Annotated in this window: 118 protein-coding genes and 1 pseudogene; 74 read left to right on the top strand and 45 right to left on the bottom strand. The window is 42.0% G+C overall.

The window, feature by feature from the left end:
- Nucleotides 1-253 precede the first annotated feature (253 nt).
- From MHZ95_RS04375 to MHZ95_RS04310, 14 genes are all read left to right on the top strand, one after another.
- Entirely contained in the window at nucleotides 254-1,195 is a 942-nt protein-coding gene (locus tag MHZ95_RS04375) for a thymidylate synthase (RefSeq protein ID WP_239389310.1), read from the top strand.
- A gap of 128 nt (nucleotides 1,196-1,323) precedes the next feature.
- Nucleotides 1,324-1,812, top strand: a complete 489-nt coding sequence (locus MHZ95_RS04370; RefSeq protein ID WP_239389309.1) for a dihydrofolate reductase — start codon at nucleotides 1,324-1,326, stop codon at nucleotides 1,810-1,812.
- 119 nt (nucleotides 1,813-1,931) lie between these two features.
- Nucleotides 1,932-2,747 (top strand): GDSL-type esterase/lipase family protein, encoded by an 816-nt coding sequence (locus tag MHZ95_RS04365; protein WP_239389308.1) that lies wholly within the window; start codon nucleotides 1,932-1,934, stop codon nucleotides 2,745-2,747.
- Between the two features lie 11 nt (nucleotides 2,748-2,758).
- Nucleotides 2,759-3,334, top strand: a complete 576-nt coding sequence (locus MHZ95_RS04360) for a YpmS family protein (RefSeq protein WP_239389307.1) — start codon at nucleotides 2,759-2,761, stop codon at nucleotides 3,332-3,334.
- Between the two features lie 11 nt (nucleotides 3,335-3,345).
- Nucleotides 3,346-3,876: a peptide-methionine (S)-S-oxide reductase MsrA gene (gene msrA, locus MHZ95_RS04355; protein ID WP_239389306.1), complete on the top strand. Its 531-nt coding sequence runs from the start codon at nucleotides 3,346-3,348 to the stop codon at nucleotides 3,874-3,876.
- On the top strand, nucleotides 3,873-4,298 hold the full coding sequence (gene msrB / locus MHZ95_RS04350; protein ID WP_239389305.1) for a peptide-methionine (R)-S-oxide reductase MsrB: 426 nt from the start codon (nucleotides 3,873-3,875) through the stop codon (nucleotides 4,296-4,298). Before msrA (MHZ95_RS04355) ends, msrB begins: the two co-directional genes overlap by 4 nt.
- Nucleotides 4,299-4,313: 15 nt before the next feature.
- Complete coding sequence (locus MHZ95_RS04345) at nucleotides 4,314-4,535, top strand: YozE family protein (protein ID WP_239389304.1); 222 nt, start codon at nucleotides 4,314-4,316, stop codon at nucleotides 4,533-4,535.
- Between the two features lie 82 nt (nucleotides 4,536-4,617).
- Entirely contained in the window at nucleotides 4,618-5,322 is a 705-nt protein-coding gene (gene deoD, locus MHZ95_RS04340; RefSeq protein WP_239389303.1) for a purine-nucleoside phosphorylase, read from the top strand.
- Between the two features lie 180 nt (nucleotides 5,323-5,502).
- Entirely contained in the window at nucleotides 5,503-7,002 is a 1,500-nt protein-coding gene (locus tag MHZ95_RS04335) for a lmo1851 family serine protease (RefSeq protein WP_239389302.1), read from the top strand.
- A 68-nt stretch (nucleotides 7,003-7,070) separates the two neighbouring features.
- Entirely contained in the window at nucleotides 7,071-7,988 is a 918-nt protein-coding gene (locus MHZ95_RS04330; protein ID WP_239389301.1) for a CobW family GTP-binding protein, read from the top strand.
- 175 nt (nucleotides 7,989-8,163) lie between these two features.
- Entirely contained in the window at nucleotides 8,164-9,090 is a 927-nt protein-coding gene (locus MHZ95_RS04325) for a CAP domain-containing protein (protein WP_239389300.1), read from the top strand.
- Nucleotides 9,091-9,222: 132 nt separating this feature from the next.
- Nucleotides 9,223-10,659, top strand: coding sequence for a spore germination protein (locus tag MHZ95_RS04320; protein ID WP_239389299.1), 1,437 nt, complete (start codon nucleotides 9,223-9,225; stop codon nucleotides 10,657-10,659).
- A complete protein-coding gene (locus MHZ95_RS04315; protein ID WP_239389298.1) occupies nucleotides 10,656-11,675 on the top strand; it encodes a GerAB/ArcD/ProY family transporter in 1,020 nt (339 codons plus the stop codon). Before MHZ95_RS04320 ends, MHZ95_RS04315 begins: the two co-directional genes overlap by 4 nt.
- Nucleotides 11,672-12,754 (top strand): Ger(x)C family spore germination protein, encoded by a 1,083-nt coding sequence (locus tag MHZ95_RS04310; RefSeq protein WP_239389297.1) that lies wholly within the window; start codon nucleotides 11,672-11,674, stop codon nucleotides 12,752-12,754. Before MHZ95_RS04315 ends, MHZ95_RS04310 begins: the two co-directional genes overlap by 4 nt.
- 93 nt (nucleotides 12,755-12,847) lie before the next feature.
- Here MHZ95_RS04310 and MHZ95_RS04305 read toward each other — a convergent pair whose 3' ends face one another.
- Nucleotides 12,848-14,194, bottom strand: a complete 1,347-nt coding sequence (locus MHZ95_RS04305) for an MATE family efflux transporter (RefSeq protein WP_370642897.1) — start codon at nucleotides 14,192-14,194, stop codon at nucleotides 12,848-12,850.
- A gap of 145 nt (nucleotides 14,195-14,339) precedes the next feature.
- Here MHZ95_RS04305 and MHZ95_RS04300 point away from each other — a divergent pair, with 145 nt between their 5' ends.
- From MHZ95_RS04300 to MHZ95_RS04275, 6 genes are all read left to right on the top strand, one after another.
- Nucleotides 14,340-15,416 carry an undecaprenyldiphospho-muramoylpentapeptide beta-N-acetylglucosaminyltransferase gene (locus tag MHZ95_RS04300; RefSeq protein WP_239389296.1) on the top strand — a complete coding sequence of 359 codons (1,077 nt, stop codon included), beginning with the start codon at nucleotides 14,340-14,342 and terminating at the stop codon, nucleotides 15,414-15,416.
- 288 nt (nucleotides 15,417-15,704) lie between these two features.
- Nucleotides 15,705-18,515 carry a 2-oxoglutarate dehydrogenase E1 component gene (locus MHZ95_RS04295; RefSeq protein WP_239389295.1) on the top strand — a complete coding sequence of 937 codons (2,811 nt, stop codon included), beginning with the start codon at nucleotides 15,705-15,707 and terminating at the stop codon, nucleotides 18,513-18,515.
- Between the two features lie 140 nt (nucleotides 18,516-18,655).
- A complete protein-coding gene (odhB, locus tag MHZ95_RS04290; protein ID WP_239389294.1) occupies nucleotides 18,656-19,879 on the top strand; it encodes a 2-oxoglutarate dehydrogenase complex dihydrolipoyllysine-residue succinyltransferase in 1,224 nt (407 codons plus the stop codon).
- 426 nt (nucleotides 19,880-20,305) lie between these two features.
- Entirely contained in the window at nucleotides 20,306-20,503 is a 198-nt protein-coding gene (locus MHZ95_RS04285; RefSeq protein ID WP_239389293.1) for a DUF6501 family protein, read from the top strand.
- A gap of 63 nt (nucleotides 20,504-20,566) precedes the next feature.
- Nucleotides 20,567-21,430 carry an ATP-binding protein gene (locus MHZ95_RS04280; protein ID WP_239389292.1) on the top strand — a complete coding sequence of 288 codons (864 nt, stop codon included), beginning with the start codon at nucleotides 20,567-20,569 and terminating at the stop codon, nucleotides 21,428-21,430.
- A 10-nt stretch (nucleotides 21,431-21,440) separates the two neighbouring features.
- Nucleotides 21,441-23,342 (top strand): vWA domain-containing protein, encoded by a 1,902-nt coding sequence (locus MHZ95_RS04275; protein ID WP_239389291.1) that lies wholly within the window; start codon nucleotides 21,441-21,443, stop codon nucleotides 23,340-23,342.
- A gap of 36 nt (nucleotides 23,343-23,378) precedes the next feature.
- On the opposite strand, the gene MHZ95_RS04270 is transcribed toward MHZ95_RS04275, so the two are convergent.
- Both MHZ95_RS04270 and MHZ95_RS04265 read right to left on the bottom strand, forming a co-directional pair.
- Nucleotides 23,379-24,563 carry a toxic anion resistance protein gene (locus tag MHZ95_RS04270; protein WP_239389290.1) on the bottom strand — a complete coding sequence of 395 codons (1,185 nt, stop codon included), beginning with the start codon at nucleotides 24,561-24,563 and terminating at the stop codon, nucleotides 23,379-23,381.
- Complete coding sequence (locus MHZ95_RS04265) at nucleotides 24,550-25,212, bottom strand: 5-bromo-4-chloroindolyl phosphate hydrolysis family protein (RefSeq protein ID WP_239389289.1); 663 nt, start codon at nucleotides 25,210-25,212, stop codon at nucleotides 24,550-24,552. The genes MHZ95_RS04270 and MHZ95_RS04265 overlap by 14 nt, the downstream gene beginning before the upstream one ends.
- 203 nt (nucleotides 25,213-25,415) lie before the next feature.
- Here MHZ95_RS04265 and MHZ95_RS04260 point away from each other — a divergent pair, with 203 nt between their 5' ends.
- On the top strand, nucleotides 25,416-25,709 hold the full coding sequence (locus MHZ95_RS04260; RefSeq protein WP_239389288.1) for a DUF1033 family protein: 294 nt from the start codon (nucleotides 25,416-25,418) through the stop codon (nucleotides 25,707-25,709).
- Nucleotides 25,710-25,986: 277 nt separating this feature from the next.
- The gene (locus MHZ95_RS04255) at nucleotides 25,987-26,187 is read left to right on the top strand and encodes a cold-shock protein (RefSeq protein WP_239389287.1); all 201 of its coding nucleotides are present in this window, start codon (nucleotides 25,987-25,989) and stop codon (nucleotides 26,185-26,187) included.
- Between the two features lie 58 nt (nucleotides 26,188-26,245).
- Here MHZ95_RS04255 and MHZ95_RS04250 read toward each other — a convergent pair whose 3' ends face one another.
- Together MHZ95_RS04250 and MHZ95_RS04245 are read right to left on the bottom strand one after the other, a co-directional pair.
- Nucleotides 26,246-26,920 (bottom strand): hypothetical protein, encoded by a 675-nt coding sequence (locus MHZ95_RS04250; protein ID WP_239389286.1) that lies wholly within the window; start codon nucleotides 26,918-26,920, stop codon nucleotides 26,246-26,248.
- A 111-nt stretch (nucleotides 26,921-27,031) separates the two neighbouring features.
- Complete coding sequence (locus MHZ95_RS04245; protein ID WP_239389285.1) at nucleotides 27,032-28,633, bottom strand: ABC-F family ATP-binding cassette domain-containing protein; 1,602 nt, start codon at nucleotides 28,631-28,633, stop codon at nucleotides 27,032-27,034.
- A 172-nt stretch (nucleotides 28,634-28,805) separates the two neighbouring features.
- On the opposite strand from MHZ95_RS04245, the gene MHZ95_RS04240 reads away from it, so the two are divergent.
- The 3 genes from MHZ95_RS04240 to MHZ95_RS04230 all read left to right on the top strand — a co-directional run bounded on the left by MHZ95_RS04240 (nucleotide 28,806) and on the right by MHZ95_RS04230 (nucleotide 31,204).
- Nucleotides 28,806-29,051 (top strand): hypothetical protein, encoded by a 246-nt coding sequence (locus tag MHZ95_RS04240; RefSeq protein WP_239389284.1) that lies wholly within the window; start codon nucleotides 28,806-28,808, stop codon nucleotides 29,049-29,051.
- A gap of 34 nt (nucleotides 29,052-29,085) precedes the next feature.
- On the top strand, nucleotides 29,086-29,787 hold the full coding sequence (locus MHZ95_RS04235) for a peptidoglycan recognition protein family protein (RefSeq protein WP_370642895.1): 702 nt from the start codon (nucleotides 29,086-29,088) through the stop codon (nucleotides 29,785-29,787).
- Between the two features lie 220 nt (nucleotides 29,788-30,007).
- Nucleotides 30,008-31,204, top strand: coding sequence for an MFS transporter (locus MHZ95_RS04230; protein ID WP_239389283.1), 1,197 nt, complete (start codon nucleotides 30,008-30,010; stop codon nucleotides 31,202-31,204).
- Between the two features lie 75 nt (nucleotides 31,205-31,279).
- On the opposite strand, the gene msrA (MHZ95_RS04225) is transcribed toward MHZ95_RS04230, so the two are convergent.
- Nucleotides 31,280-31,810 (bottom strand): peptide-methionine (S)-S-oxide reductase MsrA, encoded by a 531-nt coding sequence (gene msrA / locus MHZ95_RS04225; protein WP_255726593.1) that lies wholly within the window; start codon nucleotides 31,808-31,810, stop codon nucleotides 31,280-31,282.
- A gap of 138 nt (nucleotides 31,811-31,948) precedes the next feature.
- On the bottom strand, nucleotides 31,949-32,053 hold the full coding sequence (locus MHZ95_RS04220) for a YjcZ family sporulation protein (RefSeq protein ID WP_239389282.1): 105 nt from the start codon (nucleotides 32,051-32,053) through the stop codon (nucleotides 31,949-31,951).
- 282 nt (nucleotides 32,054-32,335) lie between these two features.
- Here MHZ95_RS04220 and MHZ95_RS04215 point away from each other — a divergent pair, with 282 nt between their 5' ends.
- From MHZ95_RS04215 to MHZ95_RS04205, 3 genes are all read left to right on the top strand, one after another.
- On the top strand, nucleotides 32,336-33,295 hold the full coding sequence (locus MHZ95_RS04215; RefSeq protein ID WP_239389281.1) for an LCP family protein: 960 nt from the start codon (nucleotides 32,336-32,338) through the stop codon (nucleotides 33,293-33,295).
- A gap of 61 nt (nucleotides 33,296-33,356) precedes the next feature.
- Nucleotides 33,357-34,565, top strand: a complete 1,209-nt coding sequence (locus tag MHZ95_RS04210; RefSeq protein WP_239389558.1) for an AI-2E family transporter — start codon at nucleotides 33,357-33,359, stop codon at nucleotides 34,563-34,565.
- Nucleotides 34,559-34,936, top strand: a complete 378-nt coding sequence (locus tag MHZ95_RS04205) for a sporulation protein (protein WP_239389280.1) — start codon at nucleotides 34,559-34,561, stop codon at nucleotides 34,934-34,936. The genes MHZ95_RS04210 and MHZ95_RS04205 overlap by 7 nt, the downstream gene beginning before the upstream one ends.
- A gap of 289 nt (nucleotides 34,937-35,225) precedes the next feature.
- Here the strand turns inward: MHZ95_RS04205 and MHZ95_RS04200 are convergent, their stop codons facing one another.
- Nucleotides 35,226-35,396, bottom strand: coding sequence for a hypothetical protein (locus MHZ95_RS04200; RefSeq protein WP_239389279.1), 171 nt, complete (start codon nucleotides 35,394-35,396; stop codon nucleotides 35,226-35,228).
- Nucleotides 35,397-36,242: 846 nt separating this feature from the next.
- Between MHZ95_RS04200 and MHZ95_RS04195 the strand changes: the two genes are divergently transcribed.
- The 12 genes from MHZ95_RS04195 (at nucleotide 36,243) to MHZ95_RS04140 (ending at nucleotide 48,564) form a co-directional block, all read left to right on the top strand.
- On the top strand, nucleotides 36,243-36,671 hold the full coding sequence (locus tag MHZ95_RS04195) for a MarR family winged helix-turn-helix transcriptional regulator (RefSeq protein WP_239389278.1): 429 nt from the start codon (nucleotides 36,243-36,245) through the stop codon (nucleotides 36,669-36,671).
- A gap of 319 nt (nucleotides 36,672-36,990) precedes the next feature.
- Nucleotides 36,991-37,665: a response regulator transcription factor gene (locus tag MHZ95_RS04190; protein WP_239389277.1), complete on the top strand. Its 675-nt coding sequence runs from the start codon at nucleotides 36,991-36,993 to the stop codon at nucleotides 37,663-37,665.
- Nucleotides 37,662-38,702 carry a sensor histidine kinase gene (locus tag MHZ95_RS04185; RefSeq protein WP_239389276.1) on the top strand — a complete coding sequence of 347 codons (1,041 nt, stop codon included), beginning with the start codon at nucleotides 37,662-37,664 and terminating at the stop codon, nucleotides 38,700-38,702. Before MHZ95_RS04190 ends, MHZ95_RS04185 begins: the two co-directional genes overlap by 4 nt.
- A gap of 37 nt (nucleotides 38,703-38,739) precedes the next feature.
- Entirely contained in the window at nucleotides 38,740-40,464 is a 1,725-nt protein-coding gene (locus MHZ95_RS04180; protein ID WP_239389275.1) for an ABC transporter ATP-binding protein, read from the top strand.
- Nucleotides 40,461-42,320, top strand: coding sequence for an ABC transporter ATP-binding protein (locus tag MHZ95_RS04175; RefSeq protein WP_239389274.1), 1,860 nt, complete (start codon nucleotides 40,461-40,463; stop codon nucleotides 42,318-42,320). Before MHZ95_RS04180 ends, MHZ95_RS04175 begins: the two co-directional genes overlap by 4 nt.
- A 119-nt stretch (nucleotides 42,321-42,439) precedes the next feature.
- Nucleotides 42,440-42,937, top strand: a complete 498-nt coding sequence (locus tag MHZ95_RS04170) for a sigma-70 family RNA polymerase sigma factor (RefSeq protein ID WP_239389273.1) — start codon at nucleotides 42,440-42,442, stop codon at nucleotides 42,935-42,937.
- Entirely contained in the window at nucleotides 42,938-44,242 is a 1,305-nt protein-coding gene (locus MHZ95_RS04165; RefSeq protein ID WP_239389272.1) for a DUF4179 domain-containing protein, read from the top strand. It begins immediately after the preceding gene.
- Between the two features lie 169 nt (nucleotides 44,243-44,411).
- On the top strand, nucleotides 44,412-45,542 hold the full coding sequence (gene yfkAB, locus MHZ95_RS04160; RefSeq protein ID WP_239389271.1) for a radical SAM/CxCxxxxC motif protein YfkAB: 1,131 nt from the start codon (nucleotides 44,412-44,414) through the stop codon (nucleotides 45,540-45,542).
- Nucleotides 45,543-45,691: 149 nt separating this feature from the next.
- Nucleotides 45,692-46,117, top strand: coding sequence for an SGNH/GDSL hydrolase family protein (locus MHZ95_RS04155; protein WP_239389270.1), 426 nt, complete (start codon nucleotides 45,692-45,694; stop codon nucleotides 46,115-46,117).
- 78 nt (nucleotides 46,118-46,195) lie between these two features.
- Nucleotides 46,196-46,897 carry a YwaF family protein gene (locus MHZ95_RS04150; RefSeq protein WP_239389269.1) on the top strand — a complete coding sequence of 234 codons (702 nt, stop codon included), beginning with the start codon at nucleotides 46,196-46,198 and terminating at the stop codon, nucleotides 46,895-46,897.
- Between the two features lie 127 nt (nucleotides 46,898-47,024).
- Nucleotides 47,025-47,741 carry an EcsC family protein gene (locus tag MHZ95_RS04145; RefSeq protein WP_239389268.1) on the top strand — a complete coding sequence of 239 codons (717 nt, stop codon included), beginning with the start codon at nucleotides 47,025-47,027 and terminating at the stop codon, nucleotides 47,739-47,741.
- 31 nt (nucleotides 47,742-47,772) lie between these two features.
- Nucleotides 47,773-48,564: a DUF4097 family beta strand repeat-containing protein gene (locus tag MHZ95_RS04140; protein WP_239389267.1), complete on the top strand. Its 792-nt coding sequence runs from the start codon at nucleotides 47,773-47,775 to the stop codon at nucleotides 48,562-48,564.
- Between the two features lie 14 nt (nucleotides 48,565-48,578).
- Here MHZ95_RS04140 and MHZ95_RS04135 read toward each other — a convergent pair whose 3' ends face one another.
- Complete coding sequence (locus MHZ95_RS04135) at nucleotides 48,579-49,196, bottom strand: nucleotidyltransferase family protein (RefSeq protein ID WP_239389266.1); 618 nt, start codon at nucleotides 49,194-49,196, stop codon at nucleotides 48,579-48,581.
- Nucleotides 49,197-49,365: 169 nt separating this feature from the next.
- Between MHZ95_RS04135 and MHZ95_RS04130 the strand changes: the two genes are divergently transcribed.
- The 5 genes from MHZ95_RS04130 to MHZ95_RS04110 are packed head-to-tail and all read left to right on the top strand — an operon-like array spanning nucleotide 49,366 to nucleotide 54,172.
- On the top strand, nucleotides 49,366-50,244 hold the full coding sequence (locus MHZ95_RS04130) for a YIEGIA family protein (RefSeq protein ID WP_239389265.1): 879 nt from the start codon (nucleotides 49,366-49,368) through the stop codon (nucleotides 50,242-50,244).
- A 44-nt stretch (nucleotides 50,245-50,288) separates the two neighbouring features.
- On the top strand, nucleotides 50,289-50,480 hold the full coding sequence (locus MHZ95_RS04125; RefSeq protein WP_239389264.1) for a capping complex subunit for YIEGIA: 192 nt from the start codon (nucleotides 50,289-50,291) through the stop codon (nucleotides 50,478-50,480).
- A gap of 19 nt (nucleotides 50,481-50,499) precedes the next feature.
- On the top strand, nucleotides 50,500-52,845 hold the full coding sequence (locus MHZ95_RS04120; RefSeq protein ID WP_239389263.1) for a xanthine dehydrogenase family protein molybdopterin-binding subunit: 2,346 nt from the start codon (nucleotides 50,500-50,502) through the stop codon (nucleotides 52,843-52,845).
- Complete coding sequence (locus tag MHZ95_RS04115; protein ID WP_239389262.1) at nucleotides 52,842-53,672, top strand: FAD binding domain-containing protein; 831 nt, start codon at nucleotides 52,842-52,844, stop codon at nucleotides 53,670-53,672. The genes MHZ95_RS04120 and MHZ95_RS04115 overlap by 4 nt, the downstream gene beginning before the upstream one ends.
- Nucleotides 53,669-54,172 carry a (2Fe-2S)-binding protein gene (locus MHZ95_RS04110; RefSeq protein WP_239389261.1) on the top strand — a complete coding sequence of 168 codons (504 nt, stop codon included), beginning with the start codon at nucleotides 53,669-53,671 and terminating at the stop codon, nucleotides 54,170-54,172. The genes MHZ95_RS04115 and MHZ95_RS04110 overlap by 4 nt, the downstream gene beginning before the upstream one ends.
- Before the next feature lie 12 nt (nucleotides 54,173-54,184).
- Here the strand turns inward: MHZ95_RS04110 and MHZ95_RS04105 are convergent, their stop codons facing one another.
- Nucleotides 54,185-54,511 carry a hypothetical protein gene (locus MHZ95_RS04105; RefSeq protein ID WP_239389260.1) on the bottom strand — a complete coding sequence of 109 codons (327 nt, stop codon included), beginning with the start codon at nucleotides 54,509-54,511 and terminating at the stop codon, nucleotides 54,185-54,187.
- A 78-nt stretch (nucleotides 54,512-54,589) separates the two neighbouring features.
- Nucleotides 54,590-55,735: a glycoside hydrolase family 18 protein gene (locus MHZ95_RS04100; protein WP_239389259.1), complete on the bottom strand. Its 1,146-nt coding sequence runs from the start codon at nucleotides 55,733-55,735 to the stop codon at nucleotides 54,590-54,592.
- A 278-nt stretch (nucleotides 55,736-56,013) separates the two neighbouring features.
- On the opposite strand from MHZ95_RS04100, the gene MHZ95_RS04095 reads away from it, so the two are divergent.
- Entirely contained in the window at nucleotides 56,014-56,286 is a 273-nt protein-coding gene (locus MHZ95_RS04095; RefSeq protein ID WP_239389258.1) for a DUF2277 domain-containing protein, read from the top strand.
- A gap of 60 nt (nucleotides 56,287-56,346) precedes the next feature.
- On the opposite strand, the gene MHZ95_RS04090 is transcribed toward MHZ95_RS04095, so the two are convergent.
- Entirely contained in the window at nucleotides 56,347-56,775 is a 429-nt protein-coding gene (locus MHZ95_RS04090; RefSeq protein ID WP_239389257.1) for a YuzC family spore coat inner layer protein, read from the bottom strand.
- Between the two features lie 53 nt (nucleotides 56,776-56,828).
- Entirely contained in the window at nucleotides 56,829-57,026 is a 198-nt protein-coding gene (locus tag MHZ95_RS20965; RefSeq protein ID WP_239389256.1) for a cysteine-rich CWC family protein, read from the bottom strand.
- A 595-nt stretch (nucleotides 57,027-57,621) separates the two neighbouring features.
- Between MHZ95_RS20965 and MHZ95_RS04080 the strand changes: the two genes are divergently transcribed.
- The 9 genes from MHZ95_RS04080 (at nucleotide 57,622) to MHZ95_RS20835 (ending at nucleotide 66,537) form a co-directional block, all read left to right on the top strand.
- Nucleotides 57,622-58,176, top strand: a complete 555-nt coding sequence (locus tag MHZ95_RS04080; RefSeq protein ID WP_239389255.1) for an RNA polymerase sigma factor — start codon at nucleotides 57,622-57,624, stop codon at nucleotides 58,174-58,176.
- Nucleotides 58,169-58,927 (top strand): hypothetical protein, encoded by a 759-nt coding sequence (locus MHZ95_RS04075; protein WP_239389254.1) that lies wholly within the window; start codon nucleotides 58,169-58,171, stop codon nucleotides 58,925-58,927. The genes MHZ95_RS04080 and MHZ95_RS04075 overlap by 8 nt, the downstream gene beginning before the upstream one ends.
- A gap of 1 nt (nucleotide 58,928) precedes the next feature.
- Nucleotides 58,929-59,804, top strand: coding sequence for an ABC transporter ATP-binding protein (locus MHZ95_RS04070; protein ID WP_239389253.1), 876 nt, complete (start codon nucleotides 58,929-58,931; stop codon nucleotides 59,802-59,804).
- The gene (locus MHZ95_RS04065; protein WP_239389252.1) at nucleotides 59,804-61,060 is read left to right on the top strand and encodes a hypothetical protein; all 1,257 of its coding nucleotides are present in this window, start codon (nucleotides 59,804-59,806) and stop codon (nucleotides 61,058-61,060) included. Before MHZ95_RS04070 ends, MHZ95_RS04065 begins: the two co-directional genes overlap by 1 nt.
- Before the next feature lie 12 nt (nucleotides 61,061-61,072).
- On the top strand, nucleotides 61,073-62,203 hold the full coding sequence (locus tag MHZ95_RS04060; RefSeq protein ID WP_239389251.1) for an ABC transporter permease: 1,131 nt from the start codon (nucleotides 61,073-61,075) through the stop codon (nucleotides 62,201-62,203).
- 351 nt (nucleotides 62,204-62,554) lie between these two features.
- Complete coding sequence (locus MHZ95_RS04055; protein WP_239389250.1) at nucleotides 62,555-63,295, top strand: helix-turn-helix transcriptional regulator; 741 nt, start codon at nucleotides 62,555-62,557, stop codon at nucleotides 63,293-63,295.
- Nucleotides 63,296-63,701: 406 nt separating this feature from the next.
- Nucleotides 63,702-65,063 carry an amino acid permease gene (locus MHZ95_RS04050; protein ID WP_239389249.1) on the top strand — a complete coding sequence of 454 codons (1,362 nt, stop codon included), beginning with the start codon at nucleotides 63,702-63,704 and terminating at the stop codon, nucleotides 65,061-65,063.
- Nucleotides 65,064-65,507: 444 nt separating this feature from the next.
- Nucleotides 65,508-65,630 (top strand): hypothetical protein, encoded by a 123-nt coding sequence (locus MHZ95_RS20840; RefSeq protein ID WP_255726591.1) that lies wholly within the window; start codon nucleotides 65,508-65,510, stop codon nucleotides 65,628-65,630.
- Between the two features lie 781 nt (nucleotides 65,631-66,411).
- The gene (locus MHZ95_RS20835; protein ID WP_255726590.1) at nucleotides 66,412-66,537 is read left to right on the top strand and encodes a hypothetical protein; all 126 of its coding nucleotides are present in this window, start codon (nucleotides 66,412-66,414) and stop codon (nucleotides 66,535-66,537) included.
- Between the two features lie 313 nt (nucleotides 66,538-66,850).
- On the opposite strand, the gene MHZ95_RS04045 is transcribed toward MHZ95_RS20835, so the two are convergent.
- A complete protein-coding gene (locus MHZ95_RS04045; RefSeq protein WP_239389248.1) occupies nucleotides 66,851-67,999 on the bottom strand; it encodes a tyrosine-type recombinase/integrase in 1,149 nt (382 codons plus the stop codon).
- Between the two features lie 425 nt (nucleotides 68,000-68,424).
- On the opposite strand from MHZ95_RS04045, the gene MHZ95_RS04040 reads away from it, so the two are divergent.
- The 3 genes from MHZ95_RS04040 to yhfH all read left to right on the top strand — a co-directional run bounded on the left by MHZ95_RS04040 (nucleotide 68,425) and on the right by yhfH (nucleotide 70,928).
- Nucleotides 68,425-69,408 carry a helix-turn-helix domain-containing protein gene (locus MHZ95_RS04040; protein ID WP_239389247.1) on the top strand — a complete coding sequence of 328 codons (984 nt, stop codon included), beginning with the start codon at nucleotides 68,425-68,427 and terminating at the stop codon, nucleotides 69,406-69,408.
- 202 nt (nucleotides 69,409-69,610) lie between these two features.
- Entirely contained in the window at nucleotides 69,611-70,585 is a 975-nt protein-coding gene (locus tag MHZ95_RS04035) for an NAD(P)H-dependent flavin oxidoreductase (RefSeq protein ID WP_239389246.1), read from the top strand.
- A 223-nt stretch (nucleotides 70,586-70,808) separates the two neighbouring features.
- Nucleotides 70,809-70,928, top strand: a complete 120-nt coding sequence (yhfH, locus tag MHZ95_RS04030) for a protein YhfH (RefSeq protein ID WP_239389245.1) — start codon at nucleotides 70,809-70,811, stop codon at nucleotides 70,926-70,928.
- A 425-nt stretch (nucleotides 70,929-71,353) separates the two neighbouring features.
- On the opposite strand, the gene MHZ95_RS04025 is transcribed toward yhfH, so the two are convergent.
- Complete coding sequence (locus tag MHZ95_RS04025; protein ID WP_239389244.1) at nucleotides 71,354-71,539, bottom strand: hypothetical protein; 186 nt, start codon at nucleotides 71,537-71,539, stop codon at nucleotides 71,354-71,356.
- 57 nt (nucleotides 71,540-71,596) lie between these two features.
- On the bottom strand, nucleotides 71,597-72,184 hold the full coding sequence (locus MHZ95_RS04020) for a hypothetical protein (RefSeq protein ID WP_239389243.1): 588 nt from the start codon (nucleotides 72,182-72,184) through the stop codon (nucleotides 71,597-71,599).
- A 304-nt stretch (nucleotides 72,185-72,488) separates the two neighbouring features.
- On the opposite strand from MHZ95_RS04020, the gene MHZ95_RS04015 reads away from it, so the two are divergent.
- The 3 genes from MHZ95_RS04015 (at nucleotide 72,489) to MHZ95_RS04005 (ending at nucleotide 74,457) form a co-directional block, all read left to right on the top strand.
- Complete coding sequence (locus MHZ95_RS04015; RefSeq protein ID WP_239389242.1) at nucleotides 72,489-72,926, top strand: GNAT family N-acetyltransferase; 438 nt, start codon at nucleotides 72,489-72,491, stop codon at nucleotides 72,924-72,926.
- 118 nt (nucleotides 72,927-73,044) lie between these two features.
- Nucleotides 73,045-73,473, top strand: a complete 429-nt coding sequence (locus MHZ95_RS04010; RefSeq protein ID WP_239389241.1) for a hypothetical protein — start codon at nucleotides 73,045-73,047, stop codon at nucleotides 73,471-73,473.
- A gap of 357 nt (nucleotides 73,474-73,830) precedes the next feature.
- Nucleotides 73,831-74,457: a hypothetical protein gene (locus tag MHZ95_RS04005; protein ID WP_239389240.1), complete on the top strand. Its 627-nt coding sequence runs from the start codon at nucleotides 73,831-73,833 to the stop codon at nucleotides 74,455-74,457.
- Between the two features lie 109 nt (nucleotides 74,458-74,566).
- On the opposite strand, the gene MHZ95_RS04000 is transcribed toward MHZ95_RS04005, so the two are convergent.
- The 3 genes from MHZ95_RS04000 to MHZ95_RS03990 form a co-directional block, all read right to left on the bottom strand.
- On the bottom strand, nucleotides 74,567-75,439 hold the full coding sequence (locus MHZ95_RS04000) for a DUF3307 domain-containing protein (RefSeq protein WP_239389239.1): 873 nt from the start codon (nucleotides 75,437-75,439) through the stop codon (nucleotides 74,567-74,569).
- Nucleotides 75,439-76,233, bottom strand: coding sequence for a hypothetical protein (locus MHZ95_RS03995; protein WP_239389238.1), 795 nt, complete (start codon nucleotides 76,231-76,233; stop codon nucleotides 75,439-75,441). The genes MHZ95_RS04000 and MHZ95_RS03995 overlap by 1 nt, the downstream gene beginning before the upstream one ends.
- Nucleotides 76,234-76,559: 326 nt before the next feature.
- Entirely contained in the window at nucleotides 76,560-77,009 is a 450-nt protein-coding gene (locus MHZ95_RS03990) for a GNAT family N-acetyltransferase (RefSeq protein WP_239389237.1), read from the bottom strand.
- A gap of 101 nt (nucleotides 77,010-77,110) precedes the next feature.
- Here MHZ95_RS03990 and MHZ95_RS03985 point away from each other — a divergent pair, with 101 nt between their 5' ends.
- Nucleotides 77,111-77,938: a MerR family transcriptional regulator gene (locus MHZ95_RS03985; RefSeq protein WP_239389236.1), complete on the top strand. Its 828-nt coding sequence runs from the start codon at nucleotides 77,111-77,113 to the stop codon at nucleotides 77,936-77,938.
- An 855-nt stretch (nucleotides 77,939-78,793) separates the two neighbouring features.
- Here the strand turns inward: MHZ95_RS03985 and MHZ95_RS03980 are convergent.
- From MHZ95_RS03980 to MHZ95_RS03960, 5 genes are all read right to left on the bottom strand, one after another.
- Complete coding sequence (locus MHZ95_RS03980; protein WP_239389235.1) at nucleotides 78,794-79,444, bottom strand: TnsA endonuclease N-terminal domain-containing protein; 651 nt, start codon at nucleotides 79,442-79,444, stop codon at nucleotides 78,794-78,796.
- 153 nt (nucleotides 79,445-79,597) lie between these two features.
- Nucleotides 79,598-79,813 carry a DUF6366 family protein gene (locus tag MHZ95_RS03975; protein ID WP_239389234.1) on the bottom strand — a complete coding sequence of 72 codons (216 nt, stop codon included), beginning with the start codon at nucleotides 79,811-79,813 and terminating at the stop codon, nucleotides 79,598-79,600.
- A 100-nt stretch (nucleotides 79,814-79,913) separates the two neighbouring features.
- Entirely contained in the window at nucleotides 79,914-80,384 is a 471-nt protein-coding gene (locus tag MHZ95_RS03970; protein WP_239389233.1) for a GNAT family N-acetyltransferase, read from the bottom strand.
- Nucleotides 80,385-80,560: 176 nt separating this feature from the next.
- Complete coding sequence (locus MHZ95_RS03965) at nucleotides 80,561-81,271, bottom strand: MOSC domain-containing protein (protein ID WP_239389232.1); 711 nt, start codon at nucleotides 81,269-81,271, stop codon at nucleotides 80,561-80,563.
- A 38-nt stretch (nucleotides 81,272-81,309) separates the two neighbouring features.
- Nucleotides 81,310-81,930: an FMN-binding negative transcriptional regulator gene (locus MHZ95_RS03960; RefSeq protein ID WP_239389557.1), complete on the bottom strand. Its 621-nt coding sequence runs from the start codon at nucleotides 81,928-81,930 to the stop codon at nucleotides 81,310-81,312.
- A gap of 148 nt (nucleotides 81,931-82,078) precedes the next feature.
- Between MHZ95_RS03960 and pdxR the strand changes: the two genes are divergently transcribed.
- The 4 genes from pdxR to MHZ95_RS03940 all read left to right on the top strand — a co-directional run bounded on the left by pdxR (nucleotide 82,079) and on the right by MHZ95_RS03940 (nucleotide 84,910).
- The gene (pdxR, locus tag MHZ95_RS03955; protein ID WP_239389231.1) at nucleotides 82,079-83,455 is read left to right on the top strand and encodes a MocR-like pyridoxine biosynthesis transcription factor PdxR; all 1,377 of its coding nucleotides are present in this window, start codon (nucleotides 82,079-82,081) and stop codon (nucleotides 83,453-83,455) included.
- Between the two features lie 182 nt (nucleotides 83,456-83,637).
- The gene (locus MHZ95_RS03950) at nucleotides 83,638-83,964 is read left to right on the top strand and encodes a magnetosome magnetite crystal formation protein family (protein ID WP_239389230.1); all 327 of its coding nucleotides are present in this window, start codon (nucleotides 83,638-83,640) and stop codon (nucleotides 83,962-83,964) included.
- A 15-nt stretch (nucleotides 83,965-83,979) separates the two neighbouring features.
- On the top strand, nucleotides 83,980-84,708 hold the full coding sequence (locus MHZ95_RS03945; protein ID WP_239389229.1) for a MerR family transcriptional regulator: 729 nt from the start codon (nucleotides 83,980-83,982) through the stop codon (nucleotides 84,706-84,708).
- Nucleotides 84,709-84,733: 25 nt separating this feature from the next.
- Complete coding sequence (locus MHZ95_RS03940; RefSeq protein ID WP_239389228.1) at nucleotides 84,734-84,910, top strand: Zn-dependent hydrolase; 177 nt, start codon at nucleotides 84,734-84,736, stop codon at nucleotides 84,908-84,910.
- A gap of 140 nt (nucleotides 84,911-85,050) precedes the next feature.
- Here the strand turns inward: MHZ95_RS03940 and parC are convergent, their stop codons facing one another.
- Both parC and parE read right to left on the bottom strand, forming a co-directional pair.
- Complete coding sequence (parC, locus tag MHZ95_RS03935) at nucleotides 85,051-87,480, bottom strand: DNA topoisomerase IV subunit A (RefSeq protein ID WP_239389227.1); 2,430 nt, start codon at nucleotides 87,478-87,480, stop codon at nucleotides 85,051-85,053.
- On the bottom strand, nucleotides 87,477-89,450 hold the full coding sequence (gene parE, locus MHZ95_RS03930; RefSeq protein ID WP_239389226.1) for a DNA topoisomerase IV subunit B: 1,974 nt from the start codon (nucleotides 89,448-89,450) through the stop codon (nucleotides 87,477-87,479). Before parE ends, parC begins: the two co-directional genes overlap by 4 nt.
- A gap of 304 nt (nucleotides 89,451-89,754) precedes the next feature.
- Here parE and plsY point away from each other — a divergent pair, with 304 nt between their 5' ends.
- Both plsY and MHZ95_RS03920 read left to right on the top strand, forming a co-directional pair.
- Complete coding sequence (gene plsY / locus MHZ95_RS03925) at nucleotides 89,755-90,357, top strand: glycerol-3-phosphate 1-O-acyltransferase PlsY (protein ID WP_239389225.1); 603 nt, start codon at nucleotides 89,755-89,757, stop codon at nucleotides 90,355-90,357.
- 38 nt (nucleotides 90,358-90,395) lie between these two features.
- Nucleotides 90,396-90,689, top strand: a complete 294-nt coding sequence (locus MHZ95_RS03920; RefSeq protein ID WP_239389224.1) for a HesB/YadR/YfhF family protein — start codon at nucleotides 90,396-90,398, stop codon at nucleotides 90,687-90,689.
- A gap of 57 nt (nucleotides 90,690-90,746) precedes the next feature.
- On the opposite strand, the gene fabG is transcribed toward MHZ95_RS03920, so the two are convergent.
- Complete coding sequence (fabG, locus tag MHZ95_RS03915; protein ID WP_239389223.1) at nucleotides 90,747-91,487, bottom strand: 3-oxoacyl-ACP reductase FabG; 741 nt, start codon at nucleotides 91,485-91,487, stop codon at nucleotides 90,747-90,749.
- A gap of 405 nt (nucleotides 91,488-91,892) precedes the next feature.
- Here fabG and MHZ95_RS03910 point away from each other — a divergent pair, with 405 nt between their 5' ends.
- Entirely contained in the window at nucleotides 91,893-93,239 is a 1,347-nt protein-coding gene (locus MHZ95_RS03910; protein WP_239389222.1) for a C40 family peptidase, read from the top strand.
- 51 nt (nucleotides 93,240-93,290) lie between these two features.
- On the opposite strand, the gene MHZ95_RS03905 is transcribed toward MHZ95_RS03910, so the two are convergent.
- The 4 genes from MHZ95_RS03905 to MHZ95_RS03890 form a co-directional block, all read right to left on the bottom strand.
- On the bottom strand, nucleotides 93,291-94,679 hold the full coding sequence (locus MHZ95_RS03905) for a Mur ligase family protein (RefSeq protein ID WP_239389221.1): 1,389 nt from the start codon (nucleotides 94,677-94,679) through the stop codon (nucleotides 93,291-93,293).
- A 95-nt stretch (nucleotides 94,680-94,774) separates the two neighbouring features.
- Nucleotides 94,775-96,091, bottom strand: a complete 1,317-nt coding sequence (locus tag MHZ95_RS03900) for a YheC/YheD family protein (protein WP_239389220.1) — start codon at nucleotides 96,089-96,091, stop codon at nucleotides 94,775-94,777.
- 61 nt (nucleotides 96,092-96,152) lie between these two features.
- Entirely contained in the window at nucleotides 96,153-96,590 is a 438-nt protein-coding gene (locus MHZ95_RS03895; protein WP_239389219.1) for a hypothetical protein, read from the bottom strand.
- 298 nt (nucleotides 96,591-96,888) lie between these two features.
- Nucleotides 96,889-98,199 (bottom strand): Mur ligase family protein, encoded by a 1,311-nt coding sequence (locus MHZ95_RS03890; protein WP_239389218.1) that lies wholly within the window; start codon nucleotides 98,197-98,199, stop codon nucleotides 96,889-96,891.
- A gap of 316 nt (nucleotides 98,200-98,515) precedes the next feature.
- On the opposite strand from MHZ95_RS03890, the gene MHZ95_RS03885 reads away from it, so the two are divergent.
- The gene (locus MHZ95_RS03885; protein WP_239389217.1) at nucleotides 98,516-99,745 is read left to right on the top strand and encodes an ATP-grasp domain-containing protein; all 1,230 of its coding nucleotides are present in this window, start codon (nucleotides 98,516-98,518) and stop codon (nucleotides 99,743-99,745) included.
- A gap of 123 nt (nucleotides 99,746-99,868) precedes the next feature.
- Here the strand turns inward: MHZ95_RS03885 and MHZ95_RS03880 are convergent, their stop codons facing one another.
- The 6 genes from MHZ95_RS03880 to acnA form a co-directional block, all read right to left on the bottom strand.
- A complete protein-coding gene (locus MHZ95_RS03880; protein WP_239389216.1) occupies nucleotides 99,869-102,034 on the bottom strand; it encodes a YheC/YheD family protein in 2,166 nt (721 codons plus the stop codon).
- Between the two features lie 129 nt (nucleotides 102,035-102,163).
- Nucleotides 102,164-102,571, bottom strand: a complete 408-nt coding sequence (locus MHZ95_RS03875; RefSeq protein ID WP_239389215.1) for a CotY/CotZ family spore coat protein — start codon at nucleotides 102,569-102,571, stop codon at nucleotides 102,164-102,166.
- 100 nt (nucleotides 102,572-102,671) lie between these two features.
- A complete protein-coding gene (locus MHZ95_RS03870) occupies nucleotides 102,672-103,889 on the bottom strand; it encodes an ATP-grasp domain-containing protein (RefSeq protein ID WP_239389214.1) in 1,218 nt (405 codons plus the stop codon).
- Between the two features lie 117 nt (nucleotides 103,890-104,006).
- On the bottom strand, nucleotides 104,007-104,318 hold the full coding sequence (locus MHZ95_RS03865) for a hypothetical protein (RefSeq protein WP_239389213.1): 312 nt from the start codon (nucleotides 104,316-104,318) through the stop codon (nucleotides 104,007-104,009).
- A gap of 1 nt (nucleotide 104,319) precedes the next feature.
- Nucleotides 104,320-104,745: an acyl-CoA thioesterase gene (locus MHZ95_RS03860; RefSeq protein ID WP_239389212.1), complete on the bottom strand. Its 426-nt coding sequence runs from the start codon at nucleotides 104,743-104,745 to the stop codon at nucleotides 104,320-104,322.
- A 336-nt stretch (nucleotides 104,746-105,081) separates the two neighbouring features.
- A complete protein-coding gene (gene acnA, locus MHZ95_RS03855; RefSeq protein ID WP_239389211.1) occupies nucleotides 105,082-107,796 on the bottom strand; it encodes an aconitate hydratase AcnA in 2,715 nt (904 codons plus the stop codon).
- Between the two features lie 285 nt (nucleotides 107,797-108,081).
- Here acnA and MHZ95_RS03850 point away from each other — a divergent pair, with 285 nt between their 5' ends.
- Nucleotides 108,082-108,627: a cysteine hydrolase family protein gene (locus MHZ95_RS03850; RefSeq protein ID WP_239389210.1), complete on the top strand. Its 546-nt coding sequence runs from the start codon at nucleotides 108,082-108,084 to the stop codon at nucleotides 108,625-108,627.
- Nucleotides 108,628-108,742: 115 nt separating this feature from the next.
- Entirely contained in the window at nucleotides 108,743-108,997 is a 255-nt protein-coding gene (locus tag MHZ95_RS03845; RefSeq protein WP_239389209.1) for a GlsB/YeaQ/YmgE family stress response membrane protein, read from the top strand.
- A 90-nt stretch (nucleotides 108,998-109,087) separates the two neighbouring features.
- Here the strand turns inward: MHZ95_RS03845 and MHZ95_RS03840 are convergent, their stop codons facing one another.
- Both MHZ95_RS03840 and MHZ95_RS03835 read right to left on the bottom strand, forming a co-directional pair.
- A complete protein-coding gene (locus MHZ95_RS03840; protein WP_239389208.1) occupies nucleotides 109,088-109,753 on the bottom strand; it encodes a lytic transglycosylase domain-containing protein in 666 nt (221 codons plus the stop codon).
- Nucleotides 109,754-109,786: 33 nt separating this feature from the next.
- Nucleotides 109,787-110,380 (bottom strand): SCO family protein, encoded by a 594-nt coding sequence (locus MHZ95_RS03835; RefSeq protein WP_239389207.1) that lies wholly within the window; start codon nucleotides 110,378-110,380, stop codon nucleotides 109,787-109,789.
- Nucleotides 110,381-110,643: 263 nt separating this feature from the next.
- On the opposite strand from MHZ95_RS03835, the gene MHZ95_RS03830 reads away from it, so the two are divergent.
- The gene (locus MHZ95_RS03830; RefSeq protein ID WP_304648900.1) at nucleotides 110,644-111,051 is read left to right on the top strand and encodes a DUF2621 family protein; all 408 of its coding nucleotides are present in this window, start codon (nucleotides 110,644-110,646) and stop codon (nucleotides 111,049-111,051) included.
- A 28-nt stretch (nucleotides 111,052-111,079) separates the two neighbouring features.
- Here MHZ95_RS03830 and MHZ95_RS03825 read toward each other — a convergent pair whose 3' ends face one another.
- From MHZ95_RS03825 to MHZ95_RS03815, 3 genes are read right to left on the bottom strand one after another with little or no spacing between them, the layout of a single operon-like run.
- Entirely contained in the window at nucleotides 111,080-111,574 is a 495-nt protein-coding gene (locus MHZ95_RS03825; RefSeq protein WP_239389556.1) for a CcdC family protein, read from the bottom strand.
- A gap of 4 nt (nucleotides 111,575-111,578) precedes the next feature.
- Nucleotides 111,579-111,917 carry a thioredoxin family protein gene (locus MHZ95_RS03820; protein ID WP_239389205.1) on the bottom strand — a complete coding sequence of 113 codons (339 nt, stop codon included), beginning with the start codon at nucleotides 111,915-111,917 and terminating at the stop codon, nucleotides 111,579-111,581.
- A 21-nt stretch (nucleotides 111,918-111,938) separates the two neighbouring features.
- Nucleotides 111,939-112,649 carry a cytochrome c biogenesis CcdA family protein gene (locus tag MHZ95_RS03815; protein ID WP_239389204.1) on the bottom strand — a complete coding sequence of 237 codons (711 nt, stop codon included), beginning with the start codon at nucleotides 112,647-112,649 and terminating at the stop codon, nucleotides 111,939-111,941.
- Between the two features lie 222 nt (nucleotides 112,650-112,871).
- On the opposite strand from MHZ95_RS03815, the gene MHZ95_RS03810 reads away from it, so the two are divergent.
- A complete protein-coding gene (locus MHZ95_RS03810) occupies nucleotides 112,872-113,327 on the top strand; it encodes a DUF4362 domain-containing protein (RefSeq protein WP_239389203.1) in 456 nt (151 codons plus the stop codon).
- Between the two features lie 8 nt (nucleotides 113,328-113,335).
- Here MHZ95_RS03810 and MHZ95_RS03805 read toward each other — a convergent pair whose 3' ends face one another.
- The 3 genes and pseudogenes from MHZ95_RS03805 to MHZ95_RS03795 all read right to left on the bottom strand — a co-directional run.
- The gene (locus MHZ95_RS03805; protein ID WP_239389202.1) at nucleotides 113,336-113,671 is read right to left on the bottom strand and encodes a YolD-like family protein; all 336 of its coding nucleotides are present in this window, start codon (nucleotides 113,669-113,671) and stop codon (nucleotides 113,336-113,338) included.
- A gap of 164 nt (nucleotides 113,672-113,835) precedes the next feature.
- A pseudogene (locus MHZ95_RS03800) lies at nucleotides 113,836-114,945 on the bottom strand (MFS transporter).
- Nucleotides 114,946-115,128: 183 nt separating this feature from the next.
- A partial coding sequence (locus MHZ95_RS03795; protein WP_239389201.1) for a transposase occupies nucleotides 115,129-115,343 on the bottom strand: 215 nt, incomplete at its 5' end.

Here is a 115,343-nt window from a genome sequence, read left to right as displayed (position 1 = left end):
TTTTTTTACTTGCTTCAGCCAGGTGCTGAAGCAAGTAAAGCCTCCGGCGGATGTCATGGATTTTGAAAGGAGTCAATCGCGATTATCTAAGTGCCTTAAATTCTGCAAAAAAACGCAGAAATTAAGGCAAATCGAACCCTTCGCTGTTCGATTCGCAATTCAAAATCTGGACACAATTACGCCGAGGCGTAATTGATTTCAATCGTACAACTGTTTTTGTTATACTGGAATCAAGTAAGAGGAGGCTTTTCAGATGAAGCAATATTTGGATTTATGTAAACATGTTTTAGAAACGGGTACAAAAAAAGAAGATCGGACCGGGACGGGAACAATGAGTGTGTTCGGTTATCAAATGCGATTCGATTTAAATGAAGGTTTTCCATTGATGACAACGAAAAAAACGGCCTTTCGTCTTATCTCGTCAGAGTTACTCTGGTTTTTGAAAGGCGATACAAATGTTAAGACACTCATTGAAGATGGGAACCCGATATGGGATGAATGGGCATTTGAAAAATGGGTGAAGAGTGCGGAGTATGCCGGGCCTGATATGACGGATTTCGGACGTCGGGCTACCAAAGACCCCGAATTTGCGGCTATTTACCAAATAGAGATGGACGCTTTTAAGAAACGGGTTGTCGAGGACGAAGAGTTTGCTGCAAAATACGCAGACCTCGGGCCGGTTTACGGTAAACAATGGCGCTCTTGGGCGACGGGGACAGATACCATTGACCAAATCGCTAATGTAATCGAGAGCATTAAACGGAATCCTGATTCTAGGCGACATATTGTCACAGCTTGGAATCCATCTGAAGTGGAAGATATGGCGTTACCACCATGCCATGCCTTATTTCAGTTTTACGTAGCAGATGGCAAATTGTCTTGTCAACTTTATCAACGGAGTGCAGATATTTTCCTTGGCGTTCCGTTCAACATTGCATCGTATGCATTGCTCGTTCACTTGATTGCAAAAGAATGTAATCTTGGTGTCGGGGAATTCGTCCATACACTTGGCGATGCGCATATTTATTCGAATCATTTGAGTCAAGTGAATGAGCAATTGACACGTGAACCGAAAAAGCTGCCAACGTTAGTACTAAAAGGCGAAGGGAAATCGATTTTTGAAATGACAACTGCTGATATCGTACTGGAAGGTTATGATCCCCATCCGAAGATTAAAGCGCCTATTGCGGTGTAATGAAGAAGACGCTGAGTATTCTGGCGTAAAATAATAGCTTTGAAATGGTTCGATCGGATTCTGTAGTTCGAGTTGATTGGTTTATGTAAAATAACTGAGCTGTTTGTTTAGAAGAAAGGAAGAAGAGGATGATATCACTGTTAGTGGCACATGATCCCGACCGGGTGATTGGCGTGAATAACGAACTGCCATGGCATATACCGGAAGAATTGGCCTATTTCAAGAAGGTATCGATGGGTAAAGCAATGATTATGGGACGAAAAACATTCGAGTCAATCGGCAGACCATTACCGGGGAGATTAAATATCGTCATTACCCGAAACAAGGGATACACGGCCGATGGAACTGTTGTCGTCCATGATCTCCGGAAGGCAATTGAAAAAGCGAAAGAGTTTTCAGATGAAATTATCATTATCGGCGGTGCAGAAATCTTTCGTTTGGCAATTGGGATTGCAGATCGACTTTATATTACGCTCATTCAAAAGCATTTTGCAGGCGATACTTTTTTTCCGCCGTACGGATCGGAATGGAATTTAGTGTCTGCTTCAGAAGAACAATTTTCAAAAGAAGGAATTCCATATTCGTATCTTGTCTATGATCGAAAAAAGGAAAGTTGACTAGATCCAACAATTCAAAATCCATATTTATTACCTCTCCATGTAATAAATATGGCTTCATGTAGGATACACATTAAAAGAGAACAGAAATTTTACTGAGGAAAAGGGGAACGTCATCTATGAGAAGAGTTTTCATGCTTTTGATCGTCTTCTCATTGTTGTTGTCAAGCTGCCAACCTGAGGATAACCGTGTATCTCAACCATTCTCTACTCGGCATGAAAGCGGCTTTTCCGAGTGGTCGATTCCAGGCTACTTCATACCGAAAAAAATCCATGTTATCGGTCTTGGGGATTCGCTTACGCAAGGTGTTGGAGATGAGTTGAAAAAAAGCGGTTATTTCGGTCGTGTGACTGATAAAATGAAAGAATGGAAAGGTGTTCTGGATGTCGATTCGGCGAATTTGGCAAAGCGGGGACGCAGAAGTGATCAGCTGATCAAGCAATTGGAAGAAAGCGAAATCCAATCTGCAGTCGAAGAAGCAGACCTGATTTACTTGACAATTGGTGGAAACGATATAATGAAAGTGGTAAAAGCCAACCTGTTTAATTTAAAAGTGGAACCATTTTATAGAGAACTCGGTGACTTTGAGAATAGGCTGGATGAGCTGTTTACCATCATTCGGACATTGAACGGAGATGCGATCATTGTTGTAGGGGGCTTATATAACCCGATTTCAATTGTGACGGATGAAGCAAATGAATTCGATGAGATTCTGGAAGATTGGAATGAAGCGATTGAAATCCGTGCAATTATGGACGGAAAAGCATGTTTTGTACCCGTCACGGACTTATTCGATTCAAATGTGAACATGGTATATCATACCGATTTTTTCCATCCGAACGCAAAAGGGTATGACGGGATGGCAAACCGTTTTCTCGAATCCATTCAAAAATGTGGTTTGCTGGAACTGTCAGAAGGGCAATTGGATATGTAGGAGATGATCGCATGAATCGATGGAAAATCGGATTTTTTTTACTGGCAGGCCTCATCGTGGCTGTTGTCGCATATATAATATTCCTCATTGGATCTCCAGGTGATTCAGAACCGTTACCAGAGGTGAAAATAGAGGATACATCGGATCACGTATTGACAGTTAAAGTGGCAAAGGAAGATTTTGAAGGTATTGCGAATACCTATATAGGAAAAGCAGTCAAAGGGGAACCACTTCCGGTGACAATGGTCGTTCGAGATGATGTTGTCCTGTTATCGGAAATGATGGTATTTTCGTTAAAATTGCCTGTAATCATGCATTTTGATCCACTTGTCAGAGAGGATGGCAACCTCATATTGAAGCTGTCGTCGATGGAAATCGGGCAATTGAAAATCCAACCTTCTACTGTCTTGACGATTTTAAGGGATTCGGTGAAATTGCCACCATGGATGATTGTCCGTCCTAAGGAAGAAGAGGTATTCATCGACTTAACAAAATTGCCTCTATCGGGTAATTTGAAGGTACGGGCAAAAACATTCAACTTGGCAGAAGATGAAATTATTTTAGAAATTATTATCCCAAAAGAATAGGAGCTGTTGAAATGGCAAAATCGCTAGCTACATTTGCAGGTGGTTGTTTTTGGTGCATGGTGAAACCTTTCGATCGCTATGATGGCGTGCTTTCGGTCGTTTCAGGTTACACGGGCGGTGATGTTGAAAATCCAACCTATGAACTTGTTTGCACAAATACGACAGGGCATCGGGAAGCTGTCCAAATCACATTCGACGATGCTATCATCTCTTATGAGGAGTTGCTACGCATCTTTTGGCGACAGATCGACCCGACCGATGCCGGGGGACAATTTTTCGATCGTGGAGAGTCGTATCGGACAGCGATTTATACACATACGCCTGAACAACAACGACTTGCCGAACAATCAAAAGAAGAATTGGCTGCTTCCGGTAAATTCGATAAACCGATCGCAACCGATATCCTTCCAGCCAAAACGTTTTACCAAGCTGAAGAAGGACATCAAAATTATTACATGAAAAACCCTGTGCATTATAACCGGTATGCAGTCGGTTCGGGACGAGAGCAATTTAAATTGAACAATTGGGGGGACCTAGCATGAAAGAAGAATTGAAAAACAAACTGACGGAAATGCAGTATCATGTCACACAGGAAAACGGAACAGAACCTCCTTACCGCAATGAATATGATCGGCATTTTGAAGAAGGGATCTACGTCGATATCGTCTCGGGTAAACCGTTATTCAGCTCAAAGGACAAATACGATGCCGGTTGTGGTTGGCCGAGCTTTACGCGACCGATAGAAGAAGCGGAAGTGACGGAACACTTTGATACTAGTTATGGGATGAGGCGGACGGAAGTACGCAGTAAAACAGCAGACTCCCATTTAGGACATGTATTCCCGGATGGACCGGGTGAAAATGGACTGCGTTATTGTATCAATTCAGCCGCTCTACGCTTTATTCCGGTTGAGCGGATGGAAGAGGAAGGCTACGATGCCTATCTCAAACTTTTCAATAAGTGAAAAAGGAGGGCTGGGATGAAACGCTCATTTTACCAGTTTGTTCTATCGTACCGCGGAGGTGCGAAAGAGGATTCTTTCGCCGTTTTCGCGGAATATATGTTTAATGATTTAAGTTTTCCGAAGGATGAAACGTCTTTTGATACGTTGTCTCGTTATATTGAAGATAAAGCAGATTCGAATATGCCATCCGTCGTCTTCGATGAATTATATCAATTGTATGAAGAGCGTTTCAATTGAAGGAAAGCGGCTTCTTCATTGCAACTTGACCTATTTAACTGTATGATTGAAAAAGAAAAATTTGAAAGTGAGGCAATAGGTGATGAGTATACATATCAACGCGAAAAAAGGTGACATTGCCGATACGATTTTGCTTCCAGGGGATCCGCTCCGTGCAAAATATATTGCAGAAAACTTTTTGGAAGATGCGACATTATATAATGAGGTTCGCAATATGTTCGGATATACGGGCACTTATAAAGGAAAGCGGATTTCAGTCCAAGGAACCGGGATGGGTGTGCCATCCATTTCCATTTACGTCACGGAATTAATGCAAGAATATGACGTGCAAAAACTGATCCGTGTCGGTACTTGCGGAGCTATTCAAAAGGATGTTCACGTACGGGATGTCATCCTTGCGCAAAGTGCTTCAACAGATTCTAAAATGACTGAAATCATTTTCAATGGGGTCACTTATGCACCGACCGCAAACTTTGACCTGTTACTAAAAGCGCACCAAGCAGGAATCGAAAAAGGTCTGGATTTGAAAGTGGGCAACGTCTTTACTGAAGACGTCTTTTATAATGAGTTTGCACAACATGAGAAGTGGGCCCAGTATGGGGTGTTGGCGGTTGAAATGGAAGCTGCAGCATTATACACGCTTGCAGCGAAGTTTGGTCGTCAGGCGTTGGCCATCTTAACAGTCAGCGATCATATTTTGACTGGCGAAGCGACTTCGGCAGAAGAACGTCAAACAACGTTCAATGAAATGATCGAAGTGGCGCTTGAAGCGGCTATTCAACAATAATGGTGAAAAAGGACCGTTCGCAAAGCAGCGGTCCTTTTGAAAGTAGAGCACGAAATCATATCAATTAAACAAATTTGATTTCGATGAACGTATGATTTTCCACGGTGAAATTGAGACAACAGTCGTCGATTACATCGGGGAAATTGATTTTCTGTAAAAGGGAAGAGAGTGGGGAGTAGGATGGATGAAAAAGTAAATCCCGGCATTGAAGAAGAACAGAAGCCACAACCGCCGGCAAAACGTTATATCAAACTGAAACCATTCTCCTTTGTCATGCTTGTGTTTGGCTTAGTGTTAGCCACTGCTGCAGTCACTTTTTTTGCGTTGACAACGGGGGAAGACAAAGTGGTCGATGTCGTCAGTCCTCCTAAAGCGTCTTCTGTAGAACGGAAAGAATTCCAAAAACTTTATGACGCCTATGATGAGATGAAAGCGAATTATTACGATGAGATTGACGAAACCGCCATTATCGATGGAGCGATCAATGGCATGATCGATGCGTTAGGTGATCCTTATTCTGATTATTTAAATGAGAAGGAAGCCCGTCAGCTGAATGAAAGCATCTCCTCGAGCTTTGAAGGAATCGGTGCGGAAATCCAAGAGAAAAATGGCTATATTAATGTCGTATCGCCGATTAAAAACTCACCGGCTGAACGGGCAGGTATCTTGCCAAACGACATGATCATCGCTGTTGACGGCGTTAGCATTCAAGGGATGTCTTCGTCAGAAGCGGTTCTTTTAATCCGTGGTGAGAAAGGGACAACCGTTACATTGTCGATTAAACGCGGAGAAGCGGCAGAACCTGTCGATGTGAAAATCGTACGCGATGTCATACCACTTGAAACCGTTTATGCGGAAATGCTAGACGATGGAATTGCCCATATCCATATTACAAGTTTTTCGGAAGGGACGACGAAAGAATTATTGTCCGCTTTAGATGATATGGAAGCAAAAGGCATGAAAGCCCTCGTCATTGACGTCCGACAAAATCCGGGTGGTATGTTGAATACCGCGATTGAAATATCCGATCTCTTTGTGGAAAATGGAAAGAATATTTTCCAGTTCGAAGAGAAAGGGAAAAAAACAGAAGTATTTGTAGCGAATGGTAATCGGAAAATCACGGTTCCTGTAGCTGCTCTTATCGATGACGGCAGTGCATCTGCATCTGAAATCCTCGCAGGAGCTTTAACCGAATCTTCCAATATTCCGTTAATCGGCATAAAGACATTCGGGAAAGGTACCGTCCAAACACCAAAAGATCTAGCAGATGGCTCCAATCTGAAGTTGACAACTGCGAAATGGCTCACGCCAAACGGCAATTGGATTCATAAGAAGGGGATCGCGCCTGATATCGAGGTTTCTTACCCACCTTATGCGATGCTTCCTTTCCTTGATCCGTCAACGGAAATGAAGGAAGGTATGCTATCCCCTACAGTCAAAGCCGCGGAAGAAATGCTGGATGCTGTCGGGTATGCGCCTGGCGAAGTGGATGGACTATTTGATGAGCATACTGAACATGCGGTGAAAAAGCTTCAAGAAGATCTTGCCTTGGAAACAACGGGAATTCTATTAGGAGATACGACATACGGTCTAATGGAAAAGTTGCGCGAGAAAATACAGGAAGATGATCCGCAACTATTGAAAGCGAAAGAAGTATTGCTTGAAAAAATAGGAGAATAACAGAGTAAGCGTTCGTTTCCATTTATGGACGGACGCTTTTCTTATGACAGAAGAAGAGGGGTTTTAGAATGATTGATGTGTACTTGTTAAGCGGTTTTCTGGGCAGTGGTAAAACTTCACTCTTGCTCCATACAATTGGACAATTAAAAGAACAAGGCAAAAAACCCGCAGTCTTGATGAACGAGTTCGGGGCTTTGCCTTTTGATTCAAACGCAGTGGAGGGAGAGGGGGATATCCCGCTAAAGGAGTTGTTGGAAGGGTGTATCTGCTGTACCGGATCTGAGAAGACAGAAGCACAACTTCAAGGGCTATTGGAGGAGAATGAGGACATTGATGTGATCTTAATCGAAACGACTGGCGCTGCACACCCTGTGGAGGCGCTTGATGCCGTATATTCTCCGTTATTCGCCGATCGCCTTAACGTGAAAGGTATTATCACTGTCGCTGATGCAAAACGCTGGTTGGAGCGTGAAGGGCTTACACCGCAGATCCGTGCGTTATTTATGGAACAAATTCGACACGCTCATTTATTGATCGCCAATAAAGTGGATCTACTGACAGAAGAAGAGATTGCTACAGTTACGATGGGATTATCCAATTTCAATGAAACGGCCCCAATCATCCAAACAGTAGGTGCAAAAGTCGATTTTTCTTTTATCGAAAAATTATTAAATACACCGAAAAGAAGGACAAACGCATCCATTGTTTCTGGAAAAGGCCTGCCGCTATCCTCGAAACTCCTTACCTTTACGGAAAGCGTCGACAAAGAAGAGTTTGAGAATTGGGTTCAGTCATTGCCTTCAACGGTTTATCGCATGAAAGGCTATGTCCCGGTGAAAGGGTCTAGCAAACCATTACTGTTTCAATATGCATATGGGATGGTGAATTGGCTACCGGAATATGTAAAAATGGATCCACGTCTCGTCATCATCGGAGAGGGGATCGACGGCATAGAATTTGTAGCTTCAGATGAGGATTTGTCTTAATCGTCAACCCCTTTTTGGATGAAATATAATGATAGTTGACCAATATCATCCAAATTTAAAGGGCATGAGTACTTTTATCAAAGAGTTTTTGGATGAAATGGTTAGACTGGAAAAGAAATCCTGAAATCTTAATCTCCTTCGCGGTATGATAGTTTGCGAAGGGAGGAGTAATGAGATGAAAAAATCGATTGCAGTACTCATGCTCGGTTCGGCACTCTTACTGCCGAACAATACAAGTGTAGAAGCTTCATATTCGGATAATGACGGACTGGTGCAAAAAGCACAGAACGTTCAATGCTATGTATTGGAAAGTAAATACCCTACTCTCCAACTTACGAAGTATATGAATAAGGTGGATTTCGATCAGGCATATCAGCTGATCAAATCACAAGAGGATAAAAAACAGGAAAAATGGGCTTTAGCTAAAGATAAAAAGATAGCGAAGCATAATCATAAGAATGAGCAATCCAAGTCTGTTGAGGAGAACTCTTCAGCTAAACCTGTTGAGAAACCTGATGTGAAAGATCCAGAGGAATCACCGGAAGCGAATCCGACACCAGAAGTGACACCGCAACCTGAAACAAAGCCGGAACCAGAAGTGACTCCGGAACAAGAAACAACAACGGAACAGGAAGTAACGCCGGTACCGGAAGCAAAACCAGAACAAGAAACGCCTGCTGAAGTGACACCGTCAGAGCCTGCGGAATCAACTCAAGATGCATCCCTTTCTGCGATGGAACAAGCGGTACTTGACTTGACAAACGCAGAAAGACAAAAAGCGGGTCTTCAACCGTTACAAGCAGACAGTAACTTGATGAACTCTGCAAGACAAAAATCAGCAGATATGGCTTCAAATGGATACTTTTCACACACGAGTCCCACATACGGTTCTCCGTTCGATCAAATGAAGGCAAATGGCGTAAACTATAGCTCCGCTGCAGAGAACATTGCTATGGGCCAACGCTCTGCAGAAGAAGTAGTAAAAGCGTGGATGGAGTCACCAGGACACCGTCAAAATATTTTGACACCAGAATTCACACATATCGGAATTGGCTTTGACCAAAACGGTAACTACTGGACACAACAGTTCATTCAAAAATAATAATAGTGAAAGAGTCATCCTTCATCCCCGTATCATCCGGGGGAAGGATGACTCTTTTGTTCTGTACAAGAATTCCATTCAAACGTTTAAAACATTTTCTCTCGGAACATACTTTTCCAAGAGGTGAATGTCATGGAGGAAGTGAAATCGAATGATAGCTTGATTTTGTACATACAAAATCTATTCCATGATTCTGCGGATTTGGTTGTACATGAAGTTTCTTGGAAGAACGAAATCTCTATTGTATGTTTTTATAATACGATGACAGATAGTGCCGATGTGAACCGGCAAATCGAAATTCTTCGTCAACGTTCAATTGATGATTTTCCAAAATGGGAAGGTACCGCTGCATCGAGCGTGGGGGCGTTTTCCGAGTCACAATTGATTGAAAATGTGACGCATGGATTTGTCGCTGTTTTTTTTCCGTCTACGAATTTGTTGATGACCATTACTATTCCCACCTTTGAAGTTCGAGCAACCGCTGAGCCGGACAATGAGCTTGTCATTCGTGGCTCCCATGAAGGTTTTGTGGAAAGTATTGACAAAAATATCTCACTTATTCGAAAACATCTCTCCATTCCGGACTTAGTCGTTAAAGATTTACGGATCGGGAAAGAGACAAATACGAAAGTTACATATGTCTATATTGAATCGATCGCTGATAAAGAGGTCATAGATATCGTTAAAACGCGTCTTGAAAATATTGATACACCGAAAGTGTACAGCATAGGACAAATTGAAGATTATTTGGAGGATACGGTTTGGTCGCCTTTCCCACAACTTCTGACGACGGAAAGGCCAGATCGGGTCGTTGCGAATATATTGGAGGGCAAAGTTGCTGTTTTCATGGATCAATCGCCCTCGGCCCTTCTTGGACCTGTGAATTTTTTTTCATTTTATCAGACGCCGGATGACTTTAATGGAAGAGTCTTTGTCGGATCGTTTTTCCGGATCCTTCGGTTGTTCAGTTTCCTAATCGCCATTTTTCTCCCTTCATTTTATATTGCGGTAGTAGGGTTCCATTCTGAAATCTTGCCTTATGAATTGGGGGTAAAAGTAAAAACGGCGATACAATTCATCCCTTATCGACCGATTATTGAGGCGATGATCGTGGAGCTTTTTATAGAGGTGATCCGGGAAGCGACAATCCGGTTGCCAGCGCCGATTGGCCCTACAATCGGCATTGTAGGAGGACTTGTCATCGGGGATGCGATAGTCAATGCCGGTCTTGTCTCGAATTTGATGGTCGTCATCGTAGCAATGACTGCCATTTCGAGCTTTGTTGTACCAAGTGTCGAAATGAACACGACGATCCGGCTGATCCGATTTCCGTTTATGCTTGCGGCAACTTTTTTTGGATTTCTTGGAATCGCCATCGGGACACTCATCTTATTTATCCATATGATGAACCGATCTTCACTTAATCAACCTTATTTGTCGCCGATCGTCCCGTTTGACCCTTCCCGCTTTAAGGAGGTTTTCTTTAGAACTCCATACTACAAAAATAATCAGCAACAAAAAACATTCACTTTTCGGGCTGGGAAGCGGAAGGATGGTGAGGGGACTTGAAGATCAGTTTATCAAGGGTTCAGTTTTTCTTGCTTCTCTTCATAACCCAGACAGGATCGTCATTCTTTTCTTTTCCATCTCCGTTCATCGCGGCGACTGGCAGAGATGCTTGGCTGATCTTTATCGTGGCAGGAACAATCCACTACTTGCTACTCCTGTTATATGAAAAAAATTATAACTATTTTTCGATTGGCCCATATATTGGCTGGCTATACAAAGGGTATTGGCTTTTTATTTGCGTTTGTTATCTCGCTTATGTCGATTATACGTTGGCCGTTTGGGGTTTTCCTGAAACACCACCCTCCATTGTTATTGCCGTGCTAGTCAGTGTATCCCTCTATGCCAATTTGAGCAGGGCTGAGACAGTCATTAATTTATCGGTCATCCTTATCCCACTCATTTTGCTGTTTATGATTTTTCTTCAGTTTGCCTGGAAGGAGTTCGTATGGACGAATATCTTCCCGATTGGAGAAGCGACTGGGAAGCAATGGGGTATAGGGTTGCTGAAAGCGCAAATTGCATTTATCGGGATGGAGTTGTATTTGTTTTTTAGAAAGTATATCGATATGACACAGAAAATAAAAGGATTTCCATTATTCGTCTATCAATCGGTGTGGCTGTTATTTTTTCTAATCTCGATTTTCATTTCGCTTTTCTATTACACATTGACTGGATTGAAGATGATTCCGGAACCGCTCCTTTATTTATTGAAGTCCCAAGAAGTGACTTTCGTTGAGCGTCTTGACTTATTTTTCTTATATATTTGGACAATTTGGACCATCATTACAGTGACGATTATTTCCTTTGTTGCCTTGTATGTTCATCGTCTTCATGCAAAAGAGAACAGGAAAAGGGATACAATCATTTGGCATTTGTTGCTCATCGTCATTCCTTTGTTTTTTTTAACAAAGGGCAGTGTGGAAAAATTGAATGATGTCATCATTTATGTTCATCTCACATTTGCCTTTATTATTCCCATCATCGTTATCACAGTGAATCGGAGGAAAGTGAAGTGAAGAAAATCGCACTTGTTTGCATCGTCTGTTCGTTTCTTTTGGCCGGTTGTTGGGATGAGCGCCTGTACAAGGAACTCACGATTGTTCCTTTAATCGGCTATGATGGGAAACCTGGGGAATGGATGGGCTATTTCACACATACTTCGATCGACTCGGAAGACACTGTGAGCTATACCACAGTGGAAGGGAGTGGGATTTCCATAGAAGATGCCCGGCTGAATGCCAGCCGGAAGACGAGTGAGTCGCTCGATCCTTCACAAATCCTTGCGGTTCTTCTTACAGAGGAAGCGGTTCGATGGGATCTTGTAGAGACCTTTGATGTTGCTTACAGAATGCCTCGTAGTCGGTTGAGTAGTAAACTGGCGGTAGTGGAAGGGGAGATGGCCCCCTATATGGAAAAAACGGAAAAAATGGGTTTAGAGCCGCCCAATTACTACGATAAAATCTTGGCCACTGCCGCTTATCATTCCATTATTCCGGATGTTGATATTCAGCAGGCGGCAAGATACATACTTGATGACGGGGTTGACCTGGATTTGCCTTATCTTAAAATATCCGAGATAACGGGGACACCTGAGGTCGCGGGTGTCGCTTTGTTCAGCGGTAAAGTATTTTCGGGACATGTGCTGGATATGAGGGAGTCGACTATCGTCCAAGTGCTTAAAAAGAAACCTGGAAAATTCACTGTGTTCAGCTATGAATGGGAGAATGAAGGTGTGAAATATCCGGTTACAGTGGAACTGGACCGATACAAAAAACAATGGGAGATTCAAAAAGACAAGATCGATGTAACTTATGACGTAAAACTCGATATTACTTCCTTCCCGGCGGATCATTTGGACGAAAAGAAGCGAAGAAGAGAGCTTGAGCAGTTCCTTTCCAAGAAATTGACGCAGGATTTCAATAAGGTGATGGGGAAATTGCAAGAAGCGAAGAGTGATCCTATCGGTTTCGGTAGGGTAGCGCGTGCATTCCATCCTGAATTATGGAATAAAGGAGAGTGGCCAGAGACATTTTCGCAGCTTGATATACAAGTGAAGGTGAAGGCCGTAATCACACGCACTGGTATCATCGACTAAATATAAAGGTGCGGGAAGCAGAGCAGATGTTAACAACCCATCTTCCGGACATGCACAAAACTCGCGATGTGAAAGTCCATCGCGAGTTTTGTATTAACTGAATTTCTTCCTTTGAATCAGTACAAGCCGAATCGATAGCGTGATCGCACCTACAGTCAACCCAGCAATCAAGCCGATCCAATAACCATAAGGCCCCAGCTCGGTGAAGGTCGCCATTAGATAACCAATCGGCAAGCCGAGCACCCAGTAAGAAATAATCGCCATCAGGAAGGTCATATTGACATCCTTATAACCACGTAGTGCACCTTGGACCGGGGCTTGGACGGCATCGGATAGTTGAAAAAGTGCTGCATAAATAAGGAAATGAGTCGCCAATCCGATAATGTGTATGTCCGTAGTGTAAAGGGAGGCGATCGATTCCCTAAAGACTAGAAGAATAGAGATGGATAGGATACTAAAGGCGACGGCAAGACCGACAGCAAGAAAACTATACTGTTTTGCATCTCGAAATTGACCGGCGCCTACAGCTTGCCCAACAAGAATCGTCGCACCCATTGATATGCTCAAAGGGATCATATAGAGCAAGGAAGAGAAATTCAGGGCGATTTGATGTGCTGAAATGACCTCAGTCGAATATTTACTCATCATTAAAGTGACAACGGAAAAGATGCTTGTCTCTACAAAAATGGAAATGCCGATCGGGACACCTATGAAAAGGATCTCCTTCCAACGTTCAATTAAAATCTTCCCCCACTTCTTGAACAGTTCATAATCCCGGAATGATTTTTGTCGGCCAGCAATCCAAAAAGCGATGAAAAAAATCAGCCAATAGGTGATTGCGGCCGCATACCCTGCTCCTACTCCTCCGAGCTCAGGGAAGCCCCAGTTGCCAAAAATAAGCAAGTAGTTTGTAAAAACAGTCAAAGGAGCCGATAAAAGAATGATGGCCATCGAAACACGTGTTGCCCCAAGTGCGTCAAAAAAACAGCGCAATACGGTATAGGCGAAGAGCGGGAATAGCCCTAAGCTCATCGCCTCCAGATAATCGGCAGCTACAATCCGGACTTCCTCTTCCAAAGGCATCGCTTCCAAGATCGGTGAAACGCCTAATCGGATAATCAGAAAAACAAAGGCTGCGAGAGCCACTGATACATAGAGCCCTTGCTGGACAGAAAATTTTACTTCATCCTTGCGCCGTGCGCCTACAAGTTGTGCGATAATTGGGGTCAGTCCCATCAAGATACCGGCAAGGCCTGTATAGACAGGAACCCAAAAAGAAGAGCCGATTGTTACACCGGCAAGGTGGTATGTATTATAGCGTCCAGTCATAACAATATCGAAGAACGTAATCAAGTACAGGGCGACTTGCGTCACTAGAATCGGCATGATGATGGTCGCCAATTTGAAAGGCTTTTTTTTCAAAGAGAGTGCAGTTTCCAATTAAATCATCCTTTATTACACAATTAAATACCATTGTACCATGATTCGTTTGCTATAATAGCTATGAAGTTCGGATATTATGGATGTCACAGTGCGCGATGTCCTGAAAGTAATTGATTTTAAAAAATAGAAGAGGTGAATGGCCATGAAGCGGCCTGTTATATTATTGACGGGAGGCGGCACTGCAGGGCATGTGTCGGTAAACGAAGCGTTGATTCCCGTTTTTAGTGAAAAAGGATATGAGATTCATTACATAGGATCACATGATGGAATCGAAAAAGAATTGATCGGGAATGGTCACCCGGAAGTGGTTTACCATGCCATTCAAAGTGGTAAGCTAAGGCGGTATTTCTCCATGAAAAATTTTACGGATCCATTCCGGGTTGGTGCAGGTGTATTACAAGCTTATTCCATCATGCGAAAAGTGAAGCCTGAGATCATCTTCTCCAAAGGAGGATTTGTCTCGGTCCCGGTAGTCCTCGCTGCAAAGTTGGCGAAAATCCCGGTTGTCATCCATGAATCGGATGTCACGCCAGGGCTTGCCAACCGGCTTGCCTTGCCGTTTTCCAGCCATATATTCACTGTTTTTGAACAGACATTGGCTCATGCGCCTGAAGGAAAAGCGACGTGTTCAGGTGCGATTATCCGCCCGGAATTATTTAACGGAGTGAAGAGCGAAGGTCTCCGATATGCAGGGTTGACCGGTGATAAGCCTGTTTTGATCATCATGGGGGGAAGCCAAGGATCCAGTGTTTTGAACGAAGCAGTCCGCAAAGATTTACCTGCGATTTTACAAAACTTTGAAGTTATTCATCTTTGCGGAAAAAAGAATGTCGATGACTCGCTTCACCTTACACCTGGCTATACGCAGTTCGAATATGTGACAGATGGCTTGCCGCATCTATTGGCGGCTGCGGATTTTGCTGTGTCGAGGGCAGGCTCGAATGCCATTTTCGAACTGCTCGCATTACAGAAACCGATGCTCCTCATACCACTTTCCGCAGCGAAAAGTAGAGGGGATCAGATTTTGAACGCGGCCCATTTCAAATCGCTTGGGCTTGCCCGTGTATTGAAGGAGGAGGAGGTCCCACTTCGCCCACTTTCCGAAGAGTTGGCTTTGTTCGAACAGGAACAAGCTCAATTATTAACAAATATGGAAAAAGTGGAATCTCCGAAAACCCCTGAAGAAATGGTAGAATTAATTATGGCTTATCGAAAATAGATGTAAGAATCATTTTTATAATTCTATTTTTAAGTCTTGCATTGAAACGAAAACGGGTGTATCGTAGTTCACGGCATGAAAAAAATGTCGAAGTTTTGACTTTTTCAGAAGAAGTTGGCTCTTTTCTTGCATTCTTATAACTAGTTTCATTTTTTGGGAAGACTTCTACTGAATAAAGTACAAATGCTAGCGCTAAACCCTTTAAGTTAAAGTGCTAGCGTGGTAAAATTGAGAAGAATGCAAAATAAAACACAAAATGCCTGTTGGCAAATGTGGAGGTCATTTTACATGTCGAACAATGTTGGCACCCATCGTTCCCCTTATGCAGCATTTTCGGGGCCCAACCTTGGGTATGTGATGGAAATGTACGATCTTTTCAAAACGTCACCAGAACTGGTTGATGCGGAACTTGCTGAAATGTTCAGCCGGTACGGAGCACCAGTCTTGGAAGAAGGAAAACAAGCTGAAGCTGTCGGTGAAGTTGCACCGGGCAATTTTGGCAAAGTGCTAGCCGCTTATCAGTTACAGGCCGCCATTCGTACATATGGACACCTCGCTGCGGATATTTATCCGCTGAACGATCGTCCGAAAGATACGAGCCGTTTGGAGCTATCCCACTATGGATTGACAGAAAGCGACTTAGTAGAAATGCCTGCATCTTTATTCTTCAACAATGTTCCGGCTACTGTCGAAAACGGACTTGATGCAATAAACTACTTGAAGGCCGTCTACACTGGTAAAATCGCTTATGAGTTCGATCATGTCATCAATGAAGAAGAACGAAATTGGATTCAGTCGAAAATTGAAAACGGCGAAATCGTCGCTAAACTTTCGGATGACGCTAAAAAAGCGCTTCTGGAAAGATTGACTAAAATCGAAGGTTTTGAGAAATTTATCCACCGTACTTTTGTGGGAGCGAAACGCTTCTCTATCGAGGGACTCGATACGCTCGTAGTCTTCTTGGATGAGCTTGTACGCCGTTCAGAAGAAGATAAAATGAAAAAAATATTAATTGGTATGGCACACCGTGGCCGTTTGAATGTATTGACACATATTTTAAACAAACCGTATGAAATGATGTTCGCTCAATTTGCTGGTGTTCCAGATGAGCCGTTTCAACCAAAAGACGGATCTCTTGAAACGACAAGAGGCTGGTTCGGCGACGTGAAATATCATATGGGCGCATTATATAAAGGTAAGTCTGGTATGGAGCGCTTCTTGGCATATAACCCGTCCCACTTGGAAGTCGTAAACCCGGTCATTACGGGACAAACGAGAGCTGCCCAAGAAAAAACGGATAGCCCAGGAGTGCCTGAGCAGGATACAAACGCGGCATATGCTGTACTTATCCACGGAGACGCGGCATTCCCAGGACAAGGAATTGTACCGGAATCGTTCAACTATAGCCGGGTCCGCGGTTTCAAAACAGGCGGATCCATCCATGTGATCGCAAATAATATGATTGGATTCACAACGGAATATTACGATTCCAGATCGACCCATTACTCATCGGATCCTGCAAAAGGCTATGAAGTACCGATTCTTCATGTCAATGCGGATTGTCCGGAATCGGTCATTGCAGCAGCTGCATTTGCATTTGATTATCGTCAGAAATTTAGCAAGGATATTTTGATTGATCTGCTCGGCTATCGCCGTTATGGTCATAACGAAATGGATGAGCCACTTGTCACAAATCCGGTTATGTATCATACAATTCACGAACATCAAACTGTGCGAGAATTATATGGTGCACAATTGACTTCCGCCAACATCCTGAAAGCGGAAGAGGTTGATAAGCTCGATGCTGACATTTTTGCAATGATGCAAGCGGCGTACGACCGGGTGAAAGAAGAATCCGCTGAAGTAGAGCTTCTTTCGAATGCAACGCCTGAAGAAGTACTTGCCGGTTACCCAAGGGATCTTGAAACGGGTGCTGACGAAGAAACACTTCGCCGTATGAACGAAGAACTTCTCGAATTCCCGAAAGATTTTAACGTATTCGGCAAACTTGAACGTATTTTAAAACGCCGTGAAGAACCGTTCAAAGGGAAAGGCAAAATCGATTGGGCACATGCGGAAACATTGGCATTCGGCACCATCTTACAAGATGGTAAACCGATCCGTATCACGGGACAGGATGTTCAACGTGGAACGTTTGCGCATCGTCACCTTGTGTTGCATGATGAGAAAACAGGCGATGAGCTTGTGCCGCTCCACCATATTAGTGGATCGAAGGCGTCCTTTGTCGCCTACAATAGCCCGTTAACGGAAGCTGCGATTGTCGGTTATGAATTTGGCTATAACTTGGAGGAACAACAGGCGCTGTCTATCTGGGAAGCACAGTATGGAGATTTCGCGAATATGGCACAGGTCATGTTCGACCAATTCGTATCTGCCAGCTACTCAAAATGGGGTCAACAGTCTGGTCTAGTCATGCTTTTACCGCATGCATATGAAGGACAAGGACCTGAACACTCAAGTGCTAGAGTCGAACGCTTCTTGCAACTTTGTGCGGAAAATAACTGGACAGTTGCAAACCTTTCAAGTGCTGCAAATTATTTCCATATCCTGCGTCGCCAAGCAAAAATGCTCGGGGAGAAATCGATGCGACCACTTGTGATCGTATCACCTAAATCACTATTACGTCATCCACTTGTCGGTGCCGATGTTAGCGACTTGGTGGAAGGTCATTTCCAAACGGTTCTTGAACAGCCGGGAACAGGAAAGAATGTCGAGAATGTCGAGAAAATCTTGTTCGCTAGCGGAAAAATGGCAATCGATCTCGCTGAGCGCGTGAAGGATGGAACAGGTTTCGATCACTTGCATATCGTGCGTGTGGAGCAACTCTATCCATTCCCTTCTGAAAAAATTAGCGATATCGTATCTCGTTATCCAAATGCAAAAGAATTGGTTTGGGTACAGGAAGAACCGAAGAACATGGGGTCTTGGCAGTTTGCAAACAACTATATCCGTGAAATTGCAGGCGACAAGAAAATCTCCTACGTCGGACGGATCCATCGTTCTAGTCCATCCGAAGGGGATGGGGAATCCCATAAGATCGAACAGAATCGCATTATCGATGAAGCATTGAAGAAATAATCTTTTTCCAATGGATAACTGAGTGTTGTCGCCTTTCAAGGCGCTAACGCAATTGCGCCGCGGCGTAATGATAGAGAGGTTAAATGTAAAGAACTAAAGCTTTACACCGTTGTGACGGTAGATTAGAGGAGGAATTTATTGTGGCGGAGATTAGAGTACCAGAATTGGCAGAATCGATTACAGAAGGAACGATTGCACAGTGGCTAAAACAACCAGGTGAAACGGTTGAAAAAGGTGAGTTCATCGTTGAGCTTGAAACGGACAAAGTAAACGTGGAAGTTATTTCTGAAGAAGCGGGTGTTGTCCAAGAGCATCTAGCGGCAGCAGGGGACACAGTTGAAGTAGGTCAAGTCATTGCGATCGTAGGTGCAGGATCAGGCGCACCTGCAGCATCGGCTCCAGCCGCTGCTGCTCCGGCGGAAGCTCCTGTCCAACAAGAAGCGGCTCCAGCTCCTGTAGTCGAAGAAGTTGGCACATCCGATCGTACGATTGCGAGCCCGGCAGCACGCAAACTTGCTCGAGAAAAAGGAATCGACTTGGCTGCAGTAAGTCCTGTAGATCCAATGGGCCGCGTTCGTGTACAAGATGTTGAAGCGCATGGCGCAGCTCCGAAAGCACAGCCGGCTGTTGCTCCAGCATCACAAGCACCAGCGGCACAGGATGATGGCCGCGTCACTCGTGAGAAGATGACTCGCCGTCGTCAAACGATTGCGAAACGCCTACTTGAAGTGAAGCAATCTACTGCAATGCTGACAACGTTCAACGAAATTGACATGACAAATGTTATGGCACTACGCTCACGTAAGAAAGACCAATTTTTCGAACAAAATGACGTCCGTCTTGGTTTCATGTCATTCTTCACAAAAGCGGTCGTTGCGGCTCTGAAAAAATATCCATATGTCAACTCTGAAATCGATGGCGATGAAATTATTCTGAAAAACTACTTCGATATTGGTATCGCTGTTTCCACAGAAGGTGGACTCGTTGTACCGAATGTTGTCGATGCAGATCGTAAGAACTTTGCTGAGATCGAAGCATCCATCGCAGAACTTGCAGCAAAAGCACGCGACAATAAACTGACGATCGCTGACATGACTGGCGGTTCGTTCACAATCACAAACGGTGGTGTGTTCGGTTCACTTATGTCCACACCGATTCTGAACGGTACACAAGTCGGGATTTTAGGTATGCACACGATTCAGAAGCGCCCGATAGCAGTAGGGGATAACATCGAGATCCGTCCAATGATGTACGTCGCCTTGTCTTATGACCACCGTGTTATCGATGGAAAAGATTCTGTCGGTTTCTTGAAAATGGTTAAAGATTTAATCGAAAATCCAGAAGATCTTCTACTCGGTTCTTAAGCCGTCCCTATAAAGTGAAACTTCAATCAGCGGGGGGGTCCCCATCCCCCACTGATTGAGGGGAACACAAGCTAAAAGCGTCACGTCCTGTGACAACGCTTGTGTGACCAACTTCGTGTTGGCCCGAATCAATCGGGCTTTTACCTTCCTTTAACGGATGTCCAAACTACCCGCTGAAGGAAGGCAACTTAAGTTTGCGGCGTCCTGTAAGTGCCTTAATTTCTGCTAAGAGCGCAGAAATTAAGGCAAATCGAACCCTTCGCTGTTCGATTGGCAGTTGATCTCCCACCTATCCTTATCATTTTACTTAAGTCTTGAGGTGGGAGTCTTACTGCCCGTTAAAGCGGGATAAAATTAGCATCGGCCCGTCATGAGTACGGGCCGATTTTTCCTTATTTATTTCAGTGAAGAGAGGGGTGAATAGCAATGTCATTCAAAGAGTGGACAACTGCACCTTCATTGCGGACAGTCGTATGCAAGCATGCAGACGCTGAAAAATATGTAGTAACTAATGTTCTGACACCTGGCAAAACGTACGAAGTGAAAAACGAGACAGAAGAATTCATTTTCATCGTTGATAATACCGGTAAGGTCGGGGGATACTATAAAACGTACTTTGAATAACAATTAAACCCGATTGCAGTCACTGGCTGTGTCGGGTTTTTTAGATAGAAAGGATAATGATCTATGAACCCAATCATTGAAAAAGAACGGCTATCGCGTACGAATCGAACAGTTGATGACACATCATCAAAACTGATTCAAGAAGGCGGTTATATTTCCCCAGATCCTTATTTATGGCAAGATGTACTTGTCAGTATTGTGTTGAAAAAGCCGGTTTTATTGAAAGGTCCATCAGGGGCAGGAAAAACAAGGTTAGCGCAAACCGTATCCAGTTACTTCAATCAGCCGATGCAAAGCGTCAATTGTTCCGTCGACTTGGATGCAGAATCACTACTAGGCTTCAAAACGATTATTAGTAAAGACGGCGAAACCGTGATTGAATTTGTGGAAGGACCGGTTGTTCAGGCGATGAAAAAAGGCCATATTCTCTATATTGATGAAATCAATATGGCACGTCCTGAAACTTTACCAATTCTACATAGTGTTTTGGACCATCGGCGTATGCTAACGAATCCTTTTACAGGTGAAGTCATCCATGCACATGATAATTTTACAGTCATTTCAGCTATTAACGAAGGGTATGTAGGTACTTCACCGATGAACGAAGCGTTGAAAAACCGCTTTGTCTCCTTTTCTGTTCCGTATTTGACAGGAGAACAATTGAAAACCGTACTAAAGGAAGCCCACCCGAATGCCTCCGAGCAACTTGTTGAAATTATTCTCCATATCGGAAATGATTTGAAAAAACAAGTGATGAACGGATTGTTGTCCGATGAAGCTGCATCTGTCAGAAGTTTGTTAGATGCCATGGCATTAGCAGAGCATATACCGATGCAACGGGCAATTCAATATGCCATTGCAGAAAAATTGGATGACAAAATTGAACGAAGGCTCGTCATGGAATTGGTAGATACGTGGGTAAAGTGAGGCGATTGCAATGGTAAAGTTAAATCGATTCATTCAATTTAATGATGAGACGGTCGATGCCAAGACGCTTCTCTTGTACGAAAGGCTAGGGAGGGCTTTAGCTGATGCGCCATTTTTGGAACTGACAGAACGTAAATTATTGGAGTTCAGACCACAAGAAGGCATCATTTCCATGAGCGTCTTTTGGCGTCATCGAAAAGAGGATGAAACACATGCCGGACGTCTTTCGGATATCTATCTATTGACAGCAGGATTTTGGAAGCATTTCAATGTACCTACATGGATCGACTTCAATCGACAAAATGCGTTGCATCCTTTGCATAAACTTGCGGGAGAATTGCTATTACTATTAGAAGAGTTCCGGATGAGCGATCTCATTACGAAAGAAAGACCTGGTACGGCAAAAGCTTTTGCCATTCGACAAGAGGCCTATCTCGCTTTTCATAAGGATCGTCTCATTTCCAATATGCAAAAAAGCTTCCTAGCAGATGCGCTATTGAACCAGCTTTATATATCCCTTTATGAAGGCATGTTTGCCGACACCGCAGTCGATTGGGGACCGATCGACTATGGACTTCTTCAATCGATCTTACAACAAGCTTATGATGTCAATAGTACGAGAGACAATACGTTTATTGCCAATCATATCATCACCATTATCGAAAGGTTCGTGGACAAGGATCTGACACTCCAATACTACTCGCTCGGCGATTCTCTGACTGATGATAATGGCACATTTCATTATCATAAAGGAATGAGCGATGCAGAGAAAGGGGAGGAGGATACGAAAGAGACAATTGAGGAAATTTTCCGCTCTTGGCACCGTGAAAATGAAGAAGAATCAGGTGTTCACCTGGAATATGAGCTGGAGCATGGACGTTCCGGAACAAGTGATGCTGGTGATGCTGCCGAGGGGAATGAAGGGGCGACGATTGAAGAAACAGGTTATGGAAGTTCGGAAGGAAATGAGAATGAGCACTGGACAGACGAGGACTCTGACAAGAAAACTAACACAGATGCCAAGAAGAAAGCAGGGAACATGTTTGGCAAAGAGCATTTGAATGTCGTTTTTGAAGAAAAGCGCATAGCCAGTATCGATGAAGTGGGAAACCGAAAAAAATTGGTGGCATGGCGAGAGGAACAAAAACCATATGTTCGGTCTTTCGTAGAAGAGATGAAGAAAAGAATCGATTTCAAGGAGGATTCGAAACGGGAACGTCTGATGAAAGGGCGATTGTCTACGAAACTGACAACGATGGTGGTCGATGAGCGGCCGAAACCATTCTATCGGAAAAATGCCCCTTCTGTCAAGCTGGATGCAGTATTTGGTCTTCTCGTGGACGGTTCTGCTTCAATGCTCGATAAATTGGATGAAACGAAACGGGCAGTCCTTCTTTTCCACGATGTTCTTCGTCAACTGGATGTCAGCCATGAAATTTCGTCTTATTATGAAGATGCCTATCATGCATCGAAAGAAATGCAACCGAATGTCTTTGATCTCATGCACACGTTTACGGATCGCAATAAAGACAATGGTCTTTCTATTTTATCATTCGATGCGAACGAAGATAATCGGGATGGCTTTGCGATTCGTTGGATGGCTGACCGACTTGCTACAAGACAGGAAAAACACAAATTTCTACTCGTCTTTTCCGACGGGGAACCTTCCGCATTTGGTTATGACCGAAACGGGATTCTTGATACGGCTGAAGCTGTCATGGAAACTGAGAAAAGAGGGATTTCTGTCATCCACTTATTTTTGACGACAGAAGAACCGACAGACGATCAAAAAGCGTTGTTTACAATGATGTTCGGGAACAAGACCGCTTCCTCCAATTCAGTCGAAAGCTTCGCTGACCAAACACTGCGTATTTTACGAAAGCTGTTGGCCATCGTCATTCGAAATACGTAAATTTTATTGGAAAGTGATAACACAAAAACCGCCTTCTTATGAAGGGCGGTTTTGTGTTTTTTCATGAACAGCTAAAAGCCGTTGTTTCAATTCTTCTTCCATCCGTCCGATTTCAATTTCGGCTGCTTTCCGTTTGGCACGACCGTCAGCTTGGATGACGAGCGTTTCTTCGATTGTTTGGATGAGGTTTTCCTGTGTCTTTTTCAACGTATCAATTTCAATGATCCCACGTTCGTTTTCCTTGGCGGTTTCAATGGAATTGATCTTCAGCATTTCCGAGTTTTTCAATAAAAGATCATTGGTTGTTTTCGTGACCAGTTTTTGAGATTCGACCGCTTTCTTCTGACGATTCAATGTCAAGGCGATTGCTATTTGATTTTTCCAAAGTGGGATGGAAGTCATAATCGATGATTGGATTTTCTCTGCAAGCGTCTGGTTCGTCTGTTGAATCATCCGGATTTGCGGTGCACTTTGAATCGTAATCTGGCGGGAGAGCTGAAGATCATAAAGCCGCTTTTCTAAACGATCTAAGAACTGAGCCATATCATTGACTTCTTGGAAAGCCATCTGATCATTCGATAACTCCGCTTTTCTTCTCATTTCAGGTATGATGACGTTCGCTATTTCATCCCGCTTTAATTCACCGGCAGCGATATAGACATTCAGTGCTTGGAAATAGGTCTTATTTTGTTCGTATAGGTTGTCGAGCATTTGAACATCTTCGAGAAGACCCCGTTTCGAATGTTCGAGCTGCACACCGATTCGATCAATTTGTGTGCTCAATTTTTGATACTTCGTCATCATTTCTTGAATGGAACGGCTTGCTTTGCTAAATAGTCTAGCGAGTCCCGTTTTCTTTTTGGCAGATAAATCTTCAGGGTCGATTTCGGATAGTTTGCCCATTAAATCTTGCAGAACATCTCCAACAGGTCCGATGTCTTTACTTTGCACATGGTCAAGCATTTTGTGAGAGAATCGGGATAATTCGCCTTGTGCGTTTGCACCATAAGTGATGATCGCTTCGTAGTTACCTACTGGAATTTGTTCGGCCAGCTGTTGTGCTTTTTGCCTTTCCTCCACGCTAAGCCGGTCTACGAGTTTAACACTCGTCCCCGGTGCAGTGTTTTCAGTCTGCATTTCTTCCGGTAGGAGAGGGGCCTGTGTATCAAAAGGGTTACTGAGCAGATCATCCATTGTTTTCACTTGGTTATTTTCGTTCATTCGTATTATCTCCTTTCATTTCAAGAAGCGGCTTTTTCCGATTCAATGTCACATCGACAAAGTCGAGCTCCATTTGAAGTTTTTCAATATCGGATGCCAAAGCACTTCGTAAATCAACTTCCAGCTGTTTATTTACATCACTCAGTGTTTCACGTGTGGTTTGTAGGGCAATGCGGATATCTTTATCTTTTAAAGGTTGATTGACAAGCATTGCATATTTGGATGTCAGTTCAACAGCCGAGTCAAGATGGGCATAGAAAAAGTTTTCAACTTGATAAAACTTCTTCGGATTCGTCCGCACAATGTTAAGAATTCTTCTTGATAGACTATTCATTTCATGAAGCTGCTTAAATGCTTGGACGGATCTGACTTGTCCATAAAGCCCATTCAATTTGCGTATTTTTAATTTTGCTTCAGAGATTTGGCCTTTAATATGATTATATTCTGATCGGGACATCCCGAGCCTTTTCAAATTGGAGCTTAGTTGAATCTGTTTGATCGAAAATGACCCTGTAAAGTAAATCGCAATGAATAGGCCTGTCGCTGCGATGGGATTCATGCTTGCACCGAGTACAAAGATGAGCCAAGAACCGATGCTGATCGGTGCGGTGATGAAATGTCTAATAAAAAAATGTTGAATTTCCTTCATGAGGTGTTCAGGCCTCCTTTGTCTATATAATGTTATACGAATTGAAGCAGGAAAAGTTTCAGTTCATATGTTAATTATACCCGATAAATGCATTGAACACATTTGTTTTGGATTGATTGTCATAGCAATTTACTTGGACATTGACGGAGAGTCTGGTAAAATGAAGGACATTCACTGCTTGGTTGTGCAAGGGGGTACATGAAATGTTTGAAGTGATATACATAAAAGCGGATTATGAACCGTGGTGGATGTTCGAAGGATGGGAAGAGATGATCCGCAGACGGCAATCTTTCAGTGAAGCGTCTGCAGCACGCGCCTATTTTGAAGAATTACGAGCGGAACTACGTAGCAAGCACGACTACGAGGCGACGAAAAAGGAATGCTTTTTCGCATTTTGGACGCAAGGTGAACTGAGTTTCTGCGAAGGGTGCGATGAAGATCTTCAGCTTTATCACGGCGTCATTTTAATGAAAGATGGAGAGCCGTCCACTTTTTAAGAAGCATAATAATTCGAATATTTATTTTTCTGCATTGACAAAATAACTGAGTATGATATAGTGTTCAATAACAACTGAAAATTTTCCAAGCTTTGGGTTGCTTTTTCATGTGGCCATTGTCGCATGAACTGCTTTATGCAGGCTTCGGCTTCACCGAAAAACACGTATTCACATATTACAAAAAGTGATCGGCGTTGTCGGTACTTTTCGTAATATGTGAATTTTTCTTTTGGAAAAGTTTATGTATTATAAGTATTTATTAATGGAGGTTTTCTACATGAAACAAGGTACAGTAAAATGGTTCAACGCTGAAAAAGGCTTCGGTTTCATCGAAGTTGAAGGTGAGGATGACGTGTTTGTACACTTCTCCGCTATCGAAGGAGAAGGGTTCAAATCATTGGATGAAGGACAGCAAGTAGAGTTCGAAGTTGTCGAAGGCAACCGTGGACTACAAGCTGCGAACGTTATAAAATTATAATTCGTCATTCATAAGAGGCACCCTTACAGGGAGTGCCTCTTTTTCATTCCAGGGAATATTATTGATCCACTGCTTTCAACGTGGATGTGACAATATGATCGCCATCTTCCAGATGCATGATGGCTTCCCGTTTCACTTCTCCAAATCCTTCTACGAAATACTTCCGATTCGTGAAATCTTCTCCTTTTTCTTCAATGACAAAGGCTTTGTCAAACTTTTTGTAAGGTGTTTCCACAGGCACTTCGGTTTGTACAATCGTCCAGTTATCAAAGGAAGTACCGACTTTAATCGGCTTCTGCAAGTAGATCCCTGTTGGATTCATCGCATCCAGTTCATCCAAGCTTGGGAACTCCTCTTTGTAATCAACCATGCCTTTATCCAAAATCTCGATTTTATCGTTTGCGATTTTGTAAATGTAGCGGATCATCGCTCCGCCATTGTTTTCATGAATGATGACGTAGTTTTCATGAGGTTGTGCTACTTCAATATCCAGTTCAGCAAATTCATTGCCTTCACCTTCATAATGCGCTTTGGACCCATCCGGCAGGAAAAAGTCGCTCATCGTTACTTCATTTTGGCTGTTGCCCTCATTACCCTCCGTGTTTTCCTTCTCATTTGTTGTCATGCCTCTATTTTCGGAACCTGAATTGTCCATCGTTGTGGAACTGTTTTTAGAACAACCGACGATTACGAAACAGGCAAGTAATAGGAAAAGGACATTCAGTTTTCTCATCAAGACCACTCCTTTCCCTAGGTATACCCCATCATGGGGAATCCATGCCGGTAGTGGATTCACGATTTAAAAAAAGTCGCCACCTGTTTAAGATGACGACTTTTTGAAGAATCATTTAGCTTGTTGTTCAGACCATTCGAGGTATTCATCATACTTCATCATTTTGTCGAATATTGTGCCGTCTTCACGGATTTCAATAATACGATTGGCAACCGTTTGGATGAATTGTTGGTCATGTGAAGTGAAGAGCATTGCCCCTTTAAACGCAATCAGACCGTTGTTGAGTGCTTGGATCGATTCCAAGTCCAAGTGGTTCATCGGCTCATCTAGTAGTAGAACGTTGGCATTGGTCAACATCATTTTGGAAAGCATACAGCGAACTTTTTCTCCTCCGGAAAGAACGGAAGGTTTTTTGTTCACTTCTTCGCCGGAGAATAGCATACGACCGAGGAAACCTCGTAGGAAAGTTTCAGTTTGGTCTTCAGGTGAATATTGACGTAGCCATTCAACGAGCGATTGCTCTGACCCTTCAAAGTACTTGCTGTTATCGAGAGGGAAGTAAGCGCGTGATGTCGTTACGCCCCATTTGAACGAGCCGGCATCGGGCTCTGCCTCTTCAGCAAGAATTTGAAGGAGCGCTGTTTTCGCAAGTGGATTTCCAAGAAGGATGACTTTATCCTCTTTTCCAATTGTAAAAGTGGCATCTTTAAGCATGACTTTTCCATCTTGTGTTTTGGATAATCCTTGGACACTCAATACGTCATTACCGATTTCACGCCCCATTTGGAAATTGACGAATGGGTAACGGCGGGAAGATGGTTTAATATCATCCAATTCGATTTTTTCAAGTGCCTTCTTACGGGAGGTCGCTTGTTTCGACTTTGAAGCGTTCGCGCTAAAACGCGCAACGAATGCTTGGAGTTCTTTGATTTTCTCTTCTTTTTTCTTGTTTTGATCCTGTGCCATTTTTAGTGCCAATTGGCTGGACTCATACCAGAAATCATAGTTACCTGGGAACAGTTGAATCTTCGAGAAATCCAGATCCGCGATTTGTGTACAGACTTTGTTCAAGAAGTGACGGTCATGGGATACAACAATGACCGTATTGTCGAAATTAATCAAGAATTCTTCGAGCCATTGGATCGCTTTTAAATCCAAGTGGTTCGTCGGCTCATCGAGAAGAAGTACATCCGGTTTTCCGAATAGGGCCTGCGCAAGTAGCACTTTCACTTTATCCGATCCTGAAAGTTCGGCCATTTTCACATGATGAAGGCTTTCTGGAATTCCAAGTCCTTGAAGGAGGATGGCCGCTTCGGACTCTGCCTCCCAGCCGTTCAACTCCGCAAATTCACCTTCGAGTTCAGCAGCACGCATACCGTCTTCATCAGAGAAATCCTCTTTCATATAGATGGCATTTTTCTCCGTCATAATATCATACAGGCGCTTATGCCCCATGATGACGGTATCGAGTACTTCATTTTCTTCATATTCGAAGTGGTTCTGTTTCAATATGGCAAGTCGTTCATCTTTGTTCATAATGACATTGCCGGATTGTGGCTCAAGTTCGCCGGATAACACTTTCAGAAAGGTTGATTTACCCGCACCGTTCGCACCGATAAGGCCATAACAATGACCCGGATTGAACTGTATATTCACATCTTCAAACAGCTTGCGATCGCCGAATTGAAGGCTTACATTACTAACTGCTATCATTCAAAATCCCCCTAAATTCACAATGCTCCTATTATAGCACGAATTTAAGGACACTACCAATGTTCAAAGACGTTGGAATAGATGTGAAATTAAGGATAGGTATGCGGGAAGCAGGCCGTTACCGAATGGACAAAGCTCTTCATAAAATAATCTAAGGGAAAGAGGTGAGGAAATGTTTGAAATCTATGACGTAGTGATCATTCCATTGATTTTGGGTATTGTGGAGTTGTTTAAAAGGGCTGGCGTCAATAAAAAAGTATTACCGTTTATCGCTTTGTTCATCGGGATTGCCGTAGGGGTCGTCTATGTGGCCGACTTCGATGTAAAGCAGGGGATACTCGTCGGTGCCATGTTAGGGTTATCCGCTTCAGGGTTGTATTCAGGGGCGAAAAATACGGTCGAAAAGAGTGAGGAATGAACGTTTCACAATCTTAGGTAAAGAAGGGAATTAAATGGCCTATACAAAACTCAATCGGTATATCCCGACCTCTTTGTATCCTTTAAAAGCAACATTTCCGATGACGCCAGAATATATTACGATTCACAATACAGCCAATGATGCGACAGCGCTCAATGAGATCGCCTACATGACAAGAAACACATCAGTTGTCAGCTTTCATGTTGCAATCGATGATATCCACGTTGTCCAAGCAATTCCATTTAACCGCAATGCATGGCATGCCGGAGATGGACAGGGGAAGGGGAATCGGGCAAGCATCGGAGTTGAAATTTGCTACAGTCAATCAGGCGGCCCTAAATATGAGGCGGCGGAGGAAAATGCCGTCATCTATATCGCTCATGTTTTAAAACAATATGGTTGGAGTGTCGATCGTGTGAAATGGCATCGGGATTGGTCAGGTAAACGATGTCCCCATCGCATTCTAAGCGAAGGGCGATTACAATCTGTGAAAAACCGGATTGCAGCAAAATTGAGAGAGTTGAATGCGCCGCCAAAGCAAACGACACCTAAAAAGGGGGAAATACGCATGTTTGCTCCAAGTTCGGCAACATTAAAGCAAGCCTTTGAACAGTTCTTAACAGAAGCCGTGAAAGAGGGAAAAATTTCGGATACATGGCTCAACGATTTTAAAGCGGGCAAATTGTCCCTCGACGATGCACTTGCGCTTAAAGTGTACATCGATCAGTGGAAGTAGAAAAGGAAAATGGCGATTGTTCCATCTCCGAACAATCGCTTTTTCTTTGACTTCGTCATTCTAAATGGGGAAAGACTGGAAGTTTATTGTTGAAACTGCAAGGGGGAAGCCTACACGAATTGACTGAAGGATGTTATGCTAGGAGCGGGAATTTTTACGTTTTGCATGCTGTCATGCTGAACAAACAAGAAGCTTTACCAATATAGAAAGGGAAATGTCAATGTCTAACAATATGACGAAGCAAAAATCCGTCTTCCTTCTGATCGCGATTTTCGCGATATCCGTCAATATGCGTCCCGCTATCACCTCTATCGGACCGATGCTTGAAACGATTCGAGAGGAGCTGGTGCTATCGAATGCACAAGTCACCCTTCTTACCTCCATTCCTGTCATCTGCATGGGGATTTTTGCGTCATTGGCACCGTTGTTGAACCGGATATTCGGATTGAAACGCACGATGTATGTCATGATTACGCTCATCGGCCTGACAACTGCGCTGCGGGGATTTGTCACGGGATTGCCGGTGTTGTTGGGTACGGCTTTCGTGGCTGGCATCGCGATCGCAGTCATCGGACCGCTTTTATCCGCAATGATCAAACAAAACTTTCCTGATCGCGCCGCATCGGTTATCGGCATTTATTCATTTGGGATGGGCGTTGGATCAGCAGCAAGTGCGGGGTTGACTGCTGTCTTTTATGAGGCGACTGGATCTTATCTTTTCGCATTGAGCATTTGGGCTGTATTGGCGTTCATCGGTTTCGTCTCTTGGTTTTTAGCCGTTAAAGGGCAGAATAAAGTTCGTCAACAAGCACCATTAGCTGTCAATAAAAAGAGAAAAAAGGCAGTCTCACCGTGGAAATCTTGGAAAGCGTGGCTATTTCTTCTCTTTTTCGGCGCCCAATCAGCCGCATTCTTTTCCATTACGACTTGGTTAGCACCGATTGCCATGTCCGCCGGAATGACTTTGCTTCAGGCGAGTACACTCCTTGGTATTATGATGATTGTCCAGATCTTTATGAATATCCTCATCCCCTTATTGATGCAACGTTTTCCAGCACGAAAGTTTTGGCTTCTGTTCATTTTAATTTCAGGAATGACGGCAATCATCCTGTTTTGGACGGGGATCCACTCACTTATGTGGATAGGGGCGTTCATCATTGGCATTCCGCTTGGAGGCCTATTCCCGGCGGCGTTATTGTTCCCGCTTGATGAAACAGAAACGGCCGAAGAAACGAATGAATGGACAGCGATGATGCAAACTGGTGGGTTCATCATGGGAGGGTCATTGCCGCTCCTCATTGCTTTGATGTATGACTGGACTTCCAATCATCATTATACGTTCATCATTATGCTGATGCTGTATGTGTTGATGTTCATCCTGACATTTTTGATCGGAGATAAAAAGAATAGCCAGTAGGGAAGACATGCATACAAAAAACGAGCCGGGTTTTAACATAACCGGGCTCGTTTTTTGTATGCATAAAAGGAGACATTATGACCAATGGTTCGCGATAAATTCATTCCGTCCGGAACGTGCACGGTCTTCTTCATAATGTTCTTTTTCTTTCACGTAATAATCTTGATGATACTCTTCTGCACGGTAAAACGTTTCTGCCGGACGAATTGGTGTCACGATCGGTTTTGAGAAAATGCCGCTTGTGCTCAGTTTCTCTTTCGACGCTTCTGCGATTTTACGTTGCTTATCCGAATAGTGGAAGATGGCGGTGGTGTAGGAATGGCCACGATCATGAAATTGTCCTTCCGCATCCGTCGGGTCAATTTGCTGCCAGTACACCTCCAATAATTGTTCATAGGAGAAGACGGCAGGATCATATGTAATCTCGACGACTTCCAAATGCCCGGAGTCACCTTTTTTAACATCTTCATATGTAGGATTTTCAACATGACCACCCATATAACCGGATACAACGTCTTCAATGCCGTCCCATTCTTTGAACGGTTTCACCATGCACCAAAAACAGCCGCCTGCAAATGCGGCTTTTTCTAATTTCTTACCTGTCAAAATCAGCAACACCCTTCATAGCGATCTATTTGAATTGTATCATAAGAAGAAGGGAAACAAACGAAATAAGAGCGCCTGTAAGCGCCCTTATCTTAGAGGTGTCCCATTGAGCGGTGCCTTTTCTTAAATCTCGTTTTTTTAGTATACAAAGCTCGCGCCAATGATAATTAATAAAATGAAAAGCACAACAATCAAGGCAAAAGAAGAATTATAGCCTTCGCCTCCGCAGTATTCACGTCCCATATTGTACACCCCCCTTTTCGCACGGACATCAATGTATTATATGTGGAGTTGTGAGGAGGAACTGGGAAAATGTCATGGTGTTCGTTGTTCCCACAAAGGAGCATGCAGAAGGAGGCATTGGCGAATAGAACGTAACTGAAAGAAATTGACCACAATCCATGAAGCAAAATCAATTTACCGGAATTCCGACAGACCGCCATGGTATAATGATCGCAAGGGGACGCAACCAAGAGAATTTTCGTTCGTCCTATTGGCAAGATCATTTTTTGGGGGAGTCAATCAATGGAAGATCAATACGAAGGACCTATTCCGAAAAGAAGAAGGAAAAGAAAACTACGGGTCGGCAGGGTCATTTTTACACTCGCTACATTATGTTTTATCGCAGTAGGATTTTATTCCCTCATTCAATACAATGCAGGTAAATCGATTGCAAAAGGTAATGTCATCGATCCGGGATCATTCCAAGGAGACGCGGTGGATCCGAAATATACGTCTATTGAGAATTATTTGTTGTTAGGTGTAGATAATGATGGAAGTGGCAGATCCCGCACTGATACGATGATGGTGCTTTCTTGGGATAAAGGGGAAAAAACGATGCGCCTTGTATCGTTCATGCGTGATATTTATGCAGATATTCCAGGCTACAAATCCTATAAACTGAATACTGCCTACTATTTAAACGGTGTCCAGACGGCGAAGGATACAATTACAGGTATGTTCGGCATACCGATCCATCATTATGCCATCGTGGACTTCGATAATTTTGAATCGATTGTCGATATCGCTTTTCCAAAAGGTGTAGAAATCGATGTCAAAAAAGAAATGTCCGAAAAAATCGGTGTGACATTAACGCCGGGGAAAAAGAGATTAAATGGACAGGAACTGCTTGGCTATGCTCGATTCCGTGCGGATGCCGAAGGGGATTTTGGCCGTGTGGCACGCCAACAGGAAGTCATTTCCGCGATGAAAGAGGAAGCGATGCGACCTGGCATGATCGCCAACGTACCGAAACTGGCCGGCGCCTTAACCGGATTCATCAAAACGGATTTGTCATCTAAAGAAGAAATTACACGGGCCATGACTCTGTTATTGAATAAGGGGGCAGACATTGAAACGATGACGGTTCCAGTGGAAGGGACGTATTCATTCGCAAGTTATTCGCACGCAGGTTCCGTTATTGAATTGGATGTAGAAAAAAACAAAGACGCGATTGCCAATTTCCTTGGCATGCAATTGGATTGAACGTTAAGTAGGGAAGGGGATGTCTATGGGATTGAATGAAGAAGGTAAAACAACTAACAGAATTGAAGCGGACCGGAAACCCGGACAAGCATCTAATGTGATTCGATTTCTCGGGGGACGAAGTACGTTGTTCGTCCTCATTTCCATTTTACTGATCGGTTTGATCATACTGATTTTCAATCGGATTTCTTTCATTTTTTATCCGATTACGGTCTTCTTTTCAACCGTTGTATTACCGGTTTTACTAGCGACGATTGCTTATTATTTGTTGCGACCGGTTTTGCGCTTGTTGGAAAAAATCAAAATACCGCGCATCTGGGGGATCTTGATCCTATTCCTTGGTGTTGCTGGTCTCGTAACACTGCTTGTCTTTCTGGTTTATCCATTTTTAAAAATCCAGTTCCATAATCTTGTTGAGGAATTCCCTACTTATTTCAGTGAATTACTCATCAATACAGACGCTTTTTTACGCTCATCCATTTTCGCTTCTTATTATGAAGGACTGGATATCAATGTCAATATGATATTAGAATCCATCCAAGGGAATATCGGGAAGCTCTTTACTGATACGCTTGGCGGAATTGCAACCGGAGTGACCTCTTTCATATCCGCGTTGACAGGCTTTGTTCTGGCCATTGTTACTGTTCCATTCATTTTATTTTACTTATTGAAGGATGGGGAAAAACTTCCGAAACATATTTTAAAAATGTTACCGCCTCGTATGCGGGACGATGCGAAAATCATTTTTCACGATGCGGATCGCCAAATCAGTTCCTATGTCCAAGGGCAAATCCTTGTAGCCATGTGTATCGGTATTATGGTTTCCATCGGATTTTTCATTATCGGCATGAAATATGCACTGTTACTCGGTGTGCTGGCCATGTTTACAAGTGTTGTCCCTTATTTAGGTCCTATCATTGCCATTACCCCCGCTGTCATCATTGCAATTGTCACTTCACCGTTGATGCTCATCAAATTGGCGGTTGTCTGGACGATTGTTCAGCTAGTGGAAGGGAAGTTTATATCCCCTCAAATTATGGGTAAATCATTACATATCCATCCGATTACCATTATTTTTGTTTTGCTAACAGCAGGTTCGATTTTCGGGGTGGCAGGTGTCATTCTCGGGATACCGGGCTATGCATTGTTGAAAGTGGTCGTCACTCATTTATTCAAATTATTCAAAATGCGGTATAATAGATATGAAGCTAATGAAAATCTACATTATGAACATTCCGATAGTCAAGAAGCGGAGGAAGAGAAATGGTGATTCAATTTCTATCGAAGATTGAACATGGAACATTAACGATTGAAACAAACATCGATGGTCCGAATATGGCATTTGGAGAAACGTTATCGGGTACGGTTTACATCGAGGGGGAAGGAAGCGAAGAACTGATCGACTATATTGAAATCAGTTTGTTGAAGCGCTCAGGGAAAGACGAAGCAGCCATCGCTAGACACTCCGCCGAACTGATGAGTGACACGAAGTCAAAAGAGACATGGATGATTGCATTTGAAATGGTGCCTGATGAAAGATGGGAAACCCAGTCCGATGCCGAAATGCTCATCTTACGGACAACCGTGTATTTGAAAGATGGCATGACGTTGCAAGATGAAGACCGAATCAGTTATGCATAACATGATTTAACAAACGCGCCTTGAGGTGAAGGGCGTTTTAGACTGTAGGCAAAGTCGGGAATTCTTCGATTTTGCCTACAGTCTTTTTCTCTATTCAACTGAGTAGCGTAAAAAAAAATTGAGGTGAAAGATATGATGACAAAAAATCAATTCAATGAACGCATACAATATTTAAAATCAATGGGTTTTAAAAATTTTGGTATAGCCGAAACCTTAGTATACTGAATATGACGCAAAAGACTGCCGATCGTAGTTGATCAGCAGTCTTAAGCATAGACACTTGAATTATTTATTTTAATTTTTCGGAAACCTTCCAATGTTTGAAGGGAACTATCTTTTGGTTCAGCTGTTGCACTAATAATTCTGCCGCGTAGTAATCAGCAAAAGTTTTGTCCGACTGTGTACTTGAATCCTTCAAGGTCTCTGTTTCACCATCAACGGTTCGAATGATTACAAACATGAGTCACCTCCAATTTATGTCATAAACAACCAAATAGTTGTAAAAGAATTATCTCATTAAAAAATAATTTAATGTCCATTTTCAGTAAAATGTTACCAATTTGTTAATGAATTGCAATAAATGAACCCATATATTTCAGGAAGATTACACGGTTCGACCAAAATCGCGTAGGAGTGGAAACTCCCGTGCTGAAAAGCATCGAGTGACGCACAAGTGGCTGAAAACTAAAGGATAGCATTGCAATGTGGCATTCGCTGCCCTTCTTTATTTCAAAAATAGGGAGTGAGGAAATGGAGCCATCAGAAACGGAAATCAGCGTTGTGAACGACCCCTCCTTACTTCTTCGAAGTTGAAGAAGGAGCTTCCTGTTTCAATGATCGTAGCCTATCGGGTTTCCCTACTAGGTCTTACCTGATCTCCACAGGCGTGAATTCGGACACGACCTTGCCCTACAAAAAATAGCATGTTAGCTAGTTCTTTGGTGGCTTGAAGATTTTACGTGACAGAGCATTCTTCCTATCACAACCTCATATCTTCAGTTTTCAAAGAGCATGTTTGACTATAATGTAGCACGAATGTTCTGTGAAAACAAGGTTTGGCTATCGCCAATCGAAATTCATCGCCCACTTTCACTGGGCTATGCCCGTAATGTTTAGAAGTGGGCGACTTCTTTCGGAAGGCGTGTTAAAGATTATCTTTATTTTATAAAGAAAGAGCTTTAGCAACTTAGAAAATTTCTCGACTTGAACTACAGAATGAAGCGTCCAGATTTGGAAGGCGCTTTTTTTCGTCAAATAATGCAGAACCTTGTATAATTGACAAAAGAGTTGGTAGGGGGCGTTCATAATGGAAAGGATCGTACCTATTTTTTATTCATTATCGAAGAGTATGCAAAGTATTCATAAAGCAAGCTGCGGTAATATTTCCACGGTTCAAAGCGCGATTATTTATGAGTTATCGCTATTGTCGAAACCATCGATGCAAATGGTCGCCGATGCTGTCGATATGGATATTACGACGTTTTCCCGGCAGATCAGGACATTGGAAAAGAAAGAATTGGTCGCAAGGACGCCATTTGAAGGGGATCGGCGGATTCATATCCTTTCTTTGACTGAGAAAGGAAGACAAATGGTAGATGCCATCAATGACATCATTACGGCTAAAATGGAAAGTGCCTTCGCGACGATGAACGATTTCGAGCGAGAAACTGTTCTTCGTTCTTTACAAGCTTTGGATGGAAAATTACAAGAAAGCATAGGGGAAGAGAAGGGATAAGTCGAATTTACGTTCTATAATTGACGTCCCATCTAATAGTTGCAATGTGCAAGTATTGAAAATTCGTCTTTTATAAATTGCAAATGCTTGTCGATTGATAGCAGTAGTTCATCAAGATAATGAAAGTAAATACTTGTATAATGCAACTATATTTGAATTCATCCAAGTGAATTGGTTTAGTTGTGCGCTTGAGGAGGTATCGCACATACTACAACGTATTTATATTTTTTCTGTGCAAGGTCGGATTTTGTTTATATTCCGTTTATATAGAACTTATAAAATGAGCGTATCGACAAACAGAGAAAGTAGGGACTCACGCATGACAAATATATTGATCGTGGATGATGATCCGCATATGCGGGAATTGGTCGGGCTTTTCTTGCGTCCTGCGGGCTTTGAAATTGTAGAAGCATCTGATGGGGTGGAAGCATTGGCGACGCTTGAGTCAATGAAGGCAGATCTGGTCATTTTGGATATTATGATGCCAAATATGGACGGGTGGGAATTATGCCGAGAAATCCGGAAACAGTACGATATTCCATTGCTAATGCTGACGGCCAAAGGCGACACGACGCAAAAAGTGAAGGGATTTGAATTGGGAACCGATGATTATCTCGTGAAGCCATTCGAACCTGCGGAGTTGGTTGCGCGTGTAAAAGCATTACTAAAACGCTATCGGATTGCCATTTCACAGACCGTTCAAATCGGAGGGCTGTTGATGGATCGCAATACATATGAAGTGTTGGTGGAAAATAGGCGTGTGGAGTTGCCAATGAAGGAATTTGAGTTGCTTTTTAAATTAGCCAGTTATCCGGGGAAGACATTTTCGAGGGAACAACTAATTGAAGATATATGGGGTTTTGATTATGAAGGAACGGATCGAACGGTCGATGTGCATATTAACCGATTGCGCGAGCGTTTCCCGGAGACGTTCAGCGGCTTCAAAATCCGTACCATTCGGGGATTAGGCTACCGTCTTGAGGGAATGGAATGAGCAAAGTTTTACGGTTAGGGGCGATGGTCGCTGGCTTTGTCGTCTTTTGGTCTGTGGCATATGTCGGGACATCGTTTCTATATAAAGAATGGAACATGAACACAAGTGATTTTTCCAGAGGATTGCTGACTTTGTTTGTCATGATTTTACTCTTCATTGCCACGGTGTGGACGATTTCAAAGTTTGCGCATCCCAAGCGGATGGATTTTTTTACAGTGATGATTGATGCTATGAAAAGGATTTCCAAAGGCGATTATAATTTCAAGTTAGCCAATCAATTTGAACATAAAAAGGATCATCCTTTCGGCAAAATCGTAGAAGGCATCAACGAGATGGCAGAGGAGCTAAATCAGATGGAGGAGCTACGCCAAGAGTTCATCTCCAATGTTTCGCATGAAATCCAATCACCACTTGCTTCGATTAGCGGTTTTGCTAATGTGTTAAAACAATCTGATTTGACGATGGAAGAACGTCAACATTATCTTGGGATCATTGAGACGGAAAGCAGGCGATTAGCCAATTTGAGCGATAATCTGTTGAAGCTGACATCCATCGAGTCCCGACATCATCCTTTCGAACCGATCTTATATCGATTGGATAAACAGGTTCGTGACGTCATTTTATCGTGCGAACCGCAATGGCTGAATAAATCGTTGGAATTGGATATTTTTCTGGATGAAGTCGAAATTATCGCCGACGGAGAGTTGATGAGCCAAGTGTGGATTAATCTCATTACCAATAGCATCAAGTTCACCCCGGATGGTGGAAACTTGACAGTCCTGCTTTACAAGCAAGCAGATACAGCGGTCGTGTCGATTGCGGATACGGGAATGGGCATGAGCAAGGAAGATCAAGCGCATATATTTGAACGCTTCTATAAAGTGGATAAATCACGGAACCGTACGTTAGGGGGCAGCGGATTAGGTTTATCCATTACCCAAAAGATCATCGACATGCACGACGGTTCGATTCATGTCCAGAGTCAATTGGATGAAGGAACGACGTTTACTGTTACTTTACCGTTAGGGACGGAGTAATGGTTGGAGAATCTATAGAGTAAGGAGAGTTTGAGAAATGGTAAAATTACTGAAACATTTATCCGCCTATAAATGGCTTGTCATTATAATACTTATGCTCGTTTTCGCGCAATCAATGGCAGACCTATTTTTACCCACATTAATGGCGGATATTATTGACAAAGGGGTCGTCATTGGAGACATCCCTTACATTTGGAAAATTGGAGGAATCATGCTGTTAGTCGCTGCAGTCGGCGCGATCGCCTCTATTGCGGCGAGCTATTATTCTTCAAAAGCTGCGATGGGTTTCGGGCGGGATATCCGTCGGAAAGTCTTTCAGCATGTAGAGAGTTTTTCACTTCAAGATGCTGAGAAAATCGGGACTGCTTCTTTAATTACAAGAACGACGAATGATATTACGCAAGTTCAGCAAGTCATCATGATGCTGCTTCGTATGGTCGCCAGTGCGCCGATCATGTTTGTCGGCGGCTTAATCATGGCTGTTTCGAAGGATGCCAAATTATCGTTGATCATCGTCGCCACGATCCCTGTCCTCGCCGCTTCCGTTTTGCTCATTCTCTATAAAGGCGTGCCGCTATTTAAAATGGTGCAAAACCGGTTGGATCGATTGAACCTTGTCATGCGTGAAAATTTGACTGGTATCCGTGTCATCCGTGCGTTTAACCGCGAAAAACAAGAGCAGGTCCGTCTTCAGAAAGCCAATAAGGACTTGACCGATGTTTCAATTAAAGTGAATAAAGTGATGGCAATTTTGATGCCGGTCATGATGTTAGTGATGAATTTGACGGTTGTGGGTGTCATTTGGTTCGGGGGCATTCGAATTGACAATGGCGGTATGCAAATCGGTGATTTAATGGCGTTTATTCAATATGTCATGCAAATCATGTTCGCTCTTGTCATGGCTTCTATGATGTTTATCATGGTGCCGCGTGCTTCTGTGTCCGCGAACCGGATCAATGAAGTGCTCGCCATGCAACCGACTTTTTTGGATGAAGGTACCCAAAAAGCGGATAAAGAGCGGGGAACACTTGAGTTTGACAATGTATCATTCAGCTATCCAGGAGCCGAGGAACCTGCCTTATCGGACATCAGTTTTACCGCGAAATCGGGGGAAGTGACGGCTATTATCGGGGGAACAGGTTCCGGTAAAACAACGCTGATCAACCTGATACCCCGTTTTTACGACGTGACTGCGGGGACAATCCGGGTCAATGGTGTTGATATTCGAGAATCTTCGCAAGAGGAAGTGCGTTCGAAAATCGGTTTCGTACCGCAAAAAGCATTGCTGTTTTCAGGAACGATTGCAGACAATATCCGTTTCGGGAAACAAGATGCCACACAATCTGAAATCGAACATGCTGCACGCATTGCGCAAGCGGAGGATTTTATACTGAACATGAAAGACGGTTATGACACTGTTATTGCACAAGGAGGAACGAATGTTTCGGGTGGTCAAAAACAGCGTCTATCCATTGCACGTGCATTAGTTCGGAAACCTGACCTCTACATTTTTGACGATAGCTTTTCCGCGCTTGACTATAAAACGGATGCGCAATTGCGGGCCGCTCTGAAGGATGAAACGAGAGAAGCGACCGTTATCATCGTTGCACAGCGAGTGAGCACGGTCATGGATGCTGATCGGATCATCGTATTGGAAAAAGGCGAAGTTGCCGGTATCGGTGCGCATCAAGAACTGCTGGAAAATAATACGGTCTATCGTGAAATCGTCGAGTCACAGATCTCAGAGGAGGAGAGCGCATGAGTGAGCATAAACGATCACGCCCACAAGGCGGAGCCCCCATGGGACCTGGTGGGGGAAATATGATGATGGCTGGGCAAAAAGCCAAGGATTTTAAAGGCACGTTACGACGTCTGATCGGTTATTTAAAACCGCGGCGTAAGCATTTAATCGCTGTTTTGTTGACAGCTATTTTAAGTACGGTGTTTTCGGTCATTGGCCCTAAAATAATGGGGAATGCGATTACCGAATTATTTGAAGGGGCTTACGGCAAATTCATGGGCGTCCCAGGAGCGGCCATCGATTTTAATGCTATCGGTAAACTACTCCTTTTGCTGGCAGGTTTGTATGTGATCAGTAGTCTATTTAGCTATATCCAGCAATTTATCATGTCGAGCGTGGCGCAAAAAACAGTGTATGATCTCCGGGAAGATGTCAACGGCAAATTGAAAAAGCTACCACTCAAATATTATGATGGGCGGCCGATCGGAGAAACATTAAGCCGGGTGACAAATGACATTGATACGATCGGAAGTACGTTGCAGCAAAGCTTGACGCAATTTATCACTTCCATCGTGACGATTGTCGGGATTCTTGGGATGATGCTATATATCAGTCCCGTATTGACGTTAATTGCGCTTGTCAGTTTACCGTTATCGATGTTCGGCATTCGCCCGATTTTGAAAAGATCCCAAAAGCATTTTGCCGATCAACAACGGACACTCGGTCAATTGAATGGCCATATCGAAGAAATGTATACAGGCCATCAAGTTGTCAAAGCGTTTAATCATGAAAAGAAAGCTGTTGCCGAGTTTGATGAAGTGAACGAACAATTGTATGACGCTGGCCGTAAAGCGCAATTCATTTCAGGCATTATTATGCCGATGATGTCGTTGATCGGGAACTTAAGTTATGTTGTCATTTGTGTGGTAGGCGGTATTTTGGTGACACAGCGCGCAATTTCAATCGGGGATATTCAAGCTTTCATTACGTATACACGCCAATTCACGCAGCCAATCATGCAGACGGCCAATATTGCGAATGTCATTCAGTCGACCATTGCTGCGGCTGAACGCGTGTTTGAAATTTTGGATGAAGCTGAAGAAGTGCAAGAGGAAACGGTCGTGCATTTAACACGTGCTGAGGGTGCGGTTGCATTTGAGCAGGTTGACTTCGGTTATGGAGACGACTTGTTAATCGAAAATATGAATCTTAACGTACGCCCAGGTCAAACGGTCGCCATCGTGGGGCCGACCGGGGCAGGAAAAACGACGTTGATCAACTTATTGATGCGCTTTTATGAGTTGAATGGCGGGAAGATCACTATTGACGGATTCAATACAAGAGAGATGTCGCGCGAGGATCTTCGAACGACTTTTGGAATGGTGCTACAAGATACATGGCTCTTTAATGGAACGATTAAAGACAATATCGCTTTCGGTAAAGAAGGCGCAACAGATGAAGAAATTTTTGCCGCATCCAAAACGGCGCATGCTGATCATTTCATCCGGACGTTACCGGATGGCTATGATACGGTTTTGAATGAGGAAGCATCTAATATTTCACAAGGACAAAAGCAACTCATCACCATTGCCCGTGCGGTTTTGGCAAATCCTCCGATTATGATTTTGGACGAAGCGACGTCAAGCGTGGATACACGGACAGAAGTGCTGATTCAACAAGCGATGAACCGGTTAATGGAAGGGCGCACGAGCTTTGTTATTGCCCATCGCTTGTCAACCATCAGAGATGCCGATATCATTGTCGTGATGGATCAAGGGAAAGTCATTGAACAAGGAACACATGAGCAGTTGTTACAGGAAAATGGTTTTTATGCGGAGCTGTACAACAGTCAGTTTTCCAATAAGCCGGCTATATAATGGCGAAAATACCTCATCCATAAGTTAGCTTATTGGATGAGGTATTTTTTATTTTTAAGAAAATAAAATGAACGATTTGTCATGTTGAACTGTCTAATAGGTAACAGGGGGGTGAGGGGTTGGAAATTGATTTGGCGAAAAGAGCCATTGCGGGTGATGAACGGGCGATCGTGGAGCTTTTGGCGCAACATGAAGCTACGCTCTATCGTACGGCCTATGCATATTTGAAAAACGAGCACGATGCTGTTGAAGCGGTACAAGAGCTGACGTATCGAGCTTTAAAAAAGATTCATAGCGTAAAAGAACCCACATACATAGCAACATGGCTTGTTCGTGTACTCATTAATATTTGTTTAGATATGAGAAAGAAGCAAGAGAAATTTATCTACAATCAGGAGGTAGACATTGCATCGAACGATCACCAACCATTTGAAATGGCTGATATCATCGCAAGTTTGCCAAAGGAACAACAGGAATTGATTTACCTGAAATATTTTCAGGATATGAAGAACAGGGACATTGCACAGCTGAAACAAATTCCTGAAGGTACTGTGAAATCAAGGCTACACACAACATTAAGAAGATTACGCGTACTCATTGAAAAAGGGGGACTGTAAATGACGAACTTAAATGAGCAGGACTGGCAGAAGCTAACAGAGGAATTGGATGCGATCGAAATCCCTAGAAAAGCCTTACATCATGCACGTACACAGGCTGTGCAGCGTCATCGAATGGCAAGGAAGAACAAGCGCCGTCTGTACTCACTCGTAAGTGCCGCTACCATTGTATTGCTGTTGTTTGTAACATCGATTCGCATTTCCCCCGTAGTTGCGGAAGCCATGGCTAAAATCCCGGGGTTTGCTTCTGTTGTGGGCATGATTGCTGTTGATAAAGGAATCCATGACATTGTCGACAATGATTATTATGAAGATCTTGGAATTGTACAAACAGAGGGCGACTATACGTTGACTTTACGGAGTGTCGTAGCGGATCATTCGGGCATGACGATCTTCTATAAGCTGGAATCCCCCTCGGATCTTTCCAAAATAAGTATCACTACTCTAGAGGTGACGCAACAAGGTGTTCCGTTTGGTGTCGTAAGTCCTTACGCCATCTCCCGAACGGGTAAAAGGACTGTACAGGAAGACAAAGTTGAAATTACATCTATCGATGATTTATCGTATGATAACATGTCATTTGAGTTTCATTTGCATTTGAGTGATGCAGCAAAGACAAAGTTCACCGTGCCATTTACACTCACCAATCCTATTAAAGAACCGAAAGTCTATGAATTGAACCGATCCGTTGTCGTAGACGGTCAAACCATTGACGTTAAGCAGTTGAAAATTTCACCGTTACGTGCCGAAATCCGACTAGCTACTGACGAACAAAACACAATGCGATTACTAAAATTCACATCGGCTCGGTTGATTGATGAGAATGGTGAAACTTGGGGTCAACTAATAAATGGCGCTGGTGGGGTCCGCAATTTACGTGACGATGAAGTAAGCATCTCTATGCAAAGTAATTACTTCAGACAGCCAAAAAAATTAACATTAGCAATGGAAGGGATTGAAGCACTTCCAAAAGGATCGGACTATATTGAGGTCGATTTTGAGCAACAGAAAGTGCTGTATGTGCCAAGTGAACTGGATATCGATGTTCAAGTTCCATCGTCCAATACATTGGCAGTCACTTATCCATCCGCAGGTTGGCAACTATTGGGTGAAATTGAGGACCAAGAAGGCAATGATATCAGTAGTAATCTGATTGAAATGCGTGTTAGTAGTGAGGCGCCTTATGTCACAGCTGTGTCAACCCTTGATTTTGAGCATGAAATGAATCCAATTCGATTCAATATTAATAGCTACCCACTGTATTTGGACGGTAAGGTGGAAATGGATATTCCGCTTAATGAATAGGCTTCTAGCCCCCGATTATTAAACACTTAAAAGGAACCGGCTTTTAGGATGATAAAACCCCATTTGTATATTCATTTTGCGAATGGGGCTTTGCAATGCCCTTGCGTAAGTCCCGATTGACGTGCATACTATTCTAGTATCCAATACTTGATATAGGGGTAGTTATAAAATGAAAACTGATGAAATGACGCTTAAAACAATGACGCCTGCATATGATCCATGGGAAGCATATTTGGACGTACAGGAACATGGAAAATTGACTTTATCAAGCATCGAATTCACGACGACGTACTTATGCAATATGCGCTGTGAACATTGCGCAGTCGGCTATATGTTACAACATAAAGATCCGGACGCTTTACCGATCGATTTGCTGACATCCCGCTTGGATGAGATTCCGCATTTACGGACGATCAGCATTACGGGCGGTGAACCGATGTTCTCCAAAAAGTCGGTTGAGAATTATGTTTTGCCATTACTGAAATACGCCCATGAACGCGGCGTGCGGACGCAAATGAATTCGAATCTAACCATGCCACTTGACCGTTACATGGCCATTGCACCATATTTGGATGTGTTGCACATCTCACATAACTGGGGAACGATCGATGACTTTGTAGATGGCGGATTTGCCAATATGGAACGAAAACCGCCCCGGGAACGACGTGCTGAGCAGTTCCAACGGATGATCGACAATAGCCGCGCCTTGGCGGAAGCGGGTGTTATGGTTTCAGCTGAGACAATGTTGAATAGACGGACACTGCCACATTTGGAACATATCCACCGTCAAATCGTCGAAGAGATGAAATGCGCCCGGCATGAAGTGCATCCAATGTACCCAAGTGATTTCGCTTCGCAACTTGAAGTGCTTTCATTGGATGAAACGCGGAAAGCGATTCACCAATTATTGGAGACGCGTAATGAAGATGTGTGGATGCTGTTCGGCACATTGCCGTTCTACCCATGCAGTGATAACGAAGAAGATTTAGCTCTGTTGGAGCGAATTTATAGTAGTAAAAACGTTTCGGTACGTAATGATCCGGATGGTCGGTCCCGCTTGAACGTCAATATTTTTACTGGCGATGTGATCGTAACGGATTTTGGAGACACACCGCCAATGGGCAATATCCAACAAGATTCATTGCCTGAGATGCTCGATCGCTGGTTGGATCGCCCACTTGCCAAATCCATCAGTTGCCACTGTCCGGCAGTCAACTGCCTCGGACCGAATCTGTTAGTGAAAGACGCGTATTATCCGGAAATGGATTTTACAAAGAGGGAAGCGGCCATTACCCGCTGATCATCGACACTATGTGGAGAACCCAAGTTCACCGCATAGTGTCTTTTTATCTTCGTTCAGCAACCTATCATTTTTATCGGTAAAATAGATATGAAACTGTTGCGAGATGTATAAGCTGGAAAGAAGACTAGTTTATAAGGAGCGGTGATGTGTATAAACGGTTTGCGGTGATTGGTCTTATTCTCTTCTTATATGGTTGTAGTTCAAAGGTGAGCGTTTCGGAAATCAGCTTAGAACAGGCAGAGCAGGACGTATTGAAGTTCGTCGATATTGTTCATGACGAAAATGGGCGTTATCTTTATACCGATGATAACAACCAAATTTATATATTTTTAAATGAGAAATACGTGCAACGAGGGCAGGACGCCGTGCATTTTACCGCTTTCTATATAACGGCCCAACAGGATGTATTGAATGTATTTATTAATCAGGATTATGCTTCAGATTACTCAGAAACCGAATTGAAATATCAAGCACTTTATAAAATCTCAACATTGGGAGAGTTTGATAGGATCAATCTGTTCAGTAACGGAGAGCCTGTTCCGTTCGATCGGATTTTTAGCAGGGAGTCATAGATAAACTATAGTACCTATAGTGAACTTTACTGACCAATTTTCGTTTACAGTATAAAGCCTGAGAAAGAGGGGATAAAAATGATCGCTAATTATCAAGAACCTTCATTTGAACTATTTTCAATCGCACATCTGACTGCAATCGTTGGATTGGGCTTGTCAATCCTACTCCTTTACCTCTTCAGAAAGGGTCCGCCGGCGTCCGCGAAAGTTGAGCGCCTTGTTGCATTGTCCTTATTGCTGATGGAAGTTTTCTATCATGTTTGGATGATAAGTACGAGCCGGTGGATGGCAAGCCAGTCTTTGCCATTGGAATTATGTAGTATCAGTTTGATAGTTGTCATACTTCTTCTGTGGACGGGAAAGAAGCAACTGATCGATTTTGTCTTTTTTGCGGGTATCGGAGGGGCGCTTCAAGCGATGGCAACCCCTGTATTGGATATCGGATTTCCTCATTTCAGGTATTTTCACTTTTTCTACATACATATCAGCATCATTTTAACTGCGCTTTATTTTACTTGGATGAAAGGCTATCGGCCGACATTCAAAGGAATGATGAAAACGATGCTCGCTTTAAACTTGTTATTACCAATAATCATGGCTGTCAATGCACTGACGCAAGGGAATTATATGTTTTTACGGGAGAAACCTTTGAATGGCAGCCTGCTCGATTTTTTGGGACCTTATCCTTGGTATATCCTTTCCCTTGAAGGGGTGGCATTGATCATTTTTATCTGTTTGTGGCTGTTATTCAGGGAGTGGCGTCATTCCGAGTGCAATTGAAAATGGCACGCTACGTCCTAAGTCTTAGAAGCATTCCATTCTCAAGTCTATTCAGTAGAGAATCGTAACTGTCTATAATGGAGTTTACAAAGTGAAATGATTCCGTTGCTTTGAAGGAGGTATATGTATGGCGGATTATACGGCGAAGGTGCAAGACGAACTGCTTTTTTGGAAGCGTAAACTGACGAAACGATTCGGAATGATTAGTCGAGCATCAAAGGGCGCACAGATGAAAGTGAACAGTCTTATCCCTGAAAAAGTGCATAAAGTGGTGACAGAAAGTATTAAAAATATGGTGAAAGCAACGCTGGTCGGTTCGAACCTTACAACGAAAAAACAACAAGCGATTGGTCTTAGCCTTTATGAACGAGATGAGCTGTTCAAAGAGAAGTTATCGACTTTTCGAAAAACAGCCGTAGTCGAAGGAGCAGGAACAGGAGCAGGTGGTATTATGCTCGGTTTAGCGGACTTTCCCTTGCTCTTATCCATAAAAATGAAATTTTTATTTGAAACGGCAGCTGTCTACGGATTTGATACAAATGAATATGAAGAACGTCTTTTTCTGTTACATGTTTTCCAACTAGCTTTTTCAAGTGACGAAAAGCGAAAAGAAACATTAAGTATCATTGAAAATTGGGAACAACAGAAGCACTTGATCGCTGATATGGATTGGCAGGAATTCCAACAAGAATATCGGGATTATATCGATTTAGTGAAAATGTTCCAACTGATACCCGGATTCGGCGCGATCGTAGGGGCTTTTGCCAACTACAATTTGCTCGATCAACTTGGAGAAACGGCGATGAATTGTTATCGGTTACGAACTTTGCAACAACGCCAATAAACCTGCTAGACAGAATGGGAGTGAATGATGGATGGTTTTACCGAAAAAGTGGTTTATCTTTTTAGTGCTCGGTTTGATTTTGGGGGTTGCTATTGCGTTTGTGTTGAAATCTGGACTTTTTTTCGATGACAATGCCCGAAAAAAAGTGGTTGAGAACCCTTCCTTTTCAAAGATTGACGTTTCCACTTCGAATGCGATCATCGAAATGATTCCAACAAAGAATAAGGAAGCTGTTGTAGCGTATTCCGGCAAGAAGGGCAACTATCGATTTGATGTGAAAGAAAAAGGCGATACGCTTGTCGTCGAGCTCAAGAAGAAAGGATGGCGTTTCTTCAATTTCAACTTTTCCCGCCAACCGTTACGATTGACCGTCGAAATTCCGGAAAAAAAATATGCATCAATCCGGGCTAGATCAGATAATGGAAGAATACAGGCGGAACGTTTGCAAGCGGATGAGCTGGTGTTCCAAACCGATAATGGGAGAATCGAGCTCAAACAGCTAGAGGCTTCTAAAGTCCATGTGAAATCGGATAATGGCCGGATTGAACTTCAACAGGTCCAAGGTGACATTATAGGCACGACGGACAATGGAAGAATTACCATGCTGACAGACGATTTGGACCAATCGATTGATTTAAGTTCGGATAATGGACGAATAGAAATTCAGACACTGAAGGAACCGATAAATGCGACAATAGATGTGGATACAGATAATGGCCGAATAAGCATTTTCGGCAAAGAGAATAAGCAACTGACCTTCGGAAAAGGCGAACATCTGATCAAATTAAGATCCGATAACGGAAGAATTACAATAACGAAATGATAGGTGCATGCCTATCATTTCGTTATTTTTCGATTAGTGAATAACTGTTTGTATTGCTCTTTTGTATCGATATCAAAAACAAGCCGTTGATCTCTACATGGCAGAAGTTTTCCGCGTTGCAGGAAGTCCCCTTGTAAAATCGTTTTTGCACCCATATCACCACGCAGTTGCAGCAAATCGCTGTACATAGCAGAAGGGAAGAGCACGGGTGGCACGATGGTTCCCTTCAGTGTTGTTGCGACAAATCGACATGCCGGATTTTCTTTGGCACAAGTGATCATTTCCTCGATCATTTGGACAGTAACAAAAGGCTGGTCTGCCAACATGATCAGTACAGCTTCCATCTGATCGATCTGTGCTTGACGTATGCCGCAGCGCAATGAGTTGGCCTGTCCTTCATGGGCGTCAACACAAGGGATGATTGTACACTTGACATGCGATTGTACTTCCGGAGAAAGCCATGACCTATCATCGTTGTCTTTTGTAATGATATACATGCGATGGAGCGATGATTGTAATACGGTTTCAACAGCGAGACTTCCCAATGTCTTCGTCCCGACAGGTAACGCCAACTTATTCGTTCCCATCCTGCTACTGTTTCCAGCGGCAAGATAAATGCCGGCAATTTTCATCTCAATTTCCCCCTTCTCACAGCAATCAATTCCGCGACGATACATCCAACTATCACCATCCAACCAATTTTCTATTCGTTCCCCAATCTTGTGAAGGTAATTATAATCTTTCATCTCGATGGTTAATATATGAATGAGGCTTTAAAGGTTTTTTTAAGGAGTAGTTGCCATGAACAGTTATTTACTTCCCGTCGTCATGGGGATCATTTTCGGTTTTGTATCCCGGACCATTTTATTGCGTACGGATTTCCGGCAATACCCGACGTATCCGACAGGTCGGGTCATTCATCTTTCCCTCGGTTTCATCGCGGCTTTTATCGGAGCGGTGTTCACCCCTGCATTTTTGGAATCCGATTGGACCGCGGTGACATTCCTAGGACTTGCCGCTACACAGTTTCGTGAGGTCAGGAAAATGGAAAGGGATTCCCTCGATAAAATCGATACGAATGAGCTTGTCAAACGCGGGGCTCCGTTTATCGAAGGGATGGCCCAAGCATTTGAAAGCCGCAATTATTTAGTGATGTTCACGGCATTGATCACGACGCTCTGTGCCGTCTATTCTTTTTGGCTCGGACTAGTTGGCGGGCTAATCATGTTGATCATTGTGAAATTCAAAATGTCCGGTAAATTGTTACATGCCATTGCCGATGTCACAGAAGCGGAAATCCGCTTCGAAGGGGCGACGCTCTTTGTAGGCGATATTCTCATTAAAAACGTCGGTCTGGAAGATACGAGAAAAATCATCACTAAAAAAGCGGTCGGGGCAATCGTCATACCAAAAAACGAAAACAGTATTATTACGTTATCCTATCTTGGGCAGAGGCAAGCGATGTTACATCATGTAGCAACGGTATTGGGCAGTTATCTCGATTCCGGCGAACCGGCTTTGTTGCCACTGTCGAAAAGAGATATGGAAGATGGCCGAATCGCCCTGTTCCTCTTGCCTCGGGAAAAAGACTTTCATCAAGTCAAAACGGTATTGGAAAATGTACCCGTGCTGGATAGTGCAATCCGAATGCCAAAGGAAGCTGACAAAGGGAAAAAATAGAATAAGCACTATCATCCATTAAAGCTAGAAAGGGCGTATGGCCAATGGGCAATCAACATGCAGAAATCGTCGCCGTCATTACTACGAAACCAGACTTGATACGGAGCGGTGGCAGCCCTGTTTTTATTGCAGCGGATAACAAAGACTTGCAGAAAATTAGCATGACCCTCGAGAAGATCATGGATGCTTCAGCGCATGAAATCGAGGAACATACAATCATCATTGTTGCACGGTAAAAAGCAGGAGGGAAGAAGGATGAAGCAATCAATCCATACGACGGTCGGGAAAGCCGAAAAAAGGATCGATGTAGTAGAAAAAGCAAGAGGAAAAGTGCGGTACGTCTCGGATTATGCAGTTCCGGGCATGCTGCACGCAAAACTGGTGACCAGCACACAAGCCCACGCAACTATCAAATCCATCGATTTAACGGAAGCTTGGAAGGTTCCGGGCGTGCGCGCGATCGTGACAGGCGATGTGTTTCCATACCATATCGGTCCAATCCTTGCAGATCGGCCACCGCTCGCATTTCAAAAAGTGCGCTATTACGGCGAACCGGTGGCCATTGTCGTAGCGGATTCGGAATATCAAGGGAAACTGGCGGCAAGTAAAGTGAAAGTGAACTATGAACCGTTGCCTGTCGTCAACTCGGTCCAGCAAGCCTTTCAAACGGATGCACCGCTCATTCATGAGCATTCTGGCCAATATACAAAAATCATCGACAATGTTTATCCGGTATCCGGTACGAATATCGGAAGCCATATCAAAATCCGAAAAGGGGATGTAGGGGCCATCTGGGCAAACTGTGCGGAAACGATATCTGCCAGTTATTCCTTCAATCTGTCGGATCATGCAGCGATTGAAACCCGAAGCACCCGGGTGGAAATCAATCCGGAAGGCAAAGTAATTGTCCATTCATGCACGCAATCGCCTTATACGATCAAAAAAGTATTGAATCAGTTTTTTAACGTTTCAGTCGGCGATGTTGTCGTACATGTCCCGCTAATCGGCGGTGCATTCGGCGGAAAAGGAACCGTTCAGTTGGAGCCACTTGCCTATTTAGCATCGAAAGCGGTCGGAGGCAAAATGGTCAAACTTCAATATGAACGGGAAGAAGATATGATAACCGCTCCTTGCCATATCGGTCTGGACGCGACCATTAAATTTGGAGCAACAAAAGACGGAAAAATCATTGCGGGCCACTATACGTTCTTGATCGACTCGGGCGCTTATACGGATCAAGCGGCGGGTATTACAAGGGCCATGGCACTTGATTGTACGGGTCCTTACAATATACCGAACGTCTGGTGTGATGCTTATTGCATGTATACGAATCATCCGTTCGCGACGTCTTTCCGTGGATATGCCCATCCAGAACTGACATTCGCAGTGGAACGGACGATGGAACAATTGGCCAAACAATTGAAGATGGATTCGATTGAGCTGAGGACAATCAATGCGATTAAACCCGGAAATACGACACCTACTCAAACGGTCCTCACTGCGAATAATATTGGAGATACTGAAAAATGCCTCCAACGTGCAAAAGAAATGATTGCCTGGGATAAAGGAATACAAGTCGATGTCGGAGAAGGGAAAATCCGCACGAAAGGCATCAGTCTATTTTGGAAAACATCAACGACAGCGACAAATGCTCAAGCAGGTGCAGTGTTAACGTTTGAAGCGGATGGTACAGTGAATTTGAACTGCGCTGCCATCGAACTGGGACAAGGGACTAAAACAGCATTGGCTCAAATTTTGGCGGAAAAGCTGAAAATGGATATGAAACAGATCCATGTGACAATGGAAGTGAACACACAATACGATCCGCATCAATGGCGGACAGTAGCGAGCAGTTCGACATTCCTTGCAGGGCGGGCAGTAATTTCGGCAGCTGAAAATGCCATCAAGCAAATGAAGAAAACTGCATCCAGCGTTTTGCAGTGCTCAGAAGAAGATTTGGAAGTGGGGGGCGGGCGCGTCTATTTAAAGCCAGATCCAGGTTACGGAGTGGACATAAAAGACATCGCATTGGGCTATACATTTCCGAATGGCCATGCAATCGGCGGTCAGATTGTCGGCGTCGGTTCCCATATCCAGCGTCATTTGACGCCGATGGATAAAGAGACGGGATTCGGAAAGCCTGGACCTTGGTGGTCTGTAGGTGCGCAAGCGATCGAAGTCGAGTGGGATAAAAAGAATTATACTTATAAGATTCTAAAAGCTGTGACTGTGCTGGATGGTGGAACGATCATCAATCCGATGTTAGCTACACAACAAATGCGTAGCGGGATGTATCTCGGTTTAAGTTTCGCAAGTAGCGAGTCTTTTATCTTTGATGAGGCAGGTGTCCCGCTCAATCCTGATTTACGAAATTATCAAATGCTCCGTTTCGGGGAACAACCGTCGGAGTACTTGGTCGACTTTATTGAAACACCAGCAGCAGATGGACCTTTTGGCGCACGGGGTATCGGAGAATATGGGGTGATCGGCATGGCGGCAGCACTTGCGAATGGATTATCTGAAGCCGCACAAGCGGAGTTGAATCAACTTCCACTCACCCCGGAATTCATTTGGAAAACGAAGAAGGAGGGTGGCAAATGATTCCCTTCAATTTTGAGTATTACAAGCCATCCACCATTACCGGGGCGGTTGAAGCTTTTCAAACTGCGCATGATTTGGGCCAGCACACCGTTTATTATTCAGGCGGAACGGAATTCATCACATTTGCCCGAACGAATAAATTGCATGCTGATGTCGTCATTGACCTGAAAGGGATTCCTGAATGTAAAGCATTGGAGCTGGATGAAAACGACTTGATAATCGGGACAGGCGTTTCCCTTAATAAAATTTCCGAATCGGGCTTATTCCCTTTATTAGGCGAAACGGTAAAACGAATTGCCGATCATACGTCACGTAACAAAATTACGCTCGGCGGCAATTTAAATAGTCAACTAATGTATCGGGAAGGCATTTTACCCCTCCTTTTAGCTGACGCAAAAGTGAAAATTGCAGGGAAGGATACGCCCGTTGCATTGGATAAAGTATTCCATCACGAAATCACATTGGAACCGAGCGCTTTTCTTGCTCAGATTATCGTGGATCAATCATACCTCAAGCTCCCTTTCAGCACGATGAAACGGACAAGATTTTCAAAGGTCGGCTATCCCGTTGCGACAGTAGCAGCTCTGATGAAAGACGAAGAACTACGGATCGCTTTTAGCGGGGTTTGTGAATTTCCTTTCAGGTCAGCTGATGTCGAAGCGATCTTAAATGATACTTCGATGCCAGCCGAAAATCGAATTGAAGAAGCGATCACCTATTTTCCGGCGCCGTTGGTCCATGATATGCATGCATCAGCGGAATACCGTCGTTTTGTCTTGAAAAATCTGATGACAGAAACATTACATGCATTGGAGGCGGCGAAATGATCCTATCACACAATACGTCGAAAGCAATCATCCCATTGCTCGTCAACGGGAAAAACCATGATGTTGTCATCCGATCGGCCGATACGCTTTTGCACACATTGCGCGACCAACTCGGTTTGACGGGGGCAAAACAGGCATGTGAAAACGGAGATTGCGGGGCATGCACTGTCATCGTTAATGGCGAACCGACGCATGCCTGCTTATCTTTGACTATTGAATCGGCGACCGAGTCGATTACGACAATCGAAGGTTTGGCGGATTCTCCTGTCCAACAAGCATTTGTTGACAATTGGGCTATCCAATGTGGCTATTGCACACCGGGTTTCGTCGTGAATTGCCATGCCCTTATGGAACGACATCCCGATGCAGACGACAAAACCATCGAGGAATGGATGCAATCGAATTTATGTCGCTGTACAGGCTATCATGAAATAAAGGAAGCCATCCAATCAGTTCTCCGGACAAAAAAAGACCTCCCCTCAACAAATGAAGATCAGTGAGGGGATGGTCTTTTACCCTTTTTTGAAACTATTATTGCCGCTATTCAACGATTGGATCAGCTGAAGTGTTTGTGCCGCCTGTTCAATTTGTTGGCGAACTTGCTCCAATTGCTGTTGCACGGCCGTCGTCGATTGAGTGACCGCCACACCTTGCATCTGGTTCATTAGCTGGGATGCTTGTTGGAGTTGCTGTTGCGCCTGTTGCAATGCTTGCTGGTCTGTCATTGAAGTCATCTGCTGGATCGTGTGCACGGCCTGCTGCATCGCTTGAAGTGCCTGCTTCTTTTGCATTTGAAATTGTTGTTCGCTTTGCTGTTCCTGTTGTATTGGCTGTTGCAAGTGAAAAGCTCCTTTCGAGATGGTACGGATTTTCTTTATCAGTGTCGGTATAAAGAGCTTTTTTTAATCACTTATCCTTTACGCTCTCTTCCGGATCGTAAAATTGTCTTCCAATAGCAGCCAATTTTGCGGGAATGGATAGCCAAGTACCCAGTAGCTGATTCCGCGGAGGTTATATTCCTTCACCAGGTCAAACTTGGCCTGGGCACTGCGGGCATCTTCAAACCATACTTCATGACGCTGTCCATCTGCATCGGTGTAGCGGAAAAACGGAGATTGGGCCACTTCGTCATATTGAATGGTGGCTCCGTATTGAATTGCCCTGCGAAGCGCTTCTTGCTGACTGAACGTTTCCGCTTCCTGTCCCTCCACATGAGGGAGCAGCCAATCCCGTGCATAAATTTGAAATCCGAAAAAGATCTTATCCCTCGGAATGACCGTCACCGCATAATCAAGCACCCGTTTGATTTGGTTCAGTGGGGAAATGGCTTGGGGAGGCCCCAATCGGTAGCCCCACTCATAGGTCATCAGTACAACGAAATCGACAATCTTTCCATGCGCCTCATAATCATGTGCTTCAACCAAAATCCCAGTTTGTTCGCCGCTTGTTTTCGGTGCAAGGGCAGTTGAAACAAAATAACCTTCTGGATGCAACCGATCTACAAGTCGTTGTAAAAATTGGTTGTACAATTCACGGTCGGCCGGAAGCACATTTTCAAAATCGACATTGATCCCTTGATAGCCTTTTTCTTTCATGACATTTTCAATATTCGCGAATAATTGATCTTGAATAGCCGTGCTTGCCAAAATGGTGTGGGCGAGCTCGGAGCCGGCCTCTGTAGCACTGAAATTGGTGATTGTCAGTACAGGAACAACCCTTTCTGCAGCGGCAGAGCGAAGCATTTCCGTGTCATCGATGGCATCTAGGCCACCATCTGCCCGCATCCGATAAGCGAAGGGCATCCAATAGGTCAAAAATCGGCCGACTTCCTGGATTTCACGGGCACCCGTTTCACCCGTATTGAGCGCATAGGCATTGACATCGATTTCCGGTTTCTCTGCGGGAGGCGTCGTGGATGGAACTGGAATGACAAGGGCCATGCCGGGCACTAACTGATTCGCATCAGCCAGCTCATTCGCTGTTACAATTTGATTGACCATGACGCCATAGCGATTGGCAATCAACCATAGCGTTTCCCCTGGTTGTACAACATGGATTTGCATCTACTTCTCTCCTCATTTATTCATCTCGTTCATCTTATTCGACGGGAGAATAGGATATCAGTAATATTTGTGATATTTATAAATTAGAGGCCAAGTCAAGGGATACCTATAGAGGAAGGAAATGCATGAATGTTATTATGAAAGGGAACACATATTCAACTAAAATGAGATAGCTTGCTATGACCATGGACAATGGATGGCAAGCGAAGCGGTTGAAGCAATCAGCCTTTGATGGAACTCAATAGGAAGCAGATGGCATTTAGAAAGAGGTGAAAGATATGTGTCGAAACATTAAAACACTTTTCAACTACGAACCACCAGCTACTGACGACGAAATCTATGCAGCTGCACTTCAATATGTACGAAAGGTCTCCGGGTTCAACAAGCCATCGAAAATGAATGAGGAGGCAATCCATCGCGCCGTCGAGGAAGTGGCCAAGAGTACACAAAACCTTCTACATGCACTCGTCACCAATGCTACACCTCGCAATCGAGAAGTTGAAGCGGAACGAGCAAGAGCAAGGGACGCCAAAAGATTTGGGAATGAATAAAAAAAGCCGATTTCCCTATGGTCAATAGTGGAGAAATCGGCTTTTTTTATTGACGATTGGTTACCAAGGCAAAACAACACGCAAACGACAACAATTTCCTTCTGTTTCACCATTATCAACTTCAATGATCATTCCCGTTGGTGTAAATTGGGATTTGATTTTTACAGTAATACCAACTGATCGAATCATTTCCTCCACTTTGAGTGAATTTGAAAGTTGGGCCGCTTCCATTAGCTCATTTGCAAATTGCGGGGAGGTAGCGACTTTATCGAAAAATAAACTAATTTGCTTCGTTAGCACCTGATATTTCTTCGCGGATTCATTGAATTTTCTCGTATCGACGGGCGGATATGGATTTGGTGGATCAATCGCAAGCTCTGTTTGCAACTGGCCGTAATAGGAAGGGGAAACCTGTAGATTCAGATTCGCTACTCGTTGACTAGGATGGTAGTAAGGATAGGGCAAATAGGGATAAGCGTAATAATGCAAGGAGATGCTCCTTTCCAATTGCCTGATATTCTATCCTATGTACAAAAATGAGGTTAGTGTACCGTCCTATCGAAAGCTTCCAAGCAGTTTTGGCAGATGCAAACCTTTTCCCGCTCAGTGGGTAATAAATCGAAAATCCCTTTTGGAAAGAACGCATCGGTACACCAACATCCTTCAGCGGATTCGTCATTCGGAATACAGCATTGATTATTATTCTTGCATAATGGGCAACGATACTTATCAGCTATCATGAGGGAACCTCTTTTCGATAATTGTTTTTCAGTCTATTATACGCGATTTTTTTGCAAACCTCGTCATTGTTTTTGGCAAATCGTCATCTACTAAAGAGAAAGAGAAATCTTTATGGTAGAGGTGAATAGCAATGGCGAAACGAAATCGAGGGAAAATCCTAGATAAGCTTCCATCCAATGGGCGAGGAAACTGCCCATTATGTGAGCGGAAAAGAATCAAATTATTATATCCGGTAAAAATTGAACCAACGACAACTGTAAAAGTCTGCAAAAATTGCCGGAAGAAATAACATCATCTACTTTATGATTCCGTACATCACTTATTGCTAGTGATGTACTTTTTTCTATCAATACAGAAATATAGGAATTTATTTTCAATATCATAGACCTCGTTAGTGCATATAAAAATAGATTGCCCGCATTACGGCTATTTTAAAACTATTATTTGCTTCCGCACTTTTTCTAAACAATATATTTTTTTGTTTATAATAAGCTATGTTGAAAAAATTCTTTAAGCAATGTCAAACTTTTTTCAAACTGTTTACGAATATATGTATAGAACGGTTTAGATCATGGGGGAAGCATGTGGTGAACTATGGAAAATGAGCAGCGCTGGATTAACAAGATTAAGAGAAGCGGCAATGAGGCAGCCGCGAATGCACTTGTTGAGAAATATTATAAGGAGATGTACGCCTTCATCTACAAACAGACGATTGACGCTGAGCTTTCACTCGATTTGACGCAGGAAATTTTCATAAGCGTTTTAAAATCAATCCAACACTATGATCGAAAGAAGGCGTCATTTCGGACCTGGCTGTACAAGCTTGCATCGAATCGACTCGTCGATTATTACCGATCGAAGCGTTATAAGGATACGCAAATCGTCCAATCCATTGACGATTATGAGTTTGAAGACGAGTATGATATGACCGTTTCGCTTGAGTTCAAGGAAGATTTTGAAAGAGTGACAGCACTTGTCAATGAACTGGATGTAAGTTCACAGCAAATCATCCGGCTTAAATTGTTCGGAGACTACACGTTTCAAGAAATTGCATCGATTGAAACCATCCCACTGTCGACGGTGAAGACGAAATACTATGCCGCCCTGAAAAGAATTCGAAAAGGAATGGAGAAGGTACATGATGAATAAGGAAAAATTTCAAATTCCGATGCCGGATGAACGTACGATCCAGACACAAATTGAGCAAATTGTCGCCGCGGGTGTTACCCAAAAAGAATCTTTCATCGCATATTTGACATCGATGGTCCGTCAAATCGGTTTCAGGCATTTGTTTGCAGATCGGTTGGGGCTTGTGTACATATTTTTGATAGCGTTGATTGTTAACAGTTTCATGTTCTTTCTTGCTGAGCCTAAAAAACTCGCCATCCAAGATTTATACGGGTTGATCTTTCTACTTTCGCCTTTGTTATTTCTGATGTTTTCCCTCTTTACGTATGTCCATAAAATGAACAATGAGACGTTAGAAGTCGAAATGTCGTGTAAATATAACGTCTATCAAATCATCGCTTTCAAAATGCTTGCGTTCAGTGCCGTTTCTATAGTGGCGAATACGATATCAATTGCTTTTCTCGTTACCGTCTATGATGATATCCACTTCTTACGGGCATTTATGATTTCGATTACAGGGCTATTCGTTTTTTCCATCCTTTTTTTATACGGCATGATGAAGCGTCGTTCAACAATTGCCGTAGCAACAGTCGTCATCATTTGGACGGGTGGAAATGTATTTTTCCGGTTTATGAACGACGCGCTGTACACCAATCTTCTTGTCACGATGCCACTCTTCGTCTATGGAGTCGTCTTCATTGGCAGCCTTTACTGTTATGTACGATACCTGAAAAGATTGATCCGTTTCACACAAATGAAAGGAGCTTTTTAACATGATACTTGTCAAAGACATCAGCAAACAATACGGGGATTTTACAGCGTTAGAAAACATCAATTTGGAATTTACAAATGGGCTCTACGGGTTACTGGCTCCAAATGGGGCGGGCAAGACGACATTGATTAAAATGTTGGCGACACTCATTGCGCCGAGTAAAGGGGAAATTCTCTATAACGGGAAAAACATCGTTGCGATGGATGAAGACTATCGTTCCTTATTGGGTTACTTGCCACAGCAGTTTGGTTTTTATAAGAACTATACACCAAAGCAATATTTGCTTTATTTAGCAGCGCTCAAAGGCATCGGGAAAAAAGAGGCTTTAGATAAGATAGATGACTTATTAGAAAAAGTGGCATTGCGTGAAGTCACCAATAAAAAAATGAAGAAATTTTCCGGTGGGATGATCCAACGGGTCGGCATTGCGCAGTCATTATTAAACGATCCGAAAATCCTCATTTTAGACGAGCCGACAGCCGGACTTGACCCAAAAGAGCGTGCACGTTTCCGGCATCTGCTCACTGAACTGGCACGTGAACGATTGGTCATCGTTTCTACCCATATCGTGTCAGATGTCGAGACGATTGCCAATGAAATCATAATGATTAAAAACCGACAACTGCTTTATAAAGATTCGGTTGAAAGGATTTGCGCAACATTAGACGGTCATGTCTATGAAACGACCATTCCTTATGAACAACTGGAGACATATCGCAGACAGTTTGTACTATTATCGGAAAAGCAGGAGAGAGGGTCGATGGTGATTCGTTTTATCCATAAAGGTGAAGCGGAAGCAAACTGGCTCCCATTAGCTCCGCAGTTGGAAGATGTCTTTCTCTATGAATACCGGGATGACATCGGGGAAGAAGTGTGATGGCGATGCGCATCGTCTGGCATGAATGTCAAAAAGCGTTCAAATCACCCATTCTTATCGGGCTTCTTCTACTCTTTACAGCATTCAATGTCTTCGTAATTGTGGACAATTCCTATTTCAAAGAAGAATTGAAGATTGCAAACCAATTAGTTGAAAAGTACGGTAGGAAAATCACAGATGAATCATTACTACAGTTTGAGAAGGATCTTCAAGATGATCTGACGGCCTTAAAAGAAATAACAGGACAAGAATATCAAAGCGTTTATGATTTTCTTGAGACATTAACTTTTGAAGATCAGAATCGATATAGCGAACAAGAGTGGCGATTCATCGAACAATTACAACTGAAAGAAATGTACTTTAGCATGGCCAACGACATCGATGCAAGTTATGCAAAGATCGATATACAGAAAGTTGCGGAAGGGACGATTGCGCAATCCCGACTTAGTGGAAATGCGGAAAAGACACTTTTACGCGAATACGAAAAGTTTTCGCAACGTTTTGAGGAGATGAAGCAAAACGGGGAACATAAAGAATGGTTTTTTGCGGGGAAAGCGTATTTTATGCATAGTTTTCTCTTTAAAACGGTCTTTCTCCATATTGTCATAGAGTCGCTGATGCTCATCATTTTATCAACAGCCTTGATTACGAATTATGAATTTGAAAATCGGACACAGCTTGTGACCTATGGCACCACAAGAGGAAGACGCCTGATGAAGGACAAACTCGGTGCCTCAGTGGCGATGGCGGCGTTGCTCACAACCTTTATACTAGTAGCCACACTTAGTACCTATTTTATCGTATACGACTATTCGAATGTCTGGGGAACTTCCATCAATAGTGCTTTCAATTGGGAGTATAATTTTCCAAATATCGCTTGGTGGAATTTGTCAATCGGGCAATTTTTAAGCGGGACAATTGCAATTGTCTTCATCACCATGCTGTTGTATTCAGGATTGACATTTACGCTGACTACGTTTGTTAAAAATAGTTATATTGCTGCCATTCTAATGGCCACCTTTTTCGTCTTGGCGTTACTGATACCAGGCTTTATGCCGACATCTTCAAATCTATTATTTATCACAAGCTACAGTTTATCGCTGCTTGTGTTGAACACTGCTTCATCGTTCATGGGAAGCAGCGGTCTCATCATGTTCAAAAATTTTGAATGGATGACGACCGTTTGCTGGACGATGATTACGTTCGTGCTCTGTATTTTTTCATTGAAATGGTTCCACAAAAAGGATATCCAGTAAGGGGAGTAGGCAATGCGGGTTTTATGGAATGAACTAAAGAAAATCTTGACGTGGAAGATGTTGTTTTTGCTTGTTTTACTCAATAGTGTGCTTTATTTTTTTCTAATTGAGTTTGATATTGAGCATTTTCCGAACGGTAGACCGGCACTTGATTCTTACAACATAGGGATTGAAATGATTGAGAAATACGGGACGCATATGGATGAGGAGGAGTTTCTTGATTTTAAGCAAGCATACGATGAGCAAGTGAAAGAAGCCGATCAGTACTTGCAATCGAGGCGGGAGTTTGTAGAAGCCGGGCTTGTTACGTATGAGAAATTCAAGCATTTCGATCGGGATAATGAAGAGCTCAATGCCCTTCATAGCAAGGTGATGTTTGAAGAAAAGGAAGTAAATACATTTTGGGAGCTTCAAGAAAGAGAACGTCTTATCGAGTTTTATGACATGAAAGATGAACTTCGAGGCTATGATAATGCCCAACAAAAACAGCGCATGGAGGAATTAATTGCTTCTAAAAAATATGGAGTCTATCCAGAAGTAGTCATTATGAATTTCAGGGATTTCATTGGCAATGTGACTATCGCTATCTTGTTCAGTGTTGTCTTAGTCATCTCACCGATGATTCTGAAGGACCGTTCACGGCAAATGCTCGCTTTGCAATACACGTCAAAAAAGGGACGAAATCTCTTCAAAACGAAGATCCTAGCAGGACTGATTTCAACTTTTAGTGTCATTACAGCATTGCTTATCGTCTATTTTGGGGTCTATTCACTGAATGATACATCTATGTATTTTGATGTACCGATCAACACGTTTATTGGCAATGCATCCTGGTATGATCCGACATTCTTCCAATATATTTTGCTGTGTGTCGCAGCGATTTACCTAATAGGCTTTGTATTCGGACTGTTGGCGATGTCTTTTTCAAGCTTTGTTCCCAATAGTATGGCTTTGATCGGCATCCAAATTCCATTTATTGTCGGGATGATCATCGTGATAGGGGGACCTTTAATGCGATATATCATATCGATATGGAATCCGCAATGGCTAGCTCCAACCGTATACAGTGGAATGATTGTTATAAGTGTAATTTTTATCATTTTGCTTTGGAGAAGAGAGAAGAATAGAGATATTGTTTTGTAAAGAGAGCTATGAAAAACTACATGAATTTCAGCACTTCACGAGACGTTAGGTGAGGTGCTTTTTTTCATGAGGCGAGAAAAACGGAGAGAATGCTAGAGGAATATATTGAATTATGTATATATTCTTATTTTAATAGACCTCGCTAGTGCATATATAAATCTATCATCCATCCGCACTTTACTTATCTTACAACTATTTTTTATTCCCGCACAGTCCCTTAAGGGCTATTCGAAGAGCTAAATAACAGAACGGAATAATCTTAAAGAGAATGAAATCTATCGCAACGGACACGGAGCTTGATATATGGACTAGCGAGGTGTATGATTATTTAAAATATTAGGAGTGTTCAGTATGAAAATACCTTCATTTCAACAAGCTGTCGGTTTTAGTGTCGGGGACACCCTTTCTCTCTTTTTATTGAGGGCAATTCGTGTGCAAAGCAATTATGCTAGGGCCCTTTATGAACAATTCAACTTCGATTTTCCGGGACGATCCGTTTCCTATGAATACGTCGCACGTACTGCCAACACATTAGAAAAGGACGGTTTTCTTCATGCAGAAACGGCAGGGCGTAAAAAAATCTTTCATATTACTAACAAAGGGATTGGTCGCCTTCAGGAATACGAAGCGATTTATGCGCATCGATTTAATGAGGTATCGACCGTGATTGATCGATTCTATTATTTTCTAACGGGGAATGGACTGCCGCCGGAAGGGGAGGTTGAACCGTTGCATGAAGATTTTCGGCCATTTATATCCAAACTATTATCTGTCAAAGATGTCGTCCGATACATCGCATTGCGACTTAGCTTGAATCGAGAGTTTTTTTACATGGCAGAGGTCCAAGCACAATTGAACAGTCTGTTTGGGTGGTCTCCGTCCAATGGTTATTTATACGACATCGCCCGTGAAATGGAAGAGACCAATTTGTTGATAGGATTTTGGCCGGATGAAAGAAGAACAATTCGGAAACTCTATAAAACGGCTGAAAGCGAGGCCTTCTACGAAATTGTAGCAGCTTCATTGGCCGAAAGAATTACGCAAGTACGAAAATATTTACACTATATTTTAAAAATGGTTGGGTATTCGTAAAAGACTTGGAACTCTAGAGAGTAAAATGGGATCTATATAGGGTTGCACAAGGAAGGAAAAAAGGATTTGTGTAATACGGATAAATCGGAGGTTCAAATCATCGCTGTTTATAGAACCTTTATGGAGAAGCGTTTCAATGTATCACCTGCTATTCAAGCAATTGAATGAACAACAACCACTCAAAATTCCCGAACTAAATAAAGTTTTTAATGAATAATGTTCGATTTTTAGTAGAAAAACGGATTTTTATTCATATTTATAAAAATGTTGTTCGCTTTTCGGTCATGTTATGTTAAAATCCTAACAGGATAATGATTTGCAATTTCCTGATTTTATTTTACTACTTAAAACGTTAAGAACACCTCGGGATGCAAACATCGAAGAAAAGCAGAGAGTGGGGAATGAGATGCAGCAACAAGAACTAGCAAGAGGACTTAAAAATAGGCATGTGCAGCTAATCGCTATAGGGGGAGCGATTGGAACCGGATTATTTCTGGGTGCCGGAAAATCGATTCATCTAGCAGGACCATCGATCTTATTTGCTTATTTGATTACAGGCGTGATTTGTTTTTTAATCATGCGTGCGCTTGGCGAATTACTATTAACCAATTTGAACTACAACTCCTTTGTAGATTTTGTACAAGATTATTTAGGGAATATGGCCGCTTTCATAACGGGGTGGACATACTGGTTCTGCTGGATTTCAATCGCAATGGCCGATATAACCGCTGTTGGTCTTTATGCACAGTTTTGGTTTCCTGAAGTACCCCAATGGATGCCAGGGTTAATCGCACTTGTTGTTTTGCTCATTATGAACTTAGCAACTGTAAAACTATTTGGCGAAATGGAATTCTGGTTCGCCTTAATAAAAGTCATCGCGATTCTAGCCCTCATCGTTATCGGTATCTTCATGATATTTACCGGCTTTTCAACCGATTCAGGTACGTCCAGCTTCTCGAATTTGTGGAGCCATGGTGGCATGTTCCCGAACGGCATAAATGGTTTTATCCTCTCCTTCCAAATGGTCGTCTTTGCGTTTGTTGGGATTGAGCTGGTGGGACTGACTGCAGGCGAAACGGAAAATCCAAAGAAAGTCATTCCACAGGCAATCAATAATATTCCCATCCGGATTTTAATCTTCTATATTGGGGCACTAATTGTCATTATGAGTATCTATCCATGGAATGCCATCAATCCACTGGAAAGCCCATTTGTACAGGTCTTCATAGCAATTGGCATTGTTGCTGCAGCTGGTATCGTCAATTTCGTTGTTCTGACATCTGCTGCTTCAGCTTGTAACAGTGCCGTTTTCAGTACAAGCCGGATGCTGTACTCACTTGCTAAAGATAAAAATGCACCTGTCCCTTTTACAAAACTGACGGGTCATAAAGTGCCTTCCAATGCGTTGTTCTTTTCAACTGTCGTTATTCTGATTGCGGTTGTGTTGAACTATATCATGCCAGAAGGCGTATTTACACTCATTACAAGTGTTTCTACCGTCTGTTTCATCTTTATATGGGGCATTACGGTTATCTGCCATTTGAAATACCGTAAAACAAGACCAAATCTAGCGCGATTAAGCAAATTTAGAATGCCGCTCTATCCGATTTCCAATTACTTGATCCTTCTTTTCCTAGCATTTGTACTTGTCGTGCTCGCGTTGGCAGAAGATACACGCGTCGCTTTGTTCGTTACACCAGTTTGGTTTATTTTACTCATTGTGCTTTATAAGATAAGGCCTACGAAAGCGAAGAAAAAAATAGCGTGAATCCAAATGCATCACATCACACTCATCCCTTTTAGTGGATGAGTGTTTTTTGTCCTTCTTTCTCCCTCTGATTGTCATAGTTTGTTCAAAGTTGCACAAACTCTTTTATTTTTTTCCTTTATCACTTTACTATACTCTGAATTTAGATTATACTGTATTTTGTGAAAACTGAGTATTTGATTTGCAATACTCGTTTTTCGCAATAAAGATTGTACTGAAAGGGGGGCTATGATAAGAAGAGACATGCAACCAGAAGACTGGAAATTCAATACATTTGCATCGAATGGTTTTACGGTTCCAGTCAATGTCCCAATTGTTGTTGTTGCGAATCTGCTTGTATAAGCGGAGTATGTCGGTGGCATAGGAACAGAATTTCCTGTTCATGATTCCAAAAGCAACTAGCTTGCTGATCACCTTACTAACTTATAATAGGAGGCAGTAAAAATGTGGGTCATTACCCTTTACGCAGACGTATCTATTAAAATGTTTGAATTCGAATCGGAAAAAGAAGCGAAAGAGGTCTATAATTCTTTGCAAGGAAACAAATACCTCTCGCACTTGGTCTAATAAACGCGCTTATTTCCGTAGATTGAAACGACTAGGATTGGGAACAACGGCATGGTGCCGAGTCTATCATGGGTTTCCTAAGTGAATCCTAGTGCTTTTGAGACGTAGGGGAAATGCCTACCGTGTGGACTGCCTTTTATGGGGCAAACAAAAAAGAAGCAAGTTAGCACACATTCAGGAAATCGTTCCAAACTAAAACTATTCAAGTGTTAAAAAACTTCCTGATAAATGAAGTTATAAAACTTCTAAAAAAGTACATCACCGCTCCAATGGTGATGTACTTTTTCATGTATATAAACGATCCATTGAGGTTTTTTACTATTCTAAAGTGAAGCTCGCAAACTTAAAAAATTTATTAAAAGTGAAAATTTGAATAGACAAACGATCATTAGTATGTCATAATCATTTCAATGTTACATCATATTATATCGATTTCACTACTTTATCCCTTTACTGTGTGGAAAATCTTGATTCCTCTGTATTTCTTAAAAGTAAATTGTTATGTACAGGATACTTTCTTTTCACAATAAAGGTAGCACTTTGCATTGATAGGAGTCTTTTATCAGGAGAGACATCACACAAAAGGATTGGGTATTCAATTACTCTTCGTAAAATGACAGATCCAGGATGCCTGTTATTATCTCAATATTCCTTGTTGCAAGTCTGATTTTTGTCTAAGTGAAGTATATCGATAGTGATGGAACAGAACTTTCTGCTAATTATGCAGAATAGCAAATAAGTTTGTTTGATCATCTTACTAATTTTATAGGAGGCAGTAAAAATGTGGGTCATTACCCTTTACGCAGACGTATCCATTAAAATGTTTGAATTTGATACGGAAAAAGAAGCAAAAGAGGTTTACAATAGATTAGAAGGAAACAAATACCTCTCACAAATTATCTACTAATCATTCTTACTTTCCGTAGATTAAAAACTAGGACCGGTATCACAAACATATTACAAGCTTCAAGAATGATATCCAAGTCCTTATGTGGCACGTTGGGGGGTAAAAAGCCCATCGCGTGAACTGTCTCTTGTGAGGCGAAAATGAAGCAAGTTACGATACATCCAGGAAATAGCTACAACTTAATCTATTATTTTGAAAAAGTACATCACTTATTCTAATGTGATGTACTTTTTATGATTTCTCCCTTTATCTCCCCTTGTAAAAGCAGAGACTAATGCTTCGCCTTCAACGCAAATCCATTGGCTGAAATAGGTTAGATATACTCCCCAAAACCCTCCGATTTCCATGCATGTATGGCGTGACGTTCTTTTTCAAACACTTTCTCTAAGTAAATCATTGTTGTCTCAATTTTCTCATGACCAAGTGAACGCATAATATCATAGACGTCGACACCGTTAAGTTTGGAAATGATTGCAAAGGCATGCCGGAATACGTGAGGGGTGATTTGCAACGTCTGATCCGACAACTTTAATCGTTCCAGGCTTGCAATCTCCTTTTTCACATATTGCGATAAATAGGAAGGGGAATAGGCGCGCCCTGTATTCGTCGTAAATAATGGATCCTCCAGTTCAGCATGCTCAACGGGGAGTAGACCACGTGCGTGACGGAAACGACGGATGCTTTGAACCACCTTCTCTTTCAACGGAATATGCCGCCTCTTATTTCCTTTCCCTAACACATCTAAATAATAACCACCTTGGATTGCATCCACCTTCAAATCTTTCACTTTCAATGTACAAAACTCTTCGTTTCGAATCCCTGTCGTTGTTAGGATGTGAATAATCGCAAACATGATTGGATGTTGCTTGTCCCGATATTCATTCAGTAATGTAACGACATCAGCTGGGCCTAGATCACGATTCGGTCGATCGTCTTTTCGGACCGTGGCAATCTTCAGCCCTTCGTAAATCGGCTGTTGAATATATCCTACCTTATGTAGAAATGCAAAAAAGGCCTTGATGATCGTCGTCTTTCGTTCGAGCGTAGCAGGGGAGTATGACCCTTTCTTGAGTACATGTGGACTTTTAGTTGCCAACCACTCCTGATATCTTCTTAAATGACGTGATTGAAATGATTTGAACAGAGAACCTTCTATTATATTGGCCATATCGATGCCGATTTCCAAACTGTATGTAAACAGCTGTTCAATGAAAAGCAGAAGTTCACGTTCGTACTCTCGAACCGTTCTTTCTGTCCGTTCATTCTTTTCGTTCAAATGTCTTCGTTCATATAGAAACCATTTCATCATCTCTACATCCGTAAAATCATGAAAAGCAGGTTGTCCATTTTTCTCCGCCTCATCCAAACGATTCTGAAGAGTGGGAAGGGTGGTCATATTTTGCAATTCTATTTTTAAATGAATTATTTCGAATTGCTTGTTTTCAATTAGTCCGATTGACAATCTAAATCATCCTTTTCTTCATTCCACTTTTGTATATAAATAATTAGCTATTATTAAAATCCATTTTTATATACAGTTAATTGTTTTCTATTGTTAAATCCATTTTACCATAAATCTAATATAACCTAAAAAAATCATCCATTTGTTTAGGTTATAGAAACTAAATTCAATTTTAAATTCTATTCTGGTTTATATTTATGTTACTATTAAATCATAAGAGTTCAGTCTGTATTAAATTGAATTCATATTCGGAACAAAATAATCCTTTTACTTTAGAAATCCAATATTTTCTAACTTAATACGTTTTATATTAAATGTTATTTAAAGAAAGCAAATGCACAATTAATATAAATTTAAATTCAAATATAAAAATCCATCAAAAAAGGGATTTCTATTTTAATAGACGCAAGACAGGAGAGATTGAATTGAAAGATTGGTATACAAGACAAGAAGTGGCAGATTTACTTGGTGTTTCGAAGGCAACGGTCTATCACTATGCAAAACAGAAGAAAATTATTAAAATCGACGATCCGCATCGTTTAATACGTGAAGCAAGATATCAGAAAGAAGAAGTCGATGCACTTGCGGAGGAACGGCAACGGCATCAACCAACCGGGTTACGTCCTTCCGAACTGGCCAAACAATTAGGTGTGACGACCCAACGCATTTACGCTTTGATCCGGGAGACTGAGTTGCCGGTGGACGAATTGCCGGCTGGCGATGAACGGATGATATACTCCATTCCCGAAGAAACCGCTGCTTGGATCCGCCAAGAAATCGAGCGGACTGCTTCCTCACGGGGAACAAGAGTTGAATTCTATGATACGAAGTTAGATATTGCACTTTATCAATGTTTTCGCACGCCACAAGGACAAGAGATGCGCGTGGTGCGCAATGACAACCAACAATGGGGATTCTATCTGCAGTCCGGGACCTGGATTCCTTATACGGACGGCATTCAAGCCTTTCAATACGAACCGGCCTATTCCATTCACCAGCCGAATAGACAGATCAGGGGCTATACAGACTTTTTATTGCCAAAAGCAGAGAAGGAATCCTTTGACTTGCTCGATTTTGTCTATCAAGCATGGGGAATTGAAAATATTCGTATCCGCGAACAAGATACACATATCGCTCTATCGATTAAAAGTGGGGAAGTGGACCTTTCGCTAGCGGCTCCGGAAACAATAACAGAAAGCACGCTTAAGAAATTTCTCGTATTAGGCGAGGTGATCGTCGGGGAAGGGAAATGGACGCTCATTAGTGGATACCGGCGTACGACATTTGATTTGCCGACAACTATGCTGGAAGAATTGAAGCGTGTTTCTCAAGAGCATGGGCTATCCATGAGTGAATATGTAGAGGTTGCACTACGGGAGAAATTAGAAAGAGAACAGAATGATGGATAAAAGATGATGGCAAAGATTGAAAAGAGCGTGAGGTGATCTAGATCAGATCAAAAATAACAAATGGTATGAAAAGCAAGCAAAATGTATCCATAATATTATTATGTAAACCAATATCGGTAAGAAAAGAGATAGATATAGAGGTTCTTAATTAGCTGACCGCGAAATAGATATATAGCTTACAAATTGATTGGAGGAACAACCGATGTCAAGAATCCCATCTCCTCTTCAGAATTTACGTTTTCCTGTAATTGGTTCACCGATGTTCATTATTAGTCATCCGCAGCTTGTGATTGAGCAATGTAAAGCGGGGATTGTTGGATCAATGCCTGCTTTGAATGCTAGACCCGCCTCCTTACTTGATGAGTGGTTGGCAGAAATCACAGAGGAACTTGCAGCTTATAACGCAAAAAATCCAGACCGTCCAGCTGCACCTTTTGCGATTAATCAAATTGTACACAAGACAAATGATCGATTAGAACAAGATATGGAGTTATGTGTGAAGTATAAAGTTCCCATTATCATTACGTCCTTAGGCGCCCGTGAAGAGATATTTGACACGGCACATAGCTATGGAGGAATTGTACTGCATGACATCATCAATAACACTTTTGCACAGAAGGCAATTGCAAAAGGGGCTGACGGCTTAATTGCAGTTGCGGCTGGGGCTGGTGGCCATGCGGGAATGAAGAGCCCATTTGCGTTGATCCAAGAAATCAGAGAGTGGTTCGACGGTCCGCTTGCTTTGTCGGGGTCGATTGCTACGGGAAGCGCCATTTTAGCTGCCCAAGCGATGGGAGCTGATTTTGCCTATATCGGTTCGCCGTTCATTGCTACGCATGAAGCCCGTGCTGCTGAAGCATATAAGCAAGCAATCGTCGACTCGACGTCTGATGATATTGTTTATAGCAATCTGTTCACGGGTGTTCATGGCAATTATCTAAAGCCATCCATCCAAACAGCAGGATTGGATCCTGACAACCTTCCAGAAAGCGATCCATCCAAGATGAATTTTGGAGATAGGACCGTCAAGGCATGGAAGGATATTTGGGGAAGTGGTCAGGGCATCGGCGCGATTAAAGAAGTGACAAGTACAGCTGAATATGTCGATAAACTTCATAAAGAATACGTGGAAGCAAGAGATCGGCTCATAAGTAATAGTGCAGTTAGTATGAGTTGATGATTGCCAAATGCTGTATAGCTACACAATGATTTCACTTGTGTGGCTTTTTTCGGTTGCTCTATCCAATGGTTCATCGCCTTATATCACCATCCATCCTTCAGAAAAGGCATTTCATCAGAATCCGAAGACAGGGAAACCCGTCTGTTATATAGTAGTTATTAATAAAATAATCTGTTTCAATACAAAGTGATTGAAACGAGAAAAATTGGAGGAGATCAGTATGGAAGCGATCAAAAACCAGACGGAAAAACATTGCACGGAATGCGGCAATAAAATTATCGAGAAACACGAATCCGCACTTTATGAATGCGAACGTTGCATCGGCAAGCATGAACATTAATCAATAAATCCCTATTTCCTGAGTGATCTGGAAAATAGGGATTTTTTTAACCCTATCGGGATAGATAGTTTAACATAGTATTATTATGTAAACTTAATAGTCATTAACTGAGAAGCCGTCCTTTACATGAACTGCTCATAAAGAACTTGATTTGATTAAAAATGGAGGAATTTGAATATACTACGATATATTATGCTTACTTAGAAAGTGAGGAACATTGATGAAAATAGGTGAGTTATACAGCAAGTATTTGAATGGAGAAAGATTCAAAAGTATGAGGGAGATAGACGTTGGATATCTACCTGTTAAGCATCCAAAAGATTTAGTTGGAAATTCGACCATTTTACAAGCGTTAGCTAAAAGGCATTCCAAAAGTTTAAAATTATATAAAAATAACCCCCTTTAGACAGGGGGACGTTGAGTGTTTAATGATTCACGATCCTTCTCACTAATGGATCTGTTTTGCTAACATGGATTGGCTTGACCATTTGTCCAGTAACGGTTACACGATTGTCCTTCTTACGACTTTGACCAGCACTTGAAAGACTTAATTTACGAGCGGCACGGGCTTTAATCGCTTCTGGATTAATTGGAGTTTTGACTCTTACCATAACAATCACTCCTTTCTATTATTCTACAAGATATCCTTTCGATAGGTCAAGGGATCATCACGTTTTGTTCATATCTTCATCAATATTTGTTAAGGCAACCATATATTCGATATTCTCAACGTTTTTACTTACAGTTTTATGTAAAATTTCAAAAAGATATTTGTCAAAAATATCAAAAGCATGCGTATAACTGCTTATGACAGTGATGTATTCATCTTTACCATAACAATAATAGAAAACTAGATAGTTTCTCTTGAACAAATTATCTTCATTGATTTTATTCTTGACAGCTGATTCTCCTGTTTCCTTAGATTCTTCTATTAAATCATATAGTTCCGGGGGAGTGGATTGGTTGTATATCTCATATGAAAATGTTGCATATAGCGGGCTTTTGTTATATGCAATTTGGATTTCCGAAAGAAAATAATCCAGTACTTCTTGATAATCTATTGCTGAATCGGATAGAAATTCTAAAGTCCTTCCAGAAGCGTCATCCCCTGTTAAATAAGCCATCAACTGAGCTTTCGTTCCGCTAATCTCTATCGTTTCAATGGCAGCCTGTTCAATATCATCTACCTCAAATTCCATATTAAAAAACTTAAATCTTTTTAAACGTTTGAAGGCAACTGGAATGACTAAAAACAAAAACATCCAAATGAGCAGTAAAAAGAGTCCACGAAAGATAACTTTATTGAAATTCGACTCTACAAAAGGTTTCACTATAACTGTAAATACTGTTTCTTCAGGTGTGTTCCTGGCCGCTGAATCGTTATTAATAGTTTCAGCAGTGGTATTCAGGTGAGATTCACCCTTTTCGGTTTGTAGAATGATAGCCTCTGGATGTTCTTTTATAGACGCTATTAATAAGAAAGCTCATTTCACAGCACGTATTCCATTTATGGTAAAGTTAACTCATTCATACATAAATACGACAATAAGGGGATTTTTTATGAATATTTTTAAAGCGACACTAAATGACCTTGAAGCATTAACCGGACTATTTGACTTGTATCGAATATTTTACCAACAAAAATCAGATCTTAGCGGTGCAAAGAAGTTTATCCAGGAAAGGTTGCTCAACGAAGAATCGGTCATTTATATAGCTTGTGATGAGTCTGACCCGATCGGCTTCGTCCAACTCTATCCGACATTTTCATCCGTCAGCATGAGGCGTACATGGGTGCTAAACGACTTGTATGTGAAAGAAAGTGGAAGAGGCAAGGGAATTGGTGAAAATCTAATAAAAACCGCGCTTGCTTTTGCAAAGGAAACGGATGCGAAAGGGGTGCTCTTGGAAACGGGTGCAGATAACACGACGGCACAAAGACTTTATGAGAAAATCGGCTTTGTAAAAGAGACCGCCCATTTTTACTTTTATGAGATTTGAATTGGAGGAATGAGAGATTAGAAAAGAGTCAACAATTGCTGTTGGCTTTTTTCTTGTGCACCGGTGGAATTCTGTGTAGTATCTCTATCATAGACCCCATAAAGGGAGGAAGAGCCATTTGAAATTTTTAAAAATACTTTTAGGTACTGTGGTCTTTATCGCCGTAGCAGGGTTCGCGATTTACTTTTTTGGGACAAAACTCATTGCTGACCAAGTGATGGACCAAGTAGCGGTGGAACTGAATGACAGCGGCCAACTTGAAAGTATCAAACAAGAAATCAAGAATGATCCGCAACTGCAGGCATTTATCGAAGAAGGGAAAAACGTAGATAGCAGCACTTTACCGTTCCAGACGAAAGAAGAAGCGGTCAGAGTATTGGTGAAGAAGTTCAGTGTGAGTGAATTGAAAGAACTCCAAACGAAAGCCCAAAGTGGCCTTACCGCGGAAGAACAACAACGATTATTCAATGAGATTGAAGGCAAATTAACGGATGAAGAATTATTGGCCTTGAAAGTATTGGCTTATAAGGAACTTAAACAACGGTGATATGCCACATGTGCAATCTAGCATCACAAGCAGCATTGTAGAACAAAGCAATGCTGCTTGTTTTATTTGAACCATAAATTAGTTGTCGAGTGCCGAATTTACGGGTCCGGAACATTTGTTCTGTCATTAAAAAACGAGCTTGCTTGGTTTATGGAGATCATGGTAGCTTCTAATTCCATTTATTACAAAAAAGTAGCTGTTATAAATTCTTATAAACCCAATTAATACAGTAATTGTAAATTCATTTTACTATTACTGTGAATAAACAGCAGACAGAACATTAGTTCCCACCCCGGTAATTGAGCATTTTTCTTCATTACTTAAAATAAATTCATGGGAAATGGGAGGAATTATTAAATGGATAATGGGATATCGAAGGAAAACAGCCTAATTGATAACTTCGTGCAAGCCGAAATAAATGTGCTCGTTGAATTACGAATGGGCAATGGATTGCATGAAAAGGAAGTAGTAAAACTAGTTGGAGCATTAACTGCCTGTGCTGATGAATGGGAGAATCGGGAGAGTATCCCCCAAAACGCCATCCAAACTCTAATCGAACTGTATGATGAACTCTATAACTTTTCACTGATTTATAACGAAGAAGAAGCGACACGAATAATGGATGCCGCTAAACAGATAAAAGCACTGATTCATAGGTGGACAAAAGAAACGGGGGAAATAGAGCCTGAGAAAGCCGAAGTATTGGCCAAACTGTTCAAGTACATCAATGAGGACGGGCATTTTTTTAAAAAACTTCAAAACGGCAAAGGTTTGGATGAACAGCAATTCGAAAGAATTTACCACGAATTGGAATCCATCTCCAATCAGATTTATGCCTGGGAAACCTTGCCGAAAGTATTGGTTAATACGCAAATCGCTCTTTGCGAAATGGATTTGTATATTTATCAGTACCAAGAACAGCATGAAGAGGCAGATAAGATTTATGATGCACACGAACGGATAATGGCATTACTGATTGGTTGAGCTATTTATAAGCCTTTAAAGGGGCAAATAGGAGAGTGCAATGTCCCCCTGGCCACTCATGGTTGAGTAGCTAGGGGGATTATTTTATGTAGGGGAATTGTAGAACCTTTCACATGATCAATTTCTGTGCAACGAGGCCAAGGAGTAATCCTAAAAAGATAGAGGATAATGTACCTAACAGGAAATATTCCGCCCAGTTTCGATCATCCAGCTGCTTAAATCGTGCAATCGACTTGGCAGCAATGATAAAAGCGATAGACGGATAGGCACCGATTACCGTTAATAAGATGACGAGCAATCTTTCGATATAGCCGATGAGGTTTCCACGTGAACGGAGAGGGGTGGAGTACGTAAAATAATGATATTCCTCCGTAAAACTATTCTCCATGTTAGGTTGAGCTTTTTCTTTCGCAGCAATGACTTGATTTTTTAATGTCAATTCGCCTTCGAAGTTTGCAAACTCTGATGGCAATGAGCCAACGATGAATTTCACGATATGACCGCTGACACTTGTCGCTAAAATAAAAACGATCGTGATCAATAAGAACGTGTTAATCGGGTCTAAATGGCTTGTCCCAAACAATTCTAATATACGAGTCGTCAATGCCACAACTTCCATATGAAAGAAGATGATACAGGTACTGAGTAACATCACGATATGAAGAAGTTGATCAAATAGGAAAAAGCCCAGTTTTTTCAAACTGTCATTTGTATCCCTTTTTATAGAATCCACTAGTTTTATTTTCAGCAAGTCGATGAAAAGATGGGAGACACAGATAAAAAGTAATGGGGACATAAAATAGTCGACAATGTTCCTAAAGTCGTAATAATGACCCCATATGATAGCAAGTGCTATGCCTGTAGTAAGGAGATGGTGAAGACAATGTTGCTTGAGATATTTTATTTTATGTTTCACCATTTTATCCGTTTGTAACCAAAAATCAGCGATTAAATGTGCGAGAAGCAGCAATAGTACAGTCATTATTTTCCTCCCTCAATGCTTGGAAAATAATCATCAAGCTGATTGCTCACAATTTGTCGTATGTTTCTTTGTAACAGCTTACTTGCGCTAGATGGATTCAATTTATGATCAGTTTCTAAAGAATCTAATACGTTTACAACGTTCTGAAAAGCATGCAGGATCGCGTCTGTTTTGCCTTTTTTCATATGACTTGAAACAGTAGAGGCTGATCTTCCTAGACAATGACTTACTTTATTTTGTTGAGCAAGGATCAAAAACAATGAACAGACAAGCGATTGTATTTCTGTTTGTTCATTCATTTGTTCTTGTTGTAAAGTTAAAATCACATTTAGCAACGTTTCAAACTGGATTCCATAGGCATTGAATCCTTCGGGTGATTTTTCATTTGGGAAATCCGCCAACTGAAAGTGAAATTGAGCTCTATTTTGTTGTTTTTTCAAGAAATCATTCGCTTCTCTAGCTTGCTTCATTAACGGATGTATCCAAGTTTCTACGTTCAAAGTGTTAACGTCCTCTTGAATATCACCAAATGACAGACCGAAATAAGGTTTATGATCTGCGTATTCCCAAATACGGCTCAAATAGAAAGCAAGCGTATACGCTGTTGCATAGCCATTACTCACAACGACGAGTTCATCTCCAGCCCGGTGGGTGATCTGTGTCGCAACGATATTTTCTGTCCATTTCGCTATACGCGCCTCTAATTGCTGAAGATATTCACTTAATTCACTTCCGATATTTCCCTTAGACGAATGACTGACGTCCATAATGAAAACAGAAATTGGATTCGTCATCACTTAACAACTCCTTCCCAGCATCAATTGTAGCATTAAGTTCGATGATATCATCAAATATATCAGTAATTCGATTAAACAGTCAAACTTATAAAAAGTTCGATGATATAATCAAATTTATATGTATTGATTTGATTTTTGAATTCCGAAAGGGGAACGAGATGATTGTTCTTCTTGATCAGAGTGAAATGCCTGTTTATGATTATTTCATTTGATAAATATTTGGACAATAAGTCGTGTGAGCAATGGGGAAGGGGTATCATGAAATTCAAAAGTGCTCAAACCACACTATTCGGTTGAGCACTTTTTAGGATTGGTCTCATTGATTATATATTTTTCACCATCACTTTTTCATGATTCACATCGAATTCGCCATTAAACTGAAAGTCGAATTTTTTATATAAGTAGACGGCGGATTGGTTATCTTCATATACACTTAAATATATCTGTTGGCATGAAAATTCTTGCACCAATTTTTGCATTAATGCTTGTAACATGATCGTTCCATATCCCTTTCCTTGATAGCGGGCGTCTATGAGAAAGCGATCTAACCAAACACGGCTATTTTCATTTTCATTTTGAAAACGTCCGTACATAGCAAAACCTACTAGCTCGTTGTCTGCGTAAAGGCCAACAGGTTTAAACAGAGCACACTCCTTCGCTTCCTTTAAACATTGTTGCGTCGTTTCAATGAAATTCATTTGAGATTTTGCAACATGCAAACCTAAAATTTCTTTCTCATTGTCTTTTGTAACGTCATGAATAGCTATATTCATGACTATCAAATCCTTTCTCAATTTATCCCCACTCATTACTGTAGTGGTATAATTACATCCTAAAGTGTACGGTAACCGTATAGTCAAGGGAGGGCTCTCAAATGAGTCAAAAGTTGCATAAATATTTTACAACCGGCGAATTCGCCAAGTTATGTCACGTGAAAAAACAAACATTGTTTCATTACGATGAAATTGGCCTTCTTTCCCCGGAAATTAAAACGGATAACGGGTATAGGTACTACTCTTATCATCAGTTTGATGTGTTTTCCGTTATCCAACTACTAAAAGAAGTCGACATGTCCTTACAAGAAATTAAACGATTTCTAGAAGATAAAACCCCGTTAGAACTCATTGAACTGTTGAAAAAACAATCCCAAGAAATTGAATCGAAAATGCGGAATTTGAACCGAATCCAAAAAACGATCCAGACAAAGATCGACTTAACAGAACGTGCGTTAACAATTGATTATTCGCAAATTACATTACAAGAACGAAGAGAGGAGCAGCTTTTTCTAAGTCGTTCCATTTTAGGCTGTTCAGATAAGGAGTTCCTTAACTTGGTTTCTACATTTATCGAATTTGCCGATGATCATCAGTTAAATTTAGGTTACCCAATTGGGGCAATGGTCAGTAAAGAACAAGTCGAGCAGGGAGACTATGAAAACTATTCTTATCTCTATATAAAGACGGAAGAAAAATTCGAGGAAATTCCATATCATGTAAAACCAAAAGGTCTGTACGTTGTCGCTTACCATAAAGGAAGTGAGGATCTGATCGATCAAACATTCGAAAAAATGTTTGATTATATTCGTCGTAATCAGTTAAAGCTTACCAATTACACGTATGAGGAATATATACTAGATGAAATATCAGTAAGCAGCAAGGATGAGTATGTAACGGAAATTATGATGAATGTTGAACGGTTATAAACGATTCAGCAACCTTTACTGGATAAGTTGAGAGGAGTGGGGCGGAGAAACACCTTGAACAGCGTTAAATCGCCTCTAGCGCTTTTTATCTCTCAAGAGGGCTATATGGAGCGTTTAAACAGCTTGTAGCTGCAGTAATTCATGATAAGGGGGTAGAAAAGAATCGTTCCGCTAGCAACAAAGCAGCATGGCGGTTCAGAATCGCCATGCTGCTTTGTTCTTATATTCGAGCATTTTATTCAATAAAAGCGTGAAATTTAAGCTATATCACAGCCATTTAAAGGAATGAATTCTACTAAGATGGATGTCATATAAGGAAATAAGATCAATCCCAACCGTAGCTTTGAAATCACCGTATTTTATGGAGACACAAACCGATTTTCCGATATGGAAGTTTAAAGGTTCCATATCGGAAATCGCTTATGTAAAAGTATGTGCCAAGGTGATGATGTGATTACATACAAATACAGCGTACGAATATACGAGTTGCTAACGAGAGAAGAAACCAGGATCAGCTAAGTACGGTTTGAATGTAGCGCCGCAAGTACGCAAAGGGGATCCGATTCAAAATACCTCTTTTATCTTAAAAACATTTTAGTTTACATAATATATATTATCGATAGTTGTGTTTCGTTGAATAAGTATACTTGGAACAGTGAGATAAAATGAGAAATTGCTATATAAAGACATAAATATTTAGGTTTTGACTTCTTAAAACTTAAACACATTTTGAAAACAAATAAATTCAATTACACTTATAGTTACACAAAAAAATATACAGAACCCTAAAATGCTGCTGGTTTCTGTATATCTCCGTTATTATAGGCTAAGAATCCACTTCCTGAAGGTTATGCTTTAATCATTTATTAGATATACCTCAGAATTAATTCCAAAATAGTTGCAATCTAAATCAGCATATAGTTCTCCCATGAATATCAACAATGCTATATTCGAAAATAAATTTTCAACCATCAATCCCGAAGATATGTTAAGTAATTTATGGATAGATGTCTTCTTATCTCTTTTAACTTGATCCAATATATCGCTTCTGATCGCTTCGTTTAAATATTTACCACTCTTTAGTAAACTTATTATAATTTTATAATTTGTAAGGAGAAACCGATTTAGTCTAAGATCTTTTTCGGTAACTACTTTATGAACTAAATCATTTTTTTCACACCATTTTTGCTGTATTTCTATTTTTGTTAATACCCTATTTTCTTGTAAATCATTCGAATACTTTATCTCCCTTATTTCTTCTGTACCATCATCATATAAAATCCACATATTAGGAATTGATGAACGAATCGTATTCTCCATAGGCAACTTAATTTCAAAGGGTTGCTCACAATAACTAATAACGTGCGGGTTACACTCTATAAACAACCAATTATCATACTCCAAGTCACTGGATAAAAATACATCCCTACCTATTTTTAGACTCTTTGATTTCCAGCGATTGTTACCGTATTTAGTAGAAAAATTTGTTATGATAGGTGTATACATTAATGTCCCCCCTAATTCATTTACTTTTACGTTACCTTAATCACATAATATTCAAACATTTATACCTCTATTACTAAATATAATAAGTTTCAAATATAGGTACCATAAAAAGAAGCTAGACAATGCTCCAGCTTCCTCTTTTTTAATATTACTTTATCTAACAATCATTGATATAATTATAAAAGCAATGATGATAACAAGTATGAGTATGCCAGTGCCTTTCCAGCCTAATCCCCCTACCAATTCAGCAAGGTTGCCAGTTTCCGCCTTATTGAAAGCATCGCTCATATTTCCGGTTGGGTTTCTTTTTGACTCTTCTTGTCGTAGCCTTTCCCTTCTTCTTTCGGGTGTTTCTTTATCTTCGTTCATCCCCCCACCCCCATTAACCATCATTCTAACATATAACCTTCAACCATTCTTTCCGCTAATCTAAATTTTTAGAATAAACAGAACAAGTATCCGGATTTAATCAGTCGAAACGATGGCTCATCACAATAAGTTCACCTTTTTTCCCCATTGCTCGTAAACCTGTATCGATAAAACCACATTTTTTGTATAGACCTTGTGCAACTTCATTTCGATAATTGACTGCCAAAATAATTTCATTGATTCTGGAATAATTCATTTTCAAGTATTGCGGCAATGCCAACAATGCTTCCGTTCCATAGCCTTTTCCGAGATGATAAAAGCAAGTTGAAAAGGTTCTTACAAGTATCGCTTGTTCATTGTCGGAATATGGCTTGACTCCCTCGTTTTGATGTAAGACAAAGAATGTGACGAGTAGACCGTCTTTTATTGCCAATATCGGTTGACGATCTGGGTCTTCAGCTGCCAATGCAACAGCTTCCTTTGGTGTATCAGTGAAATAAAGCTGATCTTCTGTTAATGTGTAGTGCTCAATTGCAGACTTGAAAGTTTCACAGTACTTATGTAATTCCATCTCGGGCTCCTCTGAATATATTCTATTCATTGTAGTATAGCAAATCGCAATGATTTTGAAATCATAAATTTCCAGCAATTCACCTGAAGATAATTAAAGTCCACTTTCTCGTTTTCAAGATTGAGAAAGTGGACTTTTTACTTCGCTACGAAAGGCCCTTAGAATATGTTTGGGGATTATTCATTCGGTCCTATTATTCGATTACGAATATCCGATTTCCCTTCACCTTGCGCCCGTTTGCGTAATGTATTACGCCAGTTAGGTGAAAGAAGCTCACAAGAAGCAAGTCTAGCTGCCAGTTCTAAATCATGTTGTTGATTATGCATCACATCATTGCATCTAGTAACAGTCCATTCTGGAAATGGCCTCTCTCGAAGTTGAAGTACATCCCCTGCTTGGAATTCCCCTTCTTTCAGAACGCGAAAATACCAGCCTGTCATGCCTTCTTGTTGTATTTGTAAAGCCAAATCTATAATCTTCCAACGTCTTGCCGGCTTCCAACAAGGCTGTCTTGGCTGCGAAACTTGTACGATTGCACCACCGATTTGAAAAATATCGCCAATACACAAGTCATCTTCAACGATATGTTGAACAGCCAAGTTTTCACCAAAAGCGCCAATTCTAAAGTCTTGGTCTTGCAGCTTGATTTGCCAATAAGCATAATGAGAGACAGGGTAGACAAATATTGCTTTTTCCGCTCCCCCATGATGTTTGAGGTCGGCTTGCCCGTCCCCCTGAAGATTCGTTTTTCCCGCCCAAATCTTCCCATGAACAAGTTGCTTCACAATGCCACTTGTCCATTCACGGTCCATTGGCCGTTTCGCTTCTTTTTCTCCAAATGTTTGCGGCTTTCCAACCATGATCCGCTCTATGATTGGTTGACTCATCCTTTCCCCCCTCGCCATTGTGTGTAAAACATTCGAGCTTATTTATCATTTTGCAGTTTTTTCATCTCTTCTGCCAATGCTAGAGAATTCGGATCTTCTTCTTTTTGTAATTCTTCAATGATATTATGATAATCCCCTTCATGTCGATTTTGACTTAGTTTATAAGCGGCTTGAACTTCTTGCACTTTTATTTTAAAACCGACGATTCCTTTTAATTGCTTTTCCAATAATTGTGGCGATAAGGTATCCCATAAAACCGGATGTTTACGATGTTTCTCATACTTCTCTAATAACGCTGTCAGATCTTGTTTTAACTCTTCTTCACCTAGAATGCTTGCTTGCCCATACATATGAACTGCCTGGTAATTCCAGGTTGGTACATTTTCATTTTCATACCATGAAGAAGAAATGTAAGCATGTGGACCTTGAAAGATGACTAGAATACTTTCGCAAGTTTCAAATGTTCTCCATTGTGGGTTTCCGTATGCCATATGTCCAGTTATGAAATAATCCTCTCCCTCCTTTAAAAGTTGTAATGATAGATGAGAAGCAATAGGCTTCCCTTTTTTTGTTGTGACGACTGTTGCAAATGAGTTCTTCTCAATCATTTTCACAATTTCATCCATATCTTTGACTTGAAAATATTTTGGAATATACATGATCGCTTGCTCCTTCTTTGACAAGATTAGTCCCCTTCATTTCAAAAAAGTTAGGACGTTTTTTGATAATTCTTTATCATCGTAATATACTTATTGACATATAAAAAGATACAGTTTAAATAAAACAGACATGTCAGAGGGGAATATGATGAAAAATTTCATTTTTGCTTTGGATGACCAATCTGCTAAATACAAACAGATCTATGAACGTTTTAAAATGCTGATTGAACACGATGACCTACCTGCCAATAAACAATTACATTCAATACGCCAGTTGGCAGACTCCTTGCAAGTCAGCCGCAATACGACATTGATGGCTTATGATCAGCTTATTGCGGAAGGCTATATTCGAGGTAAAGCAAGAAAAGGCTACTTTGTTAATGAAATAGAGCCGTGTTTATTTCCGGAGGAAGTCATTCCTATACTTAGCAAACAAACAGAGCCGTTAACATTTGTTGTTGATTTTAAAGCAGGGGCTGTAGATCAGACAAACTTTCCTTTAAAAGCTTGGAGGAGGATTTCGAATTCAATACTGACCTTACAGGAGAGTTTTCAATACGGGGGTCCTTTTGGTGAAATGGATTTGCGTAAACAAATCGCTGCCTATTTACTCCAATCTCGCGGAGTGAAGGCTGATCCAAGTGCCATTATCATCGGTAGCAGCACCCAACAAATGTTGATTCATCTCGGACAAATTCTAAAGGATGAGTTCTCGAGCTTGATCGTAGAGGACCCAGGCTATGACGGAGCAAAAGAGGCATTTCTATTCCATCGTTTCGCCCTTGAAACGTTACCAGTCGAGGAAACAGGTGCAGATTTTTCACAATTGGAAAATAGGGCGTCACGCTTAATTTATGTGACACCCTCCCACCAAAGCCCAATGGGCGTAAGCATGTCCATTCAGCAAAGGCATAAGCTCATCCAGTGGGCTACTAAGAGAAAAGGCTATATTATCGAAGATGACTATGATAGTGAATTCCGCTATACACAACGACCATTTCCTGCACTTGCTTCCATTGATGCCAAAAAAGTGATTTACCTAGGGAATTTCTCCAAGTCCTTTCTGCCGGGAATTCGTCTAAGTTATATGGTACTGCCAAAACTTCTTTTAAACCGTTATAGAAAGCAGTTCCGGTGTTTTGAGTGTACCACTTCCCTTCTTAGCCAACTGACAATGGCCAAGTTTATGGAAGAAGGAGAATGGAACCGGCATATTAAACGGATGCGTCTTGTTTATAAGCGAAAAATGCAGTGCATCGTATCAGCGTTGAACAAGCAATTCCAGCAACATATTTCCATTATTGGAGAGCAATCTGGTTTGTATGTATTAGCGAAAATACATCAAAAACGTTCAGAGGAATGGTTCATTGAACGTGCCGCCTCTTATGGCGTTAAAGTATACCCGACTTCCATCTACTTCATTCATAACCATTCTAATGAACCGATTATCAAACTTGGTTTTAGTAATCTTAGTTGTGAAGAAATAAATGAAGGCGTGAAGCTCTTAAAACAAGCCTGGCTTTGAACTACTCTACTTCCCCTCCTTGCGAATCATTTGAAGTGGGTGTCAGTTGTCAGGGAGTGAAAAATCAATAATAACGAGTTTATATTAATAAAATCTCGAAGTAGAAAAAATAAATTTCCTTGATTCTCTCCCTACGTCACCTTTTATGCTTATATTTAAGATAAATAGGAAAGGTGACCAAAATGAATAAACCATCCAAAAAGGAAATTTTTTCTGTACAAATAATGCTTGGAATTTCACTATTTCTTGGTGTGATCCCTCCGCTTATTTTGTATTTAGTTACAAGGAAGAGAAATTTATATTACTGGGAGTCGAGCCGCAAAGCACTTAACTTCCATTTGACTATTTTTCCACTGTTTATTATTAGCAGTCTCCTTCCTCCATGGGTAAAGTACGCTTTATTGGCTATGGAAACTTTAATCATTATGAATGCTATTATTCGGATTGCTTTTCAAAAACCATATTATTATCCTGCTGTACCCTATATTAAAGGCATAGAAAAAATATAGAAAAGGGGATTTCGTATGTCAGATAATATGTTGACAATTGGGCAATTGGCTAAGCAAACGGGAGTTACCATCCGAACACTTAGATATTACGATAAAATTGGCTTGCTATTACCAACTGACTATACAGAAGGAGGACACCGACTTTATAGTCTGGATGATCTCTCACGTCTACAACAGATACAATCTCTTATATTCATTGGATTTTCCCTTAAAGACATCGCGGATTTATTAGAATCCCAATATATAGAGGCACAGCAACTTAGCCACTCAATTGCATTTAAAAAAAGAGAACTTGTTGTAGAACTAGAGAGAATTCGCCAGAACATTGATCAGTTAAATCATATGGAGTCAATCATCTCAGCCCACGAAAAGATAGATGTGAAATTATTTTGCTTTATTATTCATTCAATTCTTTTTGAAGAGGAAAATCTTAATGAATATAGTAAAATCAAAGATTCTATTCACAATTTCAGAAGTGAAGAAAGACTTAATTTAGATAAAGAGTACTTTTCATTTTTTATGAATTTAAAAAGACTTGTGGCGAACGAAACAAATCCTGAATCTGATGAAGCCTTAAAATTTATCAAACCTTTGGTAGCACTCTCTAATCAAACGTTATCGAAAATAGACACAGCTGAAATAAAGTCAACGCATCTATATGACGAACCCAACATACTCAATCCTTTTACGGAAGAAGAAAAAAACTTTCTAAAAAGTGCTTTTACTTATATGTCAACGAAATAAAAGGTATAGGAAGGAGTGATTAATGTTGAAGCAAATTCAATTAAATTCTCCTGAATTTAACCGTGTAATGAAAAATTTGCAGCTTGAGAACTTACATTTAAGTGATACTTTACAGAAAAAAGCGCTTGAAATCGTCAATTCTGGGATGGTGGTAACACCAGATTTGATTAAGAAAGCTTTAGCAAATGGCGAAATACAATGAGGATTCGCTTGAACATTTATTTTTAAATACTTTATTTCCCATAGATTGAGTACTGACGAACTTCCTAAATGGAAAGTTCGTTTTTTCTTTGCAACAACCAAAAAAGTCATGGGCGGTTTCCCCATGACTTTTTTTGGTGTTTATTCAATTTCAGCTTTCGGATCTTTGTACATATGCGTGACGATGCCGTCTTTTTTCTCATCGACTGTCGCGCTACCATTAGAATAGCGCTCGACCAATCGTAATGATCCCGCGACGATCGGAATCTTTTGATCCTGATCCGTTGCTAGGACGATGATTTCGTCATTTTTCACGATTTTTGCTCCGATGAGCCGGTACGGGTTCGTTTTCAATTCTTTTAGGACCACTACACCACGCTGGGCTCTCGATGCCGTTTCCAACTCTTTTAAGCCCATCCGCTTCACGTTTCCGCGCTGGGTGCCAATCAAGATTGAGCCGCTGTCATCAGGAACAATTTCCATGGCGACGACTTGGTCCCCTTCTTTCAAATTGATACCACGTACGCCTGCTGTGCGTATTCCGGTTACAGACAGTTCAGAAAGTGAGAAGCGAAGTGCGTAGGCTTGATGTGTGAACAAGATGACGTCCTCTTCTCCTTTGACGAGCCTTGCATCGATCATCGAATCCCCTTTTTTAATCCCCATCGCTTTGAATGTCCTTGAATAACGCTGCACTCGGTAATCCGCAAGTTTCGACATTTTAATCGAGCCGTTTGCGGAAGCGGTGACGATAGAAGCATCTTCATCGAAATTTTCAAGTCCAATGGCAGCGATAATCGACTCATTTTGTTCCAATGGGATAATGCTCGAAATATGTTGTCCCAAGTCCCGCCATCGAATATCAGGCAGTTCGTGGATTGGCTGATAAATATAATTTCCAGCGGAGGTGAACAATAACAGATGATGCTGGGTATTCATCGGGGCTTCCAGCAGACTGTAGTCCGATTCCTTCATTTCCTGCCCAGTGCCATTTGAAGCACCGTAAGAACGGACACTCGTCCGTTTGACATAACCGTCTTTCGTAACGGATACGATGACTTCCTCGCTCGGCACAAGGATATCGAGATCCACTTTAATTTCTTCGATTTTCGCTTCAATGACTGATCGGCGAGGTTCAGCGAATTGTTTCCGGATGGCGGACAACTCTTTTTTAATGACAGCTGATAGCTTTTTATCACTTTTCAATATGGCATCCAACTGTTCAATCAATTTACGAAGCTCCGCATCTTCTTGCTGAAGCTCTGTGATATCCGTGTTCGTCAGTCTGTATAATTGGAGCGATACAATGGCTTCGGCTTGTACCTCAGAAAAATCGAATTTCGCAATCAGATTATTTTTGGCATCACGTTTGTCTTTCGATGCACGAATCGTTTTGATCACTTCATCCAAGATCGACAATGCCTTCATAAGGCCTTCTACGATATGCAGACGGTCTTTCGCCTTTTGGATATCGTACTGTGACCTGCGTGTGACAACCTCCTTCTGATGGCCTATATAAGCGTCCAGAAGCATCGGTAGCGACATCAGCTTCGGTCTGCGATCTGAAATGGCGATCATATTGAAACTGTACGTCACTTGCAGGTCTGTATTTTTCAACAAGTATTGGAGGATTCCGTTGCCATCGATGTCTTTCTTCAGTTCAATGACAACACGGAGACCTGTCCGATCCGATTCATCCCGGACATCCGCAATGCCATCCAGTTTGCGATCTAAGCGCAGCTCGTCGATTTTCTTCACCATATTCGCCTTATTGACGTCATATGGGATTTCTGTAACGACAATTTGTGATTTTCCGCCTTTTAATGGCTCAATCGCCGTTTTTGCACGAATGACAAAACGGCCTTTTCCTGTTTTATAAGCAGTTTTAATGCCGTCTGTCCCTTGAATGATCCCGCCTGTCGGAAAATCGGGTCCTTGGATAACCGTCATCAGTTCATCGACGGTAACATCCGGATTGTCCATCCGCATCAGAACGGCATCCAACACTTCATGCAAGGCATGTGGAGGGATATCCGTTGCATACCCGGCGGAAATGCCTGTAGAACCGTTGACCAGCAAGTTTGGAAAACGGGATGGCAAGACAGTCGGTTCAGGCTCCGTATCATCAAAGTTCGGAACAAAATCGACTGTGTTTTTCCCGATATCCCGCAGCATTTCACCTGAAATCGCGGATAATCTTGCTTCCGTGTAACGCATGGCTGCAGCCGGATCACCGTCTATTGAGCCGTTGTTACCGTGCATTTCGATCATCATATGCCGGAGCTTCCAGTCTTGGCTCATTCGTACCATTGCCTCATAGACGGAACTATCGCCGTGCGGATGGTAGTTCCCGATGACGTTCCCGACTGTTTTGGCTGATTTCCGGAACGCTTTTTCATGGGTGTTGCCTTCATGGTACATCGCATATAAAATACGCCGTTGAACCGGTTTTAACCCATCACGCGCATCCGGCAATGCCCTATCTTGAATGATGTACTTACTATATCGCCCAAATCGGTCTCCGATGACTTCCTCTAAGGGCAGGTCTTGATAACGTTCTGATACTGTCATTCAAAATCCCCCTCAACGTGCAAAAATTCATTGTCCAAAATATTTTGTTCTTCAAGCATGCCAAAATCGACGTTCTCTTCTATCCAGCGTCGTCTCGGTTCCACTTTGTCGCCCATCAATGTCGTCACACGACGCTCAGATGTAGCGCTGTCTTCGATGGTCACACGGATCAATGTCCGAGTTTCGGGATTCATCGTCGTATCCCATAACTGATCGGCATTCATCTCCCCTAACCCTTTGTAGCGTTGGAGCATATACCCTTTACCGATTTTTTTCATCGCGGCATCGAGGTCGGCCTCCGTCCAGGCATACTCGACTTTTTCGTTCTTTCCTGCCCCTTTGAACACTTTATAGAGCGGTGGTAGCGCAATATACACTTTCCCGGCTTCAATCAACGGTTTCATATAGCGATAGAAAAACGTCAATAACAACACTTGGATATGGGCGCCATCCGTATCCGCATCCGTCATGATGATGATTTTATCGTAGGCGATATCTTCGATTTGGAAATCCGACCCTACACCGCCCCCGATCGCATGGATGATTGTGTTGATCTCTTCGTTTTTCATAATGTCTTCCAGTTTCGCTTTTTCGGTGTTAATGACCTTCCCACGTAAAGGCAGAATCGCCTGGAATGTCCGATCGCGGCCTTGTTTCGCAGATCCGCCGGCCGAGTCTCCTTCGACAAGATAAAGTTCATTTTTGGCCGCATTCCGCGATTGAGCAGGTGACAATTTACCGGACAGAAGTGTATCCGATCGTTTTCTCTTTTTTCCAGAACGTGCATCTTCCCGTGCCTTTCGTGCCGCCTCCCGCGCTTGTTGCGCCCGGATGGCCTTCCGGACAAGTGATGCACTGAGCTCCGCATTTTCTTCAAGGAAATAAAGCAGTTTCTGTGAAACGATCGCATCAGTTACGCTACGGGCTTCACTTGTCCCAAGTTTTCCTTTCGTCTGTCCTTCGAATTGTAAGATTTCCTCCGGGATACGGACCGAAACGATTGCCGAAATCCCTTCCCGAATATCCGCTCCATCTAAGTTTTTATCTTTGTCCTTCAATAAGCCCGTTTTCCTTGCATATTCGTTGAACACGCGTGTCATCGCTGTTTTGGCACCTGTTTCATGTGTCCCACCATCTTTTGTCCGCACGTTATTGACGAAAGACAAAATGGTTTCCGAATAGCCGTCACTGAATTGGAAAGCGAACTCGACTTCGATGTTATCCGATTCCCCATCCAAATAAGCGACTGGATGCAACACATCCTTTTCTTCATTCAGGTAGGTGATGAAAGCTTCTATGCCTGTTTCGTAGTGGAAAACATCGTGTTTGTCGGTGCCTTCTTCCTTCAGGTCAATTTTCAAACCTTTCAACAAGAACGCCGACTCGCGTAAGCGTTCACTCAGCGTATCGTATTGGTATTTGATCGTCGAGAAGATGGACGGATCCGGCTTGAAATGAATCAGTGTCCCTCTTTCCCGTGTCGTTCCGACTTGTTCAAGTGTGGTAACCGGCTTTCCACCTTTCTCAAAGCGTTGACGGAATTTTTGACCGTCTCGGAATATGGTCACTTCGAGCCATTCAGACAAGGCGTTGACGACAGACGCACCGACTCCGTGCAGTCCACCGCTTGTCTTATAGCCTCCCTGGCCAAACTTCCCCCCAGCGTGGAGCACAGTTAAAATAACTTCGACTGTCGGTTTCCCGGTTTGGTGTATTCCGGTAGGCATTCCTCGCCCATAGTCCCGCACACTGACACTCCCGTCTTTGTGTAGCGTCACATCCACTTCCGAGCCGAACCCCGCCAACGCTTCATCCACCGCATTGTCCACAATTTCGTAGACGAGGTGGTGAAGCCCCCGGGAATCAGTAGATCCGATATACATACCCGGCCGTTTCCGGACAGCATCAAGCCCTTCCAGAATATGTATCGAATCGTCATTGTACGTATAGGTTTCTTTTTGTTTCGTCAAGTTACAACCCCCATCAAACAAATGTTCTGCACTCTATATATATTATCGTATCGCTTCCGATAAACCTTGTCAAATCAACGTTTACAGTAGCTTGCTCAATTAATTGTATAGAAGAAAGCGGTTGAATGCAACGAAGATAGGAAAAACTTAGCTATACAAAACGGATGCCGGCATTGTAAAACTTCTGATTTACCCACTCATTATTTCTGATTTAACGTGGTCATTCATATGCGAATCCCATTGTCGGGATTGGACGGTTCTGCTAAACTGATTACAGACATCTGCAATTATAAAGGGGTATGAAATGGAACTTATCTTATTGTTACTGTTCGCCTATTTACTAGGTTCGATTCCATCCGCACTTTGGATCGGAAAACTATTTTACAAAACGGATATCAGGGAACATGGTAGCGGTAACCTTGGTGGAACGAATACATTCCGGGTACTCGGAAAGAAAGCCGGACTGGCGGTGACGACTCTCGATATATTGAAAGGGACTGCTGCCGTTCTTTTGCTGTCATTGCCTTATTTCGCGTCTGTGAACGTTCACCCGCTCATTCCAGGGGTCCTCGCGGTCGTCGGCCATATGTTTCCGATATTCGCACGATTCAAAGGCGGAAAAGCCGTTGCTACATCAGGCGGGGTCGTCCTTGCCTATCACTGGCCTGTCTTCATCGTCGTGCTTGTCACTTTCTTCATCGCTTTGAAACTGACGAAAATGGTCTCTTTAAGTTCGATGATCGTATCTGTCGTCGGATTTTTGTATAGCATTTATCACTACATTCGAACCGGAGATTTCTATTTGATGATTATGATCGGTCTATTTGGCCTATTCATATTCTATCGCCACCGTGCCAATATTGGACGGATCAAAGCAGGAACCGAGCCAAAAGTGAAGTGGTTATAATACAATGGGGATAGCAACGGAAAGGCTGGTGCCACACTATGAAAATCGTCTTATCGGAAGAAGCGCTCAATTGGTTCAAGGAAGAAATGGATGTTGAGTCAGGAGATTGCGTTAATTTCTATGCCAGATACGGGGGGAGCAGTCCTTTACATGATGGCTTTTCGCTAGGCGTCAAAGTGGAGAATCCCGAGGAGATTGCGGTCCAAACAGAACACGACGGTATTCTGTTCTACATCGAAAGTAGAGATGCATGGTTTTTTGATGGACACGACTTACACGTGCAAGTAGATCTTCAACTCAACGAGCCGACCTATGCATATGAAAAAATGTGAGTAAAGACAAAGTCTATTTCTGACTTTGTCTTTACTCTTTTTCGTACATTTGATAGGTTACATCATGATGCCGCCATCGACATGCAAGACATGGCCATGCACATAATCCGACTCCTCACTCGCAAGAAACAAATATGCATTGGCGATATCACGCGGTTTCCCGAGCCGTTGTAAAGAAACGGAACTTTTCATTTGATCGAGCACTTTTTCAGGCATCTTCTTGACCATTGCGGTAGCAGTGAAGCCTGGCGCAACCGCATTGACATGGATGCCTTTCCGTCCGAATTCCTTCGCCCATGTCTTCGTCATGCCGACAATCGCCGCCTTTGCCGCCGCGTAATTGGTTTGCCCAAAGTTCCCGTATATACCGCTGACTGAAGATGTATTGATGATCTTGCCGTATCCATTTGTGAGCATATGTGGGACAACCGCTTGCGTACAGTTGAAAACACCAGTCAAGTTCACGTCAAGCACATGTTGGAAATCAAGCGGATCCATTTTGACCAAAGTCGCATCTTTTGTAATGCCTGCATTATTGATCAAAATATCAATTTTCCCATAGTGTTCCAACGTTTGATCGACCAATTGTTTGACACTATTTCGATCTGCCACATCAACTTGGATAAATGTCGCTTTTACCCCTATCCTGGCGAAATCCGCTTCACTCTGTTTTCCTGCCAATTCGTCGAAATCCGCCATGATAACGTTTGCCCCTTCTTCCCCGAATCGTTGACATGCTGCAAGACCGATTCCATTTGCACCGCCTGTTATGATTGCCGTTTTCCCTGCCAATCGCATGTAATCAGCTCCTGTTTCAAGAAATTTGCAAAACGGGAACGGAGATCATCATATTTTCCGCTTGTTCCGTCCCTTCATTCACTCCGTTAACACATTCAACCTGTTACCTTTTTTCATTCCTACTAAACCTCCTCTCCATTTGTTTGTTCAAACCTTTCTTATTCCCCTCTTTATATAAGTACAGTTCTCACCTGCTTTTTATGAGGAGTTAATAATTTAGACTGTCATTTTTGATTGTTACACGCTGTAATCTAATTGTAAAAATACGTGGAGAACCCAATGGGATCAAGGCTTAAGGATCACCCAACAATCCGTCTGGAAACAATTCCCTCGAAGTGCAGAACTTTTTCTATGTTACGATCAATTGCGAGTTCTACTAGAAAGTTTTTAGGAGGCAACAAACGAATGAAAAAACAATTAGTGACTGCTACTTTAATCGCGTGCGTCAGCCTAAGTACATTGGGAACACCTCTCCCACTTCAAACAAATGTACTAGCGGCTACGACGACGATCCAGAACAACCAGTCGGCTGTTGAAGCAAAGGCCGATCAATTAATCCAAACTGCAAAGAGTTTGATTGGCAAAGCTACTTATAGTAATACCGAGTATAAGCCCACTTATCCCTATAAATTTTCATGTGCAAGTTTCCTTATGTATATTTTCGAAAAAAATGGCGTAGATCTAGCGACATATAATGAAGATTATATGATGCAACAAGGAACGTACGTAGCGAGAGATCAATTACAAAAAGGGGATTTACTTTTCTTCTCGAGTAAAGGAACGAAGATTCCAGATCATGTAGCCATGTATATCGGTGATAATAAAGTGATTCAAATGGCAGACCCGACACAAAAAATTGTGATTACTGATTTAGACAGCAAACCTTATTATAAAGACAGTTACATTACGGCTCGACGCGTTCTACCAAGCTTACTCCCTTCAAATCCGGCAACAACAGAGGATAACATTGTGAGCCTTTCCTATGATTTGAAGGATAAAGTGACAATGGGTACTGTGAACGATGAAAAATCCAAAAAGTTTACAGACGGAGGATTTGTGAACTATGTTTACAAGCAAAATGGCGTAACGCTTGGCACTACCAATCTACAAGAACAAATGAAATTGGGAACGACAGTCTCCCGAGCAAACTTGCAAAAAGGCGACTTGGTTTTCTTTAGCAATGCGATCGGATCAAAGACGCCTGGTTTAGTTGCGATTTACGCAGGGGATCACCGGATCATTATTCCGAATTCAGATGGAATCCTTACTCGCGTTCTTTTCGTTGATTATTACGATCAGCGTTTTATCACAGCAAAACGCGTTGTAAATGAAAAAATTGCATCGACTGACGCATCTCCTACGGTTCCTGCTACTTCGGCTGACCAACTCATCAGCTTCGCATCCACGCTAATCGGAAAAGCAAAATTCGGATATGTATATGATGAGAAATCCTTAACCTTTACACCCGCTGGTTTTACATATTATGTTTATAAACAGCAAGGGATTGACCTGAAAAGCAAAATCGCAAGCCAACAAGGGCAAATCGGCAAAGCCGTTCAAAAAAACAACCTTCAAAAGGGTGATCTTCTGCTCTTCTCAACAGATCATAAAGGGTCCAACATTACACAAACAGGGATTTACATCGGAGGCAATCAATTTATTTCCCTTTCCAGTTCCGGTTCTGTCCTGAAAGAAAGTCTAAACTCCGATTGGGCTAAGAAAAACTATATTTCAGCACGACGTGTACTTTAAGCTTAAAAGAAGCATTCATCACAACCGTGGTCGAATGCTTCTTTCTATTATTCATTGATTGTCTTTTAAACTACTCGCAAACTCAATCATCGATCGACTTGACATGGGTCCCTTGATCAGTAGAATGGCATCACTGTTCAAAACCGGCTCCAACATTTCTTTAAGCCCCTTGACTTCTTGCACGATATGGATAGTCGCTTTGCTCCCATCTTGTATCGCTTGTCTTGCGATTTCTTCCGCCTTACTTCCGATTGTAATTAAAGTATGAATTTTCCTTTTGGCCACCAGGCTGCCAATTTCACGATGATATTTCTTTTCAAAATTCCCCAATCGATTGATATCACCTAAGACAAGAATGACATTTTTGCCTTTCCCAATGGTATCAAGGACTTTTAATGCCGCTTCTATCGATGTCGGATTATTTGTCCACGTATCATCGATGATTGTACTTCCACCAATCCCATCAGAGAACTCCAAATGTCTTGTCATATTTTCATAAGTGGCTAGACGGGCAATCGCTTCCTTTATGTCCATTCCCATCTCGTTTACTGCCGCTAAAGCAGCAAGCGCGTTGTAAACTTGGTGCTCACCGTATCCAGGTATATAAGCTCTATAGATTCTTTTGTTACAATGGAGATGAAAAGCCATTCCCTGATTAACGAATCGGATAGTAGAAGCCCTAAAATCTGATTGCATACCGACGCCAAAATAGATGATCTTTCCTTTGAATGATTGGATAGGAACCTTTCTTGTATTTTCATCATCCGCATTTAAGATTAATGTGCCGTCTTCCTTCAGTCCATCCACTATTTCCGATTTCGCACGGATATATCCTTCAAGGTTTTGACATCCATCTAAATGATGAACACCAATATTGGTGATAATACCAATCGTTGGCTGGTAAATCATACATTGATGCGCAATATTCCCGGAATTCCCCAGTCCGTGTTCAAAAACAGCCGCGTCTGTTTTCTCATCAATCCCCATCAAATACGGGAAAGATCTTCTTGGTTCGTTTTTACTGCTAACAGAAGCTTGGACTGTGCGATCTTTACTCAATATATGTTTGATCATATCTTTCGTTGTTGTTTTACCGCATGTTCCTGTTATCGTTACGACAGGTATTGTAAATAGACTGCGATAATAGTTGATGAATTTCCAATAGGATTGGACAAGGCTCGCCACTTTGATGACGGTCGTATTCGGCAAAGCACTTTTCAATTCATCTATCGGCTGATCTGAAATGACAAGAGAAGGACCTTTCTGATTAATTTCATGCCAGTTAACAGCATCGCTTCTACTAACAAATAAAAGTGTATGCCGCTTCGTCAGGTCGTGGCGATTATAATAGATGGCATCCTTTACATACCATTCTTCAGAACCGCTAATTAAGTCCCCTTGAAGCAATTTCCGAACAGCTTTTACTTGTAATGGTTTCAATTCGATTCCTCCTCTCCTCTAAATATTTTATGAAAAGTATGTTTTGAATGTATGGGTACCAAAGTGGGGAACTTCTGCCGAATCCAGTTAATATCTTAGGAGGCATTGAAGAAACCACGTTCAATGTTTTTGATAGCCGTATACATCTTTTTATCCTCCAGCTTATGAAACATTGAGAGGTCAGGGGCTCCATTGCCTTCGATGATCCCTATTCCGCCCCGTTTGGTCATTCCGATATCAAAACCGATGATTTTGATCCCTGTTTTGTTTTCTTCAAGCCGGCCGGCTGCGACGATACAAATTTCATCTATCTTCGCTTCCAATGATTCGATCGATCTAAATCGCATGTTCGAATACTGAATGGCATCCTTCAGCGATACTAACCCCTGTGCCGCGTTGGTGACGATAAAGCCCTCAGCGGCGATTTTAACAATCTTCCCGGTTGTTTTCCAAGCCGAATCGACCTTTTGCACAATCACCCGGCAATCGATGGGACAACCGTTAATCATTGCTAATGGTAATTTTTGCTGGATAATATAGTCCCTTTCAGATAGATGATTTTCTTCGATAAAATGATAAGCTTCCTCAAGAGTCCCTATCGTCTTTTTTTTGATTCCTGAATGAATTTCATACGAATGGTCATGATTTACGGAAACTTGCACGATGCCCAAGCCGCTCTGACCGTTACAAGGCTTGATGATTATTTCATGATATCTGAGAAGAAAATCATGTAAAGTGGCCTCCGTATATAAATCTGTATGGGGCATAAAAGGCTTAAGCGAACGTTCTGTCATCAGCGTAAGATATTGGTTCCATTTACTCCTAGGCAAGTGCAACTTGGTATCATGGATCCAGATCCCCATTTGCATGTCATACACAATTTCAACGACGATCGTATGACACGTTGGAAAGGATTCTCCAAGTTTTTCGGCAACCAACATAGATAAGTTCCCTATTTTGTGACGAAAATACCTATAGATCCCCCTTCCATTTGTAGTGTTCATTTTCTCTGTATAAGAACGTATTGTCCACGCATGTGAGGCTGATTTCCGATGCGCGGTAACAAGATATCGACAATGGCCTTGGGCATACCGGCGACTCATCTTTAATGGCTTGATCACATAATATTTCTGCGTAATTTCATGACGCATCAGATGTTGATAAACCGTTTCCTTGTCTGTACATATCACTGTTTTCGATTTCGAGACGATCGTAAACCGGTTATTGACAGCGGACACACAAATCTCGCCGGAACCAAATGCAGGCAGTATGACAAACATATTGTATTTTCCGATAAAATCGTATAAAGATGCTTTGGAGAATAGTTCCGTTTCTACGAGATGCTTCGATAGGCTTTCGACGGAATTCAATAGATAAAATTGGCTTAATCGGCCGCTACTGGCCTTCATCATTCAACTCCCCTTTAACTTGATTCAGCAGGATGGCTATGTGAAAAATTTGAACATCATACGACTATAATTGCTGACAACCTATTGCGGTGATGGAGCCTTGCGGGACAAATACGGCACCATTCTGGTCAAAGAAACCTGTTATGACAAAACTTCTCACACTATCATGTCCTGGAAAAACATGATCTTCAAAGACCGCCGTAAAGGGATATTGTTTTCCGTTCACGATGCCAGTTCCTCGAACAGTAACCGAACAACCCAGCTTCTCTTTCTGGCAGACAACAGAAGTAATGTCATTTGCAGTAAATAGAAAGTCATTTACAGATGGACGTCCGGTATCCACAAACTTCAAGGAAAGCGTCGATTTCCCAAGTGTAGTGACACAAACGTCGGCCAAATACGTAAGATCTCCTCTAATCGTTCCGCATTTGCCCCTCAATTCGACACGATTCTTTTTCGAGAACGCATTGACAGAGACGCCACAAGGACAAAGGATTCCCATACATTTCCCTCCTTTCTTTCAAGATACTTTACGATATGAACGGCATGTAGGATGCGGCTCGGTGTTTGTCCGAGGGAAAGAAACTTTTATCTTCATTCAGAAAAAGACTCCCATCTCTATACATGTAGTTTTGTTTTCTGTTCAACGGATGTTCAAACGCCCGCTGAATGAAAATAAAGCCTCCGACGGATGTCACAGATTTTGAACGGAATTACGCCGAGGCGTAATTGATCAATACGAGAAGAAACAAAGTGCCTCCTGAAAACACCCGAGTCTAAACGCCAGTGTTTTCAGGAGGCTATTCCTTCTTCCGTAATTTAACGGCCAATTCGATAATGGGTTTGCTGTACATATCTCCTTTAATCAAGATAATTGTATTTTCATCGGTAATCCGTTTTAAGAGATCAAAAACAAGGATACTATTGTTAAATGTATAAGCAGGAGCCCTCAAGCCGCAAAACACTGCATGATCCGCCATGATACGCGCATGTTCGCCAATGGTAATGAGGACATCTACACCAATCTGATAGATCAGTTCCCCTGCTTGTTCATGGATAATATATCCCCAAGATCCCAAATCCGTTATCGTTCCCAAAATCGCTATTTTATTTTTTCCTTGTCCAACATCATTTAATACTTTTAATGCTGCTTCCAAAGAAGTCGTTGTGATGCTCCATGTATCGTCAAGAATAGTCGATCCGTTAATACCGTCAAACAGTTGAAGATGCTTATTTAAATTTCGGAACGTTTTCAACTGATGCGCGATCTCATGGAAATGAATGCCCATTTCATGTGCAGCTGCAATCGCAGCAAGCGCATTATATACTTGATGCTCACCAATTCCCGGCACGAACATCGGATACTCATTGTGCTCGTATTGGACAATAAATCGCATGCCGTTTGTACAGTATTGGATATCGCGCGCTTTAAAGTCACAGGAAGAATGGATCCCCACTTTGATGATTCGCCCCTTATACTGATTCAGATTAAGCTTTCCGCTATTTTGATCATCAGCATTGATGATTAACACACCTTTCTGTTCAAGTGCTTCGCATATTTCACCTTTCGCCTGAATGTATCCTTCTAACGTTTTACAATAATTTAAATGGTGTGCACCAATGTTCGTAATAATTCCAATGGTCGGTTTGAAATACTTCCCCGCATTGCGTACATCTCCAGGGGCACCGACTGCCGTCTCAAAAACAGCCGCCTCTGTGTCTTCATCAATGCTGAGTAGGTAATGTAAATGAGCGGTTCGTGAATTATTACTGTTGTTTGTACAGGCGATGCTTTTATCTACGGAAAGAATATGGCAAAGCATTTCCTTTGTAGTCGTTTTTCCAGAAGTCCCTGTAATTGCCACAATCGGAATTTGAAACAGGCTACGATAATTATTCACAAATTGCCAATACGCTTCTTCCGTATCCTTTACTTTGATAACGGTCAAATTCTCTGATTTCTCATTCGGACTATATGTTTGATGCGTGACAAGGACAATTGGAAAAAAATCTTTTAACCTCTCCCATTTCACAATCTTTTGCTTTGAAAAAAGAACGGTATTTGGCTTCTTCACTTGTTTCAGACGATAAGCTCCATGGTAAACAATCATATTATCGGACCCTTGAATCAAATCACCGGCAATTGTAGTTCGAATATGTTTAACCGAGAGGGGCTTCATGGCGTTCGTTTCACTCCTTTCATGTATAGCATTATATGTAAATGTCCTCATCTTGCTTGTACGAATCACTTAGATTGTTCCATTGTTCATACACAATATCCGATTTTCTTGTCGAACAGCTCTCCTAATTTTCGTTCTTTCGTGATACATAACCCATGCCAAAAACAGTTTTCTTCCATAAACATATAAAGGGAGGTAATTGCGCCAAGGCGTAATTGATTGGAGCTTCCTAAAGGAGGTGTACCGTTTGAAAACGATTGTCTTTGTAGGCACAAATAAATCCGGTTCCAGTCGAGAAGCGATCCAAGCCGCAGAACGGATGGGGTATTTTACGGTTTTATTCACCAAAAATGAAAAGCAGCTACGTCAAAGAAACGAATACTTGGATGTACATGAGATGATCTTTGTGGATACAGACAATATTTCCGAAATGAAAAATGAAGTGAATCGGCTCAAGTCAAAAGGGAAGGAAATCAAAACCATTGTCAGCTTTATCGACTCCAATGTCTATCAGGCATCCATACTTTGTGATGCGTTTTGTCCAAACCGTATCTCCTCTAAAGGGATCGAAATCATGGAGAATAAAGAGCAAACGAGAAACCTTTTACATGATCAGCCTTATACCCCAAAATTTCTTGTGATCCAACCAGGCGAGACGGATTTCTTTGACACAGTAGACACACAGTTCCACTTTCCTGTCATGGTGAAATCCCCTAAATCGACAGGTTCCAAAGATGTGCTGCTTGCAAAGGGAAATGAACAATTAACAAAACAGATTGCCAGCTTGCAGGAAAAAAATCCGGATGAGTCCATCATTCTAGAAGAATATATTGAAGGTGATCAATATTTAGTCGAGGCGCTTGTCTATAATAACAAGGTGCAGATTGCGGGCATTTGTAAACAAGAAATTACACAAGGTAAACGGTTTATTATTACGGGCTATGGGGTCTATGCGGATGTCCCAAGTAACTTGAAAACAGGAATTGAAAATGTTTTACATTCCATCATCTCTCAATTCGGCATTATAAACGGTGCTTTGCATCTTGAGTTACGGCTTTCAAAAAATGGTTGGAAACTCATTGAAATCAACCCGAGGATATCCGGGGGCGCGATGAATAAAATGATTCAAGCCGCATTTGGTTTCAATTTAGTAGAAGAAACACTGAAACTGTACTTAGGGGAGAGTCCCTCACTCAAACCAACATGCAAGAATTACGTCTTTACCCAGTATCTCGTTGTTTCAAAAAAAGGGGTATTGGAAAAAGTAACCGGGAAGAAAAGGGCAAAAAATTCCCCTGGAGTGGTTGACGTTTACGTGAAGCCTAAAAAAGGCACCAAATTGATTCCACCGCTGTCCATGGGGCATCGCTATGCCTATGTCATCGCCGCTGGTGAAAGTATGGAAGAGGCGAAACAGCTTGCACAAAATGCTGCAAACGAAATTCGATTTCATCTGATAGAGGAAACAAAAGAATAAAGTGAAACTTCGTGTTGGCCCGTTAATGCGGGATAAACGGGGAACTCCTAGATTCTTTAACTTTAAATACCCGAATCATCACGCACTAGTAAGTAGTGTGGATGATTCGGGTATTTTGATTTGCTATCTAAATGTTTGATCGATAAATTTCACTGTTTCAAACATATTCGTCTTACTGGCTCCTTTAACCAGAATTGTATCATCTTTTTCAATCAGATCTGCTAACAACTCATGTAATTTGTCTTTATTGGTGAAATGATAAACGTTTTCAGGAGGGAATCCCTTTGCTTTTGCCTGTGCGCCAATGTCATCTGTTCGAAATCCATAGGTGATTAAAATATCAATTTCCTGCTGGTACACATATTCGCCGACTTTCCGATATTCCTCCTCCCGTAAATCTCCTAACTCCCTCATTTGTCCGATGATTGCAATTTTACGGTGTTTCCCTACGTTGGAGAGAACATCGATCGCCGCCCTTACTCCTTCTGGATGGGAGTGTACAGTATCATCCAGAAGGGTGATATTGTCACGGCAATTATAGATGGTCAATCGTCTCGGCGGTTTTCTAAAGAGCAATCCCAGCTTAATATCTATTGGCGCAACGCCTAAATAATCAGCGACAGCAATTGCATTGAGTGCATTATAAACATGATGCTCCCCAAGTATCGGTATGAAGAACCTCATTTCCTTCCCCTGAAGTTCCATCTTGAAGTTCATGCCATTATCTCCAAAGGCAACATCATAAGCCCTATAGTCTGCGTCCGAGTTTACGCCAATCGTAATGATTTTTCCTTTGAAGTTTTGAGTCTCTAAATACGTTGAATTCGCATCATCCTTGTTAAGCACTAAAATGCCTTCCTGGTCCATTCCGTGGATCAATTCAGATTTGGCATGTGCAACTTTTCTAACATCTCCGCCAAAATTCCCGACATGTGCCTTCCCTATATTCGTCACGATGCTAATATTCGGCTGGATGATGCTGCAGTGTTCTGTAATCACTCCTGGATAGGCCATGCCATACTCCAATACAACCGCCTCATGGGATGCTTGAATTTCTGCAGCATGCTTTTTCGTGTGTTCTGTCGTATTCCAATAATCTTTCGACTCGAATACATTCCATTTCTTTGCTAAGATCGATGCTAGGAATGCTTTCGTTGTCGTTTTACCGGCACTTCCTGTGATTGCGATAATAGGGATTTCCTTCTGTTCCCCAAAGCTCTGTTTTTTGATTTCTTTTATTTTTTCCGCAATCACTTTTTGATTCTGTGCCAAATACATCGCATATTGAATGGTATTGATTACTACATCCAGTTCCAAATAGAATGCAGGAGGACAACCCGGGCGCCAGTTCACTTCATAAATCCAGATTTTTTGATTCTCATCTAATCCGATATCCACACCGATTTCATCAATGACCTCTTCGAATTGAATCATTTGAAGCTTATCTAAATGTTTTGCAAGTGCTAAGGAGAAATACTCCAAAGTCCTCCTGATATTGAAAGCTTCCTCTTTAAATTCTTGCTGTAAAAACGGGTCCAAATAATTGGTGAACCCTCCATTGTTAATATTTGCAATGATCGATCCTGGTGGAGCAATGCGTGGGTAAATGGTGGTAATCACCCATTCGCCTTCTCCGTTTTTTTGTACATGAAGCCTGAAATCAAATACTTGCCCAGATTTCGTGACAGATTGAATATAAGGCTGAACGATATGTGTCCCTTTCGAAATTTTTGCCTTTATAAAATCATATAGCTGTTCCCTTGAATAAGGGGTACTTGTGTTATCCCTCCGAACTAGAAAAGCATCGTCTTTTTTTGTAATTAAAAATATCCCTTTTCCTTTTCTTCCATCAATCGGTTTCAAGACAGCCTTTTCAAATGCGGCCATAAATTTAAAGAAATGATCCGTGTCTTTTACAATCTCTGTCGGGATTAAATAGTTGGCAAACTCATTCGCTTCTTTCAACCGTTCATTCACATTCCACTTGTTCCCGATTGAGTGAGTGGTAAAGGGGATTTCATTCTTCAACTTTTGAATAATTTCTTTCGATTTAGCTAATTTTTCGGGACTCCCCGCATTATAAATCACGTGTGGGAAGGGCATGATTCGCGCCACCCATTTACCATTTTCGTAAACTTGTCCTCTAATTGTCCGATTGACAAAATTCACTTCCCCCGGCGAAAAATAAAAAAACCGGGCTCCTTCCGCTTTGGCCACCACCGCATACGCATAGGATTTTATGACAGTGGTGGGATCTTTCCGATGATGTAACATTCCTATCAAAATCATTGAATAATCTCCTTTTGTCTTTTCTCCAATCCTTCTCTAGTACATTCGATGAACAATGCTTTTGATACGGATAAACGTTTATAACTAGAAGATGAATTATGAAAGACGACGGGAGGATACGGTCATCGATTAACATTTTGGTTCAATAATTGGAAATGGTCGATTTACGAACTCTAAAGGAAGGGGGTTAATGGCACAAAAGCATCTTAAGTTAACAATGACGCAGCTTTCCGTTTTGCGAAGGGCAAATAAATCATCACAGCAGTCAGTAGGACACCCTTCCATATCAACGGCTTCAAGTAATGATAAAACGGCACAGCATGTTTCTTCATCCAACTTCTCCAATCGAAAAAAAGGGGTTGCCATGCATTTATTGAAAGCCTTAAATGGATCATTTTGATGCGCAGAAAAAAGCATAAAAGGAATGGTATCCACCTTTTTAGATACACAGATAAATTGAAATTCCATCTCTGCCAGCATACATTGTTCCTTTAGCAATGCTTTCATCGACTGACAAATACAACTTTGTTTCCCCACTTCGACTTGTCCCCCTTCCCACTTGGGTAGCTATCACTCGTATATCCTATAACTTTAGTGTATGCCGGGAGAGAGATTTTGGAGAGGATTTCTAAAAATCCTACAGTAGTTCCAAGTAGAATTTGATGTGATTGGCGGCATTCACCGCGTTTGTCTTTGCTTCTTCTGGAGTATCTCCGGAAGCGATCACATATCCGTAACGATGCCCCATGGAAAGCGCAGGCATCATGATCGTTCCTTTTCCGGGTTTGATAGAGACCTCTTTTACGCCAGGTTGTGCTTTGGCCTTCTGTTCACCTATTACTTTTAAGAGGTAGCCACAAGATCCAATGATTATATAGCGGGTGTAAATGGATTTCTCAAATTTCCTTGTCAAATCGGGTTCAATACCGAGATATAGTTTAATCGTTTCTCCAACGAGATGAATGCCAAATGCTTCTTCTATCATACGATTCATCGCTCCACCAGCTATCCTTGGATTCATTTCAATGAGCTTCCACTCCCCATTTACAAATCTGCATTCAAGATGACAAGCAGCATTTGAAATCTTAAGTTCCTTTATGATTGATTCAACTGCTTGAACAAGTTTCTGATAGAATTCATCTTTCACATCCAGCTTGACCGCATAACCGGTTACAATGAACTTGAGGTTTTGCGTGATGTCTTGTTGAACAATCGCCACAATCGTGCTCTTTTCGCTGCGCACAAGCACCTCGACTAAATATTGGGGTCCGTCTAAGTATTCCTCCAGTATTATTTTTTGGTGACAATCTTGCTTCGTCAATTTCTTCAGTATCTTTTGCATCTCTATTTTATTTTCAACGACGTAGACATCCTTGGAGGCTTTAGAAAGGGCTGACTTAACGATCATTGGATATTTGTACCCATTATGGATCAGACGTGCCCAATCGTCTCTGAGATCAATGATTTCAAAATTTGGGGTCGCGTCATGTTGTTTCAATTCTTTTCTTGTTGCCGCTTTGTCTTCCATTATTTTCAAAGCTTCAACGGAAATTTGGGCACCACAATATTCATTTGCAAGTTGTGCAGCGATTGATACAAACGGGTCTACAAAACTGATGATCGTCTTCATAATAGCCCCTTGCTCTTGAAGCTGGTTAATCGTAGTGCGAATTCGCTCTTCTGTCAATTTTTCAAAATGAATCATTTGTGCAACCTCTGCAAATTCATCCTGTTGCTCGATAAAACTCCTTCTTTCCGTTAACAATACTGTACGATAGCCTAATCGCGCAGCAACTTTTAGCGCTTCCCTGCTCGAACCCAATTTGGTTGTTTCAATAAATAAGATGGTTTCCATTTATCATTTCACCTTTCAATTGCACCCCTATTGCCTCCTTTCATTCTTATGCTGTAAGCGTAGCGCTTAGGCTTAGACAGATCGATTAAAAATAGAAAAAGCATAAGGCTCAATGCCCTACGCTTTTGTCCTTAGGCCGAATCGTTCCAATTGGTCGATAAAGCCTTCGTTTTCCAGAATAGTTCGTTCTTCGTTTCCAAATAAGTCGAAATGAGGATAATCATTCCGCATATCGATCCATTCCGGTTTCAATCCATATTGTTTTCCCCATTCAATCAACTTTTCAACATTCGCGCAACCCGCTTTGGTCACCGTTTTGCATCCGGGAAAACGGTCATCAAGCCAGTAATGGGTCAAAAAAGCGATGTCGCCATCACTGACCGCTTTTTTCCATGCTTTCAGTTCCGCCCGTTGTATGCCGAACGCCATATCAGTCTTTCACCTTTCGAATCTCCCGGTATTTAGCATCCCATGCCGGATCGACTTTCTGCAAGGAAACTGGTCGAAAGTTTTCTTTCTTGACGAGAACATGTTCCGAAGTGGCTGCTGCTGCCACTTTTCCATCTTCGTGAAGAATCTCATAGCCGTATGTCGTGCGCAGCCTATCATGTGACTCGATCCATGTGCGGACTGTCGCCTTTTGTCCGTATTTCATCGCAGCCTTATATTGGATCGATAAATCCGTTACCGGCGATAAATAGCCGCTTGCTTCCAAACCGGCATATGTAAAACCGAGATCTTCAATCAATTTGGTCCGTCCGATTTCCATCCAAACTAAATAATTCGCATGATAGACGACTCCCATTTGATCGGTTTCCGCGTATCTGATTTCAATTTCTTTTTCGCTAATATGCACATTGCTCACCTCTTTGTCCATTATACAAAATGTCGAAGAAAAAAGGTGCCCGATTCACTCGGACACCTCAGCCTGTTGACAAACGCTCGCACCCGTTGTTGCTCGTCTCGCTCGTCCGCTCATGAACTTTAGTTCGATTCGCGTCTTCGCTCGACTTCGCGCGGGCTCGCAGGAAGCGAGTCATGCAGGCGTTGCGACAGGACGTCGCGCTCTTAGCCTACCTTCCACATGACAAGCGTTTTCAATCAGGCTGAAAGAGATACCTGCTTATGGTTTATTCACTAAAAAAGAGTGTAGACAAAGTTAAACAATACTTTGTCTACACCCTATTTGGCATTAGTTGTTTTTCATTTTGTCGCGAAGAACCATTTGTAGGATTCCTCCGTGACGGTAGTAGTCAACTTCAACTTCTGAGTCAAAGCGTGCTAATACGTCGAATTCTTTAACAGTTCCATCTGGAGATGTCGCTGTCACTTTTAGAATATCACGAGGTTTTACGCCTTCCGCGATATTGACGCTGATTTCCTCTTCACCTGTTAGGCCAAGTGTTTCAGCACTTTCACCATTCATGAATTGAAGTGGAAGAACACCCATCATGACAAGGTTTGAACGGTGAATACGCTCGTAGCTTTCTGCGATAACTGTTTTAATGCCGAGAAGGGAGGTACCTTTCGCAGCCCAGTCACGTGAAGAGCCCATTCCGTAGTCTTTACCAGTAATGATTGCAAGACCTGTACCGTTTTCTTGATACTTCATCGCTGCATCATAGATCGGCATGATCTCTTTTGTCGGCCAGTAAGTTGTGAAGCCGCCTTCTGTGCCTTTTGCAATTTGGTTACGGATACGGATGTTCGCGAATGTACCGCGCATCATCACTTCGTGGTTACCACGACGTGAACCGTATGAGTTAAAGAAACGAGGGCTGACGCCTTTTTCAGTCAAGTATTTACCGGCTGGTGTATCTTTACCGATTGCACCCGCTGGTGAAATATGGTCCGTCGTGATGGAATCGCCGAATTTACCGATGACACGAAGTCCTGATAGTCCTTGGATGTCAGCAGGTTCTTTTGCAAGTCCTTCAAAGAACGGTGGGTTTTGAATGTACGTGGAATCCTCGTCAAAATCATACAATGCCTCATCAGTTGTTTCAATTGCATTCCATGCTTCGTTCTCCGTGAATACGCGTGCATATTCTTTACGGAACAATTCAGGTGTAACAGTTGCTTTCACAACATCTTGAACTTCTTCGGATGACGGCCAGATGTCTTTGAAGAATACATCGTACCCATCTTTGTCTTTACCGATCGGATCTTTTTCAAAATCGATATCGACTGTTCCAGCCAAAGCATAAGCAACAACTAGTGGCGGTGAAGCCAAGTAGTTCGCTTTTACAAGTGGGTGGATACGTCCTTCGAAGTTACGGTTACCTGAAAGAACAGAAGACATAAGCATATCGCTATCCATGATCGCTTTTTCAATTTCAGGAAGAAGCGGACCAGAGTTACCGATACAAGTTGTACAACCATATCCGACTGTCGTGAATCCGATTTGGTCTAGGTATTTGTCAAGACCGGAATCTTGCAAGTAACCTGTAACAACTTTTGAACCTGGTGCAAGGGATGTTTTGACATAAGCTGGCGGTGTAAGACCTTTTTCGACAGCTTTTTTCGCAACAAGCCCAGCACCCAGCATAACGTAAGGGTTAGATGTGTTCGTACAAGAAGTGATTGCGGCAATCGCAATGTCACCTGTTTGGATATCAGCTGTACGTCCATCTTCGAAATGGATTGTCGCTTTCTTCTCAAGCTCTTTTGGTGTGAATCCGAAACCTTGGTTCCCTTCAGGTGCAACAACTGCGTCATTGAACGCGCTTTGCATTTCTGTAAGAGGAATCATATCTTGTGGACGTTTCGGTCCAGCCAAGTTTGCCACGATTTGGGATAGGTCGATTTCAACAACATCCGTATACGTCGGTTCTTCCTTATCCGCTGTAAAGAACATATCATTTTCGATTAAGTATTGTTTGACTACTGCGATGTGATCTTCCTCACGACCTGTTAGGCGCATGTAATCAAGTGCCTCTTCGTCTACCGGGAAGAATCCGCAAGTTGCACCGTATTCTGGAGCCATGTTTGCAATTGTCGCACGGTCCGCTAATGGTAACTTGGAAACGCCTGGTCCGAAGAACTCGACGAATTTACCAACTACACCATGTGCACGAAGTGTTTGTGTCACTTTGAGGGCAAGGTCTGTCGCTGTCGTTCCGTTTGGAAGTTCACCAACAAGTTTTACACCAATTACTTCTGGAATCGGGAAGTAAGAAGGTTGACCAAGCATACCCGCTTCCGCTTCGATACCACCTACACCCCATCCGAGAACACCGATACCGTTGATCATCGTTGTATGGGAGTCTGTTCCGACAAGTGTATCCGGGTACGTTTCGAATGTACCGTCTTCATTTTCAATCGCATGGACAACGTTCGCAAGATACTCAAGGTTTACTTGGTGAACGATCCCTGTTGCCGGTGGTACAGCACGGTAGTTATCGTAAGCTTTTTGTGCCCAGCTTAGGAACTGGTAACGTTCAGCATTACGCTCGAACTCAAGCTCCATATTTTTTTGCAATGCATCAAGCGTTCCGTAACGGTCAACTTGTACGGAGTGGTCAATAACAAGGTCAACCGGGATTTCCGGGTTGATTTTGTCAGGGTCTCCACCCATTTCAGCCATTGCTGAACGAAGTGATGCTAAATCGACGACAACAGGTACACCTGTGAAGTCTTGAAGAATGACGCGGGACGGTTTAAATGGCACTTCGGCACCTGCGTCCGCATTATTACCCCATTTTGCCAGATTTTCGACGTGATCGTCTTTGATTACATAGCCGTCATGCTGGCGTAGGACGGATTCAAGTAGCACTTTGACTGAGTAAGGCAGTCTGGAAATGTTCGCGATACCCGCATCTTCAAGGGCGGCAAGACGGTAATAGTTATACGTCTTTCCGTTCAGCTCGAATGATTTACGGCTGTTGTGCAAATTGCTTTTTGCCATTGCTGAATTCCTCCTTCTATCGACTGAAAACTACTGAAAAGGCTATAAAGGAGCATCTTTTCTCTAGTCCATCATAATATACAATTCTATATAAGTAAAATACATTAATTTTATAGTCTTCCATAAGATAATGTAATGACTTATTCATTTATTATTAAGATTTTTCAAACACTTTCATATATTGTCGATTGTTCTAATTTACTAATTAGCGGTTTTGAAATATACTGTTTTTTCAATCGAAATATGACATGATTGAAATGATCAGTGAAAAAGGGGCGAACTTCAATGAAAAAAGCTTTACTAGTGATTGATTACACAGTTGATTTCGTTGCTAAAGATGGTGCGCTCACTTGCGGCGAACCTGGCATCGCTTTGGAAGAGTACATTACAAACTTGACGAAAACTTTTTTGGATGAAGGCCATTTTATTGTGATGCCGGTCGATGTGCATGATCTCGATGATCCGTACCATCCTGAAACGAAGCAATTCCCGCCGCATAATATCCGCGGAACAGCGGGAAGAGATTTATTCGGTTCTCTTCAGCAATTGTACAATGAACGCAAAGAAGATATCATTTGGATGGATAAAACACGTTTTAGTGCCTTTGCAGGAACCGATTTGGAATTGTTATTGCGGGCACGCGGCATTACGGAATTACATCTTGTCGGTGTCTGTACGGATATCTGTATTCTTCATACGTCCGTCGATGCTTATAATCGCGGCTTCGATCTCTTTATTCACGAAAAAGGTGTGGCAAGCTTTAATCCTGTCGGGCACGAATGGGCGTTGAATCATTTTGAAGCAACCCTTGGCGCGACGGTCATTCGCTAATTTTTTAGCTCTTTTTTGGTAATTTTTAACCTGTCTGATGTTTAGCGTATCGCCATAACGGTTATAGCAAATACTAAGAAAGCAATTATGAATGACTAAAAAGGAGATGAACAACATGAGCTTCATTTGGTTTTTAATCGTTGGTGGGATTATCGGCTGGCTGGCAGGCCTTATTTTAGGAAAAGATATTCCAGGCGGGATTATCGGTAATATCATTGCCGGAATCATCGGTGCTTGGGTCGGCGGAATGCTTTTAGGCCAATGGGGACCAAGAGTTTCTGATTTCTACATCTTCCCTGCCTTGATTGGTGCGATTGTGCTTGTATTCATTGTGAGCCTTATTTTAAAATCGATGCGTAAAGCATCATAAGCGCATAAAAAAAGATGGACACCGATTTGGGTGTTCCATCTTTTTTTATGCGCTCTACAATGGAGCCTAAATTGTTAACCAGTGTGCCGTTTATTGCTCTGTTTTCAAACGATATGCTTCAAACTCGTTGAAAAAATAAAGAACGTCCTGAACATATTTTTCACTGTGGTTGTAATGGAAAATCGCTTTTTCAAGATCTCCATCTGCCGCACCACTTTGGGAAAGATAATTCGCCGCGCTAAAGATGGCATCTTCCAGATCGTATGGATCGGCAATCCCATCCCCATTCGCGTCGACTCCATACCCACCGTATTCGGCAATAATTTCCGGATTTGTTTTATCCTCTTCTGGAATCTCCCCTTGTCCAAGTCCTCCGCAACCAGGGTAACTCCATCCGACAAATGTACATGGCATAAACTGCATATGTCCTTCTGCCCCAACCGGGGAAAGGAGCGGATCCATTGTCGAAAACTTCGTTTCAATCCGGTGATGGGCAGCGAGAAGCGTCCATGGAATACCGTATGTCTCGGCCGCCTCTTTGTAAACGGGGATATATTCCTCAGGAATTGTCATGGCCGTATGGCGGTCTCCGATTTCAAGCAACGTACTCGCCGACTTTTTGATGAACTCAGAATCGTTCAGACTTGTCCAAATGATGGCCGTCAATGTGAAGACAGTGACAGCGACGGGGATCAGCAAGAAAAGGAGCATGGCCTTTACTTTGATGGATAATCCTTTTCGTTTTTTTTGTTTCATTTTTACACCCCGTCAATTTTCGTATTCCTTTACTTATGCACCTGCTTTAACGAGTGCTTTGACATCTTTCACAATTTGCTCGTACGGGACATCTGAATATCCGTTATATGTTTTCACAACTTTTCCCTCTTGGTTAACAAGGGAGAAATATGTAGCATGAATCACATTATTGTTTTGTGGATCATCGGCAACAAGCGTTCTAAATGAGTCCATCGCAAATTTGATGATTTTTTCCTGCTTAAAACCTGTCAACATTTCCCATCTACTTTGATCTTGGACATCAAAAAGATCGAGATATTCTTGCATCAATTCCGGCGTATCTGTTTCCGGATCGATACTGAACGACACGATTTTATAATCTTCGACACCTTCGGCTGCAAGGTCTTTCTCAACGTTCGTCATATTGACCATCATCGGTGGACAAGCATCCTGACATTGCGTGAATACAAACTGTGCCAACCATACTTTCCCCTTTAAATCCTCCAACGAAACTTTTTCATGATGTTGGTTCGTAAATTCAAATGGCTCAATGTCATATTCGTGATCCGCTTTGAAACCACCTTGTGAACAAGCACTCAAAACGAGTACGACAAGTAAGCAAAAAGGCAGTAACCATTTTTTACGCATTCTCTTTCCTCCACTATCTCTTGATACGTTCATCATAGCGGAACTGATTGTCCTAGACAAGCGAAGCGCTGATGAGTTCCATGGCAAAACATTGACGTTTCTGTGAAGTGGATTTCACTTTTAACGCTAAGTATCGACCTTCTCTCTCCCTCTATCTGTCGAATCAGCAAGAAAAAATACATTGTCCGTGAATTTTCTGGCGGATGCTCTTATAATGGTGAATAGAATGGAAGAGGTGAAGACTGTTGCAACAAGACTTATTTATGTGGTTCATCCTTTTTTGGTGCATTGTACTTGTCGCACTTTTCGGAATCGGCGGCTTTTTCATGTTCCGGAAATTTTTAAAAGTATTTCCGAAAGCGGACGGTAAATCTACGCTGGACTGGGAAGAACATTATGTAGAAAGTTCCCTTCATCTGTGGAATGATGAAGCGAAACTTCTGTTGAACGAATTGGTGTCGCCTGTTCCAGAACTGTTCCGCCCCGTTGCCAAACAAAAAATTGCCGGTAAAATCGGTGAAATTGCGCTTGCAGAAAAAGCGAAGAAAATCGACTTTGATCTTATCATACGTGGATATATACAGGCAACGCCAAAACGCGACCATAAATTTCTACGTAAAAAGTTGAACTCCATGGAAGTGGATCTCACTCCCTATGAACATCTATTCTAAAGGAACATAAGAAAAAAGGTGCCTGCAATTAGTTGCGGACACCTTTTTCTTGTTTGAGACGATTGTATTTGATTAGCATTCCGATCCGCCATGGCACAATCATCCCAAAGGCCAGTATCCAGAACATCCCGCCGAGTTCTCCGACGTCAATCGTATTGCTGAGCATCAGTTTCCCAATGAGACGAACAATCAACAGACCGAATAAGATAAACAAGAAAGCCTTTGAGCGCTTCATGTAGATATCTCCATCTCGACGCTGGAAGTTTGTTGTTTTAATAAGGATGATCGAAAAAAGCATACCGACAGCGAGTGCTTCAAGCACCTGTAGCGGCGGTACCCGGAATTCCTCAAAAATGAACATCAATGCTCCTGTTGACATGAACAGAGGCGGCAAGATGATTTTTTTCGGTGTCACTGGTTTTTTTGCGGCTTTTGACCGGACAATCAATGCGAGCGTCCCCATGAATAAGGCGAGCGCCGTCGAACCGATAATCAGGTATGTCGGGGGCACCTTTGTAAAAATCGTATCAATCAGTGCGCTCAATCTTTTTCCCCCGTTCCACCAGTTCCCCTAAGCGTCTTTTCAGCTCCTCCATTTGAACAAACCTAGCAAAGCGCGCATACTCTTTTCCATTTGCGAACAAAAGGACGACGGGTGCGGTAAATAAGGATAACTGCCCAGCAATTTCCGGCACTTCCGCCACATTCACTTTGTAAAAAGGGATCGGATATGCTGCTTGCAAGTCCTCTACTTGCGGATACAACCCGTCGCAGACCGAACAATTGTCTGTCTTGACAAACAAGAGCAACTCTTGATTTTGTTCAATGATCTCCAGCCATTCCTTGAATGATCCAATTTGTTTCATTGGTATTCCTCCAACCTTCTATCAAAAGCCCGTGAAATCCCCGAAAAGTGGGCTTAACCAATTGATGATGTATGTCATGCCGTCGAAAAACAGCAAGACTCCAACGGCAATCATAATATAACCGCCAACTTTCATAATGATGCCACTCGATTTGCGAATCCATCCAAGTCTGGTGATGAAGAACGACAGGATGAAGAATGGTATCGCAAAACCAAGGACATAAGCGATCATATAGGCCATGCCGGACCCTGGATTAGCCGCAGCTAAACCGATAATCGCTCCAATGATCGGTCCCGAACAAGGTGTCCAGCCTGCCGCAAAGCCAAGTCCGATAAGCACGGATCCAAAATAGCCTGAAGGCCTGTTTTTGAATTGAAGCCTTTTTTCTTTCATCAGAAATTGTGGTGTGAATAATCCGGCAATGATGACTCCGAATAAGACGATAAAAATCGCTCCAACTTGTCGTAGAATTTCCTGGTTTTGTATAAAAAACTTTCCTATAAATGACGTGCCGAAACCGAGTACGATAAATATAATCGAGAATCCGATTAAAAAGAATAACGTATGTAACATTCCACTTTTGCTCATCCGTTTTGAGTCCGATTTCAAATCGTCCAATGACATGCCTGTAATATACGAAAGAAATGCCGGGTATAGTGGCAATGTACATGGCGATATGAAACTGAGAAACCCTGCGCCAAAAGCGAGGAACAGATTTAAATCAGTAGCCATTCTTATTCTCCTTTTCACTTTTCTGCTTCAATCGTACCAAAAGAAACACTTGAATACGCCTAATTTGTCTGTGAACAGTTTATGACATTTGACGGAACATTAACTCATTTGAATGAAAAAATCCGCTTGTTGAATTATTTTTCATACATCGAGAAGGGGTAAGGGATTTGATTGATACATATAGTGGTCGTGAAACCTTAAGTATATCACTGGAGGGATTCTATGCAAAAGTGCTTGTATCTATTTGGTATTCTTATCGTGCTTCTTTTATCCGCTTGTTCGTATGATAGTGATAAAGCGGTAAAAAATGGGGATGTGATTAATATGCATGGTCCCATTTATAACTTTACCCGCTTTGAACACTTTTTGGAAAAAACTGAATCCGGAGAAAAGGCTTCCGTACGGATTACCAACTATACACCCGATGGAAATCCTACGTTGTACAATCTCTCTTTCAACGGGTCTGTATTCGATTTGGAAATTGATCGTTCAAAGAATAAAGATCGTGGAGACAACCCTGCCAAAACAAATATGACATGTACAGGCCTCTTAACGGAAGAGGGAGAACAGCTATTCATCTATACACTGGAAGGCTGCCAGCAACCTGCCTCGACCGAAAACTTCATGCTGCTAAGCGTTTTGAAGGAACAGTTGGAAGAGCACGATCACTCGCATTGAAAATGACATCACGAAAAATCCATCGTTTCTATGCCAATAACGGCGTCCAGTGAGAGGGTCTGGACATCCTGCCCCACTTCCAAATCAATGAGTCCTAACTGGCCATTCACCCTTTTCAAGACGCCTATTCTATCCTTGAATACCCCGTCTTCCCATGTTTTGACCCGGATTTCACACCCTGTCCGATAAGCGATATCCAACTGCTGCTGCATGTCTTGCCATGCCCACTCATCAAGGGTGGGTTTTTCTTCGTATGCATCTTCCGCTACCCAGTCCCGTAACTTTTCCAGATGTTCGGGCAACATCATCGCCGTCCATTTTATGCGTCCGCGATCACGGATCATAAAGATTCTCCCTTCCAAGGAACATTTGTTCTATTATATAAAAATCCGCCTCCTTTATGCAAGGAAGCGCTTATGATTACACTCCGCAAAAAAACTGCCACGTCCGGTAATTAATGGGTTTTAATACAGAAAAGCTTATTCCTCTTTTTCACCTCAACAGTTTTTTATTGAGAACTAAACTTCTTGTTTCTTAAAAAAATAAATACCGCACTTAATATGACGGATAAAATTCCGACTAGAACCACGTATTGCGTTCCCATTGCTGAGATGAATAAGCCTCCTACAGCTGTACCAATTGTCGTCCCAATATTCGCGGATGATAAAAACAAGCCGTTCGTAAAGTCAGGCGCTTCAGGTGCTGCAGAGGTAACGACATATTGAGTAATGTTTGCGGAAATTCCAGCTAGTATTCCCCAAAGTAAGATAATCATTATCATTGGCAAGGTAAGCTGTTCCAAGAAAAATTGGACGATATAGACAACCCCCAATAGAAAAGGGATTGTGACGATTGTTTTAATCGGATTAATCGTCAGTAGTCTTCCAGCCAAAATGTTACCGATAATATTGGCTGCACCGTAAATGAATAGCATCACGCTAGTTACACTTGGGGATATATTCGTTACGGTTTGTAAATAATCTGCAAGATAGCTGTAAACCCCAAAAACAGCTGAGTTCAGCAAGATGACAATGAGTATAGACAGTCATGTAACAGATTTTTTCAATACATTTAATTGAGTTCCATAGGAGATTTTTTCTTCAACCGGCATGGATGGAACGAATAGTATGGTAGCAATTAGTACAAGGATATTAACAACAGCGAAAAACGCAAGCGCTAGTTGTAAATTAGACACGCTGGCAATAAAACTGACAATTGGAACCCCGACGACCATCCCTGCAGACACACCAACAAAAATCTTCGATACTGCTTTGGGAGCTTCCTCTTTGCTAACCGAATCAGCAGCCGCTGAAAACGCCAAAGAAACATAAACCGGATGTAAAAGGGCGGGAATGATTCGGGCAATTAATAAAACGATGAAATTGGATGTAAATATAGAGATGATGTTCCCCACTACAAAAACACTTAATACAAGGATCATCACGTTTTTTCGATTCATCCCCGAAAATAATAACGGCATGGTTGGAGCCGAGATGTCAACGCCTATGGCAAAAATACTGACCAACCATCCCGCTGTTGCAACTCTCACATCGAAATAAGCTGCAATATCGGGTAATATCCCAATGAAGCCCATTTCGGTATATGAACCTCCCGCCACTTAAAACGTTCCGTTTTTGAAGTGGGGGTTTCCTACCAAATGAATGGAAATGCTCCAACAAAGAATGTGGGTGACACGTTCTTTTTACGGGAATTCGTAGGGGTCGGTTTCATTCACTACAGTAGGCAACAACTTATCCGAAGATAAGCAGGGTCGGTACAGACCATCTACTACTTCCTGCTATTAGGCAATCCGTAGATACTTTGTACGTTTTAGGCTGAAATCGAGTTCTCTGATTTCACCGTAAAAGGTTTTTGCGAAAAAATTGGATGCCCCGTGAATATCACGATGATTCGCATAGCCACAAGGACATGTATAGATTCTCGAAGAGACTTTGCGTTTCTTCGGACAGCAAGGACATTGCTGCGTTGTATCGCTTTCATCATGTTTGTCGATTT

This window comes from Sporosarcina sp. ACRSM, assembly GCF_022346545.1.
Classification (GTDB): domain Bacteria; phylum Bacillota; class Bacilli; order Bacillales_A; family Planococcaceae; genus Sporosarcina.
Note: the sequence above shows the minus strand (reverse complement) of the source record. Positions and strands in the feature narration are given on the sequence as shown.

Excerpts from the sequence above, each read along its gene's own strand:
- MHZ95_RS03880 (WP_239389216.1), bottom strand. The coding sequence starts at position 102,034 with ATGATTTTGATAGGAATGTTACATCATCGGAAAGATCCCACCACTGTC.
- MHZ95_RS03990 (WP_239389237.1), bottom strand. The coding sequence starts at position 77,009 with ATGAATATAGCTATTCATGACGTTACAAAAGACAATGAGAAAGAAATT.
- MHZ95_RS04335 (WP_239389302.1), top strand. The coding sequence starts at position 5,503 with ATGGATGAAAAAGTAAATCCCGGCATTGAAGAAGAACAGAAGCCACAA.
- MHZ95_RS04125 (WP_239389264.1), top strand. The coding sequence starts at position 50,289 with ATGGGCAATCAACATGCAGAAATCGTCGCCGTCATTACTACGAAACCA.
- MHZ95_RS04140 (WP_239389267.1), top strand. The coding sequence starts at position 47,773 with ATGGTTTTACCGAAAAAGTGGTTTATCTTTTTAGTGCTCGGTTTGATT.
- MHZ95_RS04050 (WP_239389249.1), top strand. The coding sequence starts at position 63,702 with ATGCAGCAACAAGAACTAGCAAGAGGACTTAAAAATAGGCATGTGCAG.
- MHZ95_RS04275 (WP_239389291.1), top strand. The coding sequence starts at position 21,441 with ATGGTAAAGTTAAATCGATTCATTCAATTTAATGATGAGACGGTCGAT.
- MHZ95_RS04250 (WP_239389286.1), bottom strand. The coding sequence starts at position 26,920 with ATGAGAAAACTGAATGTCCTTTTCCTATTACTTGCCTGTTTCGTAATC.
- yfkAB (WP_239389271.1), top strand. The coding sequence starts at position 44,412 with ATGAAAACTGATGAAATGACGCTTAAAACAATGACGCCTGCATATGAT.
- MHZ95_RS03830 (WP_304648900.1), top strand. The coding sequence starts at position 110,644 with ATGTGGTTCATCCTTTTTTGGTGCATTGTACTTGTCGCACTTTTCGGA.
- MHZ95_RS04190 (WP_239389277.1), top strand. The coding sequence starts at position 36,991 with ATGACAAATATATTGATCGTGGATGATGATCCGCATATGCGGGAATTG.
- MHZ95_RS03850 (WP_239389210.1), top strand. The coding sequence starts at position 108,082 with ATGAAAAAAGCTTTACTAGTGATTGATTACACAGTTGATTTCGTTGCT.
- MHZ95_RS04065 (WP_239389252.1), top strand. The coding sequence starts at position 59,804 with ATGGCGATGCGCATCGTCTGGCATGAATGTCAAAAAGCGTTCAAATCA.
- MHZ95_RS03975 (WP_239389234.1), bottom strand. The coding sequence starts at position 79,813 with ATGAACGAAGATAAAGAAACACCCGAAAGAAGAAGGGAAAGGCTACGA.
- MHZ95_RS04165 (WP_239389272.1), top strand. The coding sequence starts at position 42,938 with ATGACGAACTTAAATGAGCAGGACTGGCAGAAGCTAACAGAGGAATTG.
- MHZ95_RS04365 (WP_239389308.1), top strand. The coding sequence starts at position 1,932 with ATGAGAAGAGTTTTCATGCTTTTGATCGTCTTCTCATTGTTGTTGTCA.
- MHZ95_RS04320 (WP_239389299.1), top strand. The coding sequence starts at position 9,223 with ATGGAGGAAGTGAAATCGAATGATAGCTTGATTTTGTACATACAAAAT.
- MHZ95_RS04245 (WP_239389285.1), bottom strand. The coding sequence starts at position 28,633 with ATGATAGCAGTTAGTAATGTAAGCCTTCAATTCGGCGATCGCAAGCTG.
- MHZ95_RS03815 (WP_239389204.1), bottom strand. The coding sequence starts at position 112,649 with ATGGCTACTGATTTAAATCTGTTCCTCGCTTTTGGCGCAGGGTTTCTC.
- MHZ95_RS04000 (WP_239389239.1), bottom strand. The coding sequence starts at position 75,439 with ATGACTGTACTATTGCTGCTTCTCGCACATTTAATCGCTGATTTTTGG.
- MHZ95_RS04235 (WP_370642895.1), top strand. The coding sequence starts at position 29,086 with ATGGCCTATACAAAACTCAATCGGTATATCCCGACCTCTTTGTATCCT.
- MHZ95_RS04035 (WP_239389246.1), top strand. The coding sequence starts at position 69,611 with ATGTCAAGAATCCCATCTCCTCTTCAGAATTTACGTTTTCCTGTAATT.
- MHZ95_RS04055 (WP_239389250.1), top strand. The coding sequence starts at position 62,555 with ATGAAAATACCTTCATTTCAACAAGCTGTCGGTTTTAGTGTCGGGGAC.
- msrA (WP_239389306.1), top strand. The coding sequence starts at position 3,346 with ATGGCAAAATCGCTAGCTACATTTGCAGGTGGTTGTTTTTGGTGCATG.
- MHZ95_RS04115 (WP_239389262.1), top strand. The coding sequence starts at position 52,842 with ATGATTCCCTTCAATTTTGAGTATTACAAGCCATCCACCATTACCGGG.
- MHZ95_RS04100 (WP_239389259.1), bottom strand. The coding sequence starts at position 55,735 with ATGCAAATCCATGTTGTACAACCAGGGGAAACGCTATGGTTGATTGCC.
- MHZ95_RS03865 (WP_239389213.1), bottom strand. The coding sequence starts at position 104,318 with ATGGCGTTCGGCATACAACGGGCGGAACTGAAAGCATGGAAAAAAGCG.
- MHZ95_RS04240 (WP_239389284.1), top strand. The coding sequence starts at position 28,806 with ATGTTTGAAATCTATGACGTAGTGATCATTCCATTGATTTTGGGTATT.
- MHZ95_RS04375 (WP_239389310.1), top strand. The coding sequence starts at position 254 with ATGAAGCAATATTTGGATTTATGTAAACATGTTTTAGAAACGGGTACA.
- MHZ95_RS03945 (WP_239389229.1), top strand. The coding sequence starts at position 83,980 with ATGTCAGATAATATGTTGACAATTGGGCAATTGGCTAAGCAAACGGGA.
- MHZ95_RS03890 (WP_239389218.1), bottom strand. The coding sequence starts at position 98,199 with ATGATTGTTTACCATGGAGCTTATCGTCTGAAACAAGTGAAGAAGCCA.
- fabG (WP_239389223.1), bottom strand. The coding sequence starts at position 91,487 with ATGCGATTGGCAGGGAAAACGGCAATCATAACAGGCGGTGCAAATGGA.
- MHZ95_RS04060 (WP_239389251.1), top strand. The coding sequence starts at position 61,073 with ATGCGGGTTTTATGGAATGAACTAAAGAAAATCTTGACGTGGAAGATG.
- MHZ95_RS04370 (WP_239389309.1), top strand. The coding sequence starts at position 1,324 with ATGATATCACTGTTAGTGGCACATGATCCCGACCGGGTGATTGGCGTG.
- MHZ95_RS04265 (WP_239389289.1), bottom strand. The coding sequence starts at position 25,212 with ATGAAGGAAATTCAACATTTTTTTATTAGACATTTCATCACCGCACCG.
- MHZ95_RS04150 (WP_239389269.1), top strand. The coding sequence starts at position 46,196 with ATGATCGCTAATTATCAAGAACCTTCATTTGAACTATTTTCAATCGCA.
- acnA (WP_239389211.1), bottom strand. The coding sequence starts at position 107,796 with ATGGCAAAAAGCAATTTGCACAACAGCCGTAAATCATTCGAGCTGAAC.
- MHZ95_RS04300 (WP_239389296.1), top strand. The coding sequence starts at position 14,340 with ATGAAGCGGCCTGTTATATTATTGACGGGAGGCGGCACTGCAGGGCAT.
- MHZ95_RS03995 (WP_239389238.1), bottom strand. The coding sequence starts at position 76,233 with ATGACGAATCCAATTTCTGTTTTCATTATGGACGTCAGTCATTCGTCT.
- MHZ95_RS04005 (WP_239389240.1), top strand. The coding sequence starts at position 73,831 with ATGGATAATGGGATATCGAAGGAAAACAGCCTAATTGATAACTTCGTG.
- MHZ95_RS04180 (WP_239389275.1), top strand. The coding sequence starts at position 38,740 with ATGGTAAAATTACTGAAACATTTATCCGCCTATAAATGGCTTGTCATT.
- MHZ95_RS04330 (WP_239389301.1), top strand. The coding sequence starts at position 7,071 with ATGATTGATGTGTACTTGTTAAGCGGTTTTCTGGGCAGTGGTAAAACT.
- MHZ95_RS04110 (WP_239389261.1), top strand. The coding sequence starts at position 53,669 with ATGATCCTATCACACAATACGTCGAAAGCAATCATCCCATTGCTCGTC.
- MHZ95_RS03840 (WP_239389208.1), bottom strand. The coding sequence starts at position 109,753 with ATGAAACAAAAAAAACGAAAAGGATTATCCATCAAAGTAAAGGCCATG.
- MHZ95_RS04215 (WP_239389281.1), top strand. The coding sequence starts at position 32,336 with ATGGAAGATCAATACGAAGGACCTATTCCGAAAAGAAGAAGGAAAAGA.
- MHZ95_RS03895 (WP_239389219.1), bottom strand. The coding sequence starts at position 96,590 with ATGGGAATCCTTTGTCCTTGTGGCGTCTCTGTCAATGCGTTCTCGAAA.
- MHZ95_RS03810 (WP_239389203.1), top strand. The coding sequence starts at position 112,872 with ATGCAAAAGTGCTTGTATCTATTTGGTATTCTTATCGTGCTTCTTTTA.
- MHZ95_RS04185 (WP_239389276.1), top strand. The coding sequence starts at position 37,662 with ATGAGCAAAGTTTTACGGTTAGGGGCGATGGTCGCTGGCTTTGTCGTC.
- MHZ95_RS03805 (WP_239389202.1), bottom strand. The coding sequence starts at position 113,671 with ATGATCCGTGATCGCGGACGCATAAAATGGACGGCGATGATGTTGCCC.
- plsY (WP_239389225.1), top strand. The coding sequence starts at position 89,755 with ATGGAACTTATCTTATTGTTACTGTTCGCCTATTTACTAGGTTCGATT.
- MHZ95_RS20835 (WP_255726590.1), top strand. The coding sequence starts at position 66,412 with ATGTGGGTCATTACCCTTTACGCAGACGTATCCATTAAAATGTTTGAA.
- MHZ95_RS03985 (WP_239389236.1), top strand. The coding sequence starts at position 77,111 with ATGAGTCAAAAGTTGCATAAATATTTTACAACCGGCGAATTCGCCAAG.
- MHZ95_RS04015 (WP_239389242.1), top strand. The coding sequence starts at position 72,489 with ATGAATATTTTTAAAGCGACACTAAATGACCTTGAAGCATTAACCGGA.
- MHZ95_RS03920 (WP_239389224.1), top strand. The coding sequence starts at position 90,396 with ATGAAAATCGTCTTATCGGAAGAAGCGCTCAATTGGTTCAAGGAAGAA.
- MHZ95_RS04220 (WP_239389282.1), bottom strand. The coding sequence starts at position 32,053 with ATGGGACGTGAATACTGCGGAGGCGAAGGCTATAATTCTTCTTTTGCC.
- MHZ95_RS03950 (WP_239389230.1), top strand. The coding sequence starts at position 83,638 with ATGAATAAACCATCCAAAAAGGAAATTTTTTCTGTACAAATAATGCTT.
- MHZ95_RS04195 (WP_239389278.1), top strand. The coding sequence starts at position 36,243 with ATGGAAAGGATCGTACCTATTTTTTATTCATTATCGAAGAGTATGCAA.
- MHZ95_RS04280 (WP_239389292.1), top strand. The coding sequence starts at position 20,567 with ATGAACCCAATCATTGAAAAAGAACGGCTATCGCGTACGAATCGAACA.
- MHZ95_RS03980 (WP_239389235.1), bottom strand. The coding sequence starts at position 79,444 with ATGTATACACCTATCATAACAAATTTTTCTACTAAATACGGTAACAAT.
- MHZ95_RS04270 (WP_239389290.1), bottom strand. The coding sequence starts at position 24,563 with ATGAACGAAAATAACCAAGTGAAAACAATGGATGATCTGCTCAGTAAC.
- MHZ95_RS03900 (WP_239389220.1), bottom strand. The coding sequence starts at position 96,091 with ATGATGAAGGCCAGTAGCGGCCGATTAAGCCAATTTTATCTATTGAAT.
- MHZ95_RS03835 (WP_239389207.1), bottom strand. The coding sequence starts at position 110,380 with ATGCGTAAAAAATGGTTACTGCCTTTTTGCTTACTTGTCGTACTCGTT.
- MHZ95_RS20840 (WP_255726591.1), top strand. The coding sequence starts at position 65,508 with ATGTGGGTCATTACCCTTTACGCAGACGTATCTATTAAAATGTTTGAA.
- MHZ95_RS03960 (WP_239389557.1), bottom strand. The coding sequence starts at position 81,930 with ATGTATATTCCAAAATATTTTCAAGTCAAAGATATGGATGAAATTGTG.
- MHZ95_RS04200 (WP_239389279.1), bottom strand. The coding sequence starts at position 35,396 with ATGTTTGTAATCATTCGAACCGTTGATGGTGAAACAGAGACCTTGAAG.
- parC (WP_239389227.1), bottom strand. The coding sequence starts at position 87,480 with ATGACAGTATCAGAACGTTATCAAGACCTGCCCTTAGAGGAAGTCATC.
- MHZ95_RS04130 (WP_239389265.1), top strand. The coding sequence starts at position 49,366 with ATGAACAGTTATTTACTTCCCGTCGTCATGGGGATCATTTTCGGTTTT.
- MHZ95_RS20965 (WP_239389256.1), bottom strand. The coding sequence starts at position 57,026 with ATGATAGCTGATAAGTATCGTTGCCCATTATGCAAGAATAATAATCAA.
- MHZ95_RS04095 (WP_239389258.1), top strand. The coding sequence starts at position 56,014 with ATGTGTCGAAACATTAAAACACTTTTCAACTACGAACCACCAGCTACT.
- MHZ95_RS03910 (WP_239389222.1), top strand. The coding sequence starts at position 91,893 with ATGAAAAAACAATTAGTGACTGCTACTTTAATCGCGTGCGTCAGCCTA.
- MHZ95_RS04080 (WP_239389255.1), top strand. The coding sequence starts at position 57,622 with ATGGAAAATGAGCAGCGCTGGATTAACAAGATTAAGAGAAGCGGCAAT.
- MHZ95_RS04325 (WP_239389300.1), top strand. The coding sequence starts at position 8,164 with ATGAAAAAATCGATTGCAGTACTCATGCTCGGTTCGGCACTCTTACTG.
- MHZ95_RS03965 (WP_239389232.1), bottom strand. The coding sequence starts at position 81,271 with ATGAGTCAACCAATCATAGAGCGGATCATGGTTGGAAAGCCGCAAACA.
- MHZ95_RS04230 (WP_239389283.1), top strand. The coding sequence starts at position 30,008 with ATGTCTAACAATATGACGAAGCAAAAATCCGTCTTCCTTCTGATCGCG.
- MHZ95_RS03845 (WP_239389209.1), top strand. The coding sequence starts at position 108,743 with ATGAGCTTCATTTGGTTTTTAATCGTTGGTGGGATTATCGGCTGGCTG.
- MHZ95_RS04255 (WP_239389287.1), top strand. The coding sequence starts at position 25,987 with ATGAAACAAGGTACAGTAAAATGGTTCAACGCTGAAAAAGGCTTCGGT.
- MHZ95_RS04295 (WP_239389295.1), top strand. The coding sequence starts at position 15,705 with ATGTCGAACAATGTTGGCACCCATCGTTCCCCTTATGCAGCATTTTCG.
- pdxR (WP_239389231.1), top strand. The coding sequence starts at position 82,079 with ATGAAAAATTTCATTTTTGCTTTGGATGACCAATCTGCTAAATACAAA.
- MHZ95_RS04120 (WP_239389263.1), top strand. The coding sequence starts at position 50,500 with ATGAAGCAATCAATCCATACGACGGTCGGGAAAGCCGAAAAAAGGATC.
- MHZ95_RS04025 (WP_239389244.1), bottom strand. The coding sequence starts at position 71,539 with ATGGTAAGAGTCAAAACTCCAATTAATCCAGAAGCGATTAAAGCCCGT.
- msrB (WP_239389305.1), top strand. The coding sequence starts at position 3,873 with ATGAAAGAAGAATTGAAAAACAAACTGACGGAAATGCAGTATCATGTC.
- MHZ95_RS04175 (WP_239389274.1), top strand. The coding sequence starts at position 40,461 with ATGAGTGAGCATAAACGATCACGCCCACAAGGCGGAGCCCCCATGGGA.
- deoD (WP_239389303.1), top strand. The coding sequence starts at position 4,618 with ATGAGTATACATATCAACGCGAAAAAAGGTGACATTGCCGATACGATT.
- yhfH (WP_239389245.1), top strand. The coding sequence starts at position 70,809 with ATGGAAGCGATCAAAAACCAGACGGAAAAACATTGCACGGAATGCGGC.
- MHZ95_RS04360 (WP_239389307.1), top strand. The coding sequence starts at position 2,759 with ATGAATCGATGGAAAATCGGATTTTTTTTACTGGCAGGCCTCATCGTG.
- MHZ95_RS04070 (WP_239389253.1), top strand. The coding sequence starts at position 58,929 with ATGATACTTGTCAAAGACATCAGCAAACAATACGGGGATTTTACAGCG.
- MHZ95_RS04260 (WP_239389288.1), top strand. The coding sequence starts at position 25,416 with ATGTTTGAAGTGATATACATAAAAGCGGATTATGAACCGTGGTGGATG.
- MHZ95_RS04135 (WP_239389266.1), bottom strand. The coding sequence starts at position 49,196 with ATGAAAATTGCCGGCATTTATCTTGCCGCTGGAAACAGTAGCAGGATG.
- MHZ95_RS03820 (WP_239389205.1), bottom strand. The coding sequence starts at position 111,917 with ATGAAACAAATTGGATCATTCAAGGAATGGCTGGAGATCATTGAACAA.
- MHZ95_RS03970 (WP_239389233.1), bottom strand. The coding sequence starts at position 80,384 with ATGGAATTACATAAGTACTGTGAAACTTTCAAGTCTGCAATTGAGCAC.
- MHZ95_RS03870 (WP_239389214.1), bottom strand. The coding sequence starts at position 103,889 with ATGGAAACCATCTTATTTATTGAAACAACCAAATTGGGTTCGAGCAGG.
- MHZ95_RS04075 (WP_239389254.1), top strand. The coding sequence starts at position 58,169 with ATGAATAAGGAAAAATTTCAAATTCCGATGCCGGATGAACGTACGATC.
- MHZ95_RS04345 (WP_239389304.1), top strand. The coding sequence starts at position 4,314 with ATGAAACGCTCATTTTACCAGTTTGTTCTATCGTACCGCGGAGGTGCG.
- MHZ95_RS04205 (WP_239389280.1), top strand. The coding sequence starts at position 34,559 with ATGGTGATTCAATTTCTATCGAAGATTGAACATGGAACATTAACGATT.
- MHZ95_RS04285 (WP_239389293.1), top strand. The coding sequence starts at position 20,306 with ATGTCATTCAAAGAGTGGACAACTGCACCTTCATTGCGGACAGTCGTA.
- MHZ95_RS04145 (WP_239389268.1), top strand. The coding sequence starts at position 47,025 with ATGGCGGATTATACGGCGAAGGTGCAAGACGAACTGCTTTTTTGGAAG.